Here is a 105847-nt window from a genome sequence, read left to right on the forward strand (position 1 = left end):
TGCAGTTGGAGGCTTTCGAGGCGGTCAGCGATAATCCGCAGGCCAAGCTGTCGGCCGTGATCAACTAAACGGCAAACTCAAGTGGCCGAAGCCATGATGAGTTACACCACTTCCAGGGGCACGATCGATTCGAGGTCGTTCGGACAGCCCCCGGGTGTCGCTGCGCTCGACCCGGGCCACGCCCTACGGATGCCTCGAGGTGGCTGGTTGTAGCCTGGGTTAGCCGAAGGCGTAACCCGGGGCTGCGGATTCGAGGTCGTTCGGACAGTCCCCGGGTGTCGCTGCGCTCGACCCGGGCTACGTCTTGCCATGACCCGATAGAGCGATTCATGGCGTCTGCTCCCCGGTGTGCTCCGGGTGCAGGTGCACCGCCAGCCACAGCGCGCCTGGCGAGGCCTGTTCCACTCGATGCGAGACGCCGGCCACCAGGAACAGGTAATCGCCGGAACTCAGTTCGACCACCTCGCCGGCCACGTTGAGCCGCGCCTGTCCCTGAAGCAGCACGACCCATTCATCCTGCGCCTGCAGGTAATCCTGCGGTTGCGCATGGCCTGAACTGACGATGCGCTCGACGACCAGGTTGCGGTGGCTGAGCAGGGCTTCGAAACGTTCGCCCTGGGCGGGCGCCTGGTTGTCGGCGAAGAGGTTGCCGGTGTGCATGGGTCTGCTCTCTGGGTAATGGCACAGGGGGCTCAGCGCTTGCCCGGTCGCGGCCTGCCGGCCACCAGAAGGTGGTGGTGCTCGCTGCAATAGAGCTCTTCGTACCAGCCGTAATGGGGGTCGTTGCAGTAGCCGTGACGCAGGCTATCCGGCAGGTGGCGGGTGTCGCTCCTGAAGTCGTGGCGCAAGGCGGCGAAGAGCGAGCCGGGCTGCGGCCAATCCGTCCGCTGGGGCTGTTGCGTCAGGCTGTTGCCGTGGTTCAGCTCGGCGGCCAGAACCCGGGTCAGCTCCGCGCAGAGCAGGTGGTAGCTCACGGGGCATCCCCGCTGCCGATCTCGCCGGCCAGGCGTTCGACCTGCTCCAGGCGCTCGACCTGCTCCAGGCGGGCGCCGGGGTTGAGCGACGACCACTCCGGGTGGGCGCGGGTGATCGACAGCGCCTGGGGCAGTTTGCCGGTGCGCCACTGGGTGTCTTGCGGCGAGGCCATGCGGATCGCGTGCACCGCCGCGTGGCCGCGGGCTTCCAGGGCCTGCAGCAACTGTTGCTGGCGCAAGGCGAGCAGGCGCAGCACGGCATCGTCCACGGTCAGCTCGCGCTGGCCCTTGAGCTTGCCTTTCAGGCGCGCGCCGTAGTTGCGCAGGGTCTGGGCGCCGCCGCCGAGCAGGGCGCCGGCCAGGGCCGCGGTGCCCAGGGTCAGGCCGCCCACCAGCAGGTCGACGCCGGCACCGGCTGCCGCGCCCGCGGCCATGCCGCCGCCGAGGCGAATCCCCAGTTGCCTGAGGGTTTCCGGGTTGAACAGGTCATCGCCCCAGCGGCCGTCGAGCAGGGGCAGATCGTCGGCCCTGGCGTCCTCGCGGCGAAAGGCGTGCAGGCGCAGCAGGGCTTCGACGCAGCGCTGTTCGCGCTGGCGCACGGCGTCGCGTAGCTCAGAGATGGCCGCCTGTTGCTGCGGCGGCTCGTTGGCCACGCTGCGGCGGCAGGCGGCGCAGTCGATCAGCAGCTCGGCGATCAGCCGCTTGCCGCTGCGCTGCCGCGCCAGGCGTTGCGCCTCGTGGTCGTCGATCAGGCGTTGCAGCTGCGGGCGCGATTTCTCGTGCATCAGCGCCAGGCTTTCATACAGGCGCCGCTCGCCGTCCAGCGGCGGCGCCACGCTGTCGAAACGCACCAGGGCATGCAGGCCCAGGCGGGCCAGGGCCTCGCGCCAGTCGTCCTCGCGCTGCTGCGGGCTGGCGACGAAATTGAGCACCGGCAGCAGCGGCCGGCCACACATGGCCAGCACGCTCAGTTCGTCGCGGTACTTGGCCAGCACCGGCTCGCGGGCGTCGATCACGTACAGGCCGGCGTCCGAAGCCTGCAACTGGCGCAACACCTTGGCTTCCTGCTCGAAACGCTGGCGCGCTTCGCTGCCGTCGAGAAAGCGCGCCAGCCGGGCCGGGCCATCCAGGCGTTCGCCGGGGCGATCCAGCTGGTCCAGGTAGTCGAGCAGGGCGATGGCGTCCTCCAGGCCGGGCGTGTCGTACAGCTCCAGCAGCGCGTCGCCGTCCACCGACAGGCGTGCGCCCTCGACATGGCGGGTGGTGCTGGGGCGGTGCGAGACCTCGCCAAAGCCGATGTCGCGGGTCAGGGTGCGCAGCAGCGAGGTCTTGCCGACATTGGTGTGGCCGACCACGGCGAGCTTCAGCGCGCGACCGCTCTCTTGTGGCTTGGCGCTTGCGGCTTGTGGCTGTCTAATCATGGCCCGTCTCCAGCCAGGTCAGCGGCGAGCTGTCGCGGTGCGCTAGTTGCAGTCGATCCAGCGCCTTGTGCCAGTCGTCCAGACGCTCGCTGTCGAGGGTTTCGCCGGGTGCCGGCGGCAGCAGCCAGATCCGCGTGGCGCCGGCCGAACGCGACAGTTCGGCGAGCAGCGCCAGGCTGCCACGATCCGGCGAGCGTCGCGGGTCGCAGGCGATGGCCAGGCGCGCCGGGGGAAAGCGGCTCAGCTGTTCGAGCAGGTGCCGGCGTTGTTCGCGGCTGTCGATCACCCCGGCGTCGGCCACCTGCTTCGGTAGCGCGGGCGGCCAGGGCCGGCGATCATCCAGTTCGATGGCCACCAGCAGCGCGCCCTGGCTGTCCAGCACGGCGCCAGCGCCCGGCACCTGATACAGGGTGTCGGGCGCCGCATCGCATACGCCCAGGCGTTCGCTGTTGGGCAGCAGGCGCTCGCGCAGCAGGCCATAGCCGGGCAAGTCCACGTCCAGTCGCACGCTGGCCATGCCGGCCCGCCAGCGCCACAGGCACAGCAGCGCCAGCAGCAGGCGCGGCACCAGGCCGTAGCACAGCACCACGCCGATCAGCCAGCCGGCCCAGGCATGGCGCGCCGATTCCAGCGGCAGCGGGCTGTCGCCACTGGCGCGGATGGTCGCGGCGTCGGGCACGGGGAAGCCGAGCAGGCCGGGCAGGGCGCCGAGGCCTCGGGTCAGGGCGACGAAGGTGTCGCCGCCGAGCAGGGTGGTTTCCCAGACGAACCCATAACGGCGGGTGGAGAGCAGGGCCAGCAGCATCAGCAGGGCCGTGGTCAAGGCCACCAGCCACAGCCCGTGCACGGCCATGCCGAGCAACCAGCGGTTGAGCCGATGGCGTTGCAACAGCAGCACCAGCGCCGGGCCGACATGCGCGGCGCTGGCCGTGCGCGCGAGCTTTTCGCTGAGCCACAGCCACAGGCGTCCCAGGGCCGCCCGGTGGCCGCCGCCGAGCAGCAGGCCGAGGAGCCAGCCCGCCAGCAGCAGGACATGCAGGCCGAGCAGGCTGCCCAGGGCCCAGAACACATTGACCGGCGCCTGCCCGTCGCCAAGCGCCGCCACGGCGAGCCCGGCACCGCTGGCCAGGGCCATCAGGCCCAGCAGCAACAGGGCCAGGCGCGCCCCTTGCAGCCAGTGGCGCAGGGCCTGGGTCTGGCCGTCCCGCTCGGCGAGGCACAGGGCGCGGGTCTCGATGCGCGCGGCCAGGTCGCCGCCACTGGCCCGGGCGCGACGATTGGCTTCGCTGTCCTCGAGCAGCCCGGCGTGTTCTTCACGCAGGCGCACGGCCTCGCAGAGCCAAAGGCGTTGCAGCTTGGGTAAGGCCACGCGATCTCCCGTCGTTGAACACTCTGGGCAGGAGCATAACCGTTGCGGCGGCATTGGCAAAAACCTTTGCCGCCTGATGCGCCGCAGCGGCCATGACGCCGCTGCGCGGCCAGGCCGGGCTAGCGTCCCTGGGGCGTATCGCGGCCCTGGCGCAGGCGCACGGCGACGTCCGGCTGGTCGATGAACAGGCCGTCGATGCCGGTGGCGAGGAAGGCGCGCAGCTCTGTCTCGATATCGCCGCGGGCGGCCGGGTCGTCGCCCTGGCGCAGGTCGGCCGGCAGGAAGCGGTTCTCCGCGCGGAAGGTGAAGGGGTGTACCAGCAAGCCGGCGGCATGGGCGTCGGCGACGAAGCGCGTGGGCTCGCCCAGTTCGTCACTGGCCGTGCGCGGGATGATGTAGCCCTTTTCCGGGCCGACCCCGGCGGCATAGCTGGCCACGGCGCGCAGCCCGGCGGGCGTGGCCATCTGCGCGTAGGTCAGCGGGTTGCCCAGCACGGTCTGGTCGTACGGTCGGCCCCTGCCATACAGCTGCACCAGGCGCAGCGGGGTCAACTGGCTCAGGGCCTTGAGGTTGCTGACCTCGAAGGACTGGATGAACACCGGCGCGTCGGCGTCGCCGTAGCCGTTGCGTGCGAGGATCTCCACCAGGCGCTGCTCCATGGCCAGGCCCTGCTGGCTGAAGTGCATGGGGTGCTTGGTTTCGATGTACAGGCCGATCTGGCGCCCCTGGCTGGTCTGCAGCGCCTGCACCAGGTCGATGATTTCCTGCAGGGTGGGAATCTCGAACTGGCCATTCAGGCGGCTGTTGCCCGGCCGCTCCTCGGGAATGCGCTCGATGGCGCGCAGGCGCTTGAGCTCGGCGGCGGTGAAGTCCTCGCTGAACCAGCCCTCGAGTTCGACGCCGTCGACCTCGGCCCTGCGTTTGCGACCGGCGAACTCCGGGTGCTGCGCCACGTCGGTGGTCAGGCCCAGTTCGTTGTCGTGACGGGCGAACAGGTGCCCGTCCTTGCTGCTCACCAGATCCGGCTCGATGTAGTCGGCGCCCTGCAGGATCGCCAGGGCATAGGCGGCCAGGGTGTGTTCCGGCACATAGCCGCTGGCCCCGCGGTGGGCGATGACCAACGGATTGGCGCTCGCTGTCTGCCGTTCGGTTTGGACCATATCGGCATGGGCCGTGCCGATGCAGAGCAGGCCGGACAAGGCGCTGGCGAACAGGCGCTGGCCGAGCGCGGTGGGCAGGAAGGAAGGCATGAAGGAGTCTCCTGGACGGACGTGAAGGGTCAGCCTGCACCGGGAAAGATGGCGATTGCATGACGATCCGGCAAGTTGGGCCTGGTGTTTCCCGGGCTGTAGCGGGCGCAGGGGCTCTGTTATGCTCGCCGCCATGAACGACTCTCTGCCTCTCTGCCTGATCGCCGCCCTCGCGGAAAACCGCGTGATCGGCCGCGATAATCAACTGCCCTGGCACCTGCCGGCGGATCTCAAGCACTTCAAGGCGCTGACCCTGGGCAAGCCGATCGTCATGGGCCGCAAGACCTGGGATTCCCTGGGGCGCCCGCTGCCAGGCCGGCTCAACCTGGTGGTCAGCCGTCAGCGCGGGCTGAGCCTGGATGGTGCGGAGGTCTTCACCTCCCTGCAGGCCGCCCGCGAGCGCGCCGAGGCCTGGGCGCGGGAGCAGGGCGTCGAGGAAATCATGCTGATCGGCGGTGCCCAGTTGTACCAGCAGGCCCTGCCCATTGCCCAGCGCCTGTACCTGACCCGCGTGGCTCTGCAGCCTGAAGGCGATGCCTGGTTCCCGGCATTCGACGAGGCCGACTGGCAGTGTCAGGCGCGGATCGAGCACGCCGCCCTGGACGCCGCGCCCGCCTATCGCTTCGAGACCTGGGGCCGCCGTTAGGCGAGCCCCGCATTTGCCTTTGCCCGCTGCCTTTGAGCCGTGGCGCCCCGCATGCGGGCGACGGCTCGTGGCGTGCGGGTCGATGTCCGAGATTGCCTCGCCATGAATGACACCTCTCCAGATCCCCGCGAAACGGAAACGGTAGCCGAGCTGTTCGTTCGCCACCCGCTCTGGGAAGACGCCCTGGCCCTGCTCCTGGGAACCGCCATGGTCGCCCTGGGCATCGCCTTCTACAGCCAGGCCGGGCTGCTCACCGGCGGCACGGTGGGGCTGGCCTTTCTGCTCAAGTACCTGGCCGGCTGGCCCTTCGGCGCGGTGTTCTTCCTGCTCAACCTGCCGTTCTATGCCCTGGCGATCTGGCGCATGGGCTGGGCCTTCACCCTGCGCACGGCCTGCGCGGTCGGCCTGGTTTCGCTGCTGGCCGAGCTGACCCCGCAATGGGTCACCTTCGCCCAGCTCAATGTGTTGTACGCGGCGCTGTTCGGCGGCTTCGCCATGGGCCTGGGACTGTTGATGCTGTTCCGTCACCGCGCCAGCCTGGGCGGCGTGAACATCCTCGCGCTGTACCTGCAGGAGCGCTTCGGCCTACGGGCGGGGGCGGTGCAGATGGGCGTGGACGCGGCCATCGTGCTGGCCTCGGTGTTCGTCGTGGCGCCGGACAAGGTCGCCCTCTCGGTACTCGGCGCGGTGGCGCTGAACATGGTGCTGGCGATCAATCACCGGGCCGGGCGCTACATGGGGGTGAGCTGATAGCGGCCTCGGGTGAAATCACGGATTTGTAGGAGCGCCGCCTCCGGCGCGAATCGATAGCTGCAGCTCCCAGACATCGGTGTTGTCCGCACCATTCGCCGCGAGGGCGCGGCTCCTACAGGCCCCAGCAACGTGATCAGCGTTCGCTCTTGGGCGGGCTTTCCGGCAGAAACCAGTTGAGCAGCAGGGCGCAGATGCCGCCGGTGGCGACGCCGGATTCCAGCACGTTGCGCAGCGCCGCCGGCATGTGGGCGAGGAACTCCGGCACCTGGGACACGCCCAGGCCCAGGGCCAGGGACACGGCGATGATCAGCAGGGCGCGGCGATCCAGGTCGATGCCGGCGAGGATGTTGATGCCCGACGCCGCGACGGCGCCGAACATGACCATGGCCGCGCCGCCCAGCACCGGTTCCGGCACCGCCTGGATCACCCCGGCCACCGCCGGGAACAGGCCGAGCAGCACCAGCATCAGGGCGATCCACACGCCGATATGGCGGCTGGCGATGCCGGTCAGCTGAATCACCCCGTTGTTCTGGGCGAAGATCGAGCTGGGGAAGGTGTTGAACACCCCCGCCAGCAGCGAGTTGACGCCGTTGACCAGCACGCCGCCCTTGATCCGCCGCATCCACAGCGGGCCCTCGACCGGCTGGCGCGATACCTTGCTGGTGGCGGTGACGTCGCCGATGGCTTCCAGCGAGGTGACCAGGTAGATCACCAGCATGGGTATGAACAGGCTCCAGGAAAACCCCAGGCCGAAGTGCAGCGGCGTCGGCACCTGGAACAGCTCGGCCTGGTGCATGCCGCTGAAGTCCAGGCGGCCCAGGTAGCCGGCCAGGGCATAACCGACGAGCAGGGCGATGACGATCGCGCAACTGCGCATCCACACCAGGGGGATGCGGTTGAGCAGCACGATCACCGCCAGCACCGTACCGGACAGCAACAGGTTCTCGCCATTGGCGAAGGTACCGTCGGCCATGGCGCCGAAACCGCCGCCCATGCTGATCAGGCCGACCTTGATCAGGGTCAGGCCGATCATCAGCACGACGATGCCGGTCACCAGCGGGGTGATCAGCTTCTTCACGAAGGGCAGGATGCGCGAGATGCCGATCTCGATGAACGAGCCGGCGATCACCACGCCGAAGATCGCCGCCATCACGCCTTCCACCGGCGTGCCCTGCTTGACCAGCAGCGCGCCGCCGGCGATCAGTGGGCCGACGAAATTGAAGCTGGTGCCTTGCACCACCAGCAGGCCGGCGCCTAGCGGGCCGAAGCGGCGGCACTGCACGTAGGTGGCGATGCCGGAGATCACCAGGGACATGGACACGATCAGGTTGGTGTCACGGGCCGAGACGCCCAGCGCCTGGCAGATCAGCAGGCCCGGGGTGACGATCGGCACGATGATCGCCAGCAGGTGCTGCAGCGCCGCGAGCAGGGCGACCAGTGGGCGTGGGCGGTCTTCCAGGCCATAGATCAGTTGGTTGTCGCGCGCTGCGGCCTGGTCGGGAGAGTCGGCTGGGTTCATGGCGGTGCCCCGAAAAAGAGCGTGATTCTACGGGGCTCGGCGGCGGCCGGCGAGTGCCCATCGCTGGGCGCTGCCGGGGTGTTCTGCGGGCGATCCGGCAGCTGGCTGCCGGGTTGCGCCTGGGCCTCAGGCGACTTCGCTGAACTGGATGATCTCCACCCAGTAGCCGTCCGGATCCTTGATGAAGGCGATGTCGCGCATGCGGCCATCGCTCAGGCGCTTCTGGAAGTCCACGCCGAGGTCTTCGAAGCGCTGGCAGGCGGCCTTGATGTCCGGCACCGCCACGCACAGGTGGCCGAAGCCGCGCGGGTCGCTGTTGCCGCTGTGGTAGGAAAACGCCGGGTCCTTCTCGGTGCCGTGGTTGTAGGTCAGTTCCAGCACGCCGGGGATGGATTTGCGCCACTGGTGACGTTCGGCCGGGTCGGCCGGGATCTGCGACTTGTCCTTGAGCAGGGCGAGGAAGTACAGGCTGAACCCGGCATCCGGGAAGTCCTTCTTCTCCAGCAGGGTGAAGCCCAGCACGCGGGTGTAGAAGTCCAGCGAGTGCTCGAGGTTCTTCACCCGGATCATGGTGTGGTTGTAGACGAAGTCGGCGGTGGCGACGTCGGGCTTGGCGGTCACACCGGGCAGGGTGTTGAGGTCATCGAGGGTCATGGGGGTCTCCATCGGGATGTGCCTGGGCAGGCTGAAAAAGTCGCTACCTGTCTAGATGGCTTCGCCAGCCAGGTTTTTCAAGGCCGATAGCGGCCTTCGGCCTTCGATCAAAAGCGCTCGAGGCTGGAAAGCTGGACGAAAGAGCCTGTGCGGTTTGCTTGTCGTTCAGCCTCCAGCCTCAAGCGCTCCTATCGGCCGTCCGCTTTTGCGCCTTGCATCAGACATCCAGCGTAATCAGCTCGGCTCGCACCGCGTCACCGTCGATACGCAGCAGGGCCACGCCGACGGGCAGCTTGAAGCGCCTGGGGCCGGCGCTGCCGGGGTTGAGATAGAGCACGCCGTCGCGCTCTTCGTGCAGCGGTTTGTGCGAGTGCCCGGCGATCACCGCGTCGATGCCTTGCGCCTTGGGGGCGATGTTCAGTTGCTTGAGGTCGTGGAGGATGTACAGGGTCACCCTGCCGAACTTGAGGATCAGTTGCTCGGGCAGGTTTTCCGCCCAACTGCCTTCATCGTTGTTGCCGCGTACCACCGAGAGCGGCGCGATGCGTTCCAGTTCGGCGAGAATCTGTGGCCCGCCGATGTCGCCGGCGTGGATCAGGTGATCGCAACCCTGCAGCGCGCTCAGGGCCTGCGGGCGCAGCAGGCCGTGGGTGTCGGCGATCAGTCCTATGGTCAAGGATCTTGGTCTGGTCTGCGGTTCCCGGTTCATCTCGCTTCCTCCCAAAAGCAAGAAGCCCGGCGGGGCCGGGCTTTGCGAGCGTGCCGCCTTCAGCCGTCCAGCAGCGCCTTGTTGCGTACCGCGCCCTTGTCGGCGCTGGTGGCGAGCAGGGCGTAGGCCTTGAGGGCGGTGGTGACTTTGCGTGGACGCTGTTCCGCGGGTTTCCAGCCTTTCTTGTCCTGCTCATGGCGGCGATGGGCGATTTCCTCGTCGCTGACCAGCAGGTTGATCGAGCGGTTGGGGATGTCGATCAGCACCTTGTCGCCGTCGCGCACCAGGCCGATGGCGCCGCCAGCGGCGGCTTCCGGCGAGGCGTGGCCGATGGACAGGCCCGAGGTGCCGCCGGAGAAGCGGCCGTCGGTGAGCAGGGCGCACTGCTTGCCCAGGCCCTTGGACTTGAGGTATGAGGTCGGGTAGAGCATCTCCTGCATGCCCGGGCCGCCTTTCGGGCCTTCGTAGCGGATGATGACGATGTCGCCGGCCTTCACTTCGTCGGCGAGGATGCCGCGCACGGCACTGTCCTGGCTCTCGAAGATCCTGGCGGTGCCCTCGAACACCAGGATCGACTCGTCGACGCCGGCGGTTTTCACCACGCAGCCGTCGAGGGCGATGTTGCCGTACAGCACGGCCAGGCCGCCTTCTTTCGAATAGGCGTGCTCGACGCTGCGGATGCAGCCGTGCTCACGGTCATCGTCCAGGGTCGGCCAGCGGGTCGACTGGCTGAACGCGGTCTGGCTGGGGATACCGGCCGGGCCGGCCTTGAAGAAGTGGTGCACGGCTTCATCGTCGGTCTGGGTGATGTCCCACTTGGCGATGGCCTCGATCATGCTGCGGCTGTGCACGGTCGGCAGGTCGGTATGCAGCAGGCCGCCACGGGCCAGCGAACCGAGGATGCTGAAGATGCCACCGGCGCGGTGCACGTCTTCCATGTGGTACTTCTGGATGTTCGGCGCGACCTTGCACAGTTGCGGCACGTTGCGCGACAGGCGATCGATGTCGCGCAGGTCGAAGTCGATCTCGGCTTCCTGGGCGGCGGCCAGCAGGTGCAGGATGGTGTTGGTCGAGCCGCCCATGGCGATGTCCAGCATCATGGCGTTCTCGAAGGCCTTGAAGTTGGCGATGTTGCGCGGCAGTACCGAATCGTCGTTCTCGCCATAGTAGCGCTTGCACAGTTCGACGATGGTGCGCCCGGCCTGCAGGAACAGCTGTTCGCGGTCGCTGTGGGTGGCCAGGGTCGAACCGTTGCCCGGCAGGGCCAGGCCGAGGGCCTCGGTCAGGCAGTTCATCGAGTTGGCGGTGAACATGCCGGAGCAACTGCCGCAGGTCGGGCAGGCGCTACGCTCGTACTCGGCGACCTTCTCGTCGCTGGCCGAACTGTCGGCGGCGATGACCATGGCGTCGACCAGATCCAGGCCATGGTTGGCCAGCTTGGTCTTGCCGGCTTCCATCGGCCCGCCGGAGACGAAGATCACCGGGATGTTCAGGCGCAGGGCGGCCATCAGCATGCCGGGGGTGATCTTGTCGCAGTTGGAGATGCAGACGATGGCGTCGGCGCAGTGGGCGTTGACCATGTATTCCACGGAGTCGGCGATGATCTCGCGACTCGGCAGCGAATAGAGCATGCCGTCGTGGCCCATGGCGATGCCGTCGTCCACGGCGATGGTGTTGAATTCCTTGGCCACGCCGCCGGCCCGCTCGATCTCGCGGGCCACCAGTTGGCCCAGGTCCTTCAGGTGCACGTGGCCGGGCACGAACTGGGTGAAGGAGTTGGCGATGGCGATGATCGGTTTCTTGAAGTCATCGTCCTTCATCCCGGTGGCGCGCCACAGGGCGCGGGCGCCGGCCATGTTGCGGCCGTGGGTGGAGGTTTTCGAACGATAGTCAGGCATGGCGGTTTCCTGCGGCTAATCAGGTATCTGGTTATGTGCGTTGTGTGGGAGCGACTAGCCGAGGTCGAGCGGCAGATGGCCGTCGATTCGGTGGGGCCGCGCAGGCAACGGGGTTGACGTGCGCGCGGCCGGGGCCCACAAGCCCGCCGAAGGATGGTTGGCGAGGAATGCCGACGATTCTACGCCGCTCGGCGGCGCAGGGGAAAGGGTGATGGTGCGCGGGCGGCTCCGGCGCGGTCGTGCTGAAACGTCAACAGACCCTAGGCGCCGCCCGCGTGCCGGCTAGGCGAGTGCCGGCTGCGCCTGGCGGCGGGCGCGGCGGTGCTGCAACCAGGCGATCAGGCCGAGCAGCAACAGCGCCGGGATCCACATCAACTGCTTGGGCGGCCGCTGCGCCGGCACCTGCAGCTCGAGTATTTCCTGGTCGAATTGCAGACCAGCGGACGCCGCCGGGCTGTTGAAGGCCACGCTATCGATCAGCACCTTGTCGTCCTCGTCGTAGAGCACCAGGCCAAGGCTTTCCATGCGCTGTTGCGGCTCGCCCTCGGGCACGCCGAGAATGATGGTCAGGTCGCGCTGGCTACCGTCGATATCCTCGCTGCGCACCAGCAGGCGCAGTTCGGCGCCGGGCTCGGCGTCCTGCACGGCTTCGGCGAAGCGTGCCGGCGGTTCGCTGTGGAACGGTGGCTTGAGGGTGTCGAGCCAGAATTCCGGGCGGAACAGGGTGAAGGACACCAGCAGCAGGAGCAGGCCTTCGTACCAGCGGTTCTTCGCCAGGAACCAGCCCTGGGTCGCCGAGGCGAACATCAGCATGGCGATGGCCGCGGTGATGAAGGTGACGATGCCCTGGCCGAGGGTGACGCCGATCAGCAGCAGGTCGGTGTTGAAGATGAACATGAACGGCCAGACGATGCTGCGCGCCTCGTACATGAACGCCTGCACGCCGGTCTTGATCGGGTCCTCGCGGGAAATTGCCGCCGCGGCGAAGGACGCCAGGCCCACCGGCGGCGTGGCGTCGGCCAGCAGGCCGAAGTAGAAGACGAACATGTGGATGGCGATCAGCGGCACCACCAGGCCGTTCTGCTGGCCGAGGGCGACCACCACCGGCGCCATCAGCGACGACACCACGATGTAGTTGGCGGTGGTCGGCAGGCCCAGGCCGAGGATCAGGCAGAACAGGCCGGTGAGGATCAGCATCAGCAGCAGGTTGCCCATCGACAGCATTTCCACCAGGTCGGCCAGCACCAGGCCGACCCCGGTCTGGGAAATGGCGCCGACCACGATGCCGGCGGTGGCCGTGGCGATACCGATGCCGATCATGCTGCGCGCGCCGCCGATCAGGCCGTGGTAGAGGTCGAGCAGGCCATCCTTGAAGGTGCCGTCGACGTGCTCGCTGTCCTTGCGCATCCAGCTTAGCAGCGGGCGCTGGCTGACCAGGATGCAGATCAGCGTGACCACGCCCCAGAACGCCGACAGCCCCGGTGACAGGCGCTCGATCATCAGGCACCAGACCAGGATCACCACCGGCAGGATGAAGTGCAGGCCCGAGAGCAGTACGGCGCGCGGCGATGGCAGTTCGGTCAGGGCGGCGTCGGGGTCTTCCACCGGTAGCGGGGCGACGCTGGCGGAGATTTTCAGCAGGCCGAGGTAGACCAGCACCGTCAGGCCGGCGATGACCCAGACCGCGGCATCGCCGAGCAGCGGTTTCAGCCAGCCCAGGCCGTAGTAGACCGCCAGCGACAGGCCGCTGATCAGCGCGACGCCGAAGCAGAAGCCGATCAGGCGGCGCATGAATGGCCGGGTGTCGCGTCGCGGCAGGCCCTGCATGTTCATCTTCACCGCTTCCAGGTGCACGATCCACAGCAGGGTGATGTAGGAAATGGTCGCCGGCAGGAAGGCGTGCTTGAGCACTTCGACATAGGGAATGCCGACGTACTCGACCATCAGGAAGGCGGCCGCGCCCATCACCGGCGGCATCATCTGGCCGTTGGTCGAGGCGGCGACTTCGATGGCGCCGGCCTTGGTGCCCGGATAGCCGACCTTCTTCATCATCGGGATGGTGAAGGTGCCGGTGGTGACCACGTTGGCGATGGACGAGCCGGAGACCAGGCCGGTGAGCATGGAGCCGACCACCGAGGCCTTGGCCGGGCCGCCGCGCATGTGGCCGAGCATGGAGAAGGCCAACTGGATGAAATAGTGCCCGGCGCCGGCACGTTCGAGCAGGGCACCGAACAGCACGAAGAGGAAGACGAAGCTGGTGGAGACGCCCAGGGCGATGCCGAACACCCCTTCGGTGCTCAGCCACTGGTGGTTGGCCAGGCCGGTGAGGCTGACCCCGCGGTGCGCCAGCAGGCCGGGAATCCAGGGGCCGGCCAGGGAGTAACCGATGAACACCAGGGCGATGATCGCCAGCGGCGCGCCCAGGGTTCGGCGCGTCGCCTCCAGCAACAGCGGTATGCCGATCAGGGCGGTGAGCAGATCCAGACTGGTCGGGTTGCCGGGGCGTGACGACAGTTCGCGGTAGAACACGCACAGGTACAGCACCGAGGCGCAGACCATCAGTGCCAGCAGCATGTCCACGATGGGCACGTGGCGGCGCGGCGAGCGCTTGAACGCCGGGTAGGCGAGAAAGGCCAGGGCCAGGGCGAACGCCAGGTGGATGGTGCGGCTTTCCGTGTCGTTGAGGATGCCGAAGCCGAAGATGAACGGCAGGGGCGAGGCGATCCACAGTTGGAACAGCGACCAGGCCAGGGCCAGACCGGCGATCAGGCCGGCCATGGCGCCGGCGGGATTACGTGCACCGGTTTCCTGGGCTGCCAGTTCCTCGGCAGTCATGGTTGGCGGATTGCTCATGGACTCGATTCCAGGCTGCGTGACGAAAACTGCCGGGCATCAGGCGATGACCGGCAGCGAGTGTGACTCCGAGGCGGGTATGGCGAGGCTTACAGCCAGCCGCGCTCCTTGTAATAGCGCTCCGCGCCTTCATGCAGCGGCGCCGACATGCCGGTGCTGATCATTTCCTCTTCGGTGAGGTTCTCGAAGGCCGGGTGCAGGCGCTTGAAGCGGTCGAAGTTCTCGAACACCGACTTGACCAGCAGGTACACGGTGTCGGCGCTGGTCTTGGTCGAGGTGGTCAGCAGCGCCTTGCCGCCAATCGAGGGGATCGGCTGATCCACACCCTTGTAGATGCCGGCCGGGATCTCGGTCTTGATGTAGTAGGTCTTCTCTTCGAGGAATTTGTCGATGTCCGGACCATCGACCGCAATCAGTTTGGACGCCACCACGCTCAGGCCTTCCTGGATCGCGCCGCTGGGATGGCCGACTACGTAGGTCATGGCGTCGAGGTTGTTGTCGGCCAGCGCCGAGGCCATTTCCGCGGGCTTGAGTTCGGCGGCCAGGGCGAAGGAGCTGTTCTTCCAGCCTTTGGCCTGCATGATTTCCTCGAAGGTGTCACGGCTGCCGGAACCCGGCACGCCGATGTTCACGCGCTTGCCGGCCAGGTCGTCGAAATTGGCGATCCTGGCGCTGTCGCGGGCGACGATGGTCAGCACTTCGGTCTGCATGGAGAACACCGCGCGCAGGTCTTCCATGGCGCCTTGTTTCTCGAACGGCGGCAGGCCTTTGTAGGCCTTGAACTGGTGGTCGGCCTGGGTGAAGCCGAAGTTGAATTCACCGCTGCGCAGGGCGTTGATGTTGAACACGCTGGCGGCGGTGGAGGGGGCGTTGCACTTGATGCCCTGGTCGGCGCCGGTGCGGTTCATGAAGCGACAGATCGACTGACCGGCCACGTAGTAGACGCCGGTCTGGCCGCCCGTGCCGATGGTGACGAAGCGCTCCTGGGCCTGTACGGCGAGGCTGGCGCAGGACAAGACCGTGGCGGCCGCGAGAGCGCTGAAGGCGCAAGGTAGGGAAGGTATCTTCATGGTGCTTTCCTTATTGTACGAGGCCGCTGTTCGGCACCGCTGGAGAGTAAGGAGCCGGTAACCGCCGGGTAGGGCGGTCGCCGGCGCGGCTTGTCCTGTCTGGATCAGGCGCGAACGGCGGCGATGACCATTATTTCAACCAGCACATCCGGCGATGCCAGCGGTGCCTGCGTGGTTGCGCGCGCTGGAGCACAATTTTGCGGCAACCAGGCCTCCCATACGGCGTTCATTTTCGTGAAATCCGTTTCAATATCTTTCAACCAGATCTGTGCGCTGAGCAGATGGCTGTTGTCGCTACCGGCCTGCTGCAGCAGCGCGTCGATCTTGGCCAGCACCTCGGCGGTCTGCCCGGAACAGTCCAGGCTGCGATCGGTCGGCACCTGGCCGGCGAGGAAAATCAGCCCGCCGTGGACGACGGCGCCGCTCATGCGGGCGTTGCTGGCGATACGTTGAATGCTCATGACAGTAATCCTTCGATCAGGGGGTGAGGGTCAGCCCGGTGAGATCCACGGGGCTGGTGCGGTGTTCGATCAGTTGGCTGAGCACCTGGGCACTGGCGGCGGCCAGGGTCAGGCCGAGGCTGCCGTGGCCGACGTTGAGCCAGAAATTGTCCAGGTGGGTGGCCCCAAGAATAGGTTTGCCATGGGCGGTAGACGGGCGCAGGCCGGCCCATTCGCTGGCATGCTGGTAGTCGCCAGCTTCGGGAAAGGTCTGTTGGCATTGCTGCTTGAGGGCGGCCATGCGAGCCGGGTCGACAGTCGCGTCCGGTGCGCCGATATCGACCATGGCGGCCACGCGTAACTGATCGCCGAGGCGGGCGTAGACGATCTTGCGATCGAAGTCGGTGACGCTGACGTCCGGGCAGCGGCTGCTGTCATTCAGTGCCAGGGTCAGGCTGTACCCCTTGAGCGGATAGAGCTGCAGATCGATCCCCAGCGGGGCGGCGAGCATGCTGCTGGCATTGCCGGCGGCGAGGACGAAATCGTCCGCTTCCAGTGTTCCGCCACTGGCCAGCTGCAGCGCCTGAATGCGGCCCTGGTCGTGGCGTATGGCGCTCACGCAATCCTCGATGCGCTGGTAGCGGCCGCTGGCCCGGGCGGCCTGCTCCAGGGCCTGGCAGAACAGCTGGCAGTCGGCGGATTCGTCCGAGGCACTGAAAATGCCGCCGGCCAGTTGTGTGGCGATGGCGCTCAAGGCGGGCTCCAGGGCCACGCATTGCTCTGCCGACAAGACCCGCTGCTCGTCCCCTTCCCTGACCTTGGCCGCGGCCTGGGCGAAACTGTCCGCCTGGCGATAGATCACCAGCTTGCCGTTGCGCCGCCAGGCGAAACCGTCGAGCCCGGCCTTGCGCCATTCTCCCAGCACCTGCTGGCTGTACAGCGCCAGGCGTAGCAGGTGGGCGCCGTTTTCCCGGTTCACCGAGCTGCGGCACGCCGCCAGGAACGACAGGCACCAGCGCCATTGGCGCGGATCCAGGCGCGGGCGGAATTTCAGCGGCGCGTCGGCGCCCTGCAGCATCCAGCGCAACGCCTTGAGCGGCACGCCGGCATCCGGCAGCGGCGAGACGTAGCGATAGCTGAGCTGACCGCCATTGGCCAGGCTGGTTTCCTGGCCCGGCTGCGAATGCTTGTCCACCAGCACCACCGAATGACCTGCGCGCACCAGGGCGTAAGCCGTGCTCATGCCGATCACGCCGGCGCCGATGATGGCGATCCGTTTTTTGCCCGGCGATCCCGGCGGGCCGTCGCTGCGCGGCGTGCAGGCGTGCTCCTGGAGATGGGCTGACATCGCGTACCTCGAAATCTGTGCAAGCCGGTAACGTACGGGCCGAGGCGCCGCTGGAGCCAATGAATAAATGACCATAGACTATTGCCAAAGGTTATGGGCTTTGGCCGTTAGTGTCGTGTCAATCATGAAATGTCGGGCTCCCGTGGAAACCGTCTTGATCCCTGGCCGGCAGGGTTCGCCTGTAGGAGCGTCGACCCCGGCGCGATGCGCTCATGCTGCAGAAATCGCGCTATGGTCACGATTCGCCGCGGGGGCGCGGCTCCCGCACGAATGTGGCAATGCTGCGTGCAGATACCGTGCGACCGACATTCGATCGGTGTCGCGACATTAGAGGGATGCCATGCGTCTGCGTCATATCGAGATTTTCCAGGCCATCCTGCAGACCGGCTCGATTACCGGCGCCGCCAACCTGCTGAACATTTCCCAGCCGGCGGCGACCAAGGCGCTGCAGCATGCCGAGGCGCAACTGGGCTTCGCCCTGTTCAACCGCGTGCGCGGGCAGTTGCTGGTGACCGCCGAAGCACGGATTCTCGAGCAGTCGACGGCGCGGGTGTTCGATGAGCTGCAGCGGGTCAGGCGCCTGGCCGGCAATTTGCGTGCCCATGGCGCCCAGGCGCTGCGCATCGTGGCCACGCCGAGCCTGGCGCAAAGCCTATTACCTAAGGTTATTCCCGCCTGGTGCGCGCGCTATCCCCAGTCCCCCTGCGAGCTGGCCACCCACCACACCCCCGAACTGGTGCAAAGCCTGTTGCTGCACGAGGCGGATCTGGCGCTGACGCTGCAGAACCCCAAGCATCCCGGCCTGCGCATGCAGGTCCTGGCGCAGGCACGCATGGTGGTGATCGCGCCTCCGGGCCACTGGCCGGCCGCGCAACTGCGAGAGCCGTTGTCCATCGAAGCGCTCAGCGGCCAGCCGCTGCTGGCGCTGGATACCCGCGACGCGCTGGGGGGGCTGTTGGAGCAGCACCTGTCCGAGGCCAGCAGTGCGCCGACCATCGTCGCCCGCGCGCAGACCTGGCAACTGGCCCGGGCGCTGGTAGCCGAGGGCATGGGTTTGGCGGTGGTCGACCCGCTGACCGGTTATGGCAGCGGCGCCGGCGTGCAGGTACGGCCGCTGTGGCCGGTGCTGCCGGTCAACCTGTACGCCATGACCCGTCTCGACGAGGGCGGCAGCGACGCCATGCAGCGTCTGCTGCAGATGCTCGGCGAACAGGCGCAGCGGATCATGCTGCCTAGTTGAGGACTGTCGGTTGACGCCGGGTTGCGTAGACCGTAGAGGGACGGAACATAGGACGTGGGCTCGTCACTTGCTGATCGCCAAGCGCCATCCGGGTGTAGGAGGTTGTGACCTCGCAGCGAATGGCGGCCATACCGCGAGATAGCGGGATGTGCACCATCGCAGGTCGCCGTCGGTGTCAACCACACCCCCATGGGCGGCGAAGCATGCAGCAGGCGGCGAGTCAGCTCGGCTAGCGGTTGCAGTGCAACCCCGCGGCTCGGTGGGAGTGCACAAGCCGCTGGACGAGGCCGCCACCGCCGCCGCGACCAGCTCAGTAGACCAGCCGTACGTCGAGCAGACCGGTGTAGCTGCCCGGGCGGTAGAGGCGATCCGCCCGGGTGGTTGCGTAGACCCTGTAGTTCCGCGTCGAGGTCGAGTATGGCGCCAGGCTTACACTGTCCGTGATGGCTATTCCGGTGCCACTGGGGTTGCCCCAGAGCTGGCGTTGATCGCTGGAAATGAACAACTGGTAAGCAATTTCGCCAGCGGCGCCCAGCAACCGCTGCTGGGTGGGGTCTTCGCTATCCAGGATAATCTGGTAGTCGATGTTCGCCGCGCTGGCATCGCTGTGGCAGACCACCGTCAGCGTTGCGCTGCTCGATTGTGCCTGGCCACCGCCTTCGATCTGGCCGAATACCAGGGGCGTCGTACTGATCGAGCAGTCATAGGCCTGGGCAGGCAGCACGGTGTGGCCGAGCGCGCTGGCGAACAGGCTGGCGATCATTCGCGGACTCATCGTCGCTCCCCCAAGTGGCAGGCCAATGGGCCGATCTCGGGAATCCGCTCGGCATCGGGCTGGTAATCGAAACGCGCGCGACAGTCGGGCTCGCCTTCACGGCTGACCTGCACCTCGTTATGGGGGCCGAGACCTTCGATGAAGACTTCGCCGTCATACCCCACCGGTACCTGCACATCGCTACCGAGCAGCATCACCTGGCTGCCGATCGGCAATGGCTTGCCCCGAACATCTGTCAGTCGCAGAGTTGCGCCGTTGCGCTGGACGATGGCGAACCTGACCAGCACGCCGGCGCGGTCGGCCGGTCGCACCTGCTGCTCGACTTGCGCCAGATTGGCGTTCATAGGCACATCGCCAGGCTCGATGGACAGCCGGTTCGACTCGTAGGCACGCAGATCCTCGACGAACAACAAACCGTTATCGTCGGTGCGCCCGACGCGACGATTCTCCTGGTTCACGCCAACGCCGACGGCACCGTCGGTATCCACCAGGGCGAAGCTGTCGTCGATCCGGTTGGAGGCGAACAGGTGTCCGCCGATCAGCGTCACTGCGCCGCTGGCGGTGGCGCGCAGCGCGTTGCCGTCATCCGCTCGCTCGGTTTCCACGCCGATGCGGCCCCAGTCGGACTTGTAGCTGAGGGCGGCATTCTGCTGCTCGCGCTCGCCGCTCTGGCTGGCCAGACGCCAGCCGATGTCGCCGCGCTGCACGGCGGTCTGTTCGGCCTGCACGCGGTTGTAGGTGCGCGAGCCGCTGCTGTTGCTGCTGGCGCTGAGGGTGCGGCGGTTGCCCAGGGGGAGGGACAGGCCGACGAAGAAACCGTTGCTGTCATGGTTCTCGAAGTCGCGAAAGGCGGTTACGAAGGCCGACAGGCTACCCGCCAGGCGCGTGCTGTAGGTGGCCGAGAGAACCGCACTGTCGATATAGCGCGGCGGTTCTTCGGCGTAACGGTAATCGCTGCCGTAGAAGCGATAGAGATTGACCCGCTTCTTCGCGAAGACCATGCCGAACGAGCCGAAGCGCCCCAGCGGGATGCCCAGGTTGGCACGCAGGGTGGTGCCTGGCTGGCTGTCACCAACGGCGGCGGCGATGTCGGTGAAGCCGTCGCTGGCCTTGAGAATGCTTGCGCCAACGCTGAGCCAGGGCATGTTGCGCGAAAAGCCCAGTCCGTATTGCCCGCCTCCGCGGCCCTGGTGCCGGCTCGCCGCCAGTGAACCGGAGAGCACGCCGAAATCCCCCAGCAGCCAGTTGCCACCGAGTCCGCCCATGGCCAGTCCCGGAGCCGCCTCGGCATGGCTCTCCAGGGTGGCCTGTGCGGACAGTCCGCGTCGATAGCTGAGTGAAGCGGCTCCCTCGGCGTAATCGTTGGAGCGCGACGCATAGTGGCGGCGCACCGCGCCAAGCTCCAGCGAGAGTGCGTCCAGGCCGGGACGCAGCAGTTGCGAACTGGTGTAGAACGGCAGGGTCTCGCTCGTCTGGCGGCCGCTGGCGTCCTTGATCAGCATCGATATGTCGCCGCCGCCGCTGACCACCGGCAACTGGTTAACCTCGAACGGACCGGGTTCCACGCGGCTGGATAACTGGCGTATGCCGTTGACGAAGACGTCCACCGAGGACGGCACCGCCACTTCGCCGCCGAGGCTGGGGCGGGGGAAGGTGATCAGATCCGGGCGCAGATCGAAGTTGGTGCTCAGCTGCACCCCGGCCAGGCGTACCGGGCGCGTCCAGCTCAGCCCGCCGTTGATGAAATCGCCGGCGTTGAAGGTGCGCATGCTTTGCGGATCCGAATAGCTGTAGGTGCTGTTGAGGCGGACACGGCGGTCGAAATAACGGCCGCTGACCTGCTCGGCGCTGTTTTCGAATACGCCGTAGGCGCCGAACAGCCGCAGGCTGGCGAGCAGGTTGCTGCTGTCGAACTCGCTGGAGCGGGTCGCCTGGGTGTCGTAGTTGAGCAGCGCACCGCTGGCGCTGGGCATCACTTCTCCGCCCCCGCGGGCGCGCGCTCGATTCAACTGCTGCAGCGCCAGGTCGCTTGTCGGCAGTTGCAGATAAAGCGTCTGGCTCGCCGGGTCGAGGCTGTAGCGCCAACCGGGTAGCGTGGCCAGGTCGAGCCGCTGCGCATTCGCCTCGGCAGGCAGCCTGATTCCCAGGCCCAGGAGTTGCGCGCGATCGGCGAAGAGCGTGCCGTCGATCTCGTCGAAAGCCAGCACCTGGTCGAGGTCGCGCCCATTGATGAACACCGCGAGCAGCAGCGGCACCGGCTCGCTGGCAGAGACGCTCTGCGCGATGTCTGGCAGCAGGCACAGCAAGGCGAGCAGGGGACGCAGGCGCCTATCGATGATCACTGACCACCAGCCATTGCCCGGTGCCGCCTGCCTGCGGTGGTAGCTGCAGATACACGCGTGCGCCGGGTCGCAGCGACTGCTCGCCGCCTTCGATTCGCCAGCGCCGCTGGCTGCCGGCGAGCAGGTAGGGCAGACCCTGGACGGCCAGCTTCAGCGGGCCGCCATCGGCCGCGCTCAACTGCAGGCCTGCGAGCTGCGCGTGGCGGAGACCGGCGTTCTCCGCGATCAGCACGCTGCCGGTGTCCTGGCGCTCGACACGCCAGCGCAACTGGGCGGTGCCTGGCGTCGCCGCCTCGGCGAACACGGGGACGGTCATGCGCAGGGCGATATCGACCTGATTGCGGCTTTTCACCGGCAGCTGATCGAAGAACACCCGATAAGCCTGTTCGGCGGCCTGCGATGGCTGGCGCAGTTGCAGGCGGACGATCTGTGATTGGCCCGGCGCGATGCGGGCGAAGGGGGGGCTGACCGCCAGCTCCCCGGTTTTGTCGTACAGGTCGGCGCTGGCCGACTGCCGCCAGGCGAAGCTGCGAACCTGGATCAGTAGCTCATCGTCGCCGTGATTGCTCAGGGTGAAGCTGGCCGAGCGTTGGCCGGCCGCCAGTTGCTGGCCGATCGGCACGATCTGCAAGGAAGGCGGCGCGGCCAGCAGCGGCAGGCTGAACGTCAGCGCGAGCACTGACGTCCAGGGTCGTATAAAGCGCACGGGCATGATAGGAAAGCGGCTGTCAGTAATCGATGCTGGCGACCACCGAGTCGCTGTAATCGCCGATGGAGGATTCTTGACTGGCTGCGATCAGCCCATAGACGGTGAGCGTCTGGGCAGCGCCATCGCCAGTGCCGTCGAGGGTATCGGTGCCGGGGGTGTTGCCCCAGGCGATGCCTTGCGCATTGGTCTGGAACAGCTGATAGGTCAGCGTGTCGGTGCCGCTTACACCGCCCGTCATCAGTCGCGCTTCGGCGGTGGCGCCGGTACCGTTGCCCATGTCGAGGCTGACCACGTAGGGGGCGGTATTGCTGCAGGTGACGGTGAGGTCGGCGGTCGCGGTGACGTCCGCCGCGCCGGTGTAAGCGGGGAACGCCAGCGGCGTGGCGGTCAGGGTGCAAGTGGCGGCGACGGTGGCGGTTACGGCGATGGTGGCTGTTTCGGTCGCCGCATGGGCGGTTCCGCCGAGAAGGGCGATGGCGAGTAGCGAAAGGGCGCTGGCGTTGAACGCACATTTGTAGGTCATGAGGGGCATCCTTGACTGTCTGAAGTGGCATCCACCGTGCGGTGGATACGTCTTTCTCAGGATGTCCGCGTCGCGTCTGCAGAATTGGCCGAAATACCGGCAGAAACGGCCAACTTTCTCGGTGTGTCGCTCGCGAGCGACAGGTTCAGGGTTGCCAGCCGCAGTACCAGACCACCTTGCCGGCGACCTGCAGTGCGCTGCGCTGTTCGCGTGGCAGCGGGATATCGCGATATCGCGCACTGGCGCTGAGCAGCAGAAGGGAACCATCCGCCTGCACCTGCACACGTTTGACCTGCAGGCGCGCCGGGCCGATCTTCAGCAGGAACAGGCCCTCCTCCTCCAGGCTGATTCGCTGGGTGTCGATAAGCACCGTCGAGCCGGGTTTCAGCGGCTCGGGCAGGCGTCCGTCGCCCAACTGGATGGCGAGCAGAAACTGGCGCTGTTCGACGAGGCCGTGGGCCTGCAGTTCGGTACGACTCAGGGAAATGCTGTCGAGCGGCGCAAGGCCTTCGTTCCATGGCCCGGTTCCTGTCGAGCCCAGGCAGACGTAGCGCGGCACGCAGATAGAATCGCCAGCCTGGCCGGGCGCGGGAGACTGGCCTTGTACGCCCGAAACGAGCCAGTCCAGCGAGACATTTCCGGCGGCGGCTATCGAACTGATCACCAGCAGACTCGGAGAGTTGATGGCGCGGATGTATTTGTACAGCTGTGTCTCATGAATGTTTGCCTTTTTAGCTAGGTTTCGCTTTCCGCCTAGCGAGTCAGCCAATTTTGCAATTCTTTCTCCCATTTCCTTTAAATTAAGTGAATTGATAGCTTCTTTTGAAGAATTACGCGGGGGAATATGTTCAGGATTTGAGCTCATTCGGCCTGCTTGATCGTAAAGTTTAGCGATTGCGCTTGACTCTATGTGGTTGAGTGACTATGTTTTGGCGCACAAATATTGACGCCCTATTCAATTCGGCGTGTGCAAGAGGTCAAATGACCTTTCGTCTCAGTGTGCATGCATCCGCTGAAAAACTCTGTGTGGGCGCTTGATTTTTTAGACCACCGACGCGTTTTTTTTCCGTTCATCAGGAGATTCCGTCCTGGCGAATAGCTGGTCGGCACTGTGGTCTCCGAGAGCGAGCTACCCGCGGGTTCTTCGCTCGCTTTCTTCAGCCGGCACCGAGAGTCGCCAAGCGTATTCGGTGCAATGGATGCCAGGCCGGGTAGCAAAGCCATGCACAGTCGCACGCGTGTTCTCGTCATCGAGGAAAGGCCCTTCCAGTCGAGCGATATCGAAGGAGTGCTCAACCAGATCGGCTGCTATCGGATCTCCACTGTATTGGAGCCCGATCAGCTCGAGCAGGTGCTGACCTCCAGCACGGGGCCGTTCGACATGGCGGTTTGTACGGCCGGCTCCTTCGCCATGGACGATATCTTTCTGCTGGAGCGTATCTGTAGCGGATGCAAGGTTCAGCATGTGGTGCTGCTCGCCGAGTACGACGCCGAACACCAGCATGAGCTGCTGTTCAATGCCTGGCTGCGGCACATCCCGTTGATCGGATTCCTGCGCAAACCGCTGACTTCGTCGGCGCTGGCGGAAATGCTCGAATGCCTTCCGCGTTGGACGGTGCCGAGCACCACGCCATGTTGAGTGCGACCTTGCCCGGACGGGCCGATGGCGCGCCGGCCATGAGCAGTCTACAGCCCCTCGGTATGCGGGCGCAGCTGTCGAGGTCGTCGGTACGCCGAGTGATCATCCTCACCTATCCCGGCTGCTTCGTCGGTGAGGTGGTGAAGCTGCTGGAGGTTTTCGCCTCGCTCAGTCCATCCAGGAGCGATCCTCTGGCGTCCTACCAGACCGATGTCTATTCGATATGCGGCGGTGTGCTGCTGTCGCCGATGTGCGCTTCGGTGAAGGTGGAGACCCTGGCAGTCCTCGGGCCGGCACCAGACGTTGTGGATACGCTGATCGTCGCCCATGGCCCAGTGCAGTCGGTGGTCGAGTTTCCGCCGCCGCTGTTGGCGTGGCTGCGGGAGGTCGATCAGCGGGCGCGCCGTGTCATCGCTCTCGGAGCCGGTGCCTTTCTCCTGGCCGCGGCAGATTTGCTGACTGCTCGCCGGGTCGTCACCCACTCATCCCTGCAGCAAGCGCTTGGCGAGCGCTATCCAGCCCTGCAGGTCGAGCGTGACACCTGTTTCCAGATCGATGGGCATTACTGCACGTCCAGCGAGCAGATCGGCGCACGCGAGCTGGCGCTTAGGCTGATCCGCGAGGATCGTGGCGAACCGCAGGCGGAGCGCAGGTGCGCCAGCCCGCTCCGTTCCTGTCCCGGTTGCCGGTCGACCACTGCCAGCGTGGCACTGCTCGGTCAACCGGAAAGCCTCGCCCATCGCCTCTGTCGCTGGTGGCTGCAACACCTCGACGAAGAGCTGCACATGGATCGCGCAGCGCTGGAGTTATGCACCAGCGAGCGCAGCTTGCGCCGTCAGTTCAAGCATGAAACCGGCTTTTCGCCGTATTCCTTCCTGTTCCTTCTGCGCCTGGAAATGGCCCGCCAGGCCCTCCTCGACAGCGACCTGCCAGTGGACAAGGTGGCTCGCCGCTGTGGCCTGCTCGACGGTGAGCAACTGGCGAGGATGTTCCGCAAATTCATCCGCGCCACGCCACGCGGCTATCGCGAGAGCATGCGCAGGGGGCTGCCGCCGGAGAAACTGCACGCCGATTACGCCCGGCTGTTCGACGGTCGGGCGCGGCCGGCCTGGCTGCAGGAGATGCTGCTGAGTGCCGAGCAGCCTGGCCGCGCTTCGCCACAGTGGGTGATCAGATAGCGGGTGGTTGTGACGTCGCGTCCCGGTTTCCAGTCTGCCACGGCGTTGATCCGCGATAGAGGCAGGGGCGCCGACCATCGACTCCAGGCCGGGCGAAGCCTGCTTGACGGTCGAGCTGCCTGCGCCTGCGTTGCAGACGCTGCCTCTGCGTTGCCGGTGTCGGCCCGGTACGGCTCCAGCGGGCCTCAACTGTTGGGCAGCAGGCGCACCGTCAGGCTCTTGATGTAGCGGGTCTCGGCGATGGCCGGGTGCACCGGGTGATCCGGGCCTTGGGCGCCGTGTTCGAGCAGCTGGATGTTGCGATCCAGGTGGCGGGCGCTGGTCAGCAGGATGTTCTGCAGGTTGTCCTCCTCCAGGTGCATGGAGCAGGAGGCGCTGACCAGGATGCCGTCCTTGTTCAGCAGGCGCATGGCGGTTTCGTTGAGGCGGCGGTAGGCGGCTTCGCCGTTCTTGATGTCTTTCTTGCGCTTGATGAAGGCGGGTGGGTCGGCGATTACCACGTCGAAGCGTTCTTCGGCTGATTTGAGTTCGCGCAGGGCGGCGAACACGTCACCTTCCACACAGGTGACCTTTTCCGCCACGCCGTTGAGGGTGGCGTTGCGCTCCACGCCGTCCAGGGCGGGAGCCGAGGCGTCCACGCAGAACACCTCGCTGGCGCCGAAGGCCGCGGCCTGCACGCCCCAGCCGCCGATGTAGCTGAACAGGTCGAGCACGCGCTTGCCTTGCACGTAGGGCGCCAGGCGCGCGCGGTTCATGCGGTGGTCATAGAACCAGCCGGTCTTCTGGCCGGCGATCACCGGCGCTTCGAACTTCACGCCGTTCTCTTCCAGGGCGACCCATTCCGGCACCACGCCGAACGCGGTGTCGACATAGCGCTCCAGGCCTTCGGCATCACGCGCGGCGGAGTCGTTCTTGAGCAGGATGCCGCTGGGTTTGAGCACCTGGATCAGCGCGGCGAGCACCTCGTCCTTGTGCCGTTCCATGGTGGCCGAGGCCAGTTGCACCACCAGAATGTCGAAGAAACGGTCGACCACCAGGCCCGGCAGCAGGTCGGAGTCGCCATACACCAGGCGGTAGCAGGGCTTGTCGAACAGGCGCTCGCGCAGGCTCAGGGCGACGTTGATGCGGTGCACCAGCAGCGATTTGTCCAGCACGTGCTTGACGTCGCGCGACAGCAGGCGTGCACAGATCAGGTTGTTCGGACTCAGGGCGACGATGCCCAGCGGCTTGCCGCCGGCGGCCTCGAGTATGGCCTGGTCGCCCGCCTGGAAGGCATTGAGCGGCGTCGCGGCGACGTCGATCTCGTTGCTGTAGACCCACAGGTGGCCGGCGCGCAGGCGTCGGTCGGCATTGGCTTTCAGGCGCAGGCTGGGCAGGGACATGGGCGGCTCCGGGGGAAAAGGGGCGGATTGTAAGGGAAAGCCGGGAGCCGAAAACAGCGCCGTAAGGCTGAAAGCTAAGCGAAAAGGCGGCATGCCGCAGAGCTTTTCGTCCAGCGTCCAGCCTCCCGCGCTCTTGATCGCGTGCCTTTATGCCGCCAGTGCTTCGATCAGTTTCGCGTTGAAGGCCGGGATGTCATCCGGGTTGCGGCTGCTGATCAGTTGGCCGTCGACCACCACTTCCTTGTCCACCCAGTTCGCTCCGGCGTTCTTCAGGTCGTCGGTGAGCGATGGCCAGCTGGTGATGGTCTTGCCCTTGAGCAGGTCGGCCGTGGCCAGGATCCAGGCGCCATGGCAGATCACCGCGATGGGCTTGTTGGCGCGCGCTGCATCCTTGACCAGTTCGACCGCCATCTCGTCGAGACGGATGGTGTCGGAGTTGACCACGCCGCCCGGCAGTACGATGGCGTCGTAGTCCTCGATACGCGCGCTATCGAAGGTCTTGTCGACCTTGAAGGCGTCTGCCGGGGTGGTGTGGTGCCAGCCGGTCACCTTGCCGTTTTCCGCGGAGACGATCTCGGTGCTGGCGCCAGCCGCCTCCAGGGCCTTCTTCGGCCCGGTCATCTCGACCTGTTCGAAACCATCGGTGACCAGCAGTGCAACGCGTTTGCCTTTCAGGGACGTAGTCATGGAAACACCTCGATACTAGGTTCTGTTGACCCTAGATTCGTGGTCATGCGTCCGGTATTAGTTCAGCCAATGCGATGAGCTGGTCAAAAGGTCGCTGGCTGAGGGTAGACTGTGCACTCCTTCATTTTTTCTAGCCGTCGTCGCCATGGACAAAGAGCTTTCCGCCGAGCAGATCCAGAAGTTTCTGCAGGGCATCACCGTGCCGCCGCAGCCGCAGATCATGGTCGACCTGCAGTTCGAGCAGGTCATGCCCAACCCCGATCTCAAGGCGATCGCCCGTCTGATCAGCCAGGACCCGGGCCTGTCCGGGGCCTTGCTGAAGATCGTCAATTCGCCGTATTTCGGCCTGGCCAACCGGGTTGGCTCGATCCAGCGCGCGGTCAATCTGCTGGGCAGCCGGTCGGTGATCAACATGGTCAACGCGCTGTCGATCCGTGGCGAGATGAGCGACGACACCATCGTCACCCTCAACCGCTTCTGGGACACCGCCCAGGATGTCGCCATGACCTGCCTGACCCTGGCCAAGCGCATCGGCTGCGAGGCGGTGGACGAGGCTTATACCCTGGGGCTGTTCCACAATTGCGGCATTCCGCTGATGCTCAAGCGCTTTCCCGACTACATGCTGGTGCTGGAGGAAGCCTACGCCAGCGCCAGTACCGAAAAGCGCATCGTCGACACGGAAAACCGCCTGCTCAACACCAACCACGCGGTGGTCGGCTACTTCACCGCCAAGTCCTGGAACCTGCCGCTGCACCTGTGCGAAGCCATCGCCAACCACCACAACGCCCTGGCCATCTTCCTCGACGACAGCGGCCGTGACGCGCAGCTGAAGAACCTGCTGGCGATCCTCAAGATGGCCGAACACATCTGCCGCAGTTACCAGGTGCTGGGCAATCAGGCCGAGGATCACGAATGGCGCAGCATCGAGCCGCTGGTCCTGGATTACGTCGGTCTCTCGGAGTACGACTTCGAGAACCTGCGCGAGAGCATTCGCGACCTTGGTGCAGCCTGAAAGGTACAAACTACAAGCGAAGAGCGAAGAGCGAAAAAGCGCGCGAGTGTCGTAAGCTTCTCAAGCCTCAAGCCTCAAGCCTCAAGTCCTTTCCGAGCCCGTTTTGTCATGCCCGAACTGCCAGAAGTCGAAACCACCCGCCGGGGCATCGCCCCTTATCTCATCGGTGAGCGCGTCAGCCGGGTCGTCGTGCGCGATCGTCGTCTGCGCTGGCCGATCCCCGAGGATCTGGACGCGCGCCTGTCGGGGCAGCGCATCGAGGCGGTCGAGCGGCGGGCCAAGTACCTGCTGATCAAGGCCGAAACCGGCAGCCTGATCAGCCACCTGGGCATGTCCGGCAGCCTGAGGCTGGTCGAGGCGGGCCTGGCGGCGGCCAAGCACGAGCATGTGGATATCGAACTGGAGTCCGGTCTGGCGCTGCGTTACACCGATCCACGGCGCTTCGGTGCGCTGCTCTGGAGCCTGACCCCGCTGGAGCACGAGTTGCTGGTACGGCTGGGCCCGGAGCCGTTGACCGACCTGTTCGACGGCGAGCGCCTGTACCGGCTGTCGCGTGGACGCTCGATGGCGGTCAAGCCCTTCATCATGGACAACGCGGTGGTGGTCGGCGTGGGCAACATCTACGCCACCGAGGCCCTGTTCGCCGCCGGGATCGATCCGCGCCGCGCGGCGGGCGGCATCTCGCGGGTGCGCTACGTGGCGCTGGCGCACGAGATCAAGCGGGTGCTGGCCCATGCCATCGAGCGGGGCGGCACCACATTGCGCGATTTCGTCGGCGGCGACGGCCAACCCGGCTACTTCCAGCAGGAGCTGTTCGCCTATGGCCGGGGCGGGCAGTTCTGCAAGGTGTGCGGCAGCACCCTGCGCGAGATCAAGCTCGGCCAGCGGGCCAGCGTGTACTGCCCGAAATGCCAGCGTTGACGCGCGCCGGCAGGCTTGGCGGGATGGCGTCTCCGGCACTTGACGGGCATCACGCTGACAATTGCCGGAGCGCTGTTATAGTTAAGCGCATCGCCCGCACATTTCTGAAGGATCGCCCCATGAAACTGTTTCGCTCCTGCGCTGCTGTCCTGGCGCTGACCGCTGCCTCGTTCGCCCATGCGCAAGAAGTGCAGCAGAACGCCAGTGGCGACCCCCTGTACAGCGTCGAGGCGCCCAAGGCCTTCCCCATGCTGGGCGACCTGCTGATCGCCCGTCCCCTGCTCATCGGCGCCACCGTCATCGGCGCCGCGGCCTTCGTCGTCAGCCTGCCGTTCACCGCGCTCGGCGGCAACGTTGGCGAGGCCGGCAAGGCGCTGGTCGTCGACCCGGGCCGGGAGGCGTTCGTGCGCTGCCTGGGCTGCTCCAGCAGCGATCGCTATTCGCGTTAAGGCCCTGGCCAGTGAAGAAGCCGCGCCCGGGCGCGGCTTTTTAATGCCATGAGGCGCCCAGGGCTTTCTACCCGCGCCCGTTCCGGCCCAATCGCGAGCCAGGCAACCCGCACCGCTGAAGGGTGACGATCCGCTTGCCTGGCCGCCTGAAATCGAGTCTGTACCTTGTCCCGTAGATTTTTCCTCATCCTGCCGATCGCCGCTCTGTTGGGCGCCAGTTTCTGGCTGAGCCCCGGCTGGTTGCAGTTGTGCGCCGGCCTGGCGTTGTTCCTGTTCGGCATGCAATGCCTGGAGGAGGGCTTGCGCCAGCTGGCCGGCAGCAAGCTGGAGCAGTTGCTGGGGCGCAGCACGGCGACGCCCTTCAAGAGCCTGCTGTTCGGCGTCGGCGGTACCCTGCTGCTGCAGTCCAGCACCCTGGTCTCGTTGCTGACCATCGCCTTCATCAGCACCGGTCTGATCCAGCTGGCCGGCGGCATCGCCATCCTCTTCGGCGCCAACCTGGGGGCCACCAGCGGCATCTGGCTGCTGGCCATGGCCGGGCAGAATCTCAGCCTCAGCCCCCTGGCCCTGCCGCTGCTGGTGTTCGGCGTGCTGGCCAGCTTTCTCGGCGCCAGAAGCCGGGCGGCCGGACGCATCGTACTGGGTATCGCCTTCATCTTCCTCGGCATCGATCAGATCAAGGACGGTTTCGCCAGTTTCGGCGACGGCCTGGACATGAGCGGCTATCAGGTCCAGGGCCTGGTCGGGAGCCTGCTGTTCGCCGCCCTGGGGCTGCTGGTCACCGTGGTGCTGCAGTCCAGCCATGCCACCCTGATGCTGACCCTGGCGGCCCTGGCCGGCGGCCAGCTGGAGCTGGGGCAGAGCCTGGCCATCGCCATCGGTTCGAACATCGGCAGCAGCGTGACCACGGCCTTCGTCGGCTCCCTCGGCGGCAACCGCAGCGGTCAGCGCCTGGCGCTGGCCCACGTGCTGTTCAACGTGCTCACCGGGGTGCTGGCCTTCGTCCTGCTGACGCCGCTGGCCTGGCTGGTGCAGGCCATCGCCGGGTTCGCCGGGCTGGGCGACAACCTGCTGATCCAGCTGGCCATGTTCCACACCCTGTTCAACGCCATGGGCGTCCTGCTGTTCTGGCCCTGGCAAGACCGCTTGGCCAGCCAGCTGACGCGCTGGCTGCCGGATCGCCAGGAGCCGAAGGTGCTGATCACCGAACTGGACCCGGCGCGCAGCGAGCCGGCGCGCACCGCCGCCCGCTACCTCAACGAGCGGGCCCTGGACTCGGCCGATGCCGCGGCCGGCGCCGTGGTGCAGGAGTTGAACCACCTGGGGCGCCTGAGCCTGGAAGTGATCTGCCATGCCCTGTACCTGCCGGTGGATCAACTGGGCAAGGTGCGGGCCGACGACGCGCTGCTGCGGGCGGCGCCGGAGAAATTCCACTTCGAGGCCGAGGCGCTGTACCAGCGCCACATCAAGGGCGTGTATGGCGACCTGCTGAGCTTCATGGGGCGCATGGAGCAGCCCATGGACGAAGAGCACCAGCGCTTCTGGGTCGGCTGCCAGGTGGCGGCCCTGCAACTGGTGGACGCGGTGAAGGATGCCAAGCACCTGCAGAAGAACCTCGGCCACTACCTCGAGGGCGCGCCCTGCACGGCGCGCGATGCCTACGTCGAGTTGCGCGGCCATCTGCTCGCGGCGTTGCACGAGGTGTATCAGTTGGGCCGCTCCGGTCTGGATGGCCAGCCCTGGCACGACCACCTGCAGGCGCTGGACGACAAGGCCGCCCGCTTCGACGGTGAGTTCCGCCAGCGGCTCTTCGCCCAGGTGCGCAGCGGTCAGCTGGATGGCCTGCAGACCAGCTCGCTGATGAACGACCTGGGCTACGCCAGCCGCATCATCCAGAGCCTGCGCAATGTGCTGCTGATCGGCGAGGAGCAGCCGCTGTTCCACGAGCTGCGCCGGCTGGGCAGCAGCAGCGACGAGCGTCTGATCGTACTGGACTGAGCGCCGCTCAGCGGCTGCTGTCGGCGCTCCCGATGCCCCGTGGGTCGCTGGCCGCTTCCACGTGCCGGCTGGCCTTGTCCCAGCGCAGCACCTGCTGGTTGCCGTAGACGCGCGGCAGCGCCTCGAGCCGATGTCCGCGGGCCTGCAACTCGGCGATCTGCGCCGGGCTGAAGGCGTACGCTTCATGCTCGATCCGATCCGGCAGGTACTGGTGGTGATAGCGCGCCACGGCCGGCCAGCGGGCGATGGGCTGGCCATCGAGGTATTCCAGCACCGCCAGCAGCACCATGCTCGGGATGCGGCTGCCACCCGGCGTGCCGAAGCTGGCGAAGGTGTCGGCGCTCTCGATGAAGGTCGGGCTCATGCTCGACAACGGCCGCTTGCCCGCCGCGACGGTGTTGGCCTGGCTGCCGGCCAGGCCGTAGGCGTTGGCGCCGGCCACGTCAGCGGCGAAATCGTCCATCTCGTCGTTGAGCAGCACGCCGCTGCCCGGCACGCTGAAGGCCGCGCCGAACGGCAGGTTGATCGAGAGCGTGGCGGCGACCGCGTTGCCGTCGGCATCGAGCACGGTGAAGTGGGTGGTGTGGTCGCCTTCCTTCCAGGTGCCGGCCGCCGGCAGGTCGCGGCTGGGGGTGGCGTGCCGCGGGTCGATGCTGGCGCTCAGGCGTTGCAGGTAGTCCGGGGCGAGCAGGGCGGCCAGCGGGTTGTCGACGAAATCCGGATCGCCGAGCAGGCCGCGATCACGGTAGACCCGGCGCAGGGTTTCCACCACCAGGTGAGCGCGTTGCGCCGGGTCGGCCTCGCGCCATGGCAGGCGTTCGAGCATCAGCAGGCTCTGCGCCAGGGCCAGGCCGCCCGCCGAGGGCGGCGGCGCGGCGATCAGTTCGCGGCCATCGGCCAGCGTCACGCGCAGGGGCTGGCGTTGCACCACCTGGTACGCGGCCAGATCCTCCAGCGTCCAGATGCCCCCCGCCGCGCGCACGCCGTCGACCAGGCGCCTGGCCACTGGCCCGTCGTAGAAGCCGGCATGGCCGTCGCGGGCCAGCTGTTCCAGGGTGTCGGCCAGCTCCGGCTGGCGCAGCAGGGCGCCGGCGACGGGCACCTCGCCGCCGTCGAGGAACAGGCGCGCGGTTTCCGCGTCGTCGCGCATGGCCGCCAGGCGCAACTGCGCCCGCTCGCGGTAGATGCGATCCACGGCGAAACCGTCGCGGGCCAGGCGGATGGCGGGCGCCAGGTTGTCGCGCAACGGCAGGCGGCCATGCCGCTCGGCCAGTTCCACCAGGGCCGCGGGCAGGCCGGGGATGGCCGCGGCCAGGGCGCCATCGCGCGATAGCGCGGGCTGTACCTCGCCATTACGGCGGTAGAGGTCGGCATGGGCCGCCATGGGTGCCCGTTCGCGGGCATCGAGAAAGCGGTAGCCGGGGGGCTCGCCGGCTTCGCGCAGGAGGAAGAAACCGCCGCCGCCGAGCCCGGAACCATAGGGTTCGACCACCGCCAGGGCAGCGCTGACGGCCACCGCGGCGTCGAAGGCATTGCCGCCCAGGGCCAGGGTTTCCCGGCCGGCGACGGTGGCGGCAGGGTGGGCGCTGGCGATGGCGCTCCGGCCAGGGCTTTCGCTGGCCGGCAGGGCGAGGCTGAACAGCAGGAGCAGCGCGCCGAACAGCGCGGGGAGGGGAGGCTGGCCGCGAAGGTGGCGGCGCATGGTCATGCCTTGCCGGTGATGATCAGGTACTTCTGCATCAGTTCTTCCTTGCTCTCGACACGGTTCTCGTCGAGGGGGATGCAGTCCACCGGGCACACCTGCTGGCATTGCGGCTCGTCGTAGTGGCCGACGCATTCGGTGCACAGGTTGGGATCGATCACGTAGATCTCCTCGCCCTGGGAGATGGCCGCGTTCGGGCACTCGGGTTCGCAGACGTCGCAATTGATGCAATCGTCGGTAATGATCAGGGACATGAAATGCACGCTCCTGCCGGGCCATTGGCCGCGACACATTCAAACAGGAATGCGCGATTGTGCCGGATTGTCGCCGCTTGCGCACGTCCGCGCGCCGTACGGAGCAACGACCCTGCGCCTTGTGCGGGCATCGGCGGCGGCGCCATGGCCTGCCTGGCCAGGGCTTCGCCGCCGTCGTCTCAGCGGGCCTTGAAGCGCTCGGTCAGCGCATCGGCCACGGCGGGGTGGACGAACTTGGAGATATCCCCACCGAGGTTGGCGATTTCCCGCACCAGGGTGGAGGAGATGAAGGAGTACTTTTCCGACGGGGTGAGGAACAGGCTTTCCACCTCCGGCGCCAGTTGCCGGTTCATGTTGGCCAGCTGGAACTCGTATTCGAAATCCGACACCGCGCGCAGGCCGCGCAGGAACACGTTGGCGCCCTGTTCCTTGGCGAACTGCGCGAGCAGGGTGGAGAACCCCAGCACCTCCACGTTCGGCAGGTGCCTGGTCACTTCCCGGGCCAGTTCCACGCGCTGGTCGAGGGAGAACAGAGGGTTCTTCTTCGGACTGGCGGCGACGGCGATGATCACGCTGTCGAACAGACGCGAGGCGCGCTCGACCAGATCGCCATGCCCCTTGGTAATGGGGTCGAAGGTGCCTGGGTATAATACTCGATTCATCGTGACGTCCTGGCGGGGCCGTTGGGGAGTCGGATGGTAGCGCAGCACGCGGCGAGGGGCCAAGTCGGGTGCGGCCGCCGGCGCCGGAACCGGGCGTTAATCGCGCCGCCGGCGATGTTCCTGGCGAGCCCTGCGGCGCGCTCATGCCGAAGCGGGACGGACCCTGGCCGCCCGCTATCACCGCTGTGTGCTGATTCGTTCGATCCAGGCAAACAGCTCGTCCAGGTCGTAGTCACCGCTATGAGGGCGATCCCATGGCAGCGCCAGGTCGACGGCGTAGCCCTCGTTCCGCAGGGCCGTGGCGAGGATAACGGGTATGGCCAGCGAGGTGTCGCGATCCTGGGTGCCATGGCGGATGCGCCAATGTGCCGAGGAGCTAGCGCCCGCCGCACCGATGTAGCCCAGCGGGTTCATCATCTTCACCGTCGCGGCATCGGCCAGGGTGGCGCCGGCTGTCGTGCCGTTCTCCAGCGAGAAGGCGGTGAAGTGCCGCTTGTCGAGCGTCTCGCTGCCGAACAACTGGTTCTCCCCGCTGCTCAAATCCAGCGCGTCGAAGGCCGGTGGCAGTTTCTGGCGGCCGGCGTGGCGCACGTAGCGGTCGACGTCGAGATCCGTGACCCTGCCGTTCTTCACGGTCAGCCAGTCCAGCTTCGAGAGGTCCTGCCCCGCGTCCAGCGCAACCTGCGCGGAGGCGATGAGCAGCGACTCGAGGTAGTCCTTGAAGCTGCCATTGCCGGCCGCATCCAGCGTCAGCGCCTGCCCTTGCGGCCCGCGCAGCCCCAGGCTGTCGAGATAGCCGGGAAACTGCTGGCTGAGCGCGTCGGATAGCGCGATCTGCGTAGCCGTCAGGGTGCCGGCGACTGCCTTGCGCTGGACGTTGTAGTCCAGCATCGACAGGTCGAACCTCTGGTAGTCGTTGACGCCGCCGAACAGCCACTCGTAGGCGCTGTCGGCGTGCTCCAGGTTGGTGATCGGGCAATAGGCCGAGACGGCGAAGATGTCGTCGCGCGCCGGTGCGGCACCGAGCGCCTGCAGGTAGGGTTCGTAGTCGGCGCTGTTGCCGCTGGCGCCGAGCAGCGCCGATAGCGCGCCGCCGGCGCTGGTGCCGTTGGCGACGATCTTCTCGGCATCGCCTGGCATGCGCGCGTCGTTGTAACGCAGATAGCGCACTGCCGCCTTGAGGTCGACGATGGCCGCCGGCGCCTTGCCGGTGTACTTGCCGTCGGCGTCCTGGCTGGTACGGCCACGGGCGCCAGGCGAGGCCACGACGTAGCCCCTGGCCAACGCCTCGGCGATGGTGCTGGTGCGAGCAGCGCCGGTGTCGGGCCCGCTCATGCCCTCCGGGCGCACCGGGGCCATGCGCCCGGCACCCGCCGGTGGCGGGCCACGCCGTCCTTCTGGAGTGCCCGGCTGGCCGGGCATGTAGCCGCCGACCTGGTTGGGGAAGAAGATCGGTGCCGTCTGCGCGGTGAACGAACCGATGCGCTCGTCGTGGAAATACGCCTCGGGGACGTAGATGTTCATGGTCTGGTAAGTGCTGTCCAGCGGCCGGGAGACATAGACGATGTTTTCGTAGGCACGCACGCCGATGCTCTGGCCATCGACGACCAGGGTTCGGCTCTGGTAGCGATCCGCGTCGAAATCCAGGCTGGCCGGCACGGCTTCCCCGCTGCGCCAAGAGGGCGCGCTGCCCGTGCAGGCGGCGACCAGGCAAGCCGCCAGCAGCGTGCCTCCGGCCAAGGATACTGTTTTCAATCTACCCATCGTCACGAGGCCCTTGAATGAACGTTGGCGCGCGCAACCCCACCGATATCGAGGAAGCGGCATCAGTAGTGTGGCCGTGATCCATGCGCCGATGCGAGACGTGATGCGCCTGGACACCTGACGGACTTTCCAACAAAACGGCATGCCTGGGCAATGAACGTTCGCGCGCCTGAATAGTTCAGGTCCGACCGGCCGCCGCTAGGCGCTCCCCCGCAGACGTTGCGCCAGCAGGCTGGCGAGCTTGGCGCTGAGGCCGTAGACCGACAGCTGCGGGTTGGCGCCGATGCTGGTGGGGAACAGCGAACCATCGTGAATCGACAGGTTCTCCAGCTGGTGATGCCGGCCCAGGCTGTCGGTGACCGCCTGGCGCGGATCCTCGCCCATGGCGCAGCCGCCCATCACGTGGGCGCTGCCCAGACGGGTACGGTGGAGCGCCAGGTCGAGCCCGTCGATCAGCACCCTGGCCGCGGCGGCGCTCTTCACGTAGCCGGCATCCCCGTGCAGCGGCAGCACCGCCCTGGCACCGGCGGCGAACTGGATCTCGGCCATGCTGTGCAGGGCCCGGCGCACGCCGTCCCAGGTGTAGTCGGTCATGCGGTAGTCGAGCACCGGGCTGCCGTCGCTGCGCAGTTCGACCCGGCCTTCGGCGCTGTCCGGGTGAAAGCCGTCGCGCAGCAGGGCGAGCAGCATGTTGGTGTGCGGCAGCTGTTCCATGCGCAGGGCGTTGTCGATGCCGAAACGGCCGAGCAGGGTGGCCGCCAGGGCCGGATGCAGGGGCGGGACCTCGAGTTTGTAGGCCAGCGGTCCGCTGACACCGTCCCGCCACTGGAAGTGATCGCAGTAGATCGATTGCGGCGCGCCGTAGAAGGGGTTGATCACCTGCTCGAACTGGGCGGCGGAGAAGCTCGTCAGGTGCAGGTAGGTGCGCCGCCCCGTGCGCCGGTGCGGGTCGGGCGCCGCGGAACGCAGCAGCAGGCCGGGCGTGTTGATGCCTCCGCCGCTGAGCACGTAATGCCGGGCCTTGACCCGGATGCTGCGTCCGGTCGGGGCCACGCAGCGGGCGTCGAGAGCGCGGCAGTGCAGGCCGCTGACCCGGTCGCCAGTGAGCAGCAAGCGCTCGGCGCGGGCCAGGTAGAGCAGCGATCCGCCCTGCTCCAGGGTCGCGGGAATGCTGGTGACCAGCATCGATTGCTTGGCGTTGGCCGGGCAGCCCATGCCGCAGTAGCCGAGGTTCCAGCAGCCGGCGACATTGCGCGGGATGACGTCCCAGTGGTAGCCGAGCGTGTCGCAGCCGGCGCGCAGCACGTCGTTGTTGCCGTTCGGCGGCACCCGCCAGGGGGCCACGCCGAGACGCCGCTCCATGCGCTCGAACCAGGGCGCCATGGCGGCTTCGTCATGCCCCGCCACGGCGTGCTCGCGGGCCCAGTGCTCCAGGGTCGGCGCCGGGGTGCGAAAGCTCGAGGTCCAGTTGATCAGGGTGGTGCCGCCCACCGCGCGGCCCTGCAGGATGGTGATGGCGCCATCCTTGCTCATGCGGCCGATGCCTTCCTGGTAGAGCGAGGCGTAGGCCTCGTTTTCCAGCAGCTTGAAGTCGCGGCTGGTCTTCAGCGGACCCTCCTCGATCAGCAGCACCTTGAAGCCGGCGGCGCTGAGGATTTCCGCCGTGGTGCCGCCACCGGCGCCGCTGCCGACGATGGCGACGTCGGCCTCCAGGGTCAGATCCTCTGCCAGGCGCGAGCCGTCGTAGGTTTTCCAGCCGCGGGCGAGGCCCTCGGCGAACAGGTCGGGTACGGGCATGGGTCGCTGCTCTCGGGTCTTGTTGTTATTCGTGCGTTCGGCTGCCGCTCACACCCGGGGCGGGCCCGGATAGCCGCAGTGCCGCCAGGCTTCGGCCTGGCCGTACCAGGCCATCATCACCAGTTGCAGGAGCGCGGCGTGGCCCATCTGCAGCAGGCCGACGCGGCTGTTCTGCCAGCGCTGGAGAAAATGCTGCACCTGCTCGGCCGAGGCGTTTTCCCAGGCCCCCCAGATGCCGGTGAGCGGGCCGCGGGTAAGGGGCAGGCTGAGCACGTCGAACAGTTGCAGCGTGAGGTCACGCATGGCCGGGGACAGGTGGGCGAGGCCGCTGTCGAGGCCGACGATGGTGGCGTCCCGGGCCCGCTCGATGCCGGATGCGTCGACCGCACCCGCGAGCATCACCGGCACCAGGGCGTGCAGCAACGGCAGGTCGCTGGTGCGGCACCAGCAGGCCCGGCGCCGGCGTGCTCGCCGAGCAGCCGCCGAGGCTGGCGGTGGCGAGCAAGGCCGAGCCCAGCAGGCCGACCTTGAGCAGGTTGCGCCGTGACAGTGCGAGCAAGGCGGCGGTGTCGTTCATGGTGGTTGTCTCCCGGCCGGCGAGCGGCCTAGCGCACGAACAGCCTGTAGATCAGCTTCTGCACGGCCTTGCCGTAGGGCGGGTAGATCAGGCGGGCGGCGTTGAAGCGCTGCTTGGCGAACACGCCCTTGGCCTTGCTGAAGGTGAGGAAGCCTTCGTGGCCGTGGTAGTGGCCCATGCCCGAGGCGCCGATGCCGCCGAAGGGCATGTCCTCCTGGGCGACGTGCAGCAGGGTGTCGTTCAGGCACACGCCGCCGGAGTGGCTGTGCTGCAGCACGTGCCGCTGTTCACGCCGGTCGTAGCCGAAGTAGTACAGCGCCAGTGGCCGCGGTCGTTCGGCGACGTAGGCCAGGGCGTCGTCGAGCTGGTCGTAGGGCACGACCGGCAGCAGCGGGCCGAAGATCTCGTCCTGCATGACGCTCATGCTGTCGTTGACGTTCAGCAGCACGCTGGGCGGCATGCGCCGATCCTGGCCGTCGGCGGCCAGGGGGATGATCATGGCGCCCTTGCTGCGGGCATCCTCCAGATGGGCGTCGAGGCGCCGGAGCTGGCGCTCGTTGATGATGCTGGTGTAGTCGGGATTGCCGTCGATCCGCGGATAGAAGCGCTGCACCGCATGGCGGTAGGCGTCGACGAATCCTTCCAGGCGCTGGCGCGGCACCAGCACGTAGTCCGGCGCCACGCAGGTCTGGCCGGCATTCAGGCACTTGCCGAAGGCGATGCGTTCGGCGGCATGCGCCAGCGGCACTTCGGCGGAGACGATGGCCGGCGATTTACCGCCCAGTTCGAGGGTCACCGGGGTCAGGTTCTGCGCCGCCGCCTGCATCACCTGGCGGCCGATGCTGGTGGCGCCGGTGAACAGCAGGTGGTCGAACGGCAACCGGGCGAAGGCCATGCCGACCTCGACCTCGCCCAGGACGACACTGACCAGATCCTCCGGGAAGATGCTGGCCAGCAGATCCCTGAGCCGTTGCGAGGTCAGCGGGGTCGACTCGCTCAGCTTGAGCATCACCCGGTTACCCGCGGCCAGGGCGCCGACCAGCGGGGCGATGGCGAGAAACAGCGGGTAGTTCCACGGCACGATGATGCCGACCACCCCCAGCGGCTGATAGACCACCCGCGCCGAGGCCGGCATGAACGGCAGGCCGACGCGGCGGCGCGAGGGCTTCATCCAGCCGCGCAGGTGCCTGCGCGCATACCGGATAGCCTGCAGCGTGGGCAGCATCTCGGCGAGCAGGGTTTCGTCGGCGCTGCGGTTGCCGAAGTCCTGGGAAATGCTCTGGATCAGCGCCTCCTGCTCTTGCCGCAGGCGCCCGCGCAGGGCGTCCAGCCAGGCAATGCGCTGTTCGGCCGTGGGCATGGGGTTGGCCCTGAAGGCCAGGCGCTGCGCCTGGAAGCGCTGCTGCAGCCCGGCGAGCTGTTGCGCGTTCTGCGGCAGGACGGCGATTTCGGCGACCATGGTCGGCTCCTCGGATGCTCGGCGCGGCGGCCAGTGCTGGATTTCTAGAGTAATTGCTCTAATGTGTCAAACAGCATGGCCCCGCCAGGCGCCGGGCGCAGCCCAACCAAAAGCCGGTTGGCCCGGCGGTGTGCTTCGTCGGGTAACATCGACGGCGTGGCGCTGGGGTTGCAGGTAGCGCCGCGGTACTCCTCATTCTCTACCTTGGACGAGAACCCGACAGGTCATGGCGTCTTCCCCGAACACCCGCGAGCGCATCGTCCAGGCCAGCCTGGAGCTGTTCAATGCCCAGGGCGAGCGCAGCGTGACCACCAACCACATCGCCGCGCACCTGGGCATATCGCCGGGCAACCTGTACTACCACGTGCGCAACAAGCAGGCGATCATCGCCGAGCTGTTCGCCCAGTACGAGGCGCAGGTCGACGACTTCCTGCAGCCACCGGCCGGGCGGGCGCTGACCGTGGCGGACAAGACCTTCTACCTCGAGGCCCTGCTGGCGGCGATGTGGCGCTACCGCTTCCTGCACCGCGACCTGGAACACCTGCTCGACAGCGACGCCGCCCTGGCCGAACGTTACCGGCTGTTCGCCCGGCGCTGCCTGGGCGCCGCCCGGCGCCTCTACCAGGGCTTCGTCGACGCCGGCATCCTGTCGATGACGGCGCGGCAGATCGAGGCGCTGGCGCTCAATGCCTGGATCATCCTGACCTCCTGGGTCCGCTTCCTGTGCACCACCGGCACCGAGGACGGCCAGCTCAGCGAGCCGATGCTGCGCCGTGGCATCTACCAGGTGCTGGCGCTGGAAAGCGGCCATGTCAGCGAGCCGGCGTGCGAGGCGGTGGAGGCCTTGCAGGCGCGCCTGTTCGTGTCGCTCGGGTGAACGGGCCGCTGTGGAACGTCGCGGCTAAAGCCCCTCCCACGGTCGTGGGGGTACGCTTCAGCCGCGATGGCAGCGCTCGCGGCCGTACCCACGCTGAAAATCGGTGAAGCGGATCATGGCCGGCTGGCGCCTTGGCTCGTCTTGCGCTGCAGCAGCCATTCGGGAATGCGCCGCTCCAGGTAGTAGCCGGGCTGGCGCGGCGTGCCGTCGATGAAGCCGACATGGCCGCCCTGGGCGTGCAGCTCGAAGTCGATGCAGGCGGCCAGTTCAGCGGCCTCGGGCAGGCTGTGCGGGTAGACGAACGGATCGTCGCGGGACTGGATCAGCAGTGTCGGCGTGCGGATGCGATCCAGGTAATAGCGGCTGGACGAGCGCCGGTAGTAATCCTCGGCGTCGCTGAACCCATGCAGCGGTGCGGTGATGCGGCCATCGAAATCCCAGAAGGTGCGCAGGCCGTCCAGCGGGCCGAGCTTCTCCAGGATCGACAGGCGGTCGGCCTGGCCCTGGTGGGCGAACAGGCGCTGCTTGTCCTTCACATAGGCGACCATGGCGCGCATGAAGTGGGCCTGATAGACCCGCGAGAAGCCGATGCCGATGCGGTCGGCGCACTGGTCGAGGCGAAACGGCACCGACACCGCGGCGGCGCCCTGCAATTGGCTCCGGGCGCCGCTTTCGCCGAGGTACTTGAGCAGCACGTTGCCGCCCAGCGAGTAGCCCACCGCATACAGCGGCGCCATGGGCCGTTGCGCGCGCAGGTGGCGCACGGTTTCGGCTAGGTCCTCGCTGGCGCCGGAGTGATAGCCGCGCGGCAGCAGGTTGGGTTCGCCTGAACAGCCGCGCCAGTTGATCGCCACGCTGGCCCAGCCCTGGGCGGCGAGCCGCTGCTGCAGGCCGAGTACGTAATGCGAGCTGGAAGAGCCGGTCAGACCGTGCAGCACCAGTACCAGCGGCGTTCGCGCGTCGTGGGGGCCATACCAGTCCAGATCGAGGAAGTCGCCGTCCTCCAGCCACAGACGCTCGCGCTGGCGCTCGAGAAGCGCTGCACGCCGGCACAGCGAGCCCCACAGCGTCTGCAGATGGGGGCCGGGGAGCCACCAGGCGGGTTTGAAATTCGTGCTCATGCCGCACCATGTTCGTAGCCTGGATTAGCGAAGCGTAATCCGGGGAGGGTGAGGGCCGTGGAACCCTGTTTACATTGGCGGCTAACCCAGGCGACAGGCTTGCCCCGTCCCGTAGGAGCCGCGCCCCCGCGGCGATTGGTGGCCATGCAGCGCTTTGCATGATGGCCGCCATCGCATCGCGCCGAGGTCGACGCTCCTACAAAGCTAAGCGGCGTTGCCATAGCGCGTAATGCACCTGGCCGGCCTTCTGTTCGCGGTGCAGGCGCCAGTTGCCGGGCAGGCCCAGGCTCGAGGGCGGCTGTTCGCTTTCGCTGTAGACCCAGGCATCCGCCGCCAGCCAGCCGCGCTGCTCGAGCAGTTCACAGGCCGGCAGCAGCAGGTTCTGGCTGAAGGGTGGGTCGAGGAACACCAGGTCGAACGGCGTGGCGGCGCTCTGCTGCAGGTAGGCCAGGGCGTCGGCCTGCAGCACCTGGCCATCGTCGCAGCGCAGGGTGGCCAGATGGCCGCGCAGGCTGCTCACCGCGGCCGGGTTGAGGTCCAGCGCCAGGGCGCTGCCGGCGCCCCGCGACAAGGCTTCGAGGAACAGCGCGCCACTGCCGGCGAAGGGGTCGAGCACCCGGGCGCCTTCGACGTACGGCGCCAGCCAGTTGAACAGCGTTTCCCTGACCCGGTTCGGCGTGGGCCGCAGGCCGGGGGCCATGGGGAAGGCGAACTGCCGGCTGCGCCACTGTCCGGCGATGATGCGCAACTGCCCGTCGCCGCCATGGGCGGCTGCGGGCTTGGCGGATGACGGGCGTCTGGCCATCAGTGCTCCGGTACGCCAGTCGGCAATTCGACTGGTTTGTCAGTGGGCGGCGGCAGCTCTTTCTGCTCGACCTTCGGCCCGGCCGTGACGATCACCAGCGCCTCGGGGTCGAGGTGCTTGGCCATGGCGCTCTTCACCTGTTCGACGCTGAGCGCCTGGATCTGGGCCATGAAGTCTTCCAGGTAGGTCAGCGGCAGGTCGTAGAAGCCGATGGAACCGAGCTGGCCGACGATGGACGCATTGCTCGCGGTGGACAACGGGAAGCTGCCGGCCATCTCGCGCTTGGCGTCGTTCAGTTCCTGTTCGCTCGGGCCGCTGGCCAGGTAGTCGCGCAGCAGATCCTTGACCAGTTGCAGGGTGCCGTCGCTGAGCTCGGCGCGGGTCTGCAGGTTGATCATGAACGGCCCGCGGGCCTGCATGGCGCTGAAGCCGGAGTAGACGCCGTAGGTCAGGCCGCGCTTCTCGCGCACTTCGCTCATCAGGCGGGTGCCGAAACCACCGCCGCCGAAGACCTGGTTGCCCAGGTACAGGGCGGCGTAGTCCGGGTCGCGGCGGTCGATGCCCAGTTGGGCGATCATCAGGTGGGTCTGGTTCGACGGGAAGTCGATGTGCGTGGTGCTGGCCGGCGGCACCTGCGGCTCGGCGGTACGCGGCAGCGCCGGGCCTTTGGGCAGCGCCGCCGAGACCTGGCTGGCCAGGGCCTCGGCTTCTTCGCGGGACAGGTCGCCGACCAGGGCGATCACCGCATTGCCGGCGGCATAGGCCCTGGCATGGAAGGCCTGCAGCTGCTCGCGGCTGATGCCGGGGATGGACGCCGGGGTGCCGTCGCTGGGGTGGGCATAGGGATGCTCGCCGTACAGGCGCTCGAACAGCGCGAGGCTGGCCAGCTTGCCGGGGTTCTGCTTCTGGAACTCGAAGCCGGCCAGTACCTGGTTCTTGATGCGGGCCAGGGAGTCGGCCGGGAAGGTCGGCTGGCCGAGCACCTGCTCGAACAGTTCGAGGGCCGGCTCGCGCTGCTGCACGTCGCTCAGGCTGCGCAGGCTGGCCACCGCCATGTCGCGGTAGGCGCCGTTGCCGAACTCGGCGCCGAGGCTTTCGAAGCCGCCGGCGATGGCGCCGACGTCCTTGCCCGGTACGCCTTCGTTGAGCATGGCGTTGGTCAGCATGGCCAGGCCCGGCACGCCGTCGTCGTGGCTGCTGCCAGCGGCGAAGGTCAGGCGCAGGTCGAACATCGGCAGCTCACGGGCTTCGACGAACAGCACCTTGGCGCCGTCGGCGGTCTGCCAGGTCTGGATATCGAGCTTGCGCCGGCTGGGGGCCTGGTCGTTCAGCTCGGCCAGGGATTCGAGTTGGTGCGGCTTGTCGTCGTCGCGGCTCGCTGCAGCTGGAGCGGCGGTCTCGGGCGTGCGCTGCAGGGTAACGGCCAGGGTCGCCAGCAGGGCGACCAGGAACAGCCCCAACAGGGCGTAGCGCGGGCCATTGCGCTTACTCATCGCGTTTCTCCTCGGGCAGGACATGGGCGACGCTGAGGCGATCGCGGGTGAAATAGGTTTTCGCGGCGCTCTGGATATCGGCCGGGGTCACGGCCTCCAGCTCGGCCAGTTCCTGGTCGATCAGTTGCCACGACAGGCCGACCGTTTCCAACTGGCCGATGGCGGTGGCCTGGCTGGTGATCGAGTCGCGCTCGTAGACCAGCCCGGCGATCACCTGGGCGCGGACGCGGGCCAGTTCCTGCGCCGAGGGCGGGGTCTTCTGCAGGTCTTCGAGTTCGCGCCAGAGGCCGGCCTCGGTCTGCTCCAGGGTCTTGCCGGTCTGCACGTTGGGGGTGGCGGAAATCACGAACAGGCTGTCGCCGCGGGTGTAGCCGTTGTACCAGGCGCCGGCGCCGGAGACCAATTCCTCGCCACGCTCCAGGCGGGTGGCCAGGCGGGCGCTGTAGCCGCCGTCGAGCAGCGCGGCGATCAGGCGCAGGGCGTGGACGTCGCGCGGCGTCTTGGCGGTGGCCAGACCGGGCACGTTGAAGCCCAGCAACAGGCTCGGCAATTGGGTCTTCAGGTGCAGGGTGATGCGGCGTTCGCCCGGCGCCGGCAGTTCCAGGGGGATCTTGGCGGCGGGGATATCGCGCCTGGGAATGGCGCCGAAGTAGCGCTGGGCCAGGGCCTTGACCTCGTCCGGCTGCACGTCGCCGACCACCACCAGGGTGGCGTTGTTGGGCACGTACCAGGTCTGGTACCAGTGACGCAGCTCGTCGACCGTCATGCGCTCCAGGTCGGCCATCCAGCCGATGGTCGGGATGCTGTAGCCACTGGCCGGGTAGGCCATGGCCTTGAAGCGTTCGTAGGCCTGGCTCGAGGGCTTGTCGTCGGTGCGCAGGCGGCGTTCTTCCTTGATCACCTCGATCTCGCGCTTGAACTCCTCGGCCGGCAGCCGCAGGCTGGCCAGGCGGTCGGCTTCCAGTTCGAAGGCCACGCCCAGGCGGTCGCGGGCCAGCACCTGGTAGTAGGCGGTGTAGTCGTCGCTGGTGAAGGCGTTCTCCTCGGCGCCGAGGTCGCGCAGCACCCGCGAGGCTTCACCGGGGCCGAGCTTGCGGCTGCCCTTGAACATCATGTGTTCCAGGGCGTGGGAGAGGCCGGTCTGGCCCGCCGTTTCGTAACTCGAACCGACCTTGTACCAGAGCTGGGACACCACCACCGGCGCGCGGTGGTCTTCGCGGACGATGACCTTGAGGCCGTTGTCCAGGCTGAATTCGTGGGTGGCTTGCGGCGCGGCGGCCTGTGCCGCCAGCGGCAGGCAGCACAGGCCCAGCAGCAGGCCGGCGACATGACGGACAAGTGGAATGGACAAACCTTTCTCCTCGTTGGGCCACGCGGGGCGTGGCGGGTGCGGCGCGATCACCGCTGTGGTGCGTGGCGGCGTCGCCGGCGGGCCAATAGGGCGCCGGCTCCGCGAGCCGCCCGGCGGCCCGCTCGGGTTTGGCCGTGGCGAGCGCGGAGGTGCTAGGATACGCATCCGTTTTACCGGCGACCACGTCTGTGCACAGGCCGGGTGCGAATACGCATTCGAGCCTGCCGCTTTCGGTCATCCTCAGCCAGCCCATGAGCCGGCTCAGGCCTGCCAAGGCGTGCGCCCCTCTGAGATAGCCGTCCTCCATGTTTGGTTCAAAAGACGACAGCAAGACCCCGGCCCCGGGCAGCGAGCCCGCAGCGGGGCAGAACGCCGAGCCCACCGAGAAGCGCGGCCTGTTCGGCTGGCTGCGCAAGAAACCGGCCGAACCGGTTCGCGACCCCGAGCCGCCGCTTGCCGAGCCGCTGGCGCCGCCGGCCGAGCCTGAGATCACCGCCGGGGTTGCGCCCGAGCCGCAGCCCGGGGCCAGCGCGCCTGCAGCCGAGCCGGTGGCCGCCGACGTCGAGCCGCCAGCGTCGCTGCACGGGCCCCAGGCACTGGATGTGCCCGTGGCCGAGCAGCCGGCAGCGGCACTCGACGGCCATGCCGAGCTCGAGGCGGGCAGCGATGTGCACCATGGCCTGCCGTCGACCCCGGCCGCGCTGGTCGCGCAACCGCTGGAGGCGCCTGCGCCGGTGGTCGAGCAGAACAAGCCCGCGGACAACCAGGGCGGCTGGTTCGCCCGCCTGCGCCAGGGCCTGTCGAAGACCAGCGCCAGCCTCGGCGAAGGCATGGCCAGCCTGTTCCTCGGCAGAAAGGCCATCGACGACGAGCTGCTCGACGAGATCGAGACCCGCCTGCTCACCGCCGACGTCGGCGTCGAGGCCACCACGGCGATCGTCCAGAGCCTGACGCAGAGGGTCGCGCGCAAGCAGCTGACCGACAGCGGCGCCCTGTACAAGGCCCTGCAGGAAGAACTCGCCGCCCTGCTGCGCCCGGTCGAGCAGCCGCTGGTCATCGATAGCGCCAAGCGGCCCTACGTGATCCTGGTGGTCGGCGTGAACGGCGCCGGCAAGACCACCACCATCGGCAAACTGGCATCGAGGCTGCAGGGCGAGGGCAAGAAGGTCATGCTCGCCGCCGGCGACACCTTCCGCGCCGCGGCGGTGGAGCAATTGCAGGTCTGGGGCGAGCGCAACAAGATCGCGGTGATCGCCCAGCACACCGGCGCCGATTCCGCCTCGGTGATCTTCGACGCCGTGCAGGCGGCCAAGGCCCGCGGCATGGACGTGCTGATCGCCGACACCGCCGGGCGTCTGCACACCAAGGACAACCTGATGGAAGAGCTGAAGAAGGTGCGCCGGGTGATCGGCAAGCTCGACGACAGCGCGCCTCACGAAGTGCTGCTGGTGCTCGACGCCGGCACCGGGCAGAACGCCATCAACCAGGCCAAGCAATTCAACCAGACAGTGAACTTGACCGGCCTGGCCCTGACCAAGCTGGATGGCACGGCCAAGGGCGGGGTGATCTTCGCCCTGGCCAAGCAGTTCGCCCTGCCGATCCGCTACATCGGTGTCGGCGAAGGCATCGACGATCTGCGCACCTTCGAGGCCGAGCCCTTCGTACAGGCGCTTTTCCAGCAGCGGGAGCAGTAATGATTCGATTCGAGCAGGTCGGCAAGCGTTACCCCAACGGTCATGTCGGGCTGCATGAGCTGAGCTTCCGCGTGCGCCGCGGCGAGTTTCTCTTCGTCACCGGTCATTCCGGGGCCGGCAAGAGCACGCTGCTGCGCCTGCTGCTGGCCATGGAACGGCCGACCTCGGGCAAGCTGCTGCTGGCCGGCCAGGATCTGGCGCAGATCACCAATGCGCAGATCCCCTTCCTGCGCCGGCAGATCGGCGTGGTGTTTCAGAATCACCAGCTGTTGTTCGACCGCAGCGTGTTCGACAACGTGGCGCTGCCGCTGCAGATCCTCGGTCTGGCCAAGGGCGAGATCGGCAAGCGCGTCGGCGCGGCGCTGGAGCGGGTGTCGCTGAGCGACAAGGCCGAGCTGTTCCCCGGCGACCTGTCCACCGGCCAGCAGCAGCGTGTCGGCATCGCCCGCGCCATCGTCCACCGTCCGGCCCTGCTGTTGGCCGACGAACCCACGGGTAACCTCGACCCACGTCTGGCAGCGGAGATCATGGGCGTATTCGAAGACATCAACCGGCTCGGCACCAGTGTGCTGATCGCCAGCCACGACCTGGCGCTGATCGCGCGCATGCGCCACCGCATGCTGACCCTGCAGCGCGGTCGCCTGATCGGTGACGGGGAGGCCGCCGTATGAGCGCCACCCGCATGCCGCCACCGCAACCGGCCCAGCGGGTCGGCGCCGCGCCGAAGAATACCGAGCAGCGGGGCCCGGACAACGAGCCGGATTTCCGTACCCAGCTGCACGCCTGGCTGGAAAGCCACCGCGCCAGCCTGGTCGACAGCCTGCGGCGCCTGGGCAAGCAGCCGATCGGCAGCTTCTTCACCTGCCTGGTGATGGCCGTGGCCCTGAGCCTGCCCATGGGCCTGTCGCTGCTGCTGGGCAATGTCGAGCGACTTGGCGGTTCCTGGCAGCGCGCGGCGCAGATCTCGCTGTTCCTGAACATCAATGCCAGCGACAGCCAGGGCCAGGCCCTGCGCGAGCAGGTGGCGGCGATGGACGACGTGGCCGAGGCCGAGTGGATCAGTCGTGAGCAGGCCCTGGACGAGTTCCAGCAGCAGTCCGGTCTGGGCGAGGCGCTCAAGGAACTGCCGGACAACCCGCTGCCCGGCGTGGTGCTGGTGACGCCCCGGGAGGTCGACAAGGCCACCCTGGAAGCCCTGCGCCTGCGCCTGGCGGAGCTGCCCAATGTGCAGCAGGCGCAGCTCGATCTGCTCTGGGTCGAGCGCCTGAGCGCGATCCTCAAGCTGGGCGAGCGCTTCGTCTTCGGCCTGACCGTGCTGCTGGTCATGGCCCTGTTGCTGGTGATCGGCAACACCATTCGTCTGCATATCGAAAACCGCCGTACCGAGATCGAGGTGATCAAGCTGGTCGGCGGCACCGACAGCTACGTGCGCCGGCCCTTCCTCTATATGGGCGCCTTGTACGGTTTCGGTGCCGGAATCCTGGCCTGGATGGTGTTGGCCTATGGTCTAGGTTGGTTGAACGACGCCGTGGTACGCCTGTCAGGATTGTATGGCAGCGACTTCGCCCTGGCCGGTGTGCCCGCCAGCGATGGCTTTTCCCTGTTGCTGGGAGCGGTGTTATTGGGGTATATCGGTGCGTGGCTGGCCGTGGCCCGTCACCTGAGGGAGCTGGCGCCGCGCTGAGCGGCGTTTTCGCTGGCCGCCCCAAGTTATTGATTCGGTTGATGTTGACTATCGATCAGGGAACCGGGGGTCGGTGCTTCTGGTCGTATTGCGCAGTGCTACACTGCGTACGTTTATTGAGTCGGAGGATTCAAATGTCCACTTCCTTGCAACCTGTTCATGCTCTGGTTCCAGGCGCAAACCTGGAAGCGTACGTGCATGCGGTCAACAGCATTCCGCTGCTGACGCCCGAGCAGGAGCGCGAGCTGGCCGGAAATCTCTACTACAAGCAGGATCTCGAGGCCGCCCGGCAGATGGTGCTGGCCCACCTGCGTTTCGTCGTGCACATCGCACGCAGTTATTCCGGCTACGGCCTGGCCCAGGCCGACCTGATCCAGGAAGGCAACGTCGGCCTGATGAAGGCGGTCAAGCGTTTCAACCCGGAAATGGGCGTGCGCCTGGTGTCCTTCGCCGTGCACTGGATTCGCGCCGAGATCCATGAATTCATCCTGCGCAACTGGCGCATCGTCAAGGTCGCCACGACCAAGGCGCAGCGCAAGCTGTTCTTCAACCTGCGCAGCCAGAAGAAGCGTCTGGCCTGGCTGAACAACGACGAAGTGCATGCCGTCGCCGAGAGCCTGGGCGTCGAGCCGCGCGAAGTGCGCGAGATGGAAAGCCGCCTGACCGGCCATGACATGGCCTTCGATCCGGCGGCCGATGCCGATGACGACAGCGCCTTCCAGTCGCCGGCGCAGTACCTGGAGGATCATCGCTACGATCCGGCCCGGCAGATGGAGGACGAGGACTGGAGCGACACCTCGACGGCCAACCTGCACGAGGCGCTGGAAGGGCTCGACGAGCGCAGCCGCGACATCCTCTACCAGCGCTGGCTGGCCGAGGAAAAAGCCACGCTGCACGAGCTGGCGGCCAAGTACAACGTATCGGCGGAGCGTATCCGCCAGTTGGAAAAGAACGCCATGAACAAGCTCAAGGGCTCCATCGCCGCCTGATCGCCAGCCGCTGTAGCCGAAACGCCCCGACCTGTTCGGGGCGTTTGCGTATCTGCAGTATTTTCCTGGGATCGCTGCGCTCAACCGCAGGCTACGAGAGTGGTAGCCCGGCGTTGAGCGCAGCGATACCCGGGATTGGCGTTCTACTTGGCCAACCAGGCCGGCCGCGTCGCGTGCAACTGGTTCAGGTAGTGGCTACCGCCGAGCTGGCGCATCTGCTGGCGAATCCAGTTGGCGCGCTGGTTGACGTAGGCGCTGGGGCGGCCGGCATCGAGCTGGCGTGGGTTGGGCAAGACCGCCGCGAGCAGGCTGGCCTGGCGCGCCGACAGATAGGACGCGCCGGTATTGAAGTGGTGCTGCGCCGCGGCTTCGGCGCCGAACACGCCATCGGCCCATTCCGCGCTGTTGAGGTAGACCTCAAGGATGCGCTGCTTCGGCCAGAGCAGTTCGATCAGGCCGGTGAACCAGGCCTCGATGCCTTTGCGCAGCCAGCTGCGGCCCGACCAGAGAAACAGGTTCTTCGCCACCTGCTGGCTCAGGGTGCTGGCGCCGCGCACCGAGCCACCCTGCTGGTTGTGCGACAGGGCCGCCTTGATCGCGGCCACGTCGAAGCCCCAGTGCTGGGCGAACTTCTGGTCTTCGCCGGCGATCACCGCCAGCTTGAGGTCGTCGGGCAGTTCGCTCCAGGGACGCCAGCTGCGCTGCAGGTCGATGGGTTTGCCATCGATCCAGGACTCGACCTTGCGCTCGACCATCAGCGCCGTGCCCGGTGGCGGTATCCAGCGAAACACGAGCACCAGCAGAAACGAGCCGGCGATGAGCCAGAACAGCAGCTTGAGCAGGCGGCGGCGGATGGATCGGAACATGCGCATGGGAGCTGGGACGGTTGGACGGCCATTATACGACCGGTGGCGGCGCTGTGGGCAAAGGGGCCGTTTCGCCGCAAGAGCGGCGGCCGCTGCAACGCGGCAGCGGGTGCGGCAATCGTGAAGGCGCGTGCGCTGTGCCCAGGGAGTAAACTGCAGGCCCGTACAGGTCGCATAGGTGGAGGATTCGATGGTTCGTCTATGGTTGTTGCTAGCGGCAGTCGCCGGTTTCAGCGGGGTCGCGCTGGGCGCCTTCGCCGCCCACGGCCTGAAGGCCCGGCTCACGCCCGAGCACCTGGCGGTGTTCCAGACCGGCACCCATTACCAGCTGATCCATGCCCTGGCCCTGCTCGGTGTCGCCATCCTGGCACTGCAGGCCCCCGGGCGCCTGGTCAACCTGGCCGGCGGTTTTTTCGCCGTCGGCATCCTGCTGTTTTCCGGCAGCCTGTACCTGCTGACCCTGAGCGGCATCGGCAAGCTGGGCATCGTCACCCCCTTCGGCGGTGTCGCCTTCCTGGCCGGCTGGGCGTGCCTGGGGCTGGCGGCCTGGCAAAGGCAGCCATAAGCCGCAAGCCGCAAGCTTCAAGTTAAAAGCGGTTCAGGAGTAACGCCTATGCTTTGCTTCTGGCTTGAAGCTTGAAGCTTGAAGCTTGAAGCTTGCGGCTGCTTTATGCTTTCGAGGACGAATGGCCGGCCTGCGCCTTGGTCATCGCCGGTGATCGGGCTAGAATGCCGGCCCTTTCCAACGTTGCGATTGCCTCGTCATGCATATCCAGTTGAACGGTGAACCCTATGAGCTGCCCGACGGCGCCAGCGTCGCGGATCTGATCGCGCGCCTGGAGCTGGCTGGGCGGCGGGTGGCGGTCGAGCGCAATCTCGACATCGTGCCGCGCAGCCAGTACGCCGCCACGCCATTGGCCGACGGCGACCGCCTCGAAGTGGTGCACGCCATCGGTGGTGGCTGAGCCCTGGCGCTGCGCCCCGTCCATCTTCCCTGCCTAGAGGAACTCCCATGAGCCATGCTGTCAGCGACAAGCCCTTCACCCTGGCCGGTCGTACCTACCAGTCGCGCCTGCTGGTCGGCACCGGTAAGTACAAGGATCTCGAGGAGACCCGCGCGGCCATCGAGGCCTCGGGGGCCGAGATCGTCACCGTGGCGGTGCGCCGTACCAACATCGGCCAGAACCCGGGCGAGCCCAACCTGCTCGACGTGATCTCGCCGGATCGCTACACCATCCTGCCCAATACCGCCGGCTGCTACGACGCCGAGGAGGCCGTGCGCACCTGTCGCCTGGCCCGCGAGCTGCTGGACGGGCACAAGCTGGTCAAGCTGGAAGTGCTGGCCGACCAGAAGACCCTGTTCCCCAACGTCATCGAGACCCTCAAGGCCGCCGAGGTGCTGGTCAGGGACGGCTTCGACGTGATGGTCTATACCAGCGACGATCCGATCATCGCCCGCCAGCTGGCGGACATGGGCTGTATCGCGGTGATGCCCCTGGCCGGCCTGATCGGTACCGGGCTGGGCATCTGCAACCCCTACAACCTGCGCATCATCCTCGAGGAGGCGAAGGTGCCGGTGCTGGTCGACGCCGGTGTGGGCACGGCCTCCGACGCCACCATCGCCATGGAGCTGGGGTGCGAGGCGGTGCTGATGAACAGCGCCATCGCCCATGCGCAGAACCCGGTGCTGATGGGCGAAGCCATGAAGCACGCGATCATTGCCGGGCGCATGGCCTACCTGGCCGGGCGCATGCCGAAGAAGCTCTACGCCAGCGCCTCGTCGCCTCTGGATGGCACCATTCGCTGAGTTGCGCCTGTCTGTCTGACGCCGAACGGGGACGAGTGCTCCCCGTTCGCGCTTTTCTCCTATTCAATCTGTCTGTGTTCCGAGTGCCCCATGAGCGATATCGAACAATCCCCCGCCGATGAATCCCCTCGGCATCTGCGCACCATCAAGAGCTTCGTGATGCGTGCCGGGCGCATGACGGAAGGCCAGCAGCGCGGCCTCGAGCAGGGTTGGCCGAGGTTCGGCCTGGAGCTGGCCGATGGCCTGCGCGACTTCGATGCGGTGTTCGGGCGGCGGGCGCCGCGTACCTTCGAGATCGGCTTCGGCATGGGCCATTCCACCCTGGAGATGGCGGCCGCGGCGCCGGAACAGGACTTCATCGGCGTGGAAGTGCACAAGCCGGGTGTCGGCGCCCTGCTCAACGGGCTGATGACGCAGCACCTGGGCAACGTGCGGGTGTACAGCTGCGACGCCCTGGAAGTGCTGCGCCAGTGCGTGGCCGACGCCAGCCTCGACCGGGTGCTGCTGTTCTTCCCCGATCCCTGGCACAAGGCGCGTCACCACAAGCGCCGCATCGTCCAGCCGGCGTTCGCCGAACTGGTGCGGCAGAAGCTCAAGGTCGGCGGCGTGCTGCACATGGCCACCGACTGGGAGCCCTATGCCGAGTACATGCTGGAAGTGATGAACGTGGCGCCCGGTTACCGCAACCAGGCCGCCGATGGCCGCTGCGTGGCGCGCCCGGCCGAGCGCCCGGTGACCAAGTTCGAGCGCCGCGGCGAGCGGTTGGGGCATGGGGTCTGGGATCTCAAGTTCGAACGTATCGACTGAGCGCAAGGCGTTTCCGCCTCTGTCCACGCGTTCAGCGCTAACTCAGGCCGGCAATCCATCAATTGCTGATGGGTTGCCACCTGCGCGGCCCGACCCATCCTACGTGGATCGCCCTTTCTGCAATTTTCACACGCCTATAAATCAATGGGTTACCTGATGCCTGATGAGAGTCGCGACCCCGCGGCGATTGGTAGGCGCACCACGGATTTTGCGGGAGGGCCCGCCATCGCATCGCGCCGGGGGCGACGCTCCTACGCGGGTGATCCTGTCGCCACGAACATACCGTGAGATGGCCGCCCTCATGGCCCCGAGGCGGGGCTTATACAGTCGCCCTGGCAGCGCTCAGGCCGTGGCGCGGCGCAGTTGCAACAGCAGTCGGGCGCCGAACACGTTGATCAGCAGGCCGAGCATCACCACTGCAGCGCCGAGCCACTGCAGCGCACTCAAGCCCTCGCCCAGCAACAGCCAGGCCGAGCTGAGGCCGACCACCGGCACCAGCAGCGAGAACGGCGCCACCTGGCTGGCCGGGTAGCGCGACAGTAGGCGACTCCACAGCCCGTAGCCCAGCAGCGTGGCGATGAACGCCAGGTAGGCGATGGCCAGCACCGAGTTCAGCGACAGGTGGCGCAGGGCGGTCTCGATCTGTGCGGGGCCTTCGATGGCCAGCGACAGCGCGAGGAACGGCAAGGGTGGAATCAGGCTGCCCCAGACCACCAGGCTGACCAGATTCACCTGGCCGATGCGCTTGGTGACGATATTGCCCAGGCCCCACATCGCCGCTGCGCAGAGGGTCAGGGCGAAGCCGGCCAGGGTGAAGCTGCGTCCGCTTTCGCTACCGATCAGCAGCAGGCCGGCAGCGGCGACCAGCAGGCCGATCAGGCTGCTGCGGCGCACCGTCTCGCCGATGAACAGCGCGGCGAAACCCAGGGTGAAGAAGGCCTGGGCCTGCAGCACCAGCGATGCCAGGCCGGCGGGCATGCCGACGTACATGGCCGAGAAGAGGAAAGCGAACTGGCCCAGGGAAATGGTCAGGCCGTAGGCCAGCAGCCAGCGCCAGGGCATGTCCGGGCGGCGTACGAAGAGGATGGCGGGGAAAGCGGCGAGCATGAAGCGCAGGGCGCCGAGCAGCATGGGCGGCACGCCCTCGAGACCGACCTTGATCACCACGAAGTTCACACCCCAGGCGAGAATGACGATGCCAGCCAGCAGAATATCCTTGGGTGACATGGGCGCGGCCTCGGGCGGTGGTATGCGGACGCGCAGGCTAGCGCGGATGACAGGCGCTGACACGCCACAGTTGCCGGTGTTTTTTCCCGTACAGACCGCGCCTGCTCAAAACACCTGCAGGCTGCGCCCCGGCGTAGCCATCGGCTAGTTGCGGTCGGCCAGCACGCCGATCAGGAAGAACACCAGCAACAGCACCGGCGCCAGGGTGTAGTTGTTGAAGTGGCCCAGGCCCTGGGCCAGCCATGGGGTGATGAAGACGATCGCCAGGCCGTAGCCGAGGGCGCAGACCATGACGAAGATCAGCGTGCGCAGAACGAAGTTGAGGTTGCCGATCAGGCGTTGTACCCAGGCATTGATGCCTGGGCCGAACAGCACGAACAGCGTGGCCATGAGCGCCAGGGAAATATCGTACAGGTGGCCGCGCGTCCAGCGCGAAACGGTGGCGATCAGATCCAGCAGCAAATCCATGGAGGCTCCTTGAAGGGTGGACAAAGCAATCCTGCTCGAGGCGATTGCGTGGTTCGGTCTGCGTCGAGGGCCGCGCGGCCGCTCGAGCAGGCGGTGCAGCGTCTCGTCGAGCACCAGACCCGGATGATACCGCGGGTCATGATCCGCGCCGATGCAGGCGCCATAGCCTAACGGATCGAGCCGGGCCTGTGGTTTGCAAAGAAGGCGCTAGCAAGGCGTTGGACGCGGTGAGACGCGTGCCTGTCGGCCGTTTGCACCCGCGGCCCTGTTTATCCTTTGGGGCGCCAGTCAGGGTGGATACCGTCTTGCTTGCAGCTTGCAGCTTGCAGCTTGCAGCTTGCAGCTTGCAGCTTGCAGCTTGCAGCTTTTTTTACGGCAGGAAGTACTGCAGCAGGTCGTTGAGAAACAGCTGGCCCTCGCGGGTCGCCGTCAGGCGGGCCGGGTCTTCCTGCAGCAGGCCGCGACGTTGCGCCTTGTCCCGCGCCGCGGCGAGCCGTTCCAGGGGCAGCCCGGTGCGGCGGGTGAACAGTTCGGCGGCGCAACCTTCGCTCAGGCGCAGCACGTTCATCAGGAACTCGAAGGGCAGCTCCTCCACGCCCAGCCGGCGTTCGCCGGCGCTGAAGCGCTTGGCCGGGTCCAGGTAGTCCTTGGGCAGGCGGGTTTTCCAGGTACGGCTGATGATGCCCTCGGGCGTGCTCAGCTTGCCATGGGCGCCGGCGCCGATGCCGAGGAAATCGCCGAAGGTCCAGTAGTTGAGGTTGTGCCGCGCGGCACGTCCCGGCTGGGCGTAGGCCGAGACCTCGTACTGGCCGTAGCCGTGCTCGGCGAGCAGGGCCTGGCCGGCCTCCTGGATGTCCCAGAGGATGTCGTCTTCCGGCAGCACCGGCGGCTGGTTCCAGAACACCGTGTTCGGTTCCAGGGTCAGCTGGTACCAGGACAGGTGGGTGGGCGCCTGGGCGATGGCGGTGCGCAGGTCGCCGAGGGCGTCCTCCAGGGACTGATCCGGCAGGCCGTGCATCAGATCCAGGTTGAAGTTATCGAAGCCGGCGGCGCGGGCCATGTCGGCGGCGCGGATCGCTTCATCGCCATCATGGATACGGCCGAGGGCCTTGAGCTTGGCGGCCTGGAAGCTCTGTACGCCGATCGACAGGCGATTGATGCCCAGGCGCCGGTAGGCGGCGAACTTGTCCTGCTCGAAGGTGCCCGGATTGGCTTCCAGGGTGATCTCGATATCGCTGGCGAACGGGATGCGCCGTTCCACGCCTTCGAGCAGGCGGCCGAGGGCCTTGGCGGAAAACAGGCTCGGCGTACCGCCGCCGAAGAAGATCGAGGTCAGCGGTCGGCCATGGGCCTGCTGCAGATCGCTATCGAGGTCGGCCAGCAGCGCGTCGACATAGGCCTCTTCCGGCAGCGTCGGGCCGGCGGCGTGGGAGTTGAAGTCGCAGTACGGGCATTTGCGCACGCACCAGGGGATATGCACGTACAGCGATAACGGCGGCAGCGCGAACAAGGCTGTCGGGTTTTCGCTGGAGGCTGAAGGCTGGACGAGGGAGTTGCTTGTTCGTCCAGCGTCCAGCGTCCAGCCTCCAGCGGCTTTCATAGTCCCAACCGCTGCTTGAGCAGGGCCATCGCGATGGCACGGTGGCTGAGGCTGTTCTTGTCCGCTGGCGCCAGTTCGGCGCTGGAGCACTGGCGCTCCTCGACCCAGAACAGCGGGTCGTAGCCGAAGCCCTGCTCGCCGCGGGCCTCATGCAGGATACGCCCATGCCACAGGCCTTCGCAGATGATCGGCAGCGGATCGTCGGCGTGCCGCACCAGGGCCAGGCAGCAGACGAACTGGGCGCCGCGCTTGGCGTCCGGCACGTCCTTGAGGGCGGCCAGCAGCTTGGCGTTGTTGGCGGCATCGCCCTGGCCGTCGGCGTAGCGGGCGGAGTAGATGCCCGGCGCGCCGCCTAGGGCATCGACCGCCAGCCCGGAATCGTCGGCCAGCGCCGGCAGGCCGGACAGGCGCGCGGCGTTGCGCGCCTTGAGGATGGCGTTCTCGACGAACGACAGGCCGGTTTCTTCCGGCTCGACCTGGCTGAATTCACCGACCGAGCGCAGGCGCACGCTGGCGCCGAGCATGGCCTGGAGCTCCTTGAGTTTGCCGGCGTTGTGGCTGGCGAGAACGAGTTCTGGGAAAAGCATCATGGCTCCGGGAAGAATTCCTGGTTGAAGTCGAGGCGCTGACCGTTCACCTGCAGGTTGAACAGCAGCACTTCGCGCGAGGTCACGGGAAACTGCGCCAGGTAGGAAACGAACTCGCCCTGACGCTGTTCGACGAAGTGCAGTGGCTGGCCATGGCCGAGTAGGTTCTTCACCTCGCCGGCGACCCGCGCCGTACTCGGCTTGCCGGCCGCGAGCACGGTCACGTTGATCACGCCCTGGCTCTTGCTGCGCACCAGGCCGCTGGCGGTGGCGATCTCCGGCTGCAGGTAGCTGGAGTTGAAGGCGCTGTAATGCACCTCCAGCTCGCCCAGGCGCTGCTTGCGCTCGGCAAGGGTCGGCAGGCTCAGGCACAGGGCCAGCAACAGCAGAATGAAATGGCGCATGGGGGGCTCCCTCGGTGTCAGGTGGCGATCCGCACATCCCGGGCGTTATGCCCGCTGATGCGGTAGATGCCGATCTCCCCCAACAGGTTAGGCCATGTGCGGCTGGCCCAACCATGCCGGTGGTCACGGTCGACGGCCAGGCGCTCGAGCACGCGGGCGCTCTGCTGGTGGCACAGGCGCTCGAAGTCCTCGAAGGTGCAGAAGTGGATGTTCGGCGTGTTGTACCAGGTGTAGGGCAGAAAGTCCGACACCGGCATGCGGCCCTTGCTGGCCAGGTACCAGCGGCAGCGCCAGTGGCCGAAGTTGGGAAAGGTGATGATGCAGGTCTTGCCGACGCGCAGCATTTCCGCCATGACCTTGTCGGGGAAGTGCAGGGCCTGCAGGGACTGGGTCATGACCACCACGTCGAAGCTGTCGCTGGCGAAATTGCCCAGGCCCTTGTCCAGGTTCTGCTCGATGACGTTGACGCCTTTCTCGATGCACTGGGCGATCTTGTCCGGGTCGATTTCCAGGCCGTAGCCGCTGACCTGCTTGTGGGCGCCGAGCCAGGCCAGCAGCTCGCCGTCGCCGCAACCGAGGTCGAGTACGCGGCTGCCGGCGGGAATCCATTCCTGGATGATGTCTAGATCCGCGCGCATGCTTACACCTCGATCCGTTTCATGTAGCTGCCGAACGCGTGCAGGTAGCGCGGGATCGGCATGAGGAAGGCGTCGTGGCCCTGCGGCGCATCGATCTCCAGGTAGCAGACGTTCTTGCGCGCCGCCGTCAGGGCGTCGACGATTTCCCGCGAGCGGGCCGGTGAGAAGCGCCAGTCGGTGGTGAAGGACATCACGCAGAAGTCCGCCTTCACCTGGCTCAGGGTCTTGGCCAGGTCGCCGTTGTGCTCGGCCGCCGGGTCGAAATAGTCGAGCGCCTTGGTCATCAGCAGGTAGGTGTTGGCGTCGAAGCGCCCGGAGAATTCCTCGCCCTGGTAGCGCAGGTAGCTCTCGACCTGGAACTCGACGCTGTGGAAGTCGTAGTTGAGTTTCTCGCTCTTCAGGCCGCGGCCGAATTTCTCGCCCATGGCGTCATCGGACAGGTAGGTGATGTGGCCGACCATGCGCGCCAGCATCAGCCCGCGTTTGGGGATCACGCCCTGCTCCTGGAAGTGCCCGCCGTGGAACTCCGGGTCGGTGAGAATGGCCTGCCGGGCCACCTCGTTGAAGGCGATGTTCTGCGCCGACAGCTTGGGCGCCGAGGCGATGGCCAGGCAGTGCCGCACCCGCTGCGGGTAACTGATGGTCCACTGCATGGCCTGCATGCCGCCGAGGCTGCCGCCCACCACCGCGGCCCATTGCCCGATACCGAGCAGATCGGCCAGGCGCGCCTGGCTGTGTACCCAGTCTTCCACGGTCATCACCGGGAAGTCGGCCCCGTAGGGCCTGCCCGTGGCCGGGTTGAGGCTGCCGGGGCCGGTGGAGCCGTTGCAGCCGCCCAGGTTGTTGAGGCTGACGACGAAGAAACGGTTGGTGTCCAGCGGCTTGCCGGGGCCGATGCAGCTGTCCCACCAGCCCGGCTTGCGCTCGTCGGGGCTGTGGTAGCCGGCGGCATGATGGTGGCCGGACAGCGCATGGCAGATCAGCACCGCATTGCTGCGCGCGGCGTTCAGCTCGCCATAGGTTTCGTAGATCAGTTGATAGTCGGCCAGGCTACGCCCGCAGGCCAGCGCCAGGGGCTCGGCGAATTGCGCGATCTGAGGGGTGACCAGGCCAACAGAGTCTTGAGTAAAGGCAGTCGACATCGACCCTGCTCGGATAATGAAGGAACAATGGAAAGGAAAGTGCAGCAGTCTAAAGAGCGCTGCCGTCAGCGGCAAGGAAACTGCTCGTCAGTCAGCGATGGACTGTTTTATCTGCAGGGCCCATTCGGGGATATCGTCGTCCTGGGCATAGGTTTTACTGATCAGGCCTTCTCGGGTTCGGAAAAGCAGGCGTGGAGCCTGATCGTTCACCGAGTTGTCGTAGACATAGAGTCGGTCTACCAGCGTTGCCAACTCGACGCAGTTGGCGATGGACTTGGTGTAGCGTGAGACGATCTTGCTGATCGGCACCTCATGGCCGCCGTCCATGTAGCGGTAGGTGATCCGGTAGGCATTGATGGCGGGATGCGAGGTGCTGACGAAGAAGACCCTGACGAAGAATCCCGCAGCGATAGCCTTGCGGATGAACTCGACTTTGTTCTCGGTCGATAACACTGTCTCGAATGCGAGACTGCGTCCTTCGCTCAGGCAGAGCTCGCGCAGTGCATCGGACTTGTCGGCGGCTTGCCTGAAGGCGGCCTCCGAATTCCAGCCGCCGAACTCGTCCTGGGCGATTTCATCGGGATTGATGAAGGTGCAATTGGACAGCCAGCTGTGTTCGCGCAGTGTTTCCGTGATCGATGTCTTGCCTGAGCCGTTGGGGCCCGCGAAAACGATCAGCTTGGGTTTGCGTTCAGGCATCGTGGGAAGCGCGCAGGGCCGCGCTTTTCTTCTTGGCCTTGATCGCGAGCGTCAATGCTTCGCTGAGTCGGTTATCCACGCGCGTGACTCTTTTGTGCGCGGCCTGACGTACCTGTGACATCAGGGAGGACAGTTGTATATCGCTGGGGTCGTCCACTGTGGAAACCAGATTGAAACCGCTCATAGCCACCTCCTGCTCATGGCGACCAGCATAGGGTGTTGGTTGTGCAAAGCCAACCACGCTATTCGGCGCTGCCCTGGGCGCGCGCCATGCCGGGCAGGTTGACCACCTTGCCCTGGCGCTGGATCGGCGCGGGACGGCGGATGATGCGCAGCATGTCGTTGGCCTGGGCCAGTTGCTGGCTCAACTCCTCGCCATACTGCGCCATCTGCTGGCTGCGCTGGCGGCTCTGCTGGGTTTCCCGGGCCAGGGCCTTGAGTCGCAGCATATGGCTTTCCAGCAGTTGCTTGTGTTCCAGGGTGTGCTGCATCAGCGGCATCAGGGCGTCGCCTGCCCACTGCTCGGCATCCTGGCGCAGGCGCTGGTGCAGGCCGATGACTTCCTGCACCAGGGTGGCGAAGAAGCGCCGGGTCAGGCTGCGCTGTTCGGTGAGCAGGGTCTTGAGCTGGAGGCGGAACTGGTCGGCCTTGGTCTGGTGCCGCTTGAGTTCGCCTACGTAGCGTTCGATCTCGAAGCGCGGCGCATCGATGCCGTGCAGCGGGTTTTCCTCGTTGTGCCGGCGGTAGATGACGGCGACCATCCGGTTGGCCATTTCCGCATCGTGGGACAGGCTGTGCAGGTCGTCCTCCACCGCCGAGAAGAACTGCAGGATGGCCTGGTTGATGCCCAGGGTCGTCCAGCTGCCGGTAAGCTCGCGGCGCAGGCGGTTGAGGTGTTCGTCGAGGCGTTGCGGCCGCGCCGCGGTGCGCAGCAGATCGCCCTGGCGTTTCAGCAGGCGCTGGTTGGTCTTCAGACCGAGCAGGCGCTTGTGATGCAGGCTGTGGTCTTCCTTGGTGCGCGCGGTCAGTTCGAACAGCAGCTGGCCGTTGTCCTGCTGGTGCTCGCTGAGCTGCGCCTGCTGCTCGACCACCTTGGCCAGGCGCAGGCCGAGCACGTGCTGGCTGTTCTGCAGCATGGCCAGGACCTGGTTGACCACCCGCACCTCGATCAGTTGTTCCTTCTGCGCGACGATACGCTCGCACAGCAGGTTCTCCAGGTTGCTCATCTGGCTGCGTGCCAGCAGCGCACGGTCCTTGCGTACCTTGGCCAGCAGGGCCTGCTTGGCCGACAGCGGCAGGATGTCTTCGGTGTCCAGGCCCAGATGCCGGGCGGTCTGCTGGCGCATGCGGTCGATGGCGGCGGCGACGAAGGCCTCGCCGGCGAGGTCGTCCCAGAGCACGTCGATCTTGTTCAGCACGGCGAACAGGCTGGTCTGGGTGTCCTCGTCGAGCTGGCGAATATGCTGCTGCCAGATATCCAGGTCGCTGGCGCTGACCCCGGTATCGGCGGACAGCAGGAAAATGATCGCCTGGGCGCTCGGCAGCATCGACAGGGTCAGCTCCGGCTCGCTGCCCAGCGCGTTGAGCCCGGGCGTATCGAGAATGCGCAGGCCCTGGCGCAGCAGCGGGTGGTCGATGTTGACGATGGCGTGGCGCCAGGCCGGCACCATGACCTGGCCCGAGGTGCCGGCGCTTTCCAGCATGTCCGGGTGAAAGCCGAGCTGGATCGCCTGCTCCACCGCCATGGCTTTGCACTTGGCCACCTGGGCGAAGGCCTGCACCATGTTTTCCGCATCGCTGGTGTCCAGCGGGATGTTCACCCAGTGGCGTGGAATGCGCTTGAACTGCGCCACGCTGGCGTCGGCGATGCGCGTCTCGATGGGCAGCAGGCGGATGTACGAGCGCTCCGAGCGTGGGTCGAACAGCAGTTCGGTCGGGCACATGGTGGTGCGCCCGGCCTGGGACGGCAGCATGCGCTGGCCGTATTCGGAGAAGAACAGGCTGTTGATCAGTTCGGTCTTGCCGCGGGAGAACTCGCCGACGAAGGCCAGGGTGATGTGATCGGTGCGCAGCAGGCGCAGGGCGCGTTCCAGCTTGGCCTCCACCGCCTCGCTGCTCAGGCGGTTGTGTGCCAGCCAGCTGCGATAGCGGGTGATCTCGCGTACCAGTTCGCGTTTCCAGGCGACGTAGGCATCCACCTGTTCACTGAGACGTTCCATGCTCATGCGGGCGTTTCCCTGGCGAAGGCATCGGTGGCGATGGTGATGCCGGACTAAGGCGCATTATGGAGAGCCTGGCGGCACAGTCAATCAGGCCCGAACAAGACGGCGTCTGGTGGTCGCTCAAGAGGTGCGAACGGTCAGGCCGAGCCCGTCGGGCAAGCGTTTCGGCGACTGGATGCGGACGCGCTTCTGCCGGCTCTGCTGGCCGCTCTCCAGGGTTACCTGACTTTTCGCCACGGCAAAGGCCTCGGCGAGGAAGGCCAGCAGATGGGCATTGGCCTTGCCGTCCACCGGCGGCGCGGTCAGGCGGATCTTCAGGCGTTCGCCGTGCAGCCCGGCGAAGGCATCGTTGCTCGCCTTGGGCTGCAGGTGGCAGTCGAGGATCAGCGCATCGCCGTCCCAGCGGTGGAAGCTCATCGTTTCAGATGGCCAGGCTCAGGCCGCTGAACATGCCGGTGCTGATCGCCAGGTTGCGGATCACCAGCATGTCGATCAGGTTGAGGATCAGGAAGGCGACGATCGGCGACAGATCCAGCCCGCCCAGGTTCGGCAGGATACGCCGGATCGGCATCAGCAGCGGCTCGCAGATCTGGTTGACCAGCAGGGCGGCGGGATTGTGGCTGCCCTGGGCGACCCAGGACAGGATCACGCTGATGATCAGGGCGAAGAAGAACACCTTGAGCAACAGCGCGGTGACACCGATGAGCGACCACACCAGGATCAGCAGCGGCTCGCCGACGCCGACGCCCATCAGCATCAGGGTCAGGACCATGAGCACGAACTGCACGATGATCGCCAGTACCAGCGAGGCCAGGTCGAGGCCGGCGACGCTGGGGATGATCCGCCGCAGCGGCTTGAGCAGCGGGTGGGTGGCGCGCACGATGAACTGGCTGAGCGGGTTGTAGAAGTCCGCCCTGACCAGTTGCAGGATGAAACGCAGCAGCACGATCAGCAGGTACAGGCTGCCGATGGTTTGCAGCACGTAGACGGCTGCGGTGTTCAGACCGATCATCGTTGTCTCCTTATTGACCCAGTTGTTCGGCCAGTTCCGCCGAGCGGTTGTCGGCCGCCTTGAGGGCCTGTTCGACCAGCGCTTCGAAGCCGCCGGCCTGGAATGTCTTGATCGCCGCATCGGTGGTGCCGGCCGGCGAGGTCACGCGGCGGCGCAGCTCGGCCGCATCGACGTCGCTGTCCAGGGCCATGCGCGCGGCGCCCAGGGCAGTCTGCAGGGTGAGCCTGGCGGCGGTTTCGCGGGGCAGGCCGAGGCGTTCACCGCTGGCGGTCATCGCTTCGATCAGCAGGAAGAAATAGGCCGGGCCGCTACCGGACACGGCGGTCACCGCATCGATCAGGCGCTCCTCTTCCAGCCACAGGGCCAGGCCCACGGCGCCGAGCAGCCGTTCGGCCTGCTGACGCTGCGCGGCGCTGACCCGGGCGTTGGCGTACAGGCCACTGGCGCCCAGGCGCAGCAACGACGGCGTGTTGGGCATGCAGCGCACCACGGCACGCGGGCCGAGCCAGTTTTCCAGGCTGGCGCTGCTGATGCCGGCGGCGATGGAGACGATCAACTGGCCGTCCTGCAGGTGGGCGGCGAGGTCGAGGCAGACGTCCTTCATCACCTGCGGCTTGACCGCCAGCACGATCACGTCGGCACCCTGGCAGGCTTCGGCATTGCCGGCGAAGACCTCGATACCCTGTTCGGCGGCGATCTTCGCCCGTTGTTCTGCGCCACGGTCGCTGGCACGGATGGCCTCGGCGGGCATGCCCTGGGCGCGCAGGCCACCGATCAGGCTGGCGGCCATGTTGCCGGCACCGATGAAGGCGATGCGGGGTGTGGTCATGGTGAGAGCTTCCTATATATAGAGAGTCGAGATCTGCTGAAGTCAGGCCTTGGCGTAGTCACGCTCGCCGAACAGGGCGGTGCCGATGCGCACCCAGGTCGCGCCTTCGGCGATGGCTGCCTCCAGGTCGTGGCTCATGCCCATGGACAGGGTGTCCAGGCCGAGGTTCAGGCCGTCCCGCAGTTCGCGCAGGCGGGCGAAGGCGGCACGTTGAGCGTTCGGGTCGTCGGTCGGCTCGGGAATAGTCATCAATCCACGCAGGGTCAGGTTGGGCAGTTGTGTTACCGCCTGTGCCAGCGCTGTCAGCTCTTCGGGCTGGCAGCCCGACTTGCTGGCCTCTCCGCTGACGTTCACCTGCAGGCAGACGTTCAGCGGCGGTAGCCGGGCCGGACGTTGCGCACTGAGGCGTTCGGCGATCTTCAGGCGGTCGACCGAGTGTACCCAGGCGAAATGCTCGGCGATGGGACGGGTCTTGTTCGACTGAATGGGGCCGATGAAGTGCCAGATCAAGGGCAGGTCGGCCAATTGCGCCTGTTTATCCAGGGCTTCCTGCAGGTAGTTCTCGCCAAAGTCGTGCAGGCCGGCCGCCTGGGCCTGGCGAATGGCGGCGGCGGGCTTGGTCTTGCTCACCGCGAGCAGGCCGATGGTGGCGAAATCTCGCTGCGAGGCTTGCGCCGCCTCACGGATACGCACACCAACCTTTGCAATATTCTCTGCTATCGTGGACATTACTTGCGCCTGCCGCCTGGGTAGTGTCGGGCTTGACGGTTTGCCACGAAGCGCGCGCGTCCGCGGCCTCGTCGTGGTGCGTCAAGACCCTTCAGGTTCCTGAGTTCCGCGGCATTCTACCGTCATTAGGGAGTCCCATGGATATCACTGAGCTGCTGGCTTTCAGTGCCAAGCAAGGTGCGTCGGATCTGCATCTCTCCGCGGGCCTGCCGCCGATGATCCGGGTCGACGGCGATGTACGCCGGATCAACCTGCCGGCGCTGGATCACAAGCAGGTGCACGCGCTGATCTACGACATCATGAACGACAAGCAGCGCAAGGATTTCGAGGAGTTCCTCGAGACCGACTTCTCGTTCGAAGTGCCCGGCGTGGCGCGCTTCCGGGTCAACGCCTTCAACCAGAACCGCGGCAGCGGCGCGGTGTTCCGTACCATTCCCTCCAAGGTCCTGAGCATGGAGGATCTGGGCATGGGCGAGATCTTCAAGAAGGTCTCCGATGTGCCGCGCGGGCTGGTGCTGGTCACCGGGCCCACCGGCTCGGGCAAGTCGACCACCCTGGCGGCGATGCTCGACTACATCAACAGCAACAAGTACCACCACATTCTCACCGTCGAGGACCCCATCGAATTCGTTCACGAGTCGAAGAAGTGCCTGATCAACCAGCGCGAAGTGCACCGCGACACCCTGGGCTTCTCCGAAGCCCTGCGCTCGGCCCTGCGGGAAGACCCGGACATCATCCTGGTCGGCGAGATGCGTGACCTGGAAACCATCCGCCTGGCGCTGACCGCCGCGGAAACCGGTCACCTGGTGTTCGGCACCCTGCACACCACCTCGGCGGCCAAGACCATCGACCGGGTGGTCGACGTGTTCCCCGCCGAAGAGAAGGCCATGGTCCGCTCGATGCTCTCCGAATCGCTGCAGGCGGTCATTTCCCAGACCCTGCTGAAGAAGATCGGCGGCGGCCGGGTGGCGGCCCACGAGATCATGATCGGCACGCCGGCGATCCGTAACCTGATCCGCGAGGACAAGGTGGCGCAGATGTACTCGGCGATCCAGACCGGTGGGGCGCTGGGCATGCAGACCCTGGATGCCTGCCTGAAGAACCTGGTCGCCAAGGGCCTGGTCAGCCGCGACAGTGCGCGGGAAAAATCGAAGACCCCGGAAAATTTCTGAGCCGTTGCGGCCGGCCTCGCGGTCGGTCGCCATCCGGGCCACTGGCGAAACACGCGCCCCGGTGGCCGAGCGTCGCCTGAGCGCGTGCAGGTAGTCACCCATGGAATTTGAGAAACTGCTGCGCCTGATGGTCGAGAAGGGCGGCTCCGATCTGTTCATCACCGCCGGCGTGCCGCCATCTATGAAGGTCAACGGCAAGATCATGCCCGTGACCAAGACCGCCCTGTCGCCGGAGATGACCCGGGAAACCGTGCATTCGGTGATGAACGAGCAGCAGCGCCGCGACTTCGCCGAGAACCACGAGTGCAACTTCGCCATCAGCGCCCGTGGTATCGGCCGTTTCCGCGTCAGCGCCTTCTACCAGCGCAACCTCGCCGGCATGGTGCTGCGCCGCATCGAGACCAATATCCCCACCCTGGACGAGCTCAAGCTGCCCGAGGTGCTGAAGAAGCTGGCCATGACCAAGCGCGGCCTGGTGCTGTTCGTCGGTGCCACTGGTGCCGGCAAGTCGACCTCCCTGGCGGCGATGATCGGCTACCGCAACAGGAACAGCAGCGGCCATATCATCTCCATCGAAGACCCGATCGAGTACATCCACCAGCACCAGAGCTGCATCGTCACCCAGCGGGAAGTGGGCATCGATACCGAGTCCTTCGAGGTGGCGCTGAAGAATACCCTGCGCCAGGCCCCCGACGTGATCCTGATCGGCGAGGTGCGCACCCGCGAGACCATGGACCATGCCGTGGCCTTCGCCGAGACCGGCCACCTGTGCCTGGCCACCCTGCACGCCAACAACGCCAACCAGGCGCTGGACCGGATCATCAACTTCTTCCCCGCCGACCGACAGAACCAGGTGTGGATGGACCTGTCGCTCAACCTCAAGGCCATCGTCGCCCAGCAACTGATCCCGACGCCGGACGGCAAGGGCCGGCGTGCGGTGATCGAGGTGCTGATCAACACCCCGCTGGCTGCCGACCTGATCCGCAAGGGCGAGGTGCATGAGCTCAAGGGCTTGATGAAGCGTTCCACCGAGCAGGGCATGCAGACCTTCGACCAGGCGCTCTATACCCTCTACAGCCAGGGCGAGATCACCTACGAGGATGCCCTGCTCTACGCCGATTCGGCGAACGACCTGCGCCTGATGATCAAACTCGGCTCGGAAACCGACGGCGATCACCTGACCAGCCTGTCCCAGGGCCTGGCCCTGGAAGTCAGCGACGAGGACCCGGGGCGGCGCTTCCGCTGATCCCCCAGGCCACGCCGGCCCGGCGTGGCGCTGCTCAGCCTTTCTCGCTCGGCGCGCGGATACGCTTGCCGCTTTGCGCCGCCACCGCCTCGGCCTGGCCGTCGGCCTGAGCTCCGGCGCGGGCCTGGCTCATCAGCTGTGGGATCAGCGGGCCTTCCGGCAGGTTGCGCCAGAAACGCACCGGCAGGTTGCTTTCCAGTACGCTGCGGTTCAGGCGTGCCGGGTTGAAGGTGCTGCCGTAGTAGGCCAGCCACAGCGCTTCGCCCTGATCGTCCGTGTCACGTGCCAACTGCTGCCACTGTGCTGGGCAGGGGCGGGCGTGATGCAGTTGCGCACCGTCCCAGTAGACCCCGTCGTCCGGCGTGGCGATCAGCCAGGTGAGGCGGCCCAGGCGCTCGGCGAAGTGCCCGGCGGCGCCGTGCAGGATATCGTGGGCCGGTTCGTGCCAGGCCACCAGTTGCGGTGCGCCCGCCGCCGGGTCCCGTGGCTTGAAGCGCAGGAAGGCATGCAGGTGGTGGGCTTCGCGACGTACCGCCTTGAGGCGTCGATGCAGCTCGCTGCCATCGACGTCGCCCGGCAGCATGGCGGCATGATCGCCGCCGGCCACCCGCCAGAGAACGCGGTAGAGCAGGGCCCAGCGGTTCACGCAGCGAAACTGCGCGGCGCTTTCCAGCTGTTCGAGCAAGGCCCTGGGGATGCGCACTGCTTGCGCCGTACCGGGTGCCTGCGCCGTGTCCGCCAGTTGGTCGAACAAGCCGGTGTCCGTGGCCGCGTCCGTCCAGCTCAACTGGTGGGGCGCCATGCCCTGGCGCAACTGCGCGCGCGCGGCCTCGCGCCAACCGGCGAAGCTGCCATCGAAGCTGACCTTGAGCATCACCAGAGCCCCATCTGCCTGGGCGTTTCGCTCAGCTGCTGGCGCAGCACCAGGGATTCCCGGGTGGCCTGGGCCGGGCGGTAATCCTGGGTGACGATAAAGGGCTTGGCCTTTTCCAGCGCACAGCGCAGGCGGCCGAGGTCGGCGAAGCGGATGCGTTTCTGCCGGCGCAAATCCACCAGGCGCTGGGCGCTGAGCACGCCGATACCGGGGATGCGCGCGATCAGGCTGACGTCGGCGCGATTCAGGTCCACCGGGAAGTGCTGGCGATTGTTCAGTGCCCAGGCCAGCTTCGGGTCGATATCCAGTGCCAGGTTGCCGGGGCCGTCGAGCAGTTCGGCGGCCTTGAAACCATAGCCACGCATGAGGAAGTCGGCCTGGTACAGGCGGTGTTCGCGCAACAGCGGCGGGGCCGCGAAGGGAACGCTCGCGGGGCTCTGCGGAATCGGGCTGAAGGCCGAGTAATAGACGCGCTTGAGGCGGAAATCGCCGTACAGCGACTGGGCGGTGTGCAGGATGGTGCTGTCGTCGGTGGCATCGGCGCCGATGATCATCTGCGTGCTCTGCCCGGCCGGGGCGAACGCCGGCGCGCGCTTTTCGCTGTCTGCCTCCTCGACGCCGCGGCGAATGGTGCCCATGGCCTGTTTGATCGGCGCCACGCGCTTCTCCGGCGCCAGGTGGATCAGGCTGCTCTCGGTGGGCAGTTCGATATTGACGCTGAGGCGGTCGGCGTAGCGCCCGGCTTCGGCGATCAGTTCGGCGGAGGCGTCGGGAATGGTCTTGAGGTGGATATAACCGCGGAATTCGTGCTCCTCGCGCAGTAGCCGGGCGACCCGGTTGAGCTGTTCCATGGTGTAGTCGGCCGAACGGATGATGCCCGAACTGAGGAACAGGCCGCTGATGCAGTTGCGCCGGTAGAAGTCCAGGGTCAGGCTGACCACTTCCTCGGGGGTGAAGCGCGCCCGCGGCACGTCGCTGGAGCGGCGGTTGACGCAGTACTGGCAGTCGTACAGACAGAAGTTGGTCAGCAGGATCTTCAGCAGGGCCACGCAGCGCCCGTCGGGGGTGAAGCTGTGGCAGATGCCCATGCCATCGGTAGCGCCGATGCCGGCCTGGCCCCTGGAGCTGCGCTTCGGCGCCCCGCTGCTGGCGCAGGACACGTCGTACTTGGCGGCATCGGCGAGTACCGTGAGCTTGTCGATCAGTTGCATGGCGCGACCCGTTAACTGTATTTATATACAGTATTCGGTAGTGCGGCGCCGTATTCAAGGTCGCCCGTCGGAGGTGATGGAAACCCTTCGGCGAGCGTCGGATCAAATGGACAGTCCATTCCTGAGGTGATTTCGATGCAACGTGCAGATACCCACAGCAAGATCATCGGCTACCTGCTGTGGATCTTCGGTTTTCTCGGTGCCCACCGCTTCTATTACGGCAAGCCGGTGACGGGCACCATCTGGTTCTTCACCCTGGGTCTGCTGTTCATTGGCTGGATCATCGACCTGTTCCTGATCCCGACCATGGACCGTGAAGCCGACCTGCGTTTCACCGCCGGCAAGACCGACTACAACGTCGCCTGGATCCTGCTGACCTTCCTCGGCATCTTCGGCGTGCACCGGATGTACCAGGGCAAGTGGATCACCGGCATCCTCTACTTCTTCACCGGCGGCCTGTTTCTGCTCGGCGTGCTCTACGACTTCTGGACGCTCAATACCCAGGTGTCGATCAAGAATGCGCGGGAGGGTTAGGTCGAGCCACGAGCCATAAGCGGCACGTTAAAAGCGGTTCGGCCCGTAGATAGCGGCTTGCTCCTTGGCCTGCAAGAGCCCGCGCACGTAGGAGCGTCGACCCCGGCGCGATGCGATGGTGGCCATGCTGCAGAAGTCGCGGTATGGCCACGCTTCGCCGCGGGGTCGCGGCTCCTACGCGAATCCGGCGATTTCGCGCTTATTGTCGAATCCCGTAGGATGGGGCGGGCCGCGCAGGTGAAACCCATCGGCAATTGATGGGTTTCACCCATCCTACGTGCTGGGTACGCACGTAGGAGCGTCGACCCCGGCGCGATGCGATGGCGGCCATGCTGCAGAAAACGCGGTATGGCCACGATTCGCCGCGAGGTCGCGGCTCCTACGCGAATCCGGCAATTCTGCGCTTATGGTTGAATCCCGTAGGATGGGGCGGGCCGCGCAGGTGAAACCCATCGGCAATTGATGGGTTTCACCCATCCTGCGTGCTGGGTACGCACGTAGGAGCGTCGACCCCGGCGCGATGCGATGGCGGCCATGCTGCAGAAAACGCGGCATGGCCAAGATTCGCCGCGAGGTCGCGGCTCCTACGCGAATCCGGCGATTTCGCGCTTATTGTCGAATCCCGTAGGGTGGGTCGGGCCGCGCAGGTGAAACCCATCGGCAAATTGATGGGTTGCACCCATCCTGCGTGCTGGGTACGCACGTAGGAGCGTCGACCCCGGCGCGATGCGATGGCGGCCATGCTGCAGAAGTCGCGGTATGGCCACGATTCGCCGCGGGGTCGCGGCTCCTGCGCGAATCCGGCAATTCTGCGCTTATGGTTGAATCCCGTCGGATGAGTCGGGCCGCGCGGGTGCAACCCATTGGCTATTGATGGGTTTCACCCATCCTACGGGCTTGCAGCTGCTATTGCTGGTAGCTGATATGCCCGTCGACCAGGGTATAGCGCACCTGGCCGGGCAGGCAGTGGCCGAGGAAGGGGCTGTTGCCGCCCTTGGAGTACCAGGGTTCGCCGGCCACGGTGGAGGCCTGTGGGTCGAACAGCAGGATGTCCGCCGGGGCGCCGACCTGCAGCTTGCCGGCGGGCAGGCGCAGGGCCTGGGCCGGGCCGCTGCTGAGGCGGGCGAGCAGCGTCGGCAGGTCGAGCAGGCCATCCTGCACCAGGGTCATGGCCAGTGGCAGCAGCAACTGCACGCCGCTGATGCCCGGCTCGGTCTCGCCGAAGGGGGCGAGCTTGGCATCGCGCTCATGGGGCTGGTGATGACTGGCGATGGCGCTGATCACGCCGCTTTTCAGCGCCTCGCGCAGGCCGTCGCGGTCGGCGCGGGTGCGCAGCGGCGGCTGTACGTGGTAGAGGCTGGAGAAGTCGATCAGCGCTTCGTCGGTGAGGATCAACTGATACAGGGCCACGTCCGCGCTCACCGGCAGGCCGCGGGCCTGGGCCTCGGCGATCAGTTGCACGCCGCGGGCGCTGGTCAGCTGGCTGAAGTGGGCGCGGACTCCGCTCTGTTCCACCAGCAGCAGGTCGCGGGCCAGGGCCACGGTCTCCGCGGTTTCCGGGATGCCCGGCAGGCCGAGGAAGCTGGCGGTGGCGCCTTCGTGGGCCAGGCCGCCTTCGGCGAGGTCGTGATCCTGGGAATGGAAGATCACCGTCAGGTCGAAGGTCGCCGCGTACTCCAGGGCGCGGCGCAGGGTACGGCTGCTGCGGAAGCTGTCCAGGCCGTTGCCGAAGGCCACGCAGCCGGCGTCGCGCAGGGCCACCAGTTCGGCGAGCTGCTCGCCGGCGAGGCCCTTGCTCAGGGCGCCGATGGGGAACACCTTGGTGTGTCCGGCTTCGCGGGCGCGGTCGAGGATCAGTTCGGCCACGGCCGGGGTGTCGAGCACCGGGCGGGTGAACGGTGGGCAGCACAGGCTGGTGACGCCGCCGGCGGCGGCGGCCAGGGTCTCGCTGGCGATGTTGCCTTTGCGGCTGTAGCCGGGCTCGCGCAGGGCGACGTTGAGGTCGACCAGGCCGGGCGTGGCGACCAGGCCCCGGGCGTCGAGGGTCTGGTCGGCGACGAACTCCGCCGGCGCCTGGCCGATGGCGTGGACCTTGCCGCCTTCCAGGTAGATATCCGCTACTTGATCGAAACCGCTGGCCGGGTCGATGACCCGGGCACCGAGGATACGGGTACGCATCAGTTCAGCTCCTCGGCGTTGAGTTGGCGTTGCGCGTTCTGGCCGCTCATGGTCATGGACAGCACGGCCATGCGGATGGCGATGCCGTAGGTGACCTGGTTGAGGATCACCGAGCGCGCGCCGTCGGCCACCGCCGATTCGATCTCCACGCCGCGGTTGATCGGCCCGGGGTGCATGACGATGGCATCCGCCTTGGCCAGCGCCAGACGCTGCTCGCTGAGGCCGAACAGGCGGTAGAACTCGCCCTCGCTGGGCAGCAGGCCGCCCTGCATGCGCTCGCGCTGCAGGCGCAGCATGATCACCACGTCGACGTCCTTGAGGCCGCTGGCCATGTCGCTGTAGACCGTCACGCCATATTGCTCGATACCGACCGGCAGCAGGGTCTTGGGGGCGATCACGCGGATGTCCGGGCAACCGAGGGCCTTCAGCGCGAGCATGTTCGAGCGCGCCACCCGCGAGTGCAGGATGTCGCCGACGATGGCCACCGAGAGGTTGTCGAAGCCGCCCTTGTGGCGGCGGATGGTGAGCATGTCGAGCATGCCCTGGGTCGGGTGCGCGTGGCGGCCGTCGCCGCCGTTGATGATCGCCAGGTTGGGGCACACGTGTTCGGCGATGAAGTGCGCGGCGCCGGAATCGGCATGGCGCACGACGAAGATGTCGGCGGCCATGGCCTCGAGGTTGCGCAGGGTGTCGAACAGCGTCTCGCCCTTGCTGGTCGAGCTGGTCGACACGTTGAGGCTGATCACGTCGGCGGACAGGCGCTGGGCGGCCAGTTCGAAGGTGGTGCGGGTGCGCGTGGAGTTCTCGAAGAACACGTTGCACACCGTCTTGCCGCGCAGCAGCGGGACTTTCTTCACCGCCCGGGCGCCGACCTCGAGGAAGGAGTCGGCGGTGTCGAGGATTTCCGTCAGCAGCTCGCGGGGCAGGCCGTCGAGGGACAGGAAGTGGCGTAGCTGGCCCTGGTCGTTGAGCTGCAGCGGGCGCTTGGCATCGATCGGTGTCATTGCGGACGGCCTTGGTTGGAAAGCGTCTGGAGTTCGAGAGTGAACGGCGCGGGGCCGGACAATTTTACCCGCTGATCGGCGGCCAGCGACAGGGTCGCGCCGACCACATCGGGACGGATCGGCAGTTCGCGGGCATCCAGGTCGAGCAGGCTGACCAGGGTCACGCTGGCCGGGCGGCCATAGTCGAACAGTTCGTTGAGGGCCGCGCGGATGGTGCGCCCGCTCATCAGCACGTCGTCGATCAGTACCAGGTGCTGGCCCTCGATCTCGAAGGGCAGCTCCGACGGTTGCACCTGCGGGTGCAGGCCGTTCTGGGTGAAATCGTCGCGGTAGAAGGACACGTCGAGGATGCCCAGGGGCGCGTCGCGGCCCAGCTGCTCGAGCAGGGCCCGGGCGACCCACACGCCACCGGTGCGGATGCCGATGAAGCGCGGCTCGGCGATCTGTCGACGGTTGAGGTGAGCGATCAGGGCGGCGGCCATCTGCGGCAGCAGCTCGGCGGGGTTGGGTAGGCTCATCGATGGCTCCTTGTGGCCGGGGCTGCTCAGCCCGGGTGGTTCTGTTCCAGCCAGCCCTGCAGCAACAGGGCGGCGGCCAGGGCGTCCACCGGGCGCTGGCGGTAGCCGCCGTTCTGCCCATGCTGCAGGCGCTCGCCCTTGGCGGCGTAGGTGGTCAGGCGTTCGTCGTGGGTGTGCACGGGTAGATTGAAGCGCCCGTGCAGGCGCCGGGCGAACTTCTCGGCGCGGTCGCTCATTTCGCTGGGGCTGCCGTCCATGTTCAGCGGCAGGCCGACGACCAGGGCGTCGGGCTGCCATTCGCGCATCAGGGCTTCGACCTTGTGCCAGTCCGGTACGCCGTTCTGCGCCTTGAGAATGCACAGCTCGCGGGCCGAGCCGGTGATCGCCTGGCCGACGGCGACACCGATCTGCTTGCTGCCGTAGTCGAAGCCGAGCAGCAGGCGCGGCGGCTTGGCCGATGCCTCGGCCATCAGGCGTGCCCCGCCTGGCTGGTCAGCAGGCCGAGGTTGACGCCGAGTAGTGCGGCGGCGGCGTTGAGGCGCTGATCGTAGGGGGTTTCGAAGAGGATGGTGTGGTCGGCCGGGCTGGTCAGCCAGGCGTTGTCGGCCAGCTCGGCCTCCAGTTGCCCGGCTTCCCAGCCGGCATAGCCGAGGGCGATCAGGTGGCGCTCGGGGCCTTCGCCTTCGGCGATGGCGAAGAGCACGTCCTGGGAGGTCGACAGGCCCAGCTCGCCCAGCTCCAGGGTGGCCTGGAACTGCGGGCCGCTGGGGTGCAGGACGAAGCCGCGGTCGGTCTGTACCGGGCCGCCGGTGAAGATCGGCAGGCTCCGGCACAGCGCTGGGGGCTCGCTGTCCGGGCGCAGCTGCTCCAGCACGTCGGCCAGGTTGAGGCCGTTGGGACGGTTGATGATCAGCCCCATGGCGCCCTGGTCGTTGTGCTCGACCAGATAGACCACGGTTTGCGCGAAATGCGGATCGGCCATGTGCGGCATGGCGATCAGGAAGTGATGTCTGAGCGGGGTGGGGGCTGAATTCTTCATGGCGGGTAGTTTGAAGCGGCAAGCTGCAAGCCACAAGCTTGAAGCCGAGAAAAGCGCTGGAGGCTGAAAGCTGGACGAAATAAGGCCGGAAGCTGGGTAGCCTGGGTATCGCTGCGCTCGACCCAGGCTACGAGCCAGAGGCCGATAAGAGCGCTGAAGGCTGAACGAAAAAGCTTGACTGGAGTAAGGCCGACCACAACGCTGTCCAGCCTCCAGCCTCCAGCCTCCAGCCTCCAGCCTCCAGCCTCCAGCCTCCAGCCTCCAGCCTCCAGCCTCCAGCCTCCAGCCTCCAGCCTCCAGCCTCCAGCCTCCTATTGGCTCGACAGCCGGTCGCCGCGCTCGAAGCGCCAGGTGCGGATGATCTCCAGGCGGTCGATGTCGGCCAGGTCGCCGGTGAACGGCGCGTAGGGCGCGGCTAGGCGCACGATGCGCAGGGCCGCCTGGTCGAGCAACTGCTGGCCGGAGGATTCCAGCACCTGGACTTCGTACAGGGTGCCGTCGCGGTTGATCGACACCAGCAGGCGCAGGCTGCCGTAGATCTGCTGGCGGCGCGCCTCGTCGGGGTAGTTCAGGTTGCCGATGCGCTCGACCTTCTTGCGCCATTCGTCCTTGTACCAGGCGCCCTTGTCGCGCATGGTCGAGGCGGCGTTGAGGCGGTGGATCCTCGGCCGTTTGGCGTATTGCTGCACCTCGTTGGCCAGCTCGGCCTCGAGGCTGGCGATCTCCGCGGAGAGCTGGGCGCTGTCGAAGGCGGGGGCGGCCGGCGCCGGTGGCGTGGGCTTGCTTTCCTCGCGCTTGGTCGGCGCTTTCTGGGGCTGCGGGGCGCGGGTGGTGACTGCCGCCTTCGGCGCCTCGGGCTTGACCGCTGGCGGTGGCGGGGCCGCTGGCGGGGTCACGCGCTTGACCTCGGTGTCCTGGAAGGGCGCCTGTTCGGTGGTGGTGGGTGCCGCTTTCTTGTCCAGGGTGCCGCTGCCCTGCTGGTTGTCCTGGGCCAGAAAGTCGGCGTCCTTGGGCTTTTCTTCGCTCTTGAAGGTCGACAGGGTGATTTCCAGGGTCTTGCTGATCTGGCTCGGCTCGGCCAGGGTGAAGCCCAGGCCGAGGATCAGCGCGGCATGCAGCACCGCCGCGAGGAACAGGGTGAACCCCAGGCGATCCGCCGGGCGAACGCCGGAAGAGAGGATATCGGGTGGGGTGGCTGCTGCGTTCATCGCGATTCGGTCGGTTCAGGTAGCTGCGCAGTCTGCCGAGGCGTCCGCTAAAAGTCTATGAAGCACTCCGCGCATTGAGCTTCTCGGCGATCTTGTCCATCAGGCGTTCGCCGATGCGTGTATCGAAGGCGGCGTCGATCTCGCGGATGCACGTCGGGCTGGTGACGTTGATCTCGGTCAGGTGCTCGCCGATCACGTCCAGGCCGACGAACAGCAGGCCGCGCTCGCGCAGGCTCGGCCCCACCGCCTCGGCGATTTCGCGATCGCGCGGGCTCAGCGGGCGGGCCTCGCCGCGGCCACCGGCCGCCAGGTTGCCGCGGGTTTCCCCTGCGGCGGGAATCCGTGCCAGGCAATAGGGCACCGCTTCGCCATCGATCATCAGGATGCGTTTGTCGCCGTCGACGATGGCCGGCAGGTAGCGCTGCGCCATGATCTGCTGGCTGCCGTGGGCGGTCAGGGCTTCGAGGATCACCGAGAGGTTGGGGTCGCCCTCGCGGTGGCGAAAGATCATCGAGCCGCCCATGCCATCGAGGGGTTTGAGAATGATGTCACGGTGCTCGCGGGCAAACTCGCGCAGAATGTCGGCCCTGCGGCTGACGATTGTTTCCGGTGTGTAGGCGGGAAAGCGGGTGGCGAAGAATTTTTCATTGCAGTCGCGCAGGCTCTGCGGGCGGTTGACCACCAGCGTGCCGGCCTGCTCGGCCTGTTCCAGCAGGTAGGTGGAATAGACGAACTCGTTATCGAAGGGCGGATCCTTGCGCATCAGGATCACGTCCAGCTCGGCCAGCGGCAGATCCTGTTCGTCGCCGAGTTCGAACCAGCGTTGCGGATCGGCGAATACCTTCAATGCACGGGTGCGGCCACGGGCCACACCGCGGGCCTGGTAAAGATCCTTCTGCTCCAGGTAGAAGAGATCCCAGCCGCGGTTCTGGGCGGCCAGCAACATGGCCAGCGAGCTGTCCTTCTTGTAGGCGATCTGGGCAATGGGATCCATGACGATGCCGAGGCGAACGCGCATTGGGGTATCTCCGTGGAGGGCGGCAGGGAAGAGGCCGCCAGGCTGGCGTGTGTGGCGCCAAGGGTGGCGCTGACGGCGCGGGGGGTCAAGGAAAAACCTGGTTTATAGCTTGCATGGGGAGAGTGTGCTAAAAAGGCCCAGCGGTGGGCCAGGCCCATCGGCATCAGGGCCTCAGGCACACTGTAATAGCGTAAAAATGACGACTCACCGAGGCGATGGTAGGGCAAACATGGAACAGCATTCCGAAGGTTTGAGGGTGATGGTGATCGACGATTCGAAGACGATTCGTCGCACTGCGGAAACCCTACTGAAAAAGGTGGGTTGCGAGGTGATAACGGCGGTGGACGGCTTCGATGCCCTGGCGAAGATCGCCGATACCCACCCGAACATCATCTTCGTCGACATCATGATGCCGCGGCTCGATGGCTATCAGACCTGTGCCCTGATCAAGAACAACAGTGCCTTCAAATCCACCCCGGTGATCATGCTGTCCTCCAAGGACGGCCTGTTCGACAAGGCCAAGGGGCGCATCGTCGGCTCTGATCAGTACCTGACCAAACCCTTCAGCAAGGAAGAACTGCTCGGGGCGATCAAGGCCCATGTGCCGGACTTCACCCCGGTGGAACAAGCCTCCTGACGTCCGGTTGACGCCGCAGACGCCTCTTATGTATTGGGAAAGACCATGGCTCGAATTCTGATTGTTGATGACTCGCCGACCGAAATGTACAAACTGACCGCCATGCTGGAAAAGCATGGGCACCAGGTACTCAAGGCGGAAAACGGCGCCGATGGGGTGGCCCTGGCGCGCCAGGAAAAGCCGGATGCGGTACTGATGGACATCGTCATGCCGGGCCTCAACGGCTTTCAGGCCACGCGTCAGTTGACCAAGGACGCCGAGACCAGCCATATCCCGGTGATCATCGTCACCACCAAGGATCAGGAGACCGACAAGGTCTGGGGCAAGCGCCAGGGCGCCAAGGACTACCTGACCAAGCCGGTGGACGAAGAGACATTGCTGAAAACCCTCAACGCAGTGTTGGCTGGCTGATGCCGGCCGCTGCGCGACTCTAGAAGAAGGCCACGGCAGGCATGTCCGAAACACTGACGCCCTTTCAGGTTCTCCTCGGCATCGATCAGCGCTGCCGGGCGATGGCGGCTGGCTTGCCGTCGCAGCAGTCGGTGGTACAGACCTGGAGCGGGATCGGTTTTCGCATGGGCGAGCGTTTGTTCGTCGCACCGATGGGTGAGGTCGGTGAAGTCCTGCACGAGCCACGTCATACCCTGCTGCCCGGCGTGAAGAGCTGGGTCAAGGGCGTGGCCAACGTGCGTGGGCGACTGCTGCCGGTCATGGACCTGTGTGGTTTCTTCGGCAGCGAACTGTCGCCTCTGCGCAAGCAGCGGCGGGTGCTGGTGGTGGATCATCATGACGTTTTCGCCGGCCTCACGGTCGACGAAGTATTCGGCATGCAGCATTTCCCGGTGGACACGTTTTCCGAGCAGCTGCCAGCGCTCGAGGCGTCCATCCAGCCGTTCATTCACGGTGTGTTCCGACGCGAGCAGCCCTGGTTGGTGTTCAGCCCTCACGCGCTGGCACAGGACCCGGGCTTTCTCGACGTCGCGTATTAAAAAGCTTTTCGGGGGGCCGGCCTGGCCGGTCTTTTAGCGTTGCACGGAAACCGAAGTGCGGTAGGTCCAGGCGGGGGCCAGATAATGAAAAAAGCAATTTCAGGCAATATTTTGGCGGGTACGCGCGTCGGCACGCTGGTGGCAGGGCTGTTCATCGTCCTGATCGTTTCCATCGTGCTGCTGTTTGCCAACTTCGCCTACATCAACACCCAGACCAACTACGACACGGAATACATCGGCCATGCCGGTGAGTTGCGCGTGCTCTCTCAGCGTATCGCCAAGAACGCCACGGAAGCGGCCACCGGTACGCCCGAGGCCTTCGCCTTGCTGCGCGATGCGCGCAACGACTTCCAGGAACGCTGGGCCTACCTGACCGACGGCAACGCCGAGAGCGGTGTGCCGGCGGCGCCGGAGGCGGTTCAGCCGCAGATGGCGGCGGTGCAGCAGGACTGGGATAGCCTGCGGCAGAACACCGATGCGATCCTGGCCAGCGAGCAGACCGTTCTGTCGCTGCACCAGGTAGCGGCCACGCTGGCGGAAACCATTCCGCAACTGCAGGTCGAGTACGAGGAAGTGGTCGACATCCTGCTGGAAAGCGGGGCGCCGGCGGCCCAGGTATCGGTTGCCCAGCGCCAGTCGTTGCTCGCCGAACGGATTCTCGGTTCGGTGAACAAGGTGCTGGCCGGCGACGAGGATTCGGTGCAGGCCGCCGACATGTTCGGTCGTGATGCCAGCCTGTTCGGCCGCGTGCTCAACGCCATGCTCGAAGGCAACGCGGCGATGGAAATCGCCAAGGTGAACGACGAGGAAGCCCTCGAGCGTCTGGCGGAAATTTCCGAGCTGTTCGAATTCGTATCCGGCTCGGTGGACGAGATTCTCGAGACCTCGCCGGAACTGTTCCAGGTGCGGGAGTCGGCCAACGTCATCTTCACCGTGTCGCAGACCCTGCTGGACAAGGCATCGCTGTTGTCCGAAGGTTTCGAAGAGCTGGTCTCCGCGCGGGCGCTGAACACCATCGCCGGCTATGTGCTGGGCGCCCTCGCCCTCGGTTCGATTCTCTTGATCGGTCTGGTGATGGTGCGTGAAACCAACCGCCGTCTGGCCGAAACCGCCGAGAAGAACGAGCGCAACCAGACGGCGATTCTGCGTCTGCTCGATGAGATCGCCGACCTCGCCGACGGTGACCTCACGGTGGCGGCCACGGTAACCGAGGACTTCACCGGCGCCATCGCCGACTCCATCAACTATTCCATCGACCAACTGCGTGACCTGGTAGCCACGATCAACCTGACCGCTGTTCAGGTGGCCGGTGCGGCCCAGGAGACCCAGGCCACGGCGATGCACCTGGCCGAGGCGTCCGAGCACCAGGCCCAGGAAATCGCCGGTGCTTCCGCGGCGATCAACGAAATGGCCGTGTCGATCGACCAGGTATCGGCGAACGCCTCGGAGTCCTCCGCGGTAGCGGAACGTTCCGTAGCCATCGCCAACAAGGGCAACGAGGTGGTGCACAACACCATCACCGGCATGGACAACATCCGTGAGCAGATCCAGGACACCTCGAAGCGGATCAAGCGCCTCGGCGAATCGTCCCAGGAGATCGGTGACATCGTCAGCCTGATCAACGACATCGCCGACCAGACCAACATCCTGGCACTGAACGCGGCGATCCAGGCCTCCATGGCCGGTGACGCGGGCCGCGGCTTCGCCGTGGTCGCGGACGAGGTACAGCGCCTCGCGGAACGTTCTTCCGGTGCCACCAAGCAGATCGAGGCACTGGTGAAAACCATTCAGACCGACACCAACGAGGCGGTCATCTCGATGGAGCAGACCACCTCCGAAGTGGTGCGCGGTGCCCGTCTGGCCCAGGACGCCGGTGTGGCCCTGGAAGAGATCGAGAAGGTATCCAAGACCCTCGCGGCGCTGATCCAGAACATCTCCAACGCCGCCCGCCAGCAGGCCTCTTCGGCCGGCCACATTTCCAACACCATGAACGTGATCCAGGAGATCACCTCGCAGACCTCGTCCGGTACCACGGCGACGGCCAAGAGCATTGGTAACCTGGCCAAGATGGCCAGTGAGATGCGTCACTCGGTGTCCGGCTTTACCTTGCCGGAAACCGGGGAACAGGCCTGACAGGTCTCCGTTCGACGCGTTGAAAGGCGCGTCGCGCGGTGCTGACGGCCATGAGCGAGGGGCACGACATGCAGTCAGGCGTCTGGGCCTTGCAACCCGTGGTGGACATGTCCGCCACGGAGTTTCGCGACTGGCAGGCGCTGCTCGAGATGCGCATCGGCATGGTGGTCAGCGAGCAGCGGCGGACGTTTCTGCAAACCAACCTCAGTGCCCGGATGCGCGAGCTGGGTATCGCCGATTACGCGGCGTACTACCAGCAGGTCACGGATGGGCCGCGTGGCGCGGTGGAATGGTCGACCTTGCTGGATCGTCTGACCGTGCAGGAAACCCGCTTCTTTCGCCATCGCGCCTCCTTCGATGTGTTCGAGGCCTATGTGCGACGCCGCTGCGAGCAGGGGCTGAACACGCCCCTGGCGATCTGGAGCGTGGGTTGCTCCAGCGGCGAGGAGCCGTATTCGCTGGCCATCGCTGCCAGCGAGGTGCTGGAGCGGGGCGGCTGCCCGGGGCAGTTCGGCGTTACCGGTACCGACATCAGCCTCAGTGCGCTGAGCAAGGCGCGCGAGGGCCTGTATGACGGGCGCCGGCTGCAACAGATGGATGACGACTTGCGCGCGCGTTATTTCACGCCGCAGGCCGATGGACGCTTCAAGGTAGTGCCGGAGCTGGCCGCACAGGTGTGTTGCGCCAGGCTCAACGTGCTGGAGTTGGACAAGGCGCCAATGACCGGTATGGACGTTATTTTTTGCCAGAACTTGCTGATTTATTTTCGCCGCTGGCGGCGCCGCGAGATCCTCAACCGCCTGGCCGAGTGCCTGGCCGCGGGTGGTCTGCTGGTGGTCGGGGTGGGCGAGATGGTCGGTTGGCAACACCCGGAGCTGATCCCGGTGGCCGACGAGCGAGTGCTGGCGTTTACCCGCAAGGGCTAAGAGACGAGACGGAGTGGCTATGGGTGATCGGCACGACTATGTCGCCCTGGAGTGGGTCAAGGGCGAAATCGCGGAAACCCTGAAACAGGCGCGACAAGCCCTGGAGGCGTTCGTCGAGAATCCGCAGGATTCGACGCGCATGCGCTTTTGCCAGACCTATGTGCACCAGGTTCACGGCACCCTGCAGATGGTCGAATTCTTCGGCGCGGCGTTGCTCGCCGAAGAAATGGAGCAACTGTCCCAGGCGCTGATGGAAGGTCGCGTGGCCAATCAGGGCGAAGCCCTGGAAGTGCTGATGCAGGCGATCCTGCAACTGCCGGTCTACCTCGACCGTATCCAGACCGCGCGCCGCGACCTGCCCATGGTGGTCCTGCCGCTGCTCAACGACCTGCGCGCGGCGCGGGGCGAGAAGCTGCTGTCGGAAACCAGCCTGTTCTCTCCCGATCTTTCCGGGCATACCCCAGCGCTGTCGCTGGAGTCGCTGAGCCTGCTGCGTACCGAGGAACTGCCGGTACTGCTGCGCAAGTTGCGGCAGATGCTGCAGGTGGCGCTGGTCGGGGTGATCCGCAATCAGGACCTGGCGGTCAATCTCGGTTACATGGCACGGGTTTTCTCGCGTCTGGAAACCCTGTGCAAGGACGCGCCGCTCGGCTCGCTGTGGCAGATTGCCTCGGGCCTGGTCGAAGGCCTGTCCAATGGCAGCGTGAGCAATGGCACCTCCGTGCGCACCTTGCTGCGGCAGGTCGACAAGCAACTCAAGCGTCTGGTCGAGCAGGGTGCCGACGGCATCAACCAGCCGGCGCCCGACGAGCTGACCAAGAATCTGCTGTTCTACGTGGCCAAGGCCTCCGCGCAGTCGCCGCGCAACCGTGTGCTGCGCGAGCGCTACAACCTCGACGAGGCGCTGCCCGACCACGACGTGGTGGATGAAGAGCGTGCCCGTCTCGCCGGCCCGGACCGTGACGCCATGCGTTCGGTGGTCGGTGCGTTGTGCGAGGAACTGGTTCGGGTCAAGGACAGCCTCGACCTGTTCGTGCGCAGCGATCGCCTGCAGGTGGCCGATCTCGACGCCCTGCTGGCGCCGTTGAAGCAGATCGCCGATACCCTGGCCGTGCTGGGGTTCGCCCAGCCGCGCAAGGTCATCGTCGACCAGATCGACGTGGTACGGGGGCTGGCCCAGGGCAAGCAGGCTCCCAGCGACGCGGTGCTGATGGATGTCGCCGGCGCCCTGCTGTACGTCGAGGCGACCCTGGCCGGCATGGTCGGGCAGAACGAAGGCAGCTCCCGCGAGGAGAGCCATCTGCCGACCACCGACGTGGCGCAGATCCATCAACTGGTGATCAAGGAAGCGCGCACCGGCCTGGAGCAGGCCAAGGACGCGATCATTGAGTTCATCGCCTCGCAGTGGAATCACGAACACCTGGCCCGCGTGCCGGGTCTGCTGACCCAGGTACGCGGCGGTCTGGCGATGATCCCCCTGGATCGCGCCGCGGCGCTGCTCAATGCCTGCAATCGCTATATCCAGGAACAGTTGCTGGCGCGCAAGGCCGTGCCCAACTGGCAGAACCTCGATACCCTGGCCGACGCCATCACCAGCGTCGAGTACTACCTCGAGCGCCTGGCCGAAGACCACGCCACCCAGGGCGACCTGATTCTCGATGTCGCCGAGGAGAGCCTCGCGGCCCTCGGCTATCCGCTGCAGGAGCCGCTCGCCGCCGAGCCCATCGAGGAACCGGCCCCGCTGGATGATCCGCTGCACGATATCGACGTGCTGGGCGAAAGCCGTGTCGATAGCGAGGCCGGCATCGAGCCGGGCGAGACCCCCGATACCGGCTCGGCCGAGTCCGAGGCGGGCGCAGACGCGCACGCCTTCTCCGGCGAACCCGCCGCAGCGCCATTGCCGGCGACCGGGCCAGCCAGCACTGACGCCATCGAGGTCGACTGGTCGAACGAGCCGTTGTCGCCGGTGGCCGACAGCTGGTCGGTCGAACCCGAGGCGACAGCTGCGGATGATGACCTTCAAGCCTTCGCTGCCGAGCAGTCGCCGCCGGCCGAGCCGCCTGTCAGTGAACAGGGCAGCGAGACGGACTTTTCCAACGAGCCCCTGTCGCCGGTGAACGACAGCTGGACGGTCGAGACCGAGACGACGCCTGCCGCCGATGAGGCTCAAGCCTTTGCCGCCGAGTTCGGCGAGCCAGCGCTGCCTGCCGAAGAGCCGGCCGAGGATGACGGCCTGTGGACGATCGAGGAGCTGGAAACCGATCTCGATCTGGTCGACTTCGAACGCCCGGCCAGCGAACTGCCGACCCTGGAGGCTTCTGCCGAGCCGTTCGACCTCGCCGATAGCGATGCGCCGATCGACTGGGGCGATAGCGGGCTGACCGATCTGGAGTTGCCGGAGGTCGAACTGCCCGGCCTGCCGGAACCGGCGCCGGCCGACGCGGCACCGGCCGAGAAGCCGCTGTCGATGGCCGATGTCATGGCCGCGCCGGTTCAGGCGATCAACCCGCCTGCGCTCGATGTGCCGCCGAGCCTGCTGCCGCCACCGGCCGACGAAGAGCCGGTCGACGACGAACTGCTCGAGGTGTTCATCGAGGAAGCCGGCGAGGTGCTGGAAACCATTGCCGAGTTCCTGCCGCGCTGGTGTGCCGACAGCGAGGACAAGGAAGCGCTGACCGAAGTGCGGCGTGCCTTCCATACCCTCAAGGGCAGTGGGCGCATGGTGCGGGCACTGGTCATCGGCGAACTGGCCTGGTCGATCGAGAACCTGCTCAACCGCGTGCTCGACCGCAGCATCCAGCCGGGTGCCGAGGTGCAGCAGGTGATCCGCCAGGTCGTCGCGCTGATGCCGGAGCTGGTCGACGAGTTCGCCGCCAAGGCCCAGCGCCAGCGCGACGATGTCGACCGCCTGGCCGCGGACGCCCATGCCCTGGCCAAGGGCCAACAGCTCCCAAAGCATGACGCCCCGGCTGCCGCGGTAGCCGAGCCCGCGGGCGAGATCGAGGCTGCCGCGCCCCAGGAGCATGACCGCGAGGGGCTGGACCCGCAGTTGCTGGAGATCTTCCGCAACGAGGCGGAAACCCACCTCGATACGCTCGCCGCGTTCCTCGCCGACTGCGACCAGCAGTTGCCGCAGCCGGTGACCGACAATCTGCAACGCGCCCTGCATACGCTCAAGGGCAGCGCCTACATGGCCGGCATCCTGCCGGTGGCGGAAATTGCCGCGCCGCTGGAAAAGATGGTCAAGGAATTCAAGGTCAACCTGCTGCCGCTGGATCTGGCCGAAGCCGAACTGCTCGATGATGCCAGGGAGCTGTTGCGTATTGGCCTGGGGCAGCTGGAAAGCCAGCCATTGGCGCCGATTCCCGGCAGCGAGGCATTCCTCGAGCGTGTGCAGCGGTTGCACCAGAACCGTCTGGAAAGCGCCGAGAGTGCACGCAAGGACGAGCAGGGCGAGAGCCGCGATCCGCAACTGATCGGCATCTTCCTCGCCGAAGGCATGGATATCCTGCTCGACGTCGAAGAGCTGCTGCGGCGCTGGCGCGAGCACCCTTCCGAGCGCCAGGAACTGAGTGCGCTGTTGGAGGAACTGACGACCCTCGGGCGTGGCGCGGAAATGGCCGAGTTGCCGCAGATCGACGAGCTCTGCGAAGCGCTGCTCGACCTCTATGGCGCCGTCGAAGAGGGCAGCCTGGCGGTCAGCGAACGCTTCTTCAGCGAGGCCGAGCAGGCCCATGAAGCGCTGATCGGCATGATGGACCAGGTGGCCGCGGGCCTGCAGGTCAGTGCCCAGCCGGAGCGTGTCGAGGCGCTGCGCAGCCTGCTTGGCGAAGCCCTGGACCCGAGTACCCTGGCCTTGCTCTCGGGCGATGCGTCGGGTCTGCAGGTGGTCGAGATGGATGAGGCCACCAAAGCCCTCGAGCAGGACGCTGCCGAGGCCGAACGCGGCGCCGGGGACGAGGTTGCCGAGACGGCTGCGCTGGCCGAGCCGGGCGCCATCGACGAGGAGATGGTGTCGATCTTCCTCGAGGAGGCCGTGGACATCCTCGACAGCGCCGGCCGTTCCCTCGAGCGCTGGTTGGCCGAGCCGGACAATCGCGCGGCCCTGTCTTCCCTGCAGCGCGACCTGCATACCCTCCAGGGTGGCGCGAGCATGGCCGAAATCGGCCCCGTCAGCGATCTGGCCCATGAGCTGGAGGCGCTGTACGAAGGCTTGATGGATCGTCGCTACGGCGCGTCGCCCTTCCTGGCCGATATCCTGCAGCAGAGCCATGCGCGCCTGGCGGCGATGCTCGAGCAATTGCAGAGCCGCGCCGCGCTGCAGCAACCGAGCGAGCTGATCGCGGCGATTCGCCAGTTCCGCCAGAGCGGTGGGCAGGGCCAGAGCGCGGTCGACGAGCCCGCGCCGAGTGAGCAGCCCGGCGAGGCGGATAGCGACAGCCAGCCCCTTCCCGTCGAGCCGATAGCCGAGGCCGCGGACAGCGAGCCGCCGCTGTCGCTGAACATGGCCGGCGACGAACCTGCCGCTGTGATCCAGATGGCGCCTGAGCAAGCCGCGGGCGTCGACGACGGTCGCGATCCCGAACTGGTGGAGATCTTCCTCGAGGAAGGCTTCGACATCATCGAGAGTGCCGGCGCGGCGCTGCTGCGCTGGATGGACAATGTCGACAACAGCCTCGACCTGGAGTCCCTGCAGCGTGATCTGCACACCCTCAAGGGTGGTGCGCGGATGGCCGAGATCCGGGAGATCGGCGATCTGGCCCACGAACTCGAATTCCTCTACGAAGACCTCGGCAACGGCCGCTTGCGGGCCAGTACGCCACTGTTCCAACTGCTCCAGGCCTGCCACGATCGGCTGGCGGAAATGCTCGAAGCCGTACGCGGGCACCAGGCAATGCCGAGTGGCGAGGAACTGATCGACACCATCAGACGCCTGCGCGCCAACCCGGACGAACAATTGAGCATGCCGACTTCGGTGCTGCTCAAGGCCGTACCGTCGAACGATGAGGCCCTGGAAGCCGAGTCGGACATCCTCGACATCTTCCTGGAAGAGGCCGACGACCTGCTCGAAGCCATGGAGGCCGCCATTGGCCGCTGGGAAGAGCGGCGTGACGACGGCGCGGCGATCGACGACATGCTGCGTGTGCTGCACACCCTCAAGGGCGGTGCGCGGCTGGCCGGGCAGAAGCGCCTGGGCGACCTGAGCCACGACCTGGAGCAGCACCTGACCGACGCCCAGACCCAGGGCGCGCCGTGGCCGGAAAGCCTGTACCTGGATGTGCAGTCCGGTTTCGAAGGGCTGCAGAAGGCGCTCGATGAATTGCGTCAGCGCCTGGAGCAGAACACGCTCGACGATCGGGCGCCGCTGCGCCCGCTCGAGGCGCCGGCCGTGCATTCGGCCACCTCCATCGTCGCCGCCAGCGCGCAGCCGGCCGGCCCCGGCGAGGCCCGCGTCCTGCCGTTCGTGCAGCGCGCCGAAGTGGCCGCGGAAGAAGCCGCCGCCCGGCGGGCGCCGCAGGAACTGGTCAAGGTGCCCGCCGATCTGCTCGAAGGGCTGGTCAACCTGGCCGGCGAGACCTCGATCTTCCGCGGGCGTGTCGAACAGCAGGTCAGCGACTTCGGCTTCACCCTGAGCGAGATGGAAGCCACCATCGATCGCGTGCGCGACCAGTTGCGCCGCCTCGATATCGAGACCCAGGCGCAGATTCTCAGCCGCTATCAGGCAGAGGCCGAACGCGCCGGTTACGAAGACTTCGACCCGCTGGAGATGGATCGCCACTCCCAACTGCAGCAGCTGTCCCGGGCGCTGTTCGAGTCGGCCTCCGACTTGCTCGACCTCAAGGAAACCCTGGCCACCCGTAACCGCGATGCGGAAACCCTGCTGCTGCAACAGGCACGGGTCAATACCGAGCTGCAGGAAGGCCTGATGCGCACGCGCATGGTGCCTTTCGACCGCCTGGTGCCGCGCTTGCGGCGTATCGTGCGGCAGGTCGCCAGCGAACTGGGCAAACAGGTCGAGTTCGTCGTCGGCAATGCCGATGGCGAGATGGATCGCACGGTGCTCGAACGCATTGTCGCGCCGCTCGAGCACATGCTGCGCAATGCCGTCGACCATGGTATCGAAAGCGCCGAGGTGCGCCGCGAGGCGGGCAAGGCGGAACAGGGCACCATTCGCCTGGGGCTCGGCCGCGAGGGCGGCGACATCGTGCTGACCCTCAGCGACGACGGCGCCGGGATCAACCTCGAGGCGGTCAGGCGCAAGGCCATCGAGCGCGGTCTGATGAGTGCCGAAGCCGAGCTCGGCGAGCACGACATCCTGCAGTTCATCCTCGAGGCGGGCTTCTCCACCGCGGAGAAGGTCACCCAGATCTCCGGGCGTGGTGTCGGCATGGACGTGGTCAACGCCGAGGTCAAGCAGCTCGGCGGTTCCATGAGCATCGACTCGACGCCCGGGCAGGGCAGCGTGTTCCGTATCCGCCTGCCGTTCACGGTATCGGTCAACCGCGCGCTGATGGTGCTGTCCGGCGAGGATCTGTACGCCATCCCGCTGAATACCATCGAAGGTATCGTGCGGGTTTCGCCCTATGAGCTGGAGGCCTACTATGCGCCGGATGCGCCGCGTTTCGAGTATGCCGGCCAGGCCTACGAGCTGCGCTACCTCGGCGATCTGCTGAACAACGGCCAGCAGCCCAAGCTGGTCGGGCAGAGCCTGCCGCTGCCGGTGATCCTGGTCCGTTCCAGCGAGCACGCCGTGGCCGTGCAGGTCGACTCGCTGGCCGGTTCGCGGGAGATCGTGGTGAAGAGCCTGGGGCCGCAGTTCGCTTCGGTGCCGGGTATTTCCGGCGCCACCATCCTCGGCGATGGCCGGGTGGTGGTGATTCTCGACCTGCTGGCGACCATCCGCGAGCTGCACGCGCATCTGCTGCACCAGGCCAGGCCGCGTCTGGTCGGCGAGGTGACCAGCAGCGTCGAGGCCGAGGTGGACCGGCCGACGCTGGTCATGGTGGTGGACGATTCGGTGACCGTGCGCAAGGTCACCAGCCGTCTGCTGGAGCGTAACGGCATGAACGTGCTGACCGCCAAGGACGGGGTCGACGCCATCGCGCAACTGCAGGAGCAGCGGCCCGACATCATGCTGCTGGATATCGAGATGCCGCGCATGGATGGCTTCGAGGTGGCCACCCTGGTGCGTCATGACGAGGGGTTGAAGGATCTGCCGATCATCATGATCACCTCGCGTACCGGTGAGAAGCACCGGGAGCGGGCCATGAGCATCGGCGTCAACGAATACCTCGGCAAGCCTTATCAGGAGTCGTTGCTGCTCGCCGCGATCGCGCAATGGGTCAAGCACCGATGAGTGCGCGCATCGCGGTGATCGCCGACACCTCGCTGCAGCGTCATGTGCTGCAGCAGGCGCTGACCAGCAACGGCTATCAGGTGGTGCTCAACAGCGATCCGGCGCGCCTCGACGAGGCCGCGCTGGAGGCTTGCGAGGCCAACCTGTGGCTGGTCGATCTGGCGCAATCCGATGACGTGCCGCTGATCGACGCCCTGCTGGCCAGCGCCAGCGCGCCGGTGCTGTTCGGCGAGGGACACGCCCCCGAGCGGCATTCGGAGAATTACCCGCGCTGGGAGCGGCGCCTGGTCGGCAAGCTGAAGAAGCTGGTCGGCGATCCTTCCCAGGCCGTGGGCCCGAGCCTGGACGGATTGCTGGCCGAGGCGCAGCGCCCAGGCCGCATCGAATTGCCCGAGGTGCTGGCGAATACGCCGCTGGTGGCGGGCGAGCCGGCCCGCCAGGTCTGGCTGCTGGCCGCCTCGCTCGGCGGGCCGGAGGCGGTCAAGGCTTTCCTGGATGCCTTGCCCGGTGGCTTGCCGGTGGGCTTTCTGTATGCCCAGCATATCGATCCCGCCTTCGAGGCGGTGCTGCCCCAGGCGATCGGCCGGCACAGCCAGTGGCGGGTCAATCAGGCGCGCGATGGCGACGCGGTGCGCTGCGGCGAGGTCATCGTCGTGCCGATCAGCCGCGAGCTGGCGTTCAGCGATGCAGGCGCCATGCAGATCAGCGCGCGCCCCTGGCCGGAGCCGTACAGCCCGTCCATCGATCAGATGATGCTCAATCTGGCGCAGCGCTACGCCGAGTGCAGCGGGGTCATCGTGTTCAGCGGCATGGGCAGCGACGGCAGCGCGGCGGCGGCCTATGTCCGGCGCCAGGGCGGCGTCATCTGGACCCAGCGCGCCGACAGTTGCGTCTGCTCGAGCATGCCGGACAGCCTGCGCGAAGGCGGCTACAGCAGCTTCAGTGCCGACCCCCGCGAGCTGGCGGTGGCGCTGGTCGAGCACCTGGCCGGGCAATGCCGCTGATGGGCCGCCCGCGTCTTCCTCTCCTGCGCCAGGCGCCCGGCGCTGGCGGCAACCCAGCCTATCGGGGCCTGGCCCCTTACAGGACATACCCATGAGCCAAGCCGTCGTTTCCCAGAACAACGTCAGCAGCCTGACCGGTCTGATCGTGCCGCTGGCCGATCGCACCCTGCTGCTGCCCAACGTGGCGGTGGCCGAACTGATTCCCTACCGCGCGCCGCCAGCGGTTTCCGGCATGCCGGACTGGTTCCTCGGCCAGGTAGCCTGGCGTGATTTGCGTCTGCCGCTGCTGTCGTTCGAGGCGGCCTCGGATGGCCGGGCGCAGGTCGGCCCGGGTGCGCGTATCGCCGTGATCAACGCCCTGGGCGGCCGCCCCAACGTCAAGTTCATCGCCCTGCTGGTGCAGGGCATTCCGCGTTCGCTGCGGGTTACCGAGGATCTGCCGCGCGCCGACGCGCCACTGGCGCCACTGGAGCTGGCAGCGGTGAGTGGCGAAGAGGGCGTGCTGAAGATCCCGGATCTGGTCGCCCTGGAGCAGAAGCTGGCGGATGCGGGCCTGATCTGAACCCGGCTGGATGATGTCCGATGCAGCCGCGACGTCGCCGAACGCGCCGCGGCTGTGTCGCGACACGGATCAAATGTCGGTCGCGCGGTATCTACACGGAATCCAGCAATAAGCGCGCAGCATTGCCAGATTCGTGTAGGAGCCGCGCCCTCGCGGCGAATCGTGGCCATAGCGCGTTTTTGCAGCATGGCCGCCCTCGCATCGCGCCGGGGTCGACGCGCCTACAGGCGAACCCTGATACCGAACGGGCTCTTGCAGGCCAGGGCTCAAGACGGCATCCACGGGAGTCCACGGCACTAGCGACCGCGCGCCGCCGGCAACATGGCTGGCAGCACGCCATCGCGCAGGCGGTAGTGGTGCCATAGCGCCATGCCCGCGTGGCCGAGGATCATTGCGAACAGCAGGTACTGGGCGATCAGGTGGAACTGCTTGGCGGCACCGCGCAGGGTGTCGGACAGCGGCAGCGGGCCGATTTCCACCAGCCAGAACAGCTCCACCGGGCGCTTGCCGAACAGCAGGCCGCTCAGCGGCATCAGGATCATCAGCAGGTAGAGCAGGGCGTGGCCGGCTTTGGCTGCGCGCTGCTGCCAGACGGCGTCGGCCGGCAGCAATTGTGGCGCGCCCTGGCGCGCACGTACCAGCAAGCGAATGATCGTGAGCAGCAGAATGGTCAGCCCCAGCGACTTGTGCAGGGTGAACACGCCGCCCGAGCCGCCGAGCAGCGCGCCGAACAGATCCTTGCCATAGGGCAGGGCCAGCACGCTCAACACCAGAATTGCGCTCAGCCAGTGCAGGCCGATCTGTACGCTGGAATATCGGGTCTTCATGGTTATCTCTCATCGTTAGCAGGCTACGCATATCCTGCGCGCCTGCTGTGGATCCCCGCTATAGAGCGTTTTTAACCAGATATTTCATGTGGGCTTTTCCGGCGTACCAGCGCCGCCCGCGCCTGCCTGGCGCTGCGGCGAGCTTCTCGTAGCCACCGGCCGAGCGCAACCGCGTTCAGAAATCGCCCCACAACTGCTGCGCCACGGCGAGTGCCACCACCGGCGCGGTTTCCGTGCGCAGCACCCGCGGGCCCAGGCGCGCGGCGTGGAAGCCGGCGTTTTGCGCCTGCTCGACCTCGCTGTCGCTGAGGCCGCCTTCCGGGCCGATCAGAAAGGCCAGCGATTGCGGTCTGGCGTGACTGAGCAGCGGTGCGGCGACCGGATGCAGCACCAGTTTCAGCTCGGCCTCGCTCTGTTGCAACCATTCTTCCAGGGCTATGGGGGCTTGGATCACAGGCAGCACCGAGCGTCCGCACTGTTCGCAGGCACTGATCGCCACCTGGCGCCAGTGTGCCATGCGCTTGTCGGCGCGTTCGTCCTTCAGGCGCACTTCGCAGCGGGCGCTGACGATCGGGCTGATCACCCGGGCGCCCAGCTCGGTGGCTTTCTGGATCGCCCAGTCCATGCGTTCGCCACGGGAAAGCCCCTGGCCCAGATGGATGTGCAGGGGCGATTCGGCCTGTCCGGCGAACTGCTCGCGCAATTCCACGCGCACGTTTTTCTTGCCCACCTCGAGCAATGTGCCGAGGAATTCCTGGCCACTGCCATCGAACAGTTGCACCGCGTCGCCCGCCGCATGGCGCAGAACGCGGCCGATGTAATGGGCCTGGGCTTCCGGCAACGCGTGCTGACCGAGAGACAGGGGGGCATCGATGAAGAAACGGGACAGGCGCATGACGGTGGCAGGTGTTGGCTACGGGGGGCGCCAGCATAACCTCGTCGCGGTTTTTCTGCAGGGCTGCGGCAGTCTGCAGCAGGGCAATCGCGCTATATGGGTCATACAGGATTGGCAATAGTGTGTGGGGCTGGCGGCGCTGTGGTGTTCGGGCTTTTGGTGTACACCCGCCGCTCTTGTATCTGACTGTTCTACGGGTTGCGCCCTGACGGCGCCTCACTTTCTTTGCTCGTGCAAAGAAAGTAAGCAAAGAAACACGCCCCACCATACGGCCCCGGCTACGCCGGGGTGATTCGCAGCGCTCACCCTTCGGGCCAACCTGCGGTTGTTACTCCGCTTCGCTACGTTTCCTTCACTCCGGCATCGCTCCGGGGCCGGCGTACAAGGGTCATCCCTGGCCCTTTACGCCTCTCGTGGCATCCCTGCCACTCGCTCCCCTACGCAATGCCTGCGTTCAGCCTTCTGGAATGGGGGAAGGATGCGGCGCCTATTCAATCGAGTTGCAGCATTTTAAACCATCCAATTGATTGGATCCGATCGTCCAGACACCACCCGCTTCACCTCCCCGTCAGGAGGCCGAGTGGATCGTCGTGGAGGGGGTTGAGCGGCAGGGATGCCGCGAGAGGCGCGACGGGACAGGGACGTCCCTTCGCGGCGGGCCCCCGGAACGGCGATGGAGCGAGGGAACCCGGCGTAGCCGGGCCGCATGTCGGGGTGCCCTTCTTTTTGCTTACTTTTTCTTGGGCAAGCAAGAAAAAGTGAGGCGCCGTCAGGGCGCAACCGGTATAGATGTCACCACAGAAGCGGCGGATGTACACCTAACAACAAACCACGATCCATCAACACACACTATTGCCAATCCGATCGCAAGACTGTTCCTTGACGGCTATAGCGCGATTGTCCTGCAGCCTGCAGGGCGGCTTGTGCCGCCGGCGCGCGATGTGTCGCTGGCCGGGAAGCCCCGGCCAGGTCGTATCAGAAGATATTCAGTGGGTATTCGACGATCAGGCGGACCTGGTCGGAGGATACATCCGACTTGCCATTGCCGATGCGGTGGGTAGCCTGGCGCAGACGCAGCGACAGGTCCTTGGCCGAGCCGCTCTGCACCACATAGCCAACGGCGAGGTCGCGCTCCCAGTGGTCTTCGCCATCGGCGTAGTAGGCATAGGGGCTGTTCGGGTCCATTTTGCTGCCGTCGACGTCGGTACCGCGGATGTAGCGCGCGTGGAAGCTCAGGCCGGGCACCCCGTAGCGGGTGAAGTCGAGGTCGTAGAACAGTCCCCAGGACTTCTCGTTCGGGCCGTTGAAATCGACCAGTTGCGAGGAGTTGGCCAGGTAGATGGAGTCATGGTAGGTGCCAGGCCCCATCCCCAGATAGTCGAACGGCTGGTCGCCGTCGATTTGCTGGTGGGTCAGCGTGAAGGTGTGGGCGCCCAGGCTATAGGCCACCGCGAACGACCAGGCCGTGACATCGATGTCGCCGGCCAGCTTGCGGCCTTCGTCATCCGTGCGGTAGATGTTGAAGTCGAAGTTCAGGTTCTGCGTCTCGCTCAGCGCGTAGGTGTAGTTGGCGTTGGCGTAGTACTGGCGCCAGATGTCCTTGTACTCGGCGCCGTAGAGGCTGACGCTGAGGTTGTCGTTGATGGTGTAATTGCCGCCGACGAAGTCCACTGTGTCGGTGCCCACGCCCGCGTAAGCGGCGTAGAAGTCGTCGTCGCTGTTGGTGCTGTTGAAGTCCTTGGCGGCAGTCAGGTGGCCCGCCTCCAGGGCCAGGCCTTCCAGTTCGCTGCTGGTCAGCCAGAAGCCGGTGGCGGTGGCGGGCACCAGGCGGGCGTCGGCCGGGGCGAACACCGGGTTGTAGGGGCGCAGGTTGTTGCCATATTTCAATTCGGTATTGGAGAGGCGCATCTTCAGCGCCGCTCCCGCCGAGCTGGCCTCGTCACGGGTACCTTCGCCATCCGGCACCAGTACCCCGGCCCTGCCCGAGTAGCCTTGGCCGCCATCCAGCTTGATCAGCGCATAGGCGCTCAGGTCCACGCCAAAACCCACGGTGCCCTGGGTGTAGCCGGAGGCGTACTCGAGGCGAAAGCCCTGGCCCCACTCCCGGTTGTCGGCACCGCCACCATGGCCGTCATGGTGCCAGTACAGGTTGCGGGTCAGGAAGTCCAGGTGGCTGTCTTCGACGAAGCCCTGGCTTTCGGCCTGATCGGCCATGGCCAGAGGGGCGCCTGTGGTCGCGGTGATGGCGAGTGCCAGTAATGATTTTTTGCTGAATGACATTGCGTGCTCTCCGTGTGCTTTCAGGTGTCGTTGGCGGCAGAGAAAGGGGTATCGCATCCTCCCTTGATTGTCGTGGGCCATATGCGCTGGCTGCGCGCGGCGAGCCCCGGCCTGGCGAGACCAGGCCTCAGGCCATGGTAAGGACGTGGGGATCCGAGCGATAAGCGAGAGCGACAGGCAATGGTCTGAATCCGACCGATTTCGGCGAATGACCCTGGCCGTCACCGCTGTGTCGTCGACGAATGACGCCTGCGTTGCGAGGCACAGGTCGCCGGGCCTCAGCCCGGATCACGGAAGCCCGGATAGCGGCTATCGCCCTGGACCACGCTGAACGACTCGCGGGTGGCCAGATCGATACCTTCGCTGGCCACCTCGGCGAGGAAGTCGATCTGCTCCTCGCTGATCACATAGGGCGGCAGGAAATACACCACGCTGCCCAGCGGCCTGAGCAGGGCGCCGCGCTGCAGGGCGTGCCGGTACACCTGCAGGCCGCGGCGCTGCTGCCAGGGATAGGCGACCTTGCCGGCCTTGTCCTGCACCATCTCGATGGCCAGGGCCATGCCGGTCTGGCGCACTTCGGCCACGTGGGGATGATCGGCCAGGTGGGCGGTGGCGCTGGCCATGCGCGCCGCCAGTTTCCGGTTGGCCTCGATCACCCCGTCCTGCTCGAAGATATCCAGGGTCGCCAGGGCCGCCGCGCAGGCCAGCGGGTTGCCGGTGTAGGTGTGCGAGTGGAGGAAGGCGCGCAGGGTGGCGTAATCGTCGTAGAAGGCGCTGTAGACCTCGTCGGTGGTCAGTACCGCGGCCATCGGCAGGTAGCCGCCGGTGAGTGCCTTCGACAGCACCAGGAAATCCGGGGTGATGCCGGCCTGCTCGCAGGCGAACATCGTCCCGGTGCGGCCGAAGCCGACGGCGATCTCGTCGTGGATCAGGTGTACGCCATAGCGGTCGCAGGCTTCACGCAGCAGGCTGAGGTACACCGGGTGGTACATGCGCATGCCGCCGGCGCCCTGAATCAGCGGCTCGACGATGACCGCGGCGACCTCATGGTGATGCTCGGCCAGGGTCTGTTCCATGGCGGCGAACAGGTTGCGTGAATGCTCTTCCCAGCCCATGCCGTCCGGGCGCAGGTAGCAATCCGGGCTGGGCACCTTGATGGTGTCGAGCAGCAACGCCTTGTAGGTGTCGGTGAACAGCGCCACGTCGCCCACCGACATCGCCGCCACCGTCTCGCCGTGGTAGCTGTTGCTCAGGGTGATGAAGCGTTTCTTGTCCGCCTTGCCGCTGTTGAGCCAGTAGTGGTAGCTCATCTTCAGCGCCACCTCGATGCCCGAGGAGCCGTTGTCGGCGTAGAACACCTTGTTCAGCCCGGCCGGGGTGATCCGCACCAGGCGCTCGGACAGTTCGATGACCGGCTGGTGGCTGAAACCGGCGAGCATCACGTGTTCCAGCTGGTCGACCTGCTCCTTGATGCGGGCGCCGATACGCGGGTTGGCGTGGCCGAACACATTGACCCACCAGGAGCTGACCGCATCGAGGTAGCGCTTGCCGTCGAAGTCCTCCAGCCATACGCCTTCGCCACGCCTGATCGGCACCAGGGGCAGTTGTTCGTGATCCTTCATCTGCGTGCAGGGGTGCCAGAGCACGTTCAGATCGCGCTGCATCCAGTGGTCATTCAGGCTCATAGACAGGCTCTCCCAATCATCAGGTGCGCAAGCCTATCAGAAGCGCCACATACCCGTTCCGTCACGCGGTCTCCCATCGATCCCCTGAAAACAACCGCTCAGAGCCTTCTGACGAACTCTCCGGCCACGGGGCTTCCTAACGACGCTCCAACCAGCATGTTTCGTTATAGACATCTAATTTATAGATATTTCAAATCAACAATTATTGCTTTTATTCGATAGGTTTGTTGCTAGTCTTTCTCGTCTCATCCGTTCGGAATCAGGCCATGCAGTGGCGTAATACATCCCTTCGTTACGGTTTCGTCAGCATCTCCCTGCACTGGCTGGTGGCCATTGTGGTATTCGGCCTGTTCGCCCTTGGCTACTGGATGGTCGGGTTGAGCTACTACAGCAGCTGGTACCAGACCGCACCGAACATCCACAAGAGCGTCGGCATCCTGCTGTTCATGGTCATGCTCGCCCGTCTGCTCTGGCGCTGGATCAGCCCACCGCCGCCGGCATTGCCGGAGCATGGGCGGCTGACGCGGGTGGCCAGCAAGCTCGGTCACGCCTTCCTCTATCTCGGTCTGTTCGTGCTGATGATCTCCGGTTACCTGATTTCCACCGCCGATGGGCGTGGCATCAGCGTCTTCGGTCTGTTCGAAGTACCGGCGAGCGTGACCGGCATTCCCAGCCAGGGCGATGTCGCCGGGCTGGTACACGAGTACCTGGCCTGGGCGCTGGTGATCTTCGCCGGTGTGCATGGCCTGGCTGCGCTGAAGCACCATTTCATCGACCGTGATCGCACCCTGGTTCGCATGTTCGGCCGCTGAGTTTCCACGCTGTTTCGGGCTCGCGGAATGTCCCCCGAGCCGATATTCACCTCACAAGGAGTACGCCCATGTTGAAGAAGACACTTGCCGCCCTGGCCATCGGAACCGCCCTGCTCGGTGCCGGCAATGCAATGGCAGCCGATTACGCCATCGACAAGCAAGGCCAGCACGCCTTCGTCAATTTCAAGATCAGCCACCTGGGCTACAGCTGGTTGTACGGGACCTTCAAGGACTTCGACGGCAGCTTCAGCTTCGACGAGAAGAACCCGGAAGCCAGCAAGGTCAGCGTCACCCTGAAGACCGAAAGCGTCGACACCAACCACGCCGAGCGCGACAAGCACATCCGCAGCGCCGACTTCCTCAACGTCGGCAAGAACCCGACGGCGACTTTCGAGTCCACCGCGGTCAAGTCCACCGGCGACGGTGCTGCCGATATCACCGGCAACCTGACCCTCAACGGCGTGACCAAGCCGGTGGTCATCGCCGCCAAGTTCATCGGTCAGGGCGACGACCCGTGGGGCGGCTACCGCGCCGGTTTCGAAGGCACCACCACCCTGAAACTGAAGGACTTCAATATCGACAAGGACCTGGGCCCGGCTTCGCAGGAAGTCGAGCTGATCATCTCGGTGGAAGGCGTGCGCAAGTAAGCTGTCGCCTCCCCCGGGCGGCGCTATGGTAAAAGGCTTACACGGCATGGCGCTGGTCGGCTCTGGCGGCCGGCCCGCGTGGGGCTTAATCTACCCCCACTGCTGCAGCGCATGGAGGCGCTCAGATCAGGGACGATTGACCATGGCCAGGATGGCAGCCAACCAAGATGCTTGGCATTCATGGTCAGAAAAAACCCGCTTCGGCGGGTTTTTTATTGCCTGCCATCCCTGGCAGCCACCCTTCGGGCCGTCGCAAGCGACGTTAAAAATAGCTCCCGGCCATTTTTTATTGCCTGCCATCCACGCGGGCCGAAACCAGCGCCGTGGCTGTTCAGTCCCGCCCACCGGGAAGGGGCCGGGCGCGGTCCGGTTTCGAGTAGCGGGAGGCGCGGTCGTCGCCAAGTAGCGTTCGTAAGACTGCAGACCCGGCGAGCGTTGCTGGCGTCGGAAACGAAAACGCCGACCCTGAGGTCGGCGTTTTCCTGTCCGCAGCAGGATCAGCTGTCGCGATTGCGCGTCAGCAGAGCCGGCTTCTCGCCGCGGGGACGGTTGCTTTGCAACTGATCGAGCTGTTCGGGCGTCGGCAGGCGGTCGCTGCGCGAGCTCTTGTGCACGATGATCGGCTGCTTGCTGTCACGGGGGCCGCGCACGGCAGGCTCCTGGCGCGGCAGTTCGTCACGGTTGAGCGAGGTGGTGGTGTCGCGCTGCTGGCTGCGTCCACGATTGTTCGCGCCGCCGCGGCCCTTGCCGGCCTGGCCCTGACGCTTGCCGGCGCCGCTGCCGCTGCTGCGGGGGCCCTGGCCCGGACCGCGTGGGCCCTGGCCGACACCGTTGCTGGCGCTCGGGCCGCTACCGGCGGCGCCGGGGCGGCGGCCACGGCCCTGGGGCGCGTTCTGGTGCGGGCTGACGTAGTCGGCACGGTTGCCGAAGTTGTCGATCTCGTCGTCGCGGAACTCATCCGGCGCGCGGTCGGGAGGCAACGTAGGCACGCTCGGCGCGTTGGCGCGGGCCGACCCGCGGGGCTGCTGCGCCGCGCGGCCAGGCTTGGCCTTGGCTTTGCCGCCGTCCTTGCCCTTGTCCTTGCGACCGCCGCCATGGCGTTCGCCATCCGCCTTGGCGCCGCGTGGCGGGCGTGGTTTCTGCGGCTCGCGAACTTCCGGGCGCTCGGCCTCGACCTTGCTGGCATCGAAGCCGAGCAGATCGCCGTCCGGGATCTTCTGCTTGGTCATCCGCTCGATGCCCTTGAGCAGCTTCTCCTCGTCCGGCGCGACCAGGGAGATCGCCTCACCGCTGCGGCCGGCGCGGCCGGTACGGCCGATACGGTGCACGTAATCTTCCTCGACGTTGGGCAGTTCGAAGTTGACCACGTGGGGCAACTGGTCGATGTCCAGGCCGCGGGCGGCGATGTCGGTGGCGACCAGGATGCGCACCTTGTTCGCCTTGAAGTCGGCCAGGGCCTTGGTACGGGCGTTCTGGCTCTTGTTGCCGTGAATCGCCACGGCCGGCAGGCCATGCTTGTCCAGGTACTCGGCGAGGCGGTTGGCGCCGTGCTTGGTACGGGTGAACACCAGGATCTGTTCCCAGGCGCCGGCGGTGATCAGGTGCGCGAGCAGAGCGCGCTTGTGGCTGGCCTGCAGGCGGAACACGCGCTGTTCGATACGCTCGACCGTGGTGTTCGGCGGCGTGACCTCGATACGCTCGGGGTTGTGCAGCAGCTTGCCGGCCAGGTCGGTGATGTCCTTGGAGAAGGTCGCCGAGAACAGCAGGTTCTGTCGTTTGGACGGCAGGCGGGCGAGGACTTTCTTCACGTCGTGGATGAAGCCCATGTCGAGCATGCGGTCGGCTTCGTCGAGCACGAGGATTTCCACGTGGGACAGATCGACGCTGCCCTGACCGGCGAGGTCGAGCAGGCGGCCCGGGCAGGCGACCAGGACGTCGACGCCCTTGGCCAGTGCCTGTACCTGCGGGTTCATGCCAACGCCGCCGAAGATGCAGGCGCTGACGAATTTCAAATCGCGGGCATACAGCTTGAAGCTGTCATGCACTTGGGCGGCCAGTTCGCGGGTGGGGGTGAGCACCAGCACGCGCGGCTGTTTCGGGCCGTGGCGTTGTTCGCGATCCGGGTGACCGTTGGGGAACAGTCGCTCGAGGATCGGCAGGGCGAAACCGCCCGTCTTACCTGTACCCGTCTGGGCCGCCACCATCAGGTCGCGACCTTGCAACGCGGCGGGGATGGCCCGCTGTTGCACCGGAGTGGGTTGGGTGTAGCCGGCAGCTTCGACCGCGCGGACCAAAGCCTCGGAGAGACCGAGGGAGGCAAAGGACATGTGAAATCCTGTCTAGTGAGGGCGAGGCCCTATAGGTGTATTGCCTGGCTTGAATCGCACGTGGGGCGCGCAATCCCGTCCGGTACTGCTGACCACTGGGGGCTAGCATCCGGGCGCAAGCCTGGCGGGAAGGCCCGAGTGTAACAGGATTGTCGGCTTTGGACAGCGTTTGCCCGCTGACCGGTTCCCGTATGCCTCGACCGGCCTGCCGAGGCACCGGCGAAATACCCGTGCCTGCGGCCAGTGGCGGCGTGGATCATTCGCCCTGGGCGTCGGCATCCTCGCGCTTGGCCACCTTGTGCTGATCCTCGCTGCTGTCGAGCTTCCAGTAGCTGGAGATGTACAGGTTCTGGCGCTGCACCTGGCGTTCTCCCCTGAAGAACTGGCGCAGGGCGCGCATGCTGGCGAACTCGCAGGCGGCCCAGATGCTTGGCCGGCCCGGTAGCCAGTCCAGGGCGCGGGCATGCTCGACCAGCAACTGGCTGTCCTCGCCCGGGTGCGGATTGACCAGCCAGTGCAGGCGGATACCGGCCGGGTGGCGCAGTGGCTGGATGTCGCGTTCGTCGATCACTTCGATCAGCGCATGGCCCCGGGCGTCGGCCTGCAGTTGTTCGAGGTTGACGCTGAGCGCGGGCAGGGCGGTCATGTCGCCGACGATAAGGAACCAGTCGGCACTGTTGTCGACCAGTTTCTTCGGGCCGGGGCCGCCGACGACGATGCTGTCACCCGGCCTGGCGGCCTTGGCCCAAGCGGCGGCCGGGCCGGCATCCTCGTGCAGCACGAAGTCGACGTCGAACTGGTCGGGACGCTGGTGACGCACGGTGTAGGTGCGCATCAGCGGCCTGTCGCTGCCCGGAGCGGGGAAGATCAGCTTGATGTAGGCGCTTTCCTGGTCGGCGGGGAAGCTGTCGATTTCCGCGCCGCCCAGGGTGATGCGCAGCATGTGCGGGGTGACGGGGGTCGATGAGATGACCCGCAGGGTGCGGGGAGCAGGGCGTGGCATTGAACTCTCCTGGTCTCGGGCGGCGCTGATCGCTGCCGATTGATCTGAGAATTATTATCACTTAATGCCTGCGCCTGCCAGCAGAGGGGCTGGTGAGTCGGTCATGGCCGCGTCAGCCAACCTGGGTATCGCTGCGCTCAACCCAGGCTACGCGCTCGCGCCGTCCCCGCCAGGCCAGCTTGCAGCTGCCTCAGCTGACCACCCGGTAACAGGGCACATAGGCGCTGCCGCCCGGCAACTTCATGCGGTGCTGTTCGACGAAGGCCTGCAGCAGGCGGTCCAGCGGCTGCATGATGCTTTTCTCGCCGCGCAGCTCGTACGGGCCCTGTTCCTCGATCAGGCGGATGCCCTTGTCCTTGACGTTGCCGGCGACGATGCCGGAGAAGGCGCGGCGCAGGTTGGCGGCCAGCTCGTGGGCGGGTTGCTCGCGGCTCAGGTCGAGGCTGGCCATGTTGGCGTGGGTCGGCTCGAAGGGGTGCTGGAAGCTTTCGTCGATCTTCAGCAGCCAGTTGAAATGGAAGGCGTCGTTGTGTTCGCGGCGGAACTGCTCGACGGCCTTGATGCCACGGGCCATCTGTCGGGCGACTTCGGTGGGGTCGTTGAGGATCAGCACATAGCGCTCCTGCGCCTGCTCGCCCAGCGTCGCGCCGATGAAGGCGTGCAACTGCTGCAGGTAGTTCTCCGCCGCCTTGGGACCGGTGAGGATCAGCGGGAAGGGCAGGTTCCGGTTGTCCGGGTGCATCAGGATGCCGAGCAGGTAGAGGAATTCCTCGGCCGTACCGGCGCCGCCGGGGAAGATGATGATGCCGTGGCCGACGCGCACGAAGGCTTCCAGGCGCTTTTCGATATCCGGCAGGATCACCAGCTCGTTGACGATCGGGTTCGGCGCCTCGGCGGCGATGATGCCCGGCTCGGTCAGGCCCAGGTAGCGGCCGCCGCTGATGCGCTGCTTGGCGTGGGAGATGGTGGCGCCCTTCATCGGCCCCTTCATCACGCCTGGGCCGCAGCCGGTGCAGATGTCCAGTGCGCGCAGGCCGAGCTCGTGGCCGACCTTCTTGGTGTACTTGTATTCCTCGGTGCTGATCGAGTGGCCGCCCCAGCACACCACCATCTTCGGCTCGACACCGGCACGCAGGGTGCGGGCGTTGCGCAGCAGGTGGAAGACGTAGTCGGTGATGCCCTGGGAGTTGGACACGTCGACGCGCTGGTTTTCCAGTTCGCTCTGGGTGTAGACGATGTCGCGCAGGGCGCTGAACAGCATCTCGCGGGTGCTGGCGATCATCTCGCCATCGACGAAGGCGTCGGCCGGGGCGTTGAGCAGCTCCAGGCGGATGCCGCGATCCTGCTGGTGGATCTTCACTTCGAAGTCCGGGTAGGCCTCGAGTATGGTCTTGGCGTTGTCGCTGTGCGAGCCGGTGTTGAGGATCGCCAGGGCGCACTGACGAAACAGCGAATAGACGCTGCCGGAGCCGGTTTCGCGCAGTTGCTGCACTTCGCGTTGCGACAGGGTTTCCAGGCTGCCCTTGGGCGAGACCGAGGCGTTGATTTTTTGACGAGTGAGCATGCAGGCATCCCGTGCTGGCGCGACGACTCGAGGCGGTCCTGGCCTGTCGCGCGATAAAGAATTTTGCTCCCGGTCGTGCCGACCCATGAGGGGGCGGCCGGGTAAGGCGGCGTACTTTCGACCAGCTTGGCGGCTCAGGTCAACCGACCCGCTCTGCAAGCGAACCGGCGAACGAGGTTCGAACCCGTCCGCCGACGTTGTCGCACAGTGTGAATTAGGAGATGGGCGGGCCACGAAAGTTCTGCCTTTCGCGGCCCGCGCCCGGCGCCGTCAGCGTGGTAGCTGCAGGTTGTTCCAGATCGCCAGGCTCGGCGCCGCCTGGTTCAGGGTGTAGAAGTGCAGGCCGGGGGCGCCGCCTTGCAGCAGGCGTTCGCACATCTCGCTGATGACCTGCTCGCCATAGGCCTGGATGCTGTCGACGTCGTCGCCGTAGGCTTCCAGCTGCTTGCGCACCCAGCGTGGCAGTTCGGCGCCGCAGGCGTCGGAGAAGCGCGCCAGCTTGCTGTAGTTGGTGATCGGCATGATGCCCGGCACCACCGGGATGTCCACGCCCAGCTTGCGCACGCGCTCGACGAAGTAGAAATAGCAGTCGGCGTTGAAGAAGTACTGGGTGATGGCGCTGTTGGCGCCGGCCCTGGCCTTGCGTACGAAGTTGGCGATGTCGTCCTCGAAATTGCGCGCCTGGGGGTGCATCTCCGGGTAGGCGGCGATTTCGATATGGAAGTGCTCGCCGGTCTCGGCGCGGATGAACTCGACCAGTTCGTTGGCATGGCGCAGTTCGCCGCTGGCCATGCCCATGCCCGAAGGCAGGTCGCCGCGCAGGGCGACGATGCGCTGGATGCCGTTGTCCTTGTACAGGTTCAGCAGCTCGCGCAGTTCGGCCTTGCTGTCGCCGACGCAGGACAGGTGCGGCGCGGTCGGCACCTTCACCTCGCCATCGAGCTGCAGCACGGTGTTCAGCGTACGGTCGCGGGTCGAGCCGCCGGCGCCATAGGTGCAGGAGAAGAAATCGGGGTTGTAGCCCGCCAGCTGGCGCGCGGTGGCCAGCAGTTTTTCGTGCCCGGCTTCGGTCTTGGTGGGGAAGAACTCGAAGCTGTAGCGGCGTTCGGGGGAACTCATGAGCGAATCCTGGGAGCTTTCGGGTCAGTAGTTGCCCGGTGGTCCTTCAATCGCCGAAGGCTGAAGGCTGAAGGCTGGACGAAAAGGCGGCTCGGTGGCGTTCTTTCGTCCAGCTTTCCAGCCTCTAGCCTACAGCGGCTTTTTAGTAGCGGTAGGCGTCCGGCTTGAACGGGCCGTCCTGGTTCACGCCAATGTAGTCGGCCTGCTGCTTGGTCAGTTGGGTGACCACGCCGCCGAAACCCTTGACCATTTCCAGGGCCACTTCTTCGTCGAGCTTCTTCGGCAGCACTTCCACGGTCAGGCGCTCGGCCTTCTTCTCGGCTGGCAGGTCGGCGTACTTCTGCGCGAACAGGAAGATCTGCGCCAGCACCTGGTTGGCGAAGGAGCCGTCCATGATCCGGCTCGGGTGACCGGTGGCGTTGCCCAGGTTGACCAGGCGGCCTTCGGCCAGCAGGATCAGGTAGTCATCGTTGTGCGCGTCGAAGCTGCCGGCGCCGGTGCGGTGCACCTTGTGCACCTGCGGCTTGACCTCTTCCCAGGCCCAGTTCTGGCGCATGAAGGCGGTGTCGATCTCGTTGTCGAAGTGGCCGATGTTGCACACCACAGCGCGCTTCTTCAGGGCCTTGAGCATGCCGGCGTCGCAGACGTTGACGTTGCCGGTGGTGGTGACGATCAGGTCGATCTTGCCCAGCAGCGCGGCGTCGACGCTGGCCTCGCTGCCGTCGTTGATACCGTTCTTGTACGGCGAAACCAGCTCGAAGCCGTCCATGCAGGCCTGCATGGCGCAGATCGGGTCGACCTCGGAGACCTTGACGATCATGCCTTCCTGGCGCAGCGACTGGGCCGAGCCCTTGCCCACGTCGCCGTAGCCGATCACCAGCGCCTGCTTGCCCGACAGCAGGTGGTCGGTGCCGCGCTTGATGGCGTCGTTGAGGCTGTGACGGCAGCCGTACTTGTTGTCGTTCTTGCTCTTGGTCACCGAGTCGTTGACGTTGATCGCCGGGACTTTCAGGGTGCCGGCCTTGAGCATGTCGAGCAGGCGGTGCACGCCGGTGGTGGTCTCTTCGGTGATGCCGTGGATCTTCTCCAGCATCGCCGGGTATTTCTTGTGCAGGATCTCGGTCAGGTCGCCGCCGTCGTCGAGGATCATGTTGGCGTCCCACGGCTGGCCATCCTTGAGGATGGTCTGCTCGATGCACCATTCGTATTCCTGCTCGGTTTCACCCTTCCAGGCGAACACCGGGATACCGGCGGCGGCGATGGCCGCGGCGGCCTGATCCTGGGTGGAGAAGATGTTGCAGCTCGACCAGCGCACTTCGGCGCCCAGGGCGATCAGCGTTTCGATCAGCACGCCGGTCTGGATGGTCATGTGGATGCAGCCGAGAATCTTCGCGCCCTTGAGCGGTTGCTCGCCGGCGTACTTGTGGCGCAGGCCCATCAGGGCGGGCATTTCCGATTCGGCGATGATCAGTTCGCGGCGGCCCCAGGCGGCCAGGGAAATGTCGGCGACCTTGTAGTCGGTGAAACCGGCAGGCGTCAGTACAGCGCTCATAGAATGAGTTCTCCATTCGTTGTCTGCGAATGGGCGCCGTTGATGCGTATGGGTAACGCCCCGTTCGAGCCTGACAGGCGGTCATCGCACGGGATGAGCCTGCTGCAGCGCCCCTCGAACGGGTGGCGGGCACGCCGCGGCGGTGCCGGGCGCGTGAAACCCGGCGATTATAGCCGCGCGCGCGGGCCAGCCCAAGTCTTTCCGTCGCCGGCGGCCACCCAGGTAGCGGACCTGTGGATCGGCTCGGCCCACACCGATCGCCTGCGAACCCGAGTCGTTTTCGCGCGTCGAACTAACGGGTTATGGCTGATGCCGATCAGATACGTTTTTTGAGGCGCAGGGGCGCCGACAGGAGAGCGGCCACCCGCCGCCTATGTAGATACTCTGTTAGTGGTCAAGCGTTTTTCAGGTGTTCATTGCTGAATAGCTCGGATGAATCGAAAGGCACACCGAGCTTCAGGCAAGCCCAGACGCCAGTCAGGTATTTACGCATGACTGCAC

94 protein-coding genes, 1 pseudogene and 1 riboswitch are annotated in these 105847 nt (G+C 66.3%); of the genes and pseudogenes, 31 read left to right on the forward strand and 64 right to left on the reverse strand.

Going from position 1 to position 105847, the window contains the following annotated elements; all coding sequences use genetic code 11:
- Nucleotides 1-327: 327 nt before the first annotated feature.
- The 5 genes from DNK34_RS17790 to DNK34_RS17810 all read right to left on the reverse strand — a co-directional run bounded on the left by DNK34_RS17790 (nucleotide 328) and on the right by DNK34_RS17810 (nucleotide 4924).
- A complete protein-coding gene (locus tag DNK34_RS17790) occupies nucleotides 328-660 on the reverse strand; it encodes a cupin domain-containing protein (protein WP_131176453.1) in 333 nt (110 codons plus the stop codon).
- A gap of 32 nt (nucleotides 661-692) precedes the next feature.
- Complete coding sequence (locus tag DNK34_RS17795) at nucleotides 693-974, reverse strand: hypothetical protein (RefSeq protein ID WP_131176452.1); 282 nt, start codon at nucleotides 972-974, stop codon at nucleotides 693-695.
- The gene (locus DNK34_RS17800) at nucleotides 971-2395 is read right to left on the reverse strand and encodes a GTPase/DUF3482 domain-containing protein (protein ID WP_131176451.1); all 1425 of its coding nucleotides are present in this window, start codon (nucleotides 2393-2395) and stop codon (nucleotides 971-973) included. Before DNK34_RS17800 ends, DNK34_RS17795 begins: the two co-directional genes overlap by 4 nt.
- Entirely contained in the window at nucleotides 2388-3764 is a 1377-nt protein-coding gene (locus tag DNK34_RS17805; protein WP_242675131.1) for a DUF2868 domain-containing protein, read from the reverse strand. Before DNK34_RS17805 ends, DNK34_RS17800 begins: the two co-directional genes overlap by 8 nt.
- Nucleotides 3765-3883: 119 nt before the next feature.
- On the reverse strand, nucleotides 3884-4924 hold the full coding sequence (locus DNK34_RS17810; protein WP_411269321.1) for a glycerophosphodiester phosphodiesterase: 1041 nt from the start codon (nucleotides 4922-4924) through the stop codon (nucleotides 3884-3886).
- Nucleotides 4925-5135: 211 nt separating this feature from the next.
- Here DNK34_RS17810 and DNK34_RS17815 point away from each other — a divergent pair, with 211 nt between their 5' ends.
- Together DNK34_RS17815 and DNK34_RS17820 are read left to right on the forward strand one after the other, a co-directional pair.
- Nucleotides 5136-5660 (forward strand): dihydrofolate reductase, encoded by a 525-nt coding sequence (locus DNK34_RS17815; RefSeq protein ID WP_131176448.1) that lies wholly within the window; start codon nucleotides 5136-5138, stop codon nucleotides 5658-5660.
- Nucleotides 5661-5762: 102 nt separating this feature from the next.
- The gene (locus DNK34_RS17820; RefSeq protein WP_131176447.1) at nucleotides 5763-6410 is read left to right on the forward strand and encodes a YitT family protein; all 648 of its coding nucleotides are present in this window, start codon (nucleotides 5763-5765) and stop codon (nucleotides 6408-6410) included.
- A gap of 136 nt (nucleotides 6411-6546) precedes the next feature.
- Here the strand turns inward: DNK34_RS17820 and DNK34_RS17825 are convergent, their stop codons facing one another.
- From DNK34_RS17825 to DNK34_RS17860, 8 genes are all read right to left on the reverse strand, one after another.
- On the reverse strand, nucleotides 6547-7932 hold the full coding sequence (locus DNK34_RS17825; RefSeq protein WP_131176446.1) for a nucleobase:cation symporter-2 family protein: 1386 nt from the start codon (nucleotides 7930-7932) through the stop codon (nucleotides 6547-6549).
- A gap of 126 nt (nucleotides 7933-8058) precedes the next feature.
- The gene (gene gloA, locus DNK34_RS17830) at nucleotides 8059-8586 is read right to left on the reverse strand and encodes a lactoylglutathione lyase (RefSeq protein WP_131176445.1); all 528 of its coding nucleotides are present in this window, start codon (nucleotides 8584-8586) and stop codon (nucleotides 8059-8061) included.
- A gap of 217 nt (nucleotides 8587-8803) precedes the next feature.
- Nucleotides 8804-9295, reverse strand: coding sequence for a metallophosphoesterase family protein (locus DNK34_RS17835; protein ID WP_242675132.1), 492 nt, complete (start codon nucleotides 9293-9295; stop codon nucleotides 8804-8806).
- Nucleotides 9296-9354: 59 nt separating this feature from the next.
- Nucleotides 9355-11193, reverse strand: coding sequence for a dihydroxy-acid dehydratase (ilvD, locus tag DNK34_RS17840; protein ID WP_131176443.1), 1839 nt, complete (start codon nucleotides 11191-11193; stop codon nucleotides 9355-9357).
- Nucleotides 11194-11475: 282 nt separating this feature from the next.
- Complete coding sequence (locus DNK34_RS17845; RefSeq protein WP_242675348.1) at nucleotides 11476-14046, reverse strand: TRAP transporter permease; 2571 nt, start codon at nucleotides 14044-14046, stop codon at nucleotides 11476-11478.
- 89 nt (nucleotides 14047-14135) lie between these two features.
- Nucleotides 14136-15116: a TAXI family TRAP transporter solute-binding subunit gene (locus tag DNK34_RS17850; RefSeq protein WP_131176442.1), complete on the reverse strand. Its 981-nt coding sequence runs from the start codon at nucleotides 15114-15116 to the stop codon at nucleotides 14136-14138.
- A gap of 104 nt (nucleotides 15117-15220) precedes the next feature.
- Nucleotides 15221-15577 carry a RidA family protein gene (locus DNK34_RS17855; protein WP_131176441.1) on the reverse strand — a complete coding sequence of 119 codons (357 nt, stop codon included), beginning with the start codon at nucleotides 15575-15577 and terminating at the stop codon, nucleotides 15221-15223.
- A 16-nt stretch (nucleotides 15578-15593) separates the two neighbouring features.
- A complete protein-coding gene (locus DNK34_RS17860; RefSeq protein WP_131176440.1) occupies nucleotides 15594-16904 on the reverse strand; it encodes a D-amino acid dehydrogenase in 1311 nt (436 codons plus the stop codon).
- A gap of 340 nt (nucleotides 16905-17244) precedes the next feature.
- Here DNK34_RS17860 and DNK34_RS17865 point away from each other — a divergent pair, with 340 nt between their 5' ends.
- Nucleotides 17245-18144 (forward strand): LysR family transcriptional regulator, encoded by a 900-nt coding sequence (locus DNK34_RS17865; RefSeq protein ID WP_131176439.1) that lies wholly within the window; start codon nucleotides 17245-17247, stop codon nucleotides 18142-18144.
- Between the two features lie 310 nt (nucleotides 18145-18454).
- On the opposite strand, the gene DNK34_RS17870 is transcribed toward DNK34_RS17865, so the two are convergent.
- The 5 genes from DNK34_RS17870 to DNK34_RS17890 all read right to left on the reverse strand — a co-directional run bounded on the left by DNK34_RS17870 (nucleotide 18455) and on the right by DNK34_RS17890 (nucleotide 23358).
- Nucleotides 18455-18919, reverse strand: a complete 465-nt coding sequence (locus DNK34_RS17870) for a spore coat protein U domain-containing protein (RefSeq protein ID WP_131176438.1) — start codon at nucleotides 18917-18919, stop codon at nucleotides 18455-18457.
- On the reverse strand, nucleotides 18916-21261 hold the full coding sequence (locus DNK34_RS17875; RefSeq protein WP_242675347.1) for a fimbria/pilus outer membrane usher protein: 2346 nt from the start codon (nucleotides 21259-21261) through the stop codon (nucleotides 18916-18918). Before DNK34_RS17875 ends, DNK34_RS17870 begins: the two co-directional genes overlap by 4 nt.
- Nucleotides 21248-21940: a fimbrial biogenesis chaperone gene (locus DNK34_RS17880; protein WP_165497325.1), complete on the reverse strand. Its 693-nt coding sequence runs from the start codon at nucleotides 21938-21940 to the stop codon at nucleotides 21248-21250. The genes DNK34_RS17875 and DNK34_RS17880 overlap by 14 nt, the downstream gene beginning before the upstream one ends.
- A gap of 49 nt (nucleotides 21941-21989) precedes the next feature.
- On the reverse strand, nucleotides 21990-22493 hold the full coding sequence (locus DNK34_RS17885; protein ID WP_131176436.1) for a Csu type fimbrial protein: 504 nt from the start codon (nucleotides 22491-22493) through the stop codon (nucleotides 21990-21992).
- 145 nt (nucleotides 22494-22638) lie between these two features.
- Nucleotides 22639-23358: an XRE family transcriptional regulator gene (locus tag DNK34_RS17890; RefSeq protein WP_131176435.1), complete on the reverse strand. Its 720-nt coding sequence runs from the start codon at nucleotides 23356-23358 to the stop codon at nucleotides 22639-22641.
- Between the two features lie 357 nt (nucleotides 23359-23715).
- On the opposite strand from DNK34_RS17890, the gene DNK34_RS17895 reads away from it, so the two are divergent.
- Both DNK34_RS17895 and DNK34_RS17900 read left to right on the forward strand, forming a co-directional pair.
- Nucleotides 23716-24132 carry an ANTAR domain-containing protein gene (locus tag DNK34_RS17895; protein ID WP_131176434.1) on the forward strand — a complete coding sequence of 139 codons (417 nt, stop codon included), beginning with the start codon at nucleotides 23716-23718 and terminating at the stop codon, nucleotides 24130-24132.
- Entirely contained in the window at nucleotides 24090-25310 is a 1221-nt protein-coding gene (locus tag DNK34_RS17900) for a helix-turn-helix domain-containing protein (RefSeq protein ID WP_131176433.1), read from the forward strand. Before DNK34_RS17895 ends, DNK34_RS17900 begins: the two co-directional genes overlap by 43 nt.
- Before the next feature lie 185 nt (nucleotides 25311-25495).
- Here DNK34_RS17900 and DNK34_RS17905 read toward each other — a convergent pair whose 3' ends face one another.
- Nucleotides 25496-26692, reverse strand: coding sequence for a class I SAM-dependent rRNA methyltransferase (locus tag DNK34_RS17905; protein WP_131176432.1), 1197 nt, complete (start codon nucleotides 26690-26692; stop codon nucleotides 25496-25498).
- Between the two features lie 147 nt (nucleotides 26693-26839).
- On the reverse strand, nucleotides 26840-27379 hold the full coding sequence (locus DNK34_RS17910; protein ID WP_131176431.1) for a type 1 glutamine amidotransferase domain-containing protein: 540 nt from the start codon (nucleotides 27377-27379) through the stop codon (nucleotides 26840-26842).
- A gap of 145 nt (nucleotides 27380-27524) precedes the next feature.
- Here DNK34_RS17910 and DNK34_RS17915 point away from each other — a divergent pair, with 145 nt between their 5' ends.
- The 4 genes from DNK34_RS17915 (at nucleotide 27525) to DNK34_RS17930 (ending at nucleotide 31759) form a co-directional block, all read left to right on the forward strand.
- On the forward strand, nucleotides 27525-28391 hold the full coding sequence (locus DNK34_RS17915) for an HDOD domain-containing protein (protein WP_131176430.1): 867 nt from the start codon (nucleotides 27525-27527) through the stop codon (nucleotides 28389-28391).
- A 108-nt stretch (nucleotides 28392-28499) separates the two neighbouring features.
- Nucleotides 28500-29312, forward strand: coding sequence for a bifunctional DNA-formamidopyrimidine glycosylase/DNA-(apurinic or apyrimidinic site) lyase (mutM, locus tag DNK34_RS17920; protein WP_131176429.1), 813 nt, complete (start codon nucleotides 28500-28502; stop codon nucleotides 29310-29312).
- A 119-nt stretch (nucleotides 29313-29431) separates the two neighbouring features.
- Nucleotides 29432-29761, forward strand: coding sequence for a multidrug transporter (locus DNK34_RS17925; protein ID WP_131176428.1), 330 nt, complete (start codon nucleotides 29432-29434; stop codon nucleotides 29759-29761).
- Between the two features lie 165 nt (nucleotides 29762-29926).
- The gene (locus DNK34_RS17930) at nucleotides 29927-31759 is read left to right on the forward strand and encodes a Na/Pi cotransporter family protein (protein WP_131176427.1); all 1833 of its coding nucleotides are present in this window, start codon (nucleotides 29927-29929) and stop codon (nucleotides 31757-31759) included.
- Nucleotides 31760-31766: 7 nt separating this feature from the next.
- Here the strand turns inward: DNK34_RS17930 and ggt are convergent, their stop codons facing one another.
- From ggt to DNK34_RS17965, 7 genes and pseudogenes are all read right to left on the reverse strand, one after another.
- On the reverse strand, nucleotides 31767-33467 hold the full coding sequence (gene ggt, locus DNK34_RS17935; RefSeq protein WP_411269320.1) for a gamma-glutamyltransferase: 1701 nt from the start codon (nucleotides 33465-33467) through the stop codon (nucleotides 31767-31769).
- Nucleotides 33464-33715: a YfhL family 4Fe-4S dicluster ferredoxin gene (locus DNK34_RS17940; protein ID WP_131176425.1), complete on the reverse strand. Its 252-nt coding sequence runs from the start codon at nucleotides 33713-33715 to the stop codon at nucleotides 33464-33466. Before DNK34_RS17940 ends, ggt begins: the two co-directional genes overlap by 4 nt.
- A 179-nt stretch (nucleotides 33716-33894) precedes the next feature.
- Nucleotides 33895-34377 carry a pantetheine-phosphate adenylyltransferase gene (gene coaD, locus DNK34_RS17945; RefSeq protein ID WP_131176424.1) on the reverse strand — a complete coding sequence of 161 codons (483 nt, stop codon included), beginning with the start codon at nucleotides 34375-34377 and terminating at the stop codon, nucleotides 33895-33897.
- A gap of 177 nt (nucleotides 34378-34554) precedes the next feature.
- Nucleotides 34555-36132, reverse strand: a complete 1578-nt coding sequence (locus DNK34_RS17950) for a subtype B tannase (RefSeq protein ID WP_207390740.1) — start codon at nucleotides 36130-36132, stop codon at nucleotides 34555-34557.
- 207 nt (nucleotides 36133-36339) lie between these two features.
- Nucleotides 36340-37938, reverse strand: coding sequence for a GMC family oxidoreductase (locus DNK34_RS17955; RefSeq protein ID WP_131176422.1), 1599 nt, complete (start codon nucleotides 37936-37938; stop codon nucleotides 36340-36342).
- A gap of 48 nt (nucleotides 37939-37986) precedes the next feature.
- Nucleotides 37987-38515, reverse strand: a pseudogene (locus DNK34_RS17960) (twin-arginine translocation pathway signal protein).
- Between the two features lie 28 nt (nucleotides 38516-38543).
- Nucleotides 38544-39974, reverse strand: coding sequence for a coniferyl aldehyde dehydrogenase (locus tag DNK34_RS17965; RefSeq protein ID WP_131176421.1), 1431 nt, complete (start codon nucleotides 39972-39974; stop codon nucleotides 38544-38546).
- 226 nt (nucleotides 39975-40200) lie between these two features.
- On the opposite strand from DNK34_RS17965, the gene DNK34_RS17970 reads away from it, so the two are divergent.
- Nucleotides 40201-40851 carry a TetR/AcrR family transcriptional regulator gene (locus tag DNK34_RS17970; RefSeq protein WP_131176420.1) on the forward strand — a complete coding sequence of 217 codons (651 nt, stop codon included), beginning with the start codon at nucleotides 40201-40203 and terminating at the stop codon, nucleotides 40849-40851.
- 113 nt (nucleotides 40852-40964) lie between these two features.
- Here the strand turns inward: DNK34_RS17970 and DNK34_RS17975 are convergent, their stop codons facing one another.
- The 4 genes from DNK34_RS17975 to DNK34_RS17990 form a co-directional block, all read right to left on the reverse strand.
- Nucleotides 40965-41972, reverse strand: coding sequence for a hydrolase (locus DNK34_RS17975; RefSeq protein ID WP_131176419.1), 1008 nt, complete (start codon nucleotides 41970-41972; stop codon nucleotides 40965-40967).
- Between the two features lie 196 nt (nucleotides 41973-42168).
- Entirely contained in the window at nucleotides 42169-42777 is a 609-nt protein-coding gene (rsmD, locus tag DNK34_RS17980; RefSeq protein WP_131176418.1) for a 16S rRNA (guanine(966)-N(2))-methyltransferase RsmD, read from the reverse strand.
- Entirely contained in the window at nucleotides 42777-44270 is a 1494-nt protein-coding gene (locus DNK34_RS17985; protein WP_131176417.1) for a M16 family metallopeptidase, read from the reverse strand. Before DNK34_RS17985 ends, rsmD begins: the two co-directional genes overlap by 1 nt.
- Complete coding sequence (locus DNK34_RS17990) at nucleotides 44263-45621, reverse strand: M16 family metallopeptidase (RefSeq protein ID WP_131176416.1); 1359 nt, start codon at nucleotides 45619-45621, stop codon at nucleotides 44263-44265. Before DNK34_RS17990 ends, DNK34_RS17985 begins: the two co-directional genes overlap by 8 nt.
- Nucleotides 45622-45926: 305 nt before the next feature.
- Here DNK34_RS17990 and ftsY point away from each other — a divergent pair, with 305 nt between their 5' ends.
- The 4 genes from ftsY to rpoH all read left to right on the forward strand — a co-directional run bounded on the left by ftsY (nucleotide 45927) and on the right by rpoH (nucleotide 49988).
- Nucleotides 45927-47315, forward strand: coding sequence for a signal recognition particle-docking protein FtsY (gene ftsY, locus DNK34_RS17995; protein ID WP_131176415.1), 1389 nt, complete (start codon nucleotides 45927-45929; stop codon nucleotides 47313-47315).
- Nucleotides 47315-47986, forward strand: coding sequence for a cell division ATP-binding protein FtsE (gene ftsE / locus DNK34_RS18000; protein WP_131176414.1), 672 nt, complete (start codon nucleotides 47315-47317; stop codon nucleotides 47984-47986). Before ftsY ends, ftsE begins: the two co-directional genes overlap by 1 nt.
- Nucleotides 47983-48999 (forward strand): permease-like cell division protein FtsX, encoded by a 1017-nt coding sequence (ftsX, locus tag DNK34_RS18005; RefSeq protein WP_131176413.1) that lies wholly within the window; start codon nucleotides 47983-47985, stop codon nucleotides 48997-48999. Before ftsE ends, ftsX begins: the two co-directional genes overlap by 4 nt.
- Before the next feature lie 134 nt (nucleotides 49000-49133).
- The gene (gene rpoH / locus DNK34_RS18010) at nucleotides 49134-49988 is read left to right on the forward strand and encodes an RNA polymerase sigma factor RpoH (RefSeq protein ID WP_131176412.1); all 855 of its coding nucleotides are present in this window, start codon (nucleotides 49134-49136) and stop codon (nucleotides 49986-49988) included.
- 143 nt (nucleotides 49989-50131) lie between these two features.
- Here rpoH and mtgA read toward each other — a convergent pair whose 3' ends face one another.
- Nucleotides 50132-50854: a monofunctional biosynthetic peptidoglycan transglycosylase gene (gene mtgA, locus DNK34_RS18015; RefSeq protein WP_131176411.1), complete on the reverse strand. Its 723-nt coding sequence runs from the start codon at nucleotides 50852-50854 to the stop codon at nucleotides 50132-50134.
- 190 nt (nucleotides 50855-51044) lie between these two features.
- Here mtgA and DNK34_RS18020 point away from each other — a divergent pair, with 190 nt between their 5' ends.
- From DNK34_RS18020 to trmB, 4 genes are all read left to right on the forward strand, one after another.
- Nucleotides 51045-51419 carry a DUF423 domain-containing protein gene (locus DNK34_RS18020; protein ID WP_131176410.1) on the forward strand — a complete coding sequence of 125 codons (375 nt, stop codon included), beginning with the start codon at nucleotides 51045-51047 and terminating at the stop codon, nucleotides 51417-51419.
- Between the two features lie 199 nt (nucleotides 51420-51618).
- The gene (thiS, locus tag DNK34_RS18025; RefSeq protein ID WP_131176409.1) at nucleotides 51619-51819 is read left to right on the forward strand and encodes a sulfur carrier protein ThiS; all 201 of its coding nucleotides are present in this window, start codon (nucleotides 51619-51621) and stop codon (nucleotides 51817-51819) included.
- A 47-nt stretch (nucleotides 51820-51866) separates the two neighbouring features.
- Entirely contained in the window at nucleotides 51867-52661 is a 795-nt protein-coding gene (locus DNK34_RS18030) for a thiazole synthase (RefSeq protein ID WP_131176408.1), read from the forward strand.
- A 90-nt stretch (nucleotides 52662-52751) separates the two neighbouring features.
- On the forward strand, nucleotides 52752-53468 hold the full coding sequence (gene trmB / locus DNK34_RS18035) for a tRNA (guanosine(46)-N7)-methyltransferase TrmB (protein WP_131176407.1): 717 nt from the start codon (nucleotides 52752-52754) through the stop codon (nucleotides 53466-53468).
- A 342-nt stretch (nucleotides 53469-53810) separates the two neighbouring features.
- On the opposite strand, the gene DNK34_RS18040 is transcribed toward trmB, so the two are convergent.
- From DNK34_RS18040 to DNK34_RS18105, 14 genes are all read right to left on the reverse strand, one after another.
- Complete coding sequence (locus DNK34_RS18040; protein ID WP_131176406.1) at nucleotides 53811-54695, reverse strand: EamA family transporter; 885 nt, start codon at nucleotides 54693-54695, stop codon at nucleotides 53811-53813.
- 144 nt (nucleotides 54696-54839) lie between these two features.
- Entirely contained in the window at nucleotides 54840-55163 is a 324-nt protein-coding gene (locus DNK34_RS18045) for a DUF3392 domain-containing protein (RefSeq protein ID WP_131176405.1), read from the reverse strand.
- A gap of 370 nt (nucleotides 55164-55533) precedes the next feature.
- Nucleotides 55534-56763, reverse strand: coding sequence for a radical SAM family heme chaperone HemW (hemW, locus tag DNK34_RS18050; protein WP_131176404.1), 1230 nt, complete (start codon nucleotides 56761-56763; stop codon nucleotides 55534-55536).
- Entirely contained in the window at nucleotides 56760-57353 is a 594-nt protein-coding gene (gene rdgB / locus DNK34_RS18055) for an RdgB/HAM1 family non-canonical purine NTP pyrophosphatase (protein ID WP_131176403.1), read from the reverse strand. Before rdgB ends, hemW begins: the two co-directional genes overlap by 4 nt.
- On the reverse strand, nucleotides 57350-57754 hold the full coding sequence (locus DNK34_RS18060) for a DUF4426 domain-containing protein (RefSeq protein WP_131176402.1): 405 nt from the start codon (nucleotides 57752-57754) through the stop codon (nucleotides 57350-57352). Before DNK34_RS18060 ends, rdgB begins: the two co-directional genes overlap by 4 nt.
- Before the next feature lie 17 nt (nucleotides 57755-57771).
- A complete protein-coding gene (gene metW, locus DNK34_RS18065) occupies nucleotides 57772-58392 on the reverse strand; it encodes a methionine biosynthesis protein MetW (RefSeq protein WP_131176401.1) in 621 nt (206 codons plus the stop codon).
- 2 nt (nucleotides 58393-58394) lie between these two features.
- Nucleotides 58395-59534, reverse strand: a complete 1140-nt coding sequence (metX, locus tag DNK34_RS18070) for a homoserine O-succinyltransferase MetX (RefSeq protein WP_131176400.1) — start codon at nucleotides 59532-59534, stop codon at nucleotides 58395-58397.
- 87 nt (nucleotides 59535-59621) lie between these two features.
- Nucleotides 59622-60233 (reverse strand): ATPase, encoded by a 612-nt coding sequence (locus tag DNK34_RS18075; protein WP_131176399.1) that lies wholly within the window; start codon nucleotides 60231-60233, stop codon nucleotides 59622-59624.
- A complete protein-coding gene (locus DNK34_RS18080; RefSeq protein ID WP_131176398.1) occupies nucleotides 60226-60417 on the reverse strand; it encodes a hypothetical protein in 192 nt (63 codons plus the stop codon). The genes DNK34_RS18075 and DNK34_RS18080 overlap by 8 nt, the downstream gene beginning before the upstream one ends.
- A 58-nt stretch (nucleotides 60418-60475) precedes the next feature.
- Nucleotides 60476-62458 carry a dynamin-like GTPase family protein gene (locus DNK34_RS18085; protein WP_131176397.1) on the reverse strand — a complete coding sequence of 661 codons (1983 nt, stop codon included), beginning with the start codon at nucleotides 62456-62458 and terminating at the stop codon, nucleotides 60476-60478.
- Nucleotides 62459-62575: 117 nt separating this feature from the next.
- Nucleotides 62576-62872, reverse strand: a complete 297-nt coding sequence (locus DNK34_RS18090) for a DUF167 domain-containing protein (RefSeq protein ID WP_131176396.1) — start codon at nucleotides 62870-62872, stop codon at nucleotides 62576-62578.
- Between the two features lie 4 nt (nucleotides 62873-62876).
- Nucleotides 62877-63467: a YggT family protein gene (locus tag DNK34_RS18095; RefSeq protein WP_131176395.1), complete on the reverse strand. Its 591-nt coding sequence runs from the start codon at nucleotides 63465-63467 to the stop codon at nucleotides 62877-62879.
- Nucleotides 63468-63477: 10 nt separating this feature from the next.
- Nucleotides 63478-64296, reverse strand: coding sequence for a pyrroline-5-carboxylate reductase (proC, locus tag DNK34_RS18100; RefSeq protein ID WP_131176394.1), 819 nt, complete (start codon nucleotides 64294-64296; stop codon nucleotides 63478-63480).
- 42 nt (nucleotides 64297-64338) lie between these two features.
- Nucleotides 64339-65025: a YggS family pyridoxal phosphate-dependent enzyme gene (locus tag DNK34_RS18105; RefSeq protein ID WP_131176393.1), complete on the reverse strand. Its 687-nt coding sequence runs from the start codon at nucleotides 65023-65025 to the stop codon at nucleotides 64339-64341.
- A gap of 137 nt (nucleotides 65026-65162) precedes the next feature.
- Here DNK34_RS18105 and DNK34_RS18110 point away from each other — a divergent pair, with 137 nt between their 5' ends.
- Together DNK34_RS18110 and DNK34_RS18115 are read left to right on the forward strand one after the other, a co-directional pair.
- Entirely contained in the window at nucleotides 65163-66197 is a 1035-nt protein-coding gene (locus tag DNK34_RS18110) for a type IV pilus twitching motility protein PilT (protein WP_131176392.1), read from the forward strand.
- Between the two features lie 100 nt (nucleotides 66198-66297).
- Nucleotides 66298-67443 carry a PilT/PilU family type 4a pilus ATPase gene (locus DNK34_RS18115; RefSeq protein WP_131176391.1) on the forward strand — a complete coding sequence of 382 codons (1146 nt, stop codon included), beginning with the start codon at nucleotides 66298-66300 and terminating at the stop codon, nucleotides 67441-67443.
- A 34-nt stretch (nucleotides 67444-67477) separates the two neighbouring features.
- Here the strand turns inward: DNK34_RS18115 and DNK34_RS18120 are convergent, their stop codons facing one another.
- Nucleotides 67478-68317, reverse strand: a complete 840-nt coding sequence (locus DNK34_RS18120) for a TIGR03915 family putative DNA repair protein (RefSeq protein WP_131176390.1) — start codon at nucleotides 68315-68317, stop codon at nucleotides 67478-67480.
- Nucleotides 68317-69528, reverse strand: a complete 1212-nt coding sequence (locus tag DNK34_RS18125) for a putative DNA modification/repair radical SAM protein (RefSeq protein ID WP_131176389.1) — start codon at nucleotides 69526-69528, stop codon at nucleotides 68317-68319. Before DNK34_RS18125 ends, DNK34_RS18120 begins: the two co-directional genes overlap by 1 nt.
- A 135-nt stretch (nucleotides 69529-69663) precedes the next feature.
- Here DNK34_RS18125 and DNK34_RS18130 point away from each other — a divergent pair, with 135 nt between their 5' ends.
- Complete coding sequence (locus DNK34_RS18130; protein WP_165497324.1) at nucleotides 69664-70062, forward strand: NINE protein; 399 nt, start codon at nucleotides 69664-69666, stop codon at nucleotides 70060-70062.
- 906 nt (nucleotides 70063-70968) lie between these two features.
- Here DNK34_RS18130 and DNK34_RS18135 read toward each other — a convergent pair.
- From DNK34_RS18135 to gshB, 7 genes are all read right to left on the reverse strand, one after another.
- Complete coding sequence (locus tag DNK34_RS18135; RefSeq protein WP_131176388.1) at nucleotides 70969-72240, reverse strand: dihydroorotase; 1272 nt, start codon at nucleotides 72238-72240, stop codon at nucleotides 70969-70971.
- A complete protein-coding gene (locus DNK34_RS18140) occupies nucleotides 72240-73244 on the reverse strand; it encodes an aspartate carbamoyltransferase catalytic subunit (protein ID WP_131176387.1) in 1005 nt (334 codons plus the stop codon). Before DNK34_RS18140 ends, DNK34_RS18135 begins: the two co-directional genes overlap by 1 nt.
- Nucleotides 73241-73762, reverse strand: coding sequence for a bifunctional pyr operon transcriptional regulator/uracil phosphoribosyltransferase PyrR (gene pyrR / locus DNK34_RS18145; protein ID WP_131176386.1), 522 nt, complete (start codon nucleotides 73760-73762; stop codon nucleotides 73241-73243). Before pyrR ends, DNK34_RS18140 begins: the two co-directional genes overlap by 4 nt.
- Nucleotides 73763-73788: 26 nt before the next feature.
- Nucleotides 73789-74232: a Holliday junction resolvase RuvX gene (ruvX, locus tag DNK34_RS18150; RefSeq protein WP_131176385.1), complete on the reverse strand. Its 444-nt coding sequence runs from the start codon at nucleotides 74230-74232 to the stop codon at nucleotides 73789-73791.
- On the reverse strand, nucleotides 74232-74801 hold the full coding sequence (locus tag DNK34_RS18155; RefSeq protein ID WP_131176384.1) for a YqgE/AlgH family protein: 570 nt from the start codon (nucleotides 74799-74801) through the stop codon (nucleotides 74232-74234). The genes ruvX and DNK34_RS18155 overlap by 1 nt, the downstream gene beginning before the upstream one ends.
- Before the next feature lie 311 nt (nucleotides 74802-75112).
- Entirely contained in the window at nucleotides 75113-76009 is an 897-nt protein-coding gene (locus tag DNK34_RS18165) for an energy transducer TonB (protein WP_131176383.1), read from the reverse strand.
- A 55-nt stretch (nucleotides 76010-76064) separates the two neighbouring features.
- On the reverse strand, nucleotides 76065-77027 hold the full coding sequence (gshB, locus tag DNK34_RS18170; RefSeq protein WP_131176382.1) for a glutathione synthase: 963 nt from the start codon (nucleotides 77025-77027) through the stop codon (nucleotides 76065-76067).
- Between the two features lie 229 nt (nucleotides 77028-77256).
- On the opposite strand from gshB, the gene pilG reads away from it, so the two are divergent.
- The 8 genes from pilG (at nucleotide 77257) to DNK34_RS18210 (ending at nucleotide 90635) form a co-directional block, all read left to right on the forward strand.
- Nucleotides 77257-77664, forward strand: a complete 408-nt coding sequence (gene pilG, locus DNK34_RS18175; protein WP_108094981.1) for a twitching motility response regulator PilG — start codon at nucleotides 77257-77259, stop codon at nucleotides 77662-77664.
- A gap of 45 nt (nucleotides 77665-77709) precedes the next feature.
- Complete coding sequence (pilH, locus tag DNK34_RS18180) at nucleotides 77710-78075, forward strand: twitching motility response regulator PilH (protein WP_004373130.1); 366 nt, start codon at nucleotides 77710-77712, stop codon at nucleotides 78073-78075.
- A 41-nt stretch (nucleotides 78076-78116) separates the two neighbouring features.
- Nucleotides 78117-78653, forward strand: a complete 537-nt coding sequence (locus DNK34_RS18185; RefSeq protein WP_131176381.1) for a chemotaxis protein CheW — start codon at nucleotides 78117-78119, stop codon at nucleotides 78651-78653.
- Nucleotides 78654-78737: 84 nt separating this feature from the next.
- On the forward strand, nucleotides 78738-80786 hold the full coding sequence (locus tag DNK34_RS18190) for a methyl-accepting chemotaxis protein (protein ID WP_131176380.1): 2049 nt from the start codon (nucleotides 78738-78740) through the stop codon (nucleotides 80784-80786).
- Between the two features lie 68 nt (nucleotides 80787-80854).
- Entirely contained in the window at nucleotides 80855-81712 is an 858-nt protein-coding gene (locus DNK34_RS18195; RefSeq protein WP_131176454.1) for a CheR family methyltransferase, read from the forward strand.
- A 19-nt stretch (nucleotides 81713-81731) separates the two neighbouring features.
- Entirely contained in the window at nucleotides 81732-89069 is a 7338-nt protein-coding gene (locus tag DNK34_RS18200) for an Hpt domain-containing protein (protein ID WP_131176379.1), read from the forward strand.
- Nucleotides 89066-90073: a chemotaxis protein CheB gene (locus tag DNK34_RS18205; protein ID WP_131176378.1), complete on the forward strand. Its 1008-nt coding sequence runs from the start codon at nucleotides 89066-89068 to the stop codon at nucleotides 90071-90073. The genes DNK34_RS18200 and DNK34_RS18205 overlap by 4 nt, the downstream gene beginning before the upstream one ends.
- Nucleotides 90074-90164: 91 nt before the next feature.
- Entirely contained in the window at nucleotides 90165-90635 is a 471-nt protein-coding gene (locus DNK34_RS18210) for a chemotaxis protein CheW (RefSeq protein WP_131176377.1), read from the forward strand.
- Nucleotides 90636-90931: 296 nt separating this feature from the next.
- Here DNK34_RS18210 and DNK34_RS18215 read toward each other — a convergent pair whose 3' ends face one another.
- The 4 genes from DNK34_RS18215 to DNK34_RS18230 form a co-directional block, all read right to left on the reverse strand.
- Nucleotides 90932-91462, reverse strand: coding sequence for a cytochrome b (locus DNK34_RS18215; RefSeq protein WP_131176376.1), 531 nt, complete (start codon nucleotides 91460-91462; stop codon nucleotides 90932-90934).
- Between the two features lie 175 nt (nucleotides 91463-91637).
- Nucleotides 91638-92357 carry a 16S rRNA (uracil(1498)-N(3))-methyltransferase gene (locus DNK34_RS18220; protein ID WP_131176375.1) on the reverse strand — a complete coding sequence of 240 codons (720 nt, stop codon included), beginning with the start codon at nucleotides 92355-92357 and terminating at the stop codon, nucleotides 91638-91640.
- A gap of 975 nt (nucleotides 92358-93332) precedes the next feature.
- Nucleotides 93333-94637 (reverse strand): OprD family porin, encoded by a 1305-nt coding sequence (locus DNK34_RS18225; protein WP_131176374.1) that lies wholly within the window; start codon nucleotides 94635-94637, stop codon nucleotides 93333-93335.
- A gap of 278 nt (nucleotides 94638-94915) precedes the next feature.
- A complete protein-coding gene (locus tag DNK34_RS18230) occupies nucleotides 94916-96322 on the reverse strand; it encodes an adenosylmethionine--8-amino-7-oxononanoate transaminase (protein ID WP_131176373.1) in 1407 nt (468 codons plus the stop codon).
- 266 nt (nucleotides 96323-96588) lie between these two features.
- Between DNK34_RS18230 and DNK34_RS18235 the strand changes: the two genes are divergently transcribed.
- Both DNK34_RS18235 and DNK34_RS18240 read left to right on the forward strand, forming a co-directional pair.
- The gene (locus DNK34_RS18235; RefSeq protein ID WP_131176372.1) at nucleotides 96589-97134 is read left to right on the forward strand and encodes a cytochrome b; all 546 of its coding nucleotides are present in this window, start codon (nucleotides 96589-96591) and stop codon (nucleotides 97132-97134) included.
- 68 nt (nucleotides 97135-97202) lie between these two features.
- Complete coding sequence (locus DNK34_RS18240) at nucleotides 97203-97781, forward strand: YceI family protein (protein WP_131176371.1); 579 nt, start codon at nucleotides 97203-97205, stop codon at nucleotides 97779-97781.
- Between the two features lie 497 nt (nucleotides 97782-98278).
- Here DNK34_RS18240 and rhlE2 read toward each other — a convergent pair whose 3' ends face one another.
- The 5 genes from rhlE2 to ahcY form a co-directional block, all read right to left on the reverse strand.
- Nucleotides 98279-100108: an RNA helicase RhlE2 gene (rhlE2, locus tag DNK34_RS18245; RefSeq protein WP_131176370.1), complete on the reverse strand. Its 1830-nt coding sequence runs from the start codon at nucleotides 100106-100108 to the stop codon at nucleotides 98279-98281.
- 256 nt (nucleotides 100109-100364) lie between these two features.
- Nucleotides 100365-101111 (reverse strand): siderophore-interacting protein, encoded by a 747-nt coding sequence (locus DNK34_RS18250; protein ID WP_131176369.1) that lies wholly within the window; start codon nucleotides 101109-101111, stop codon nucleotides 100365-100367.
- A gap of 190 nt (nucleotides 101112-101301) precedes the next feature.
- Nucleotides 101302-102675 (reverse strand): nucleotide 5'-monophosphate nucleosidase PpnN, encoded by a 1374-nt coding sequence (gene ppnN / locus DNK34_RS18255; RefSeq protein WP_131176368.1) that lies wholly within the window; start codon nucleotides 102673-102675, stop codon nucleotides 101302-101304.
- A 270-nt stretch (nucleotides 102676-102945) separates the two neighbouring features.
- The gene (gene metF / locus DNK34_RS18260) at nucleotides 102946-103794 is read right to left on the reverse strand and encodes a methylenetetrahydrofolate reductase [NAD(P)H] (protein WP_131176367.1); all 849 of its coding nucleotides are present in this window, start codon (nucleotides 103792-103794) and stop codon (nucleotides 102946-102948) included.
- A 142-nt stretch (nucleotides 103795-103936) separates the two neighbouring features.
- On the reverse strand, nucleotides 103937-105346 hold the full coding sequence (ahcY, locus tag DNK34_RS18265; protein WP_131176366.1) for an adenosylhomocysteinase: 1410 nt from the start codon (nucleotides 105344-105346) through the stop codon (nucleotides 103937-103939).
- Nucleotides 105347-105370: 24 nt separating this feature from the next.
- A riboswitch (S-adenosyl-L-homocysteine riboswitch) is annotated at nucleotides 105371-105468 on the reverse strand.
- Between the last annotated feature and the right edge of the window lie 379 nt (nucleotides 105469-105847).

The sequence above is a fragment of the Phytopseudomonas dryadis genome, assembly GCF_004327355.1.
Classification (GTDB): domain Bacteria; phylum Pseudomonadota; class Gammaproteobacteria; order Pseudomonadales; family Pseudomonadaceae; genus Aquipseudomonas; species Aquipseudomonas dryadis.

Coding starts and splice junctions, on each gene's coding strand:
- DNK34_RS18190 (WP_131176380.1), top strand. CDS start 78,738: ATGAAAAAAGCAATTTCAGGCAATATTTTGGCGGGTACGCGCGTCGGC.
- DNK34_RS17910 (WP_131176431.1), bottom strand. CDS start 27,379: ATGACTACGTCCCTGAAAGGCAAACGCGTTGCACTGCTGGTCACCGAT.
- DNK34_RS18210 (WP_131176377.1), top strand. CDS start 90,165: ATGAGCCAAGCCGTCGTTTCCCAGAACAACGTCAGCAGCCTGACCGGT.
- DNK34_RS17860 (WP_131176440.1), bottom strand. CDS start 16,904: ATGTCAGCCCATCTCCAGGAGCACGCCTGCACGCCGCGCAGCGACGGC.
- DNK34_RS17895 (WP_131176434.1), top strand. CDS start 23,716: ATGCACAGTCGCACGCGTGTTCTCGTCATCGAGGAAAGGCCCTTCCAG.
- DNK34_RS17985 (WP_131176417.1), bottom strand. CDS start 44,270: ATGAGTAAGCGCAATGGCCCGCGCTACGCCCTGTTGGGGCTGTTCCTG.
- gloA (WP_131176445.1), bottom strand. CDS start 8,586: ATGACCCTCGATGACCTCAACACCCTGCCCGGTGTGACCGCCAAGCCC.
- DNK34_RS18075 (WP_131176399.1), bottom strand. CDS start 60,233: ATGCCTGAACGCAAACCCAAGCTGATCGTTTTCGCGGGCCCCAACGGC.
- rhlE2 (WP_131176370.1), bottom strand. CDS start 100,108: ATGTCCTTTGCCTCCCTCGGTCTCTCCGAGGCTTTGGTCCGCGCGGTC.
- DNK34_RS18030 (WP_131176408.1), top strand. CDS start 51,867: ATGAGCCATGCTGTCAGCGACAAGCCCTTCACCCTGGCCGGTCGTACC.
- DNK34_RS18105 (WP_131176393.1), bottom strand. CDS start 65,025: ATGTCCACGATAGCAGAGAATATTGCAAAGGTTGGTGTGCGTATCCGT.
- DNK34_RS18165 (WP_131176383.1), bottom strand. CDS start 76,009: ATGAACGCAGCAGCCACCCCACCCGATATCCTCTCTTCCGGCGTTCGC.
- DNK34_RS17890 (WP_131176435.1), bottom strand. CDS start 23,358: ATGAGCTCAAATCCTGAACATATTCCCCCGCGTAATTCTTCAAAAGAA.
- DNK34_RS17925 (WP_131176428.1), top strand. CDS start 29,432: ATGAAACTGTTTCGCTCCTGCGCTGCTGTCCTGGCGCTGACCGCTGCC.
- DNK34_RS18085 (WP_131176397.1), bottom strand. CDS start 62,458: ATGAGCATGGAACGTCTCAGTGAACAGGTGGATGCCTACGTCGCCTGG.
- ftsY (WP_131176415.1), top strand. CDS start 45,927: ATGTTTGGTTCAAAAGACGACAGCAAGACCCCGGCCCCGGGCAGCGAG.
- DNK34_RS18220 (WP_131176375.1), bottom strand. CDS start 92,357: ATGCGCCTGTCCCGTTTCTTCATCGATGCCCCCCTGTCTCTCGGTCAG.
- DNK34_RS17800 (WP_131176451.1), bottom strand. CDS start 2,395: ATGATTAGACAGCCACAAGCCGCAAGCGCCAAGCCACAAGAGAGCGGT.
- DNK34_RS18130 (WP_165497324.1), top strand. CDS start 69,664: ATGCAACGTGCAGATACCCACAGCAAGATCATCGGCTACCTGCTGTGG.
- DNK34_RS18110 (WP_131176392.1), top strand. CDS start 65,163: ATGGATATCACTGAGCTGCTGGCTTTCAGTGCCAAGCAAGGTGCGTCG.
- DNK34_RS18250 (WP_131176369.1), bottom strand. CDS start 101,111: ATGCCACGCCCTGCTCCCCGCACCCTGCGGGTCATCTCATCGACCCCC.
- DNK34_RS17970 (WP_131176420.1), top strand. CDS start 40,201: ATGGCGTCTTCCCCGAACACCCGCGAGCGCATCGTCCAGGCCAGCCTG.
- ftsE (WP_131176414.1), top strand. CDS start 47,315: ATGATTCGATTCGAGCAGGTCGGCAAGCGTTACCCCAACGGTCATGTC.
- DNK34_RS18240 (WP_131176371.1), top strand. CDS start 97,203: ATGTTGAAGAAGACACTTGCCGCCCTGGCCATCGGAACCGCCCTGCTC.
- DNK34_RS18040 (WP_131176406.1), bottom strand. CDS start 54,695: ATGTCACCCAAGGATATTCTGCTGGCTGGCATCGTCATTCTCGCCTGG.
- DNK34_RS18120 (WP_131176390.1), bottom strand. CDS start 68,317: ATGCTCAAGGTCAGCTTCGATGGCAGCTTCGCCGGTTGGCGCGAGGCC.
- DNK34_RS17825 (WP_131176446.1), bottom strand. CDS start 7,932: ATGAACCCAGCCGACTCTCCCGACCAGGCCGCAGCGCGCGACAACCAA.
- pilG (WP_108094981.1), top strand. CDS start 77,257: ATGGAACAGCATTCCGAAGGTTTGAGGGTGATGGTGATCGACGATTCG.
- DNK34_RS18235 (WP_131176372.1), top strand. CDS start 96,589: ATGCAGTGGCGTAATACATCCCTTCGTTACGGTTTCGTCAGCATCTCC.
- proC (WP_131176394.1), bottom strand. CDS start 64,296: ATGACCACACCCCGCATCGCCTTCATCGGTGCCGGCAACATGGCCGCC.
- trmB (WP_131176407.1), top strand. CDS start 52,752: ATGAGCGATATCGAACAATCCCCCGCCGATGAATCCCCTCGGCATCTG.
- hemW (WP_131176404.1), bottom strand. CDS start 56,763: ATGAAAGCCGCTGGAGGCTGGACGCTGGACGCTGGACGAACAAGCAAC.
- DNK34_RS18215 (WP_131176376.1), bottom strand. CDS start 91,462: ATGAAGACCCGATATTCCAGCGTACAGATCGGCCTGCACTGGCTGAGC.
- metW (WP_131176401.1), bottom strand. CDS start 58,392: ATGCGCGCGGATCTAGACATCATCCAGGAATGGATTCCCGCCGGCAGC.
- DNK34_RS18080 (WP_131176398.1), bottom strand. CDS start 60,417: ATGAGCGGTTTCAATCTGGTTTCCACAGTGGACGACCCCAGCGATATA.
- DNK34_RS18155 (WP_131176384.1), bottom strand. CDS start 74,801: ATGAAGAATTCAGCCCCCACCCCGCTCAGACATCACTTCCTGATCGCC.
- DNK34_RS17820 (WP_131176447.1), top strand. CDS start 5,763: ATGAATGACACCTCTCCAGATCCCCGCGAAACGGAAACGGTAGCCGAG.
- gshB (WP_131176382.1), bottom strand. CDS start 77,027: ATGCGCGTTCGCCTCGGCATCGTCATGGATCCCATTGCCCAGATCGCC.
- DNK34_RS18185 (WP_131176381.1), top strand. CDS start 78,117: ATGTCCGAAACACTGACGCCCTTTCAGGTTCTCCTCGGCATCGATCAG.
- thiS (WP_131176409.1), top strand. CDS start 51,619: ATGCATATCCAGTTGAACGGTGAACCCTATGAGCTGCCCGACGGCGCC.
- DNK34_RS18125 (WP_131176389.1), bottom strand. CDS start 69,528: ATGCAACTGATCGACAAGCTCACGGTACTCGCCGATGCCGCCAAGTAC.
- DNK34_RS18205 (WP_131176378.1), top strand. CDS start 89,066: ATGAGTGCGCGCATCGCGGTGATCGCCGACACCTCGCTGCAGCGTCAT.
- DNK34_RS17885 (WP_131176436.1), bottom strand. CDS start 22,493: ATGACCTACAAATGTGCGTTCAACGCCAGCGCCCTTTCGCTACTCGCC.
- DNK34_RS17815 (WP_131176448.1), top strand. CDS start 5,136: ATGCTCGCCGCCATGAACGACTCTCTGCCTCTCTGCCTGATCGCCGCC.
- mtgA (WP_131176411.1), bottom strand. CDS start 50,854: ATGTTCCGATCCATCCGCCGCCGCCTGCTCAAGCTGCTGTTCTGGCTC.
- DNK34_RS17870 (WP_131176438.1), bottom strand. CDS start 18,919: ATGAGTCCGCGAATGATCGCCAGCCTGTTCGCCAGCGCGCTCGGCCAC.
- DNK34_RS18020 (WP_131176410.1), top strand. CDS start 51,045: ATGGTTCGTCTATGGTTGTTGCTAGCGGCAGTCGCCGGTTTCAGCGGG.
- rpoH (WP_131176412.1), top strand. CDS start 49,134: ATGTCCACTTCCTTGCAACCTGTTCATGCTCTGGTTCCAGGCGCAAAC.
- mutM (WP_131176429.1), top strand. CDS start 28,500: ATGCCCGAACTGCCAGAAGTCGAAACCACCCGCCGGGGCATCGCCCCT.
- ftsX (WP_131176413.1), top strand. CDS start 47,983: ATGAGCGCCACCCGCATGCCGCCACCGCAACCGGCCCAGCGGGTCGGC.
- DNK34_RS17975 (WP_131176419.1), bottom strand. CDS start 41,972: ATGAGCACGAATTTCAAACCCGCCTGGTGGCTCCCCGGCCCCCATCTG.
- ruvX (WP_131176385.1), bottom strand. CDS start 74,232: ATGGCCGAGGCATCGGCCAAGCCGCCGCGCCTGCTGCTCGGCTTCGAC.
- DNK34_RS18230 (WP_131176373.1), bottom strand. CDS start 96,322: ATGAGCCTGAATGACCACTGGATGCAGCGCGATCTGAACGTGCTCTGG.
- ahcY (WP_131176366.1), bottom strand. CDS start 105,346: ATGAGCGCTGTACTGACGCCTGCCGGTTTCACCGACTACAAGGTCGCC.
- DNK34_RS18045 (WP_131176405.1), bottom strand. CDS start 55,163: ATGGATTTGCTGCTGGATCTGATCGCCACCGTTTCGCGCTGGACGCGC.
- DNK34_RS17915 (WP_131176430.1), top strand. CDS start 27,525: ATGGACAAAGAGCTTTCCGCCGAGCAGATCCAGAAGTTTCTGCAGGGC.
- coaD (WP_131176424.1), bottom strand. CDS start 34,377: ATGAATCGAGTATTATACCCAGGCACCTTCGACCCCATTACCAAGGGG.
- DNK34_RS18200 (WP_131176379.1), top strand. CDS start 81,732: ATGGGTGATCGGCACGACTATGTCGCCCTGGAGTGGGTCAAGGGCGAA.
- metF (WP_131176367.1), bottom strand. CDS start 103,794: ATGAGTTCCCCCGAACGCCGCTACAGCTTCGAGTTCTTCCCCACCAAG.
- DNK34_RS17810 (WP_411269321.1), bottom strand. CDS start 4,924: ATGGTCCAAACCGAACGGCAGACAGCGAGCGCCAATCCGTTGGTCATC.
- ppnN (WP_131176368.1), bottom strand. CDS start 102,675: ATGCTCACTCGTCAAAAAATCAACGCCTCGGTCTCGCCCAAGGGCAGC.
- DNK34_RS17835 (WP_242675132.1), bottom strand. CDS start 9,295: ATGAACCGGGAACCGCAGACCAGACCAAGATCCTTGACCATAGGACTG.
- DNK34_RS17900 (WP_131176433.1), top strand. CDS start 24,090: ATGCCTTCCGCGTTGGACGGTGCCGAGCACCACGCCATGTTGAGTGCG.
- DNK34_RS17965 (WP_131176421.1), bottom strand. CDS start 39,974: ATGGTCGCCGAAATCGCCGTCCTGCCGCAGAACGCGCAACAGCTCGCC.
- DNK34_RS17955 (WP_131176422.1), bottom strand. CDS start 37,938: ATGCCCGTACCCGACCTGTTCGCCGAGGGCCTCGCCCGCGGCTGGAAA.
- pilH (WP_004373130.1), top strand. CDS start 77,710: ATGGCTCGAATTCTGATTGTTGATGACTCGCCGACCGAAATGTACAAA.
- DNK34_RS18140 (WP_131176387.1), bottom strand. CDS start 73,244: ATGACACCGATCGATGCCAAGCGCCCGCTGCAGCTCAACGACCAGGGC.
- DNK34_RS18060 (WP_131176402.1), bottom strand. CDS start 57,754: ATGCGCCATTTCATTCTGCTGTTGCTGGCCCTGTGCCTGAGCCTGCCG.
- rdgB (WP_131176403.1), bottom strand. CDS start 57,353: ATGATGCTTTTCCCAGAACTCGTTCTCGCCAGCCACAACGCCGGCAAA.
- DNK34_RS18135 (WP_131176388.1), bottom strand. CDS start 72,240: ATGCGTACCCGTATCCTCGGTGCCCGGGTCATCGACCCGGCCAGCGGT.
- ggt (WP_411269320.1), bottom strand. CDS start 33,467: ATGACCATGCGCCGCCACCTTCGCGGCCAGCCTCCCCTCCCCGCGCTG.
- DNK34_RS17865 (WP_131176439.1), top strand. CDS start 17,245: ATGCGTCTGCGTCATATCGAGATTTTCCAGGCCATCCTGCAGACCGGC.
- DNK34_RS18090 (WP_131176396.1), bottom strand. CDS start 62,872: ATGAGCTTCCACCGCTGGGACGGCGATGCGCTGATCCTCGACTGCCAC.
- ilvD (WP_131176443.1), bottom strand. CDS start 11,193: ATGCCTGACTATCGTTCGAAAACCTCCACCCACGGCCGCAACATGGCC.
- pyrR (WP_131176386.1), bottom strand. CDS start 73,762: ATGAGCCTACCCAACCCCGCCGAGCTGCTGCCGCAGATGGCCGCCGCC.
- DNK34_RS17940 (WP_131176425.1), bottom strand. CDS start 33,715: ATGTCCCTGATCATTACCGACGATTGCATCAATTGCGACGTCTGCGAA.
- DNK34_RS17855 (WP_131176441.1), bottom strand. CDS start 15,577: ATGAGCATTCAACGTATCGCCAGCAACGCCCGCATGAGCGGCGCCGTC.
- DNK34_RS17790 (WP_131176453.1), bottom strand. CDS start 660: ATGCACACCGGCAACCTCTTCGCCGACAACCAGGCGCCCGCCCAGGGC.
- DNK34_RS17905 (WP_131176432.1), bottom strand. CDS start 26,692: ATGTCCCTGCCCAGCCTGCGCCTGAAAGCCAATGCCGACCGACGCCTG.
- metX (WP_131176400.1), bottom strand. CDS start 59,534: ATGTCGACTGCCTTTACTCAAGACTCTGTTGGCCTGGTCACCCCTCAG.
- rsmD (WP_131176418.1), bottom strand. CDS start 42,777: ATGGCCAGACGCCCGTCATCCGCCAAGCCCGCAGCCGCCCATGGCGGC.
- DNK34_RS18115 (WP_131176391.1), top strand. CDS start 66,298: ATGGAATTTGAGAAACTGCTGCGCCTGATGGTCGAGAAGGGCGGCTCC.
- DNK34_RS17845 (WP_242675348.1), bottom strand. CDS start 14,046: ATGAGCAATCCGCCAACCATGACTGCCGAGGAACTGGCAGCCCAGGAA.
- DNK34_RS18225 (WP_131176374.1), bottom strand. CDS start 94,637: ATGTCATTCAGCAAAAAATCATTACTGGCACTCGCCATCACCGCGACC.
- DNK34_RS17850 (WP_131176442.1), bottom strand. CDS start 15,116: ATGAAGATACCTTCCCTACCTTGCGCCTTCAGCGCTCTCGCGGCCGCC.
- DNK34_RS18195 (WP_131176454.1), top strand. CDS start 80,855: ATGCAGTCAGGCGTCTGGGCCTTGCAACCCGTGGTGGACATGTCCGCC.
- DNK34_RS18095 (WP_131176395.1), bottom strand. CDS start 63,467: ATGATCGGTCTGAACACCGCAGCCGTCTACGTGCTGCAAACCATCGGC.